The organism is Tianweitania populi, from assembly GCF_014652875.1.
In the GTDB taxonomy this organism is placed as follows: Bacteria; Pseudomonadota; Alphaproteobacteria; order Rhizobiales; family Rhizobiaceae; genus Tianweitania; species Tianweitania populi.
Window position 1 is genome coordinate 115,344 of the sequence record NZ_BMZQ01000004.1, and the last position, 100,187, is coordinate 215,530.

The 100,187-nt window shown below is 62.2% G+C and carries 94 protein-coding genes (1 of these 94 only partly in view); 52 read left to right on the forward strand and 42 right to left on the reverse strand.

The genetic code is table 11. From position 1 onward, the window contains the following. On the reverse strand, window positions 1-295 hold the beginning of the coding sequence (locus IE166_RS18020; RefSeq protein WP_189506682.1) for a TRAP transporter substrate-binding protein. 728 nt of this gene lie to the left of the window's left edge; only the first 295 of its 1,023 coding nucleotides appear in the window; it begins with the start codon at window positions 293-295; its stop codon lies off the left edge, out of view. Window positions 296-389: 94 nt separating this feature from the next. Here IE166_RS18020 and IE166_RS18025 point away from each other — a divergent pair, with 94 nt between their 5' ends. The 12 genes from IE166_RS18025 (at window position 390) to IE166_RS18080 (ending at window position 13,127) form a co-directional block, all read left to right on the forward strand. Further along, window positions 390-1,445: a LacI family DNA-binding transcriptional regulator gene (locus tag IE166_RS18025; RefSeq protein WP_189506684.1), complete on the forward strand. Its 1,056-nt coding sequence runs from the start codon at window positions 390-392 to the stop codon at window positions 1,443-1,445. Between the two features lie 51 nt (window positions 1,446-1,496). Then, entirely contained in the window at window positions 1,497-3,362 is a 1,866-nt protein-coding gene (locus tag IE166_RS18030; protein WP_189506686.1) for a TRAP transporter large permease, read from the forward strand. Between the two features lie 142 nt (window positions 3,363-3,504). After that, entirely contained in the window at window positions 3,505-4,176 is a 672-nt protein-coding gene (locus IE166_RS18035; RefSeq protein WP_189506687.1) for a GntR family transcriptional regulator, read from the forward strand. A gap of 33 nt (window positions 4,177-4,209) precedes the next feature. Beyond that, a complete protein-coding gene (locus IE166_RS18040) occupies window positions 4,210-5,121 on the forward strand; it encodes a dihydrodipicolinate synthase family protein (RefSeq protein ID WP_189506689.1) in 912 nt (303 codons plus the stop codon). Window positions 5,122-5,191: 70 nt separating this feature from the next. Then, on the forward strand, window positions 5,192-6,376 hold the full coding sequence (locus tag IE166_RS18045; protein WP_189506691.1) for an extracellular solute-binding protein: 1,185 nt from the start codon (window positions 5,192-5,194) through the stop codon (window positions 6,374-6,376). 86 nt (window positions 6,377-6,462) lie between these two features. Then, window positions 6,463-7,536: an ABC transporter ATP-binding protein gene (locus IE166_RS18050; RefSeq protein ID WP_189506693.1), complete on the forward strand. Its 1,074-nt coding sequence runs from the start codon at window positions 6,463-6,465 to the stop codon at window positions 7,534-7,536. Next, the gene (locus IE166_RS18055; protein WP_189506695.1) at window positions 7,533-8,465 is read left to right on the forward strand and encodes an ABC transporter permease; all 933 of its coding nucleotides are present in this window, start codon (window positions 7,533-7,535) and stop codon (window positions 8,463-8,465) included. Before IE166_RS18050 ends, IE166_RS18055 begins: the two co-directional genes overlap by 4 nt. Before the next feature lie 3 nt (window positions 8,466-8,468). Next, on the forward strand, window positions 8,469-9,317 hold the full coding sequence (locus tag IE166_RS18060; protein WP_189506697.1) for an ABC transporter permease: 849 nt from the start codon (window positions 8,469-8,471) through the stop codon (window positions 9,315-9,317). A 57-nt stretch (window positions 9,318-9,374) separates the two neighbouring features. After that, window positions 9,375-10,574: a mandelate racemase/muconate lactonizing enzyme family protein gene (locus IE166_RS18065; protein ID WP_189506699.1), complete on the forward strand. Its 1,200-nt coding sequence runs from the start codon at window positions 9,375-9,377 to the stop codon at window positions 10,572-10,574. Continuing rightward, entirely contained in the window at window positions 10,571-11,449 is an 879-nt protein-coding gene (locus IE166_RS18070; RefSeq protein WP_189506701.1) for an SMP-30/gluconolactonase/LRE family protein, read from the forward strand. Before IE166_RS18065 ends, IE166_RS18070 begins: the two co-directional genes overlap by 4 nt. A 2-nt stretch (window positions 11,450-11,451) precedes the next feature. Further along, window positions 11,452-12,237 carry an NAD-dependent epimerase/dehydratase family protein gene (locus IE166_RS18075; RefSeq protein WP_189506702.1) on the forward strand — a complete coding sequence of 262 codons (786 nt, stop codon included), beginning with the start codon at window positions 11,452-11,454 and terminating at the stop codon, window positions 12,235-12,237. Next, window positions 12,234-13,127, forward strand: a complete 894-nt coding sequence (locus IE166_RS18080; RefSeq protein ID WP_189506704.1) for an aldose 1-epimerase — start codon at window positions 12,234-12,236, stop codon at window positions 13,125-13,127. Before IE166_RS18075 ends, IE166_RS18080 begins: the two co-directional genes overlap by 4 nt. A 14-nt stretch (window positions 13,128-13,141) precedes the next feature. Here the strand turns inward: IE166_RS18080 and IE166_RS18085 are convergent, their stop codons facing one another. Further along, the gene (locus IE166_RS18085) at window positions 13,142-14,041 is read right to left on the reverse strand and encodes a LysR family transcriptional regulator (protein ID WP_189506706.1); all 900 of its coding nucleotides are present in this window, start codon (window positions 14,039-14,041) and stop codon (window positions 13,142-13,144) included. A 126-nt stretch (window positions 14,042-14,167) separates the two neighbouring features. Between IE166_RS18085 and IE166_RS18090 the strand changes: the two genes are divergently transcribed. The 7 genes from IE166_RS18090 to IE166_RS18120 all read left to right on the forward strand — a co-directional run bounded on the left by IE166_RS18090 (window position 14,168) and on the right by IE166_RS18120 (window position 22,402). Beyond that, complete coding sequence (locus tag IE166_RS18090) at window positions 14,168-15,721, forward strand: ABC transporter substrate-binding protein (RefSeq protein WP_189506708.1); 1,554 nt, start codon at window positions 14,168-14,170, stop codon at window positions 15,719-15,721. 23 nt (window positions 15,722-15,744) lie between these two features. Next, window positions 15,745-16,626, forward strand: a complete 882-nt coding sequence (locus IE166_RS18095; protein ID WP_189506710.1) for a dihydrodipicolinate synthase family protein — start codon at window positions 15,745-15,747, stop codon at window positions 16,624-16,626. A gap of 103 nt (window positions 16,627-16,729) precedes the next feature. Beyond that, window positions 16,730-17,689 carry a nucleoside hydrolase gene (locus IE166_RS18100; RefSeq protein ID WP_189506712.1) on the forward strand — a complete coding sequence of 320 codons (960 nt, stop codon included), beginning with the start codon at window positions 16,730-16,732 and terminating at the stop codon, window positions 17,687-17,689. Next, a complete protein-coding gene (locus IE166_RS18105) occupies window positions 17,686-18,669 on the forward strand; it encodes a nucleoside hydrolase (RefSeq protein ID WP_189506714.1) in 984 nt (327 codons plus the stop codon). Before IE166_RS18100 ends, IE166_RS18105 begins: the two co-directional genes overlap by 4 nt. After that, on the forward strand, window positions 18,666-19,643 hold the full coding sequence (locus IE166_RS18110; protein WP_189506716.1) for an ABC transporter permease: 978 nt from the start codon (window positions 18,666-18,668) through the stop codon (window positions 19,641-19,643). The genes IE166_RS18105 and IE166_RS18110 overlap by 4 nt, the downstream gene beginning before the upstream one ends. Continuing rightward, entirely contained in the window at window positions 19,640-20,578 is a 939-nt protein-coding gene (locus tag IE166_RS18115; RefSeq protein WP_189506718.1) for an ABC transporter permease, read from the forward strand. The genes IE166_RS18110 and IE166_RS18115 overlap by 4 nt, the downstream gene beginning before the upstream one ends. A gap of 3 nt (window positions 20,579-20,581) precedes the next feature. Beyond that, complete coding sequence (locus tag IE166_RS18120; RefSeq protein WP_189506720.1) at window positions 20,582-22,402, forward strand: ABC transporter ATP-binding protein; 1,821 nt, start codon at window positions 20,582-20,584, stop codon at window positions 22,400-22,402. A gap of 55 nt (window positions 22,403-22,457) precedes the next feature. On the opposite strand, the gene IE166_RS18125 is transcribed toward IE166_RS18120, so the two are convergent. Genes IE166_RS18125 through ubiT form a run of 4 tightly spaced genes read right to left on the reverse strand, consistent with a single transcriptional unit; the run spans window position 22,458 to window position 25,200 of the window. Further along, window positions 22,458-22,823: a hypothetical protein gene (locus IE166_RS18125; RefSeq protein ID WP_189506722.1), complete on the reverse strand. Its 366-nt coding sequence runs from the start codon at window positions 22,821-22,823 to the stop codon at window positions 22,458-22,460. Next, a complete protein-coding gene (ubiV, locus tag IE166_RS18130; protein WP_189506724.1) occupies window positions 22,820-23,725 on the reverse strand; it encodes a ubiquinone anaerobic biosynthesis protein UbiV in 906 nt (301 codons plus the stop codon). The genes IE166_RS18125 and ubiV overlap by 4 nt, the downstream gene beginning before the upstream one ends. A gap of 1 nt (window position 23,726) precedes the next feature. Then, on the reverse strand, window positions 23,727-24,704 hold the full coding sequence (gene ubiU, locus IE166_RS18135) for a ubiquinone anaerobic biosynthesis protein UbiU (protein ID WP_189506726.1): 978 nt from the start codon (window positions 24,702-24,704) through the stop codon (window positions 23,727-23,729). Window position 24,705: 1 nt separating this feature from the next. Next, complete coding sequence (gene ubiT / locus IE166_RS18140) at window positions 24,706-25,200, reverse strand: ubiquinone anaerobic biosynthesis accessory factor UbiT (RefSeq protein ID WP_189506729.1); 495 nt, start codon at window positions 25,198-25,200, stop codon at window positions 24,706-24,708. 109 nt (window positions 25,201-25,309) lie between these two features. Between ubiT and IE166_RS18145 the strand changes: the two genes are divergently transcribed. Beyond that, on the forward strand, window positions 25,310-26,821 hold the full coding sequence (locus IE166_RS18145) for a UbiD family decarboxylase (RefSeq protein ID WP_189506731.1): 1,512 nt from the start codon (window positions 25,310-25,312) through the stop codon (window positions 26,819-26,821). Window positions 26,822-26,825: 4 nt separating this feature from the next. Here the strand turns inward: IE166_RS18145 and IE166_RS18150 are convergent, their stop codons facing one another. The 9 genes from IE166_RS18150 to IE166_RS18190 all read right to left on the reverse strand — a co-directional run bounded on the left by IE166_RS18150 (window position 26,826) and on the right by IE166_RS18190 (window position 34,427). Next, window positions 26,826-27,986, reverse strand: a complete 1,161-nt coding sequence (locus IE166_RS18150) for a mandelate racemase/muconate lactonizing enzyme family protein (protein ID WP_189506733.1) — start codon at window positions 27,984-27,986, stop codon at window positions 26,826-26,828. A gap of 33 nt (window positions 27,987-28,019) precedes the next feature. Continuing rightward, on the reverse strand, window positions 28,020-28,364 hold the full coding sequence (locus tag IE166_RS18155) for a RidA family protein (protein WP_189506734.1): 345 nt from the start codon (window positions 28,362-28,364) through the stop codon (window positions 28,020-28,022). After that, entirely contained in the window at window positions 28,361-29,854 is a 1,494-nt protein-coding gene (locus tag IE166_RS18160; protein ID WP_244641571.1) for an FAD-dependent oxidoreductase, read from the reverse strand. Before IE166_RS18160 ends, IE166_RS18155 begins: the two co-directional genes overlap by 4 nt. Beyond that, complete coding sequence (locus tag IE166_RS18165; protein WP_189506738.1) at window positions 29,854-30,156, reverse strand: (2Fe-2S)-binding protein; 303 nt, start codon at window positions 30,154-30,156, stop codon at window positions 29,854-29,856. Before IE166_RS18165 ends, IE166_RS18160 begins: the two co-directional genes overlap by 1 nt. After that, entirely contained in the window at window positions 30,137-31,258 is a 1,122-nt protein-coding gene (locus tag IE166_RS18170; RefSeq protein ID WP_189506740.1) for an NAD(P)/FAD-dependent oxidoreductase, read from the reverse strand. The genes IE166_RS18165 and IE166_RS18170 overlap by 20 nt, the downstream gene beginning before the upstream one ends. 58 nt (window positions 31,259-31,316) lie before the next feature. Next, entirely contained in the window at window positions 31,317-32,153 is an 837-nt protein-coding gene (locus tag IE166_RS18175) for a transporter substrate-binding domain-containing protein (RefSeq protein WP_189506742.1), read from the reverse strand. Window positions 32,154-32,216: 63 nt separating this feature from the next. Beyond that, window positions 32,217-33,008, reverse strand: a complete 792-nt coding sequence (locus tag IE166_RS18180) for an ABC transporter ATP-binding protein (protein WP_244641572.1) — start codon at window positions 33,006-33,008, stop codon at window positions 32,217-32,219. Continuing rightward, window positions 33,001-33,732 (reverse strand): ABC transporter permease, encoded by a 732-nt coding sequence (locus tag IE166_RS18185; protein WP_244641573.1) that lies wholly within the window; start codon window positions 33,730-33,732, stop codon window positions 33,001-33,003. The genes IE166_RS18180 and IE166_RS18185 overlap by 8 nt, the downstream gene beginning before the upstream one ends. Then, on the reverse strand, window positions 33,732-34,427 hold the full coding sequence (locus tag IE166_RS18190; RefSeq protein ID WP_280514891.1) for an ABC transporter permease: 696 nt from the start codon (window positions 34,425-34,427) through the stop codon (window positions 33,732-33,734). The genes IE166_RS18185 and IE166_RS18190 overlap by 1 nt, the downstream gene beginning before the upstream one ends. A gap of 172 nt (window positions 34,428-34,599) precedes the next feature. Here IE166_RS18190 and IE166_RS18195 point away from each other — a divergent pair, with 172 nt between their 5' ends. After that, entirely contained in the window at window positions 34,600-35,493 is an 894-nt protein-coding gene (locus tag IE166_RS18195) for a LysR substrate-binding domain-containing protein (RefSeq protein WP_280514890.1), read from the forward strand. A gap of 29 nt (window positions 35,494-35,522) precedes the next feature. On the opposite strand, the gene IE166_RS18200 is transcribed toward IE166_RS18195, so the two are convergent. Further along, entirely contained in the window at window positions 35,523-37,520 is a 1,998-nt protein-coding gene (locus tag IE166_RS18200; RefSeq protein ID WP_189506748.1) for a putative bifunctional diguanylate cyclase/phosphodiesterase, read from the reverse strand. A 303-nt stretch (window positions 37,521-37,823) separates the two neighbouring features. On the opposite strand from IE166_RS18200, the gene IE166_RS18205 reads away from it, so the two are divergent. The 8 genes from IE166_RS18205 to IE166_RS18240 all read left to right on the forward strand — a co-directional run bounded on the left by IE166_RS18205 (window position 37,824) and on the right by IE166_RS18240 (window position 45,885). Continuing rightward, window positions 37,824-38,861, forward strand: coding sequence for a class I SAM-dependent methyltransferase (locus tag IE166_RS18205; protein WP_189506750.1), 1,038 nt, complete (start codon window positions 37,824-37,826; stop codon window positions 38,859-38,861). Window positions 38,862-39,046: 185 nt separating this feature from the next. Next, window positions 39,047-39,733, forward strand: coding sequence for a GntR family transcriptional regulator (locus IE166_RS18210; RefSeq protein ID WP_244641574.1), 687 nt, complete (start codon window positions 39,047-39,049; stop codon window positions 39,731-39,733). A 122-nt stretch (window positions 39,734-39,855) separates the two neighbouring features. Continuing rightward, complete coding sequence (locus IE166_RS18215) at window positions 39,856-40,977, forward strand: aminotransferase class V-fold PLP-dependent enzyme (RefSeq protein WP_189506754.1); 1,122 nt, start codon at window positions 39,856-39,858, stop codon at window positions 40,975-40,977. Window positions 40,978-41,059: 82 nt separating this feature from the next. Next, complete coding sequence (locus IE166_RS18220; RefSeq protein ID WP_189506756.1) at window positions 41,060-41,854, forward strand: ABC transporter substrate-binding protein; 795 nt, start codon at window positions 41,060-41,062, stop codon at window positions 41,852-41,854. Between the two features lie 69 nt (window positions 41,855-41,923). Continuing rightward, window positions 41,924-42,598, forward strand: coding sequence for an amino acid ABC transporter permease (locus tag IE166_RS18225; RefSeq protein ID WP_189506758.1), 675 nt, complete (start codon window positions 41,924-41,926; stop codon window positions 42,596-42,598). Window positions 42,599-42,706: 108 nt separating this feature from the next. Continuing rightward, window positions 42,707-43,423, forward strand: coding sequence for an amino acid ABC transporter ATP-binding protein (locus IE166_RS18230; RefSeq protein ID WP_244641575.1), 717 nt, complete (start codon window positions 42,707-42,709; stop codon window positions 43,421-43,423). Window positions 43,424-43,426: 3 nt separating this feature from the next. Then, window positions 43,427-44,674, forward strand: a complete 1,248-nt coding sequence (locus tag IE166_RS18235; protein ID WP_189506762.1) for a cysteine desulfurase-like protein — start codon at window positions 43,427-43,429, stop codon at window positions 44,672-44,674. A gap of 41 nt (window positions 44,675-44,715) precedes the next feature. Beyond that, complete coding sequence (locus IE166_RS18240) at window positions 44,716-45,885, forward strand: pyridoxal phosphate-dependent aminotransferase (protein WP_189506764.1); 1,170 nt, start codon at window positions 44,716-44,718, stop codon at window positions 45,883-45,885. 21 nt (window positions 45,886-45,906) lie between these two features. Here IE166_RS18240 and kynA read toward each other — a convergent pair whose 3' ends face one another. Genes kynA through IE166_RS18255 form a run of 3 tightly spaced genes read right to left on the reverse strand, consistent with a single transcriptional unit; the run spans window position 45,907 to window position 49,555 of the window. Beyond that, window positions 45,907-46,743 (reverse strand): tryptophan 2,3-dioxygenase, encoded by an 837-nt coding sequence (gene kynA / locus IE166_RS18245; RefSeq protein ID WP_189506766.1) that lies wholly within the window; start codon window positions 46,741-46,743, stop codon window positions 45,907-45,909. Beyond that, complete coding sequence (gene kynU / locus IE166_RS18250) at window positions 46,740-47,933, reverse strand: kynureninase (RefSeq protein ID WP_189506768.1); 1,194 nt, start codon at window positions 47,931-47,933, stop codon at window positions 46,740-46,742. The genes kynA and kynU overlap by 4 nt, the downstream gene beginning before the upstream one ends. A 2-nt stretch (window positions 47,934-47,935) precedes the next feature. Continuing rightward, window positions 47,936-49,555, reverse strand: coding sequence for a benzoate-CoA ligase family protein (locus tag IE166_RS18255; RefSeq protein WP_189506770.1), 1,620 nt, complete (start codon window positions 49,553-49,555; stop codon window positions 47,936-47,938). A 199-nt stretch (window positions 49,556-49,754) separates the two neighbouring features. Between IE166_RS18255 and IE166_RS18260 the strand changes: the two genes are divergently transcribed. Both IE166_RS18260 and IE166_RS18265 read left to right on the forward strand, forming a co-directional pair. Beyond that, window positions 49,755-50,582 (forward strand): alpha/beta hydrolase, encoded by an 828-nt coding sequence (locus IE166_RS18260; protein WP_189506772.1) that lies wholly within the window; start codon window positions 49,755-49,757, stop codon window positions 50,580-50,582. A 148-nt stretch (window positions 50,583-50,730) separates the two neighbouring features. Then, entirely contained in the window at window positions 50,731-51,324 is a 594-nt protein-coding gene (locus IE166_RS18265) for a UbiX family flavin prenyltransferase (RefSeq protein ID WP_189506774.1), read from the forward strand. Between the two features lie 5 nt (window positions 51,325-51,329). Here IE166_RS18265 and IE166_RS18270 read toward each other — a convergent pair whose 3' ends face one another. The 6 genes from IE166_RS18270 to IE166_RS18295 all read right to left on the reverse strand — a co-directional run bounded on the left by IE166_RS18270 (window position 51,330) and on the right by IE166_RS18295 (window position 57,487). Beyond that, complete coding sequence (locus IE166_RS18270) at window positions 51,330-52,634, reverse strand: branched-chain amino acid ABC transporter permease (protein ID WP_189506776.1); 1,305 nt, start codon at window positions 52,632-52,634, stop codon at window positions 51,330-51,332. 5 nt (window positions 52,635-52,639) lie between these two features. After that, complete coding sequence (locus IE166_RS18275; RefSeq protein WP_189506778.1) at window positions 52,640-53,650, reverse strand: branched-chain amino acid ABC transporter permease; 1,011 nt, start codon at window positions 53,648-53,650, stop codon at window positions 52,640-52,642. Between the two features lie 5 nt (window positions 53,651-53,655). Beyond that, on the reverse strand, window positions 53,656-54,384 hold the full coding sequence (locus IE166_RS18280; RefSeq protein ID WP_189506780.1) for an ABC transporter ATP-binding protein: 729 nt from the start codon (window positions 54,382-54,384) through the stop codon (window positions 53,656-53,658). Continuing rightward, complete coding sequence (locus IE166_RS18285) at window positions 54,381-55,184, reverse strand: ABC transporter ATP-binding protein (RefSeq protein WP_189506782.1); 804 nt, start codon at window positions 55,182-55,184, stop codon at window positions 54,381-54,383. The genes IE166_RS18280 and IE166_RS18285 overlap by 4 nt, the downstream gene beginning before the upstream one ends. Window positions 55,185-55,293: 109 nt before the next feature. Then, window positions 55,294-56,478, reverse strand: a complete 1,185-nt coding sequence (locus IE166_RS18290) for an ABC transporter substrate-binding protein (RefSeq protein ID WP_189506784.1) — start codon at window positions 56,476-56,478, stop codon at window positions 55,294-55,296. 217 nt (window positions 56,479-56,695) lie between these two features. Then, window positions 56,696-57,487 (reverse strand): cyclase family protein, encoded by a 792-nt coding sequence (locus tag IE166_RS18295; protein ID WP_189506786.1) that lies wholly within the window; start codon window positions 57,485-57,487, stop codon window positions 56,696-56,698. Between the two features lie 253 nt (window positions 57,488-57,740). Between IE166_RS18295 and IE166_RS18300 the strand changes: the two genes are divergently transcribed. The 8 genes from IE166_RS18300 (at window position 57,741) to pcaF (ending at window position 67,267) form a co-directional block, all read left to right on the forward strand. Continuing rightward, entirely contained in the window at window positions 57,741-58,259 is a 519-nt protein-coding gene (locus IE166_RS18300; RefSeq protein WP_189506788.1) for a MarR family winged helix-turn-helix transcriptional regulator, read from the forward strand. Between the two features lie 142 nt (window positions 58,260-58,401). After that, window positions 58,402-60,720 (forward strand): bifunctional salicylyl-CoA 5-hydroxylase/oxidoreductase, encoded by a 2,319-nt coding sequence (locus IE166_RS18305; RefSeq protein ID WP_189506790.1) that lies wholly within the window; start codon window positions 58,402-58,404, stop codon window positions 60,718-60,720. Beyond that, a complete protein-coding gene (locus IE166_RS18310) occupies window positions 60,717-61,490 on the forward strand; it encodes an SDR family NAD(P)-dependent oxidoreductase (RefSeq protein ID WP_244641576.1) in 774 nt (257 codons plus the stop codon). The genes IE166_RS18305 and IE166_RS18310 overlap by 4 nt, the downstream gene beginning before the upstream one ends. Window positions 61,491-61,557: 67 nt before the next feature. Beyond that, window positions 61,558-62,400, forward strand: coding sequence for an enoyl-CoA hydratase family protein (locus IE166_RS18315; protein ID WP_189506794.1), 843 nt, complete (start codon window positions 61,558-61,560; stop codon window positions 62,398-62,400). 3 nt (window positions 62,401-62,403) lie between these two features. Next, window positions 62,404-63,603, forward strand: a complete 1,200-nt coding sequence (locus tag IE166_RS18320; protein ID WP_189506796.1) for an acyl-CoA dehydrogenase family protein — start codon at window positions 62,404-62,406, stop codon at window positions 63,601-63,603. Window positions 63,604-63,676: 73 nt separating this feature from the next. Next, complete coding sequence (locus IE166_RS18325) at window positions 63,677-64,111, forward strand: RidA family protein (RefSeq protein WP_189506798.1); 435 nt, start codon at window positions 63,677-63,679, stop codon at window positions 64,109-64,111. A 4-nt stretch (window positions 64,112-64,115) separates the two neighbouring features. Further along, window positions 64,116-66,062: a 3-hydroxyacyl-CoA dehydrogenase NAD-binding domain-containing protein gene (locus IE166_RS18330; RefSeq protein WP_189506800.1), complete on the forward strand. Its 1,947-nt coding sequence runs from the start codon at window positions 64,116-64,118 to the stop codon at window positions 66,060-66,062. Then, window positions 66,062-67,267, forward strand: coding sequence for a 3-oxoadipyl-CoA thiolase (gene pcaF / locus IE166_RS18335; protein WP_189506802.1), 1,206 nt, complete (start codon window positions 66,062-66,064; stop codon window positions 67,265-67,267). Before IE166_RS18330 ends, pcaF begins: the two co-directional genes overlap by 1 nt. Before the next feature lie 41 nt (window positions 67,268-67,308). Here the strand turns inward: pcaF and IE166_RS18340 are convergent, their stop codons facing one another. The 4 genes from IE166_RS18340 to IE166_RS18355 all read right to left on the reverse strand — a co-directional run bounded on the left by IE166_RS18340 (window position 67,309) and on the right by IE166_RS18355 (window position 70,531). After that, a complete protein-coding gene (locus tag IE166_RS18340; RefSeq protein ID WP_189506804.1) occupies window positions 67,309-67,908 on the reverse strand; it encodes a DUF1989 domain-containing protein in 600 nt (199 codons plus the stop codon). Further along, window positions 67,908-68,654: a guanitoxin biosynthesis heme-dependent pre-guanitoxin N-hydroxylase GntA gene (gene gntA, locus IE166_RS18345; protein WP_244641577.1), complete on the reverse strand. Its 747-nt coding sequence runs from the start codon at window positions 68,652-68,654 to the stop codon at window positions 67,908-67,910. The genes IE166_RS18340 and gntA overlap by 1 nt, the downstream gene beginning before the upstream one ends. A gap of 104 nt (window positions 68,655-68,758) precedes the next feature. After that, entirely contained in the window at window positions 68,759-69,754 is a 996-nt protein-coding gene (locus IE166_RS18350) for an MDR family oxidoreductase (protein ID WP_189506806.1), read from the reverse strand. A gap of 33 nt (window positions 69,755-69,787) precedes the next feature. Then, the gene (locus IE166_RS18355) at window positions 69,788-70,531 is read right to left on the reverse strand and encodes a FadR/GntR family transcriptional regulator (RefSeq protein WP_189506808.1); all 744 of its coding nucleotides are present in this window, start codon (window positions 70,529-70,531) and stop codon (window positions 69,788-69,790) included. Window positions 70,532-70,721: 190 nt separating this feature from the next. Between IE166_RS18355 and IE166_RS18360 the strand changes: the two genes are divergently transcribed. Both IE166_RS18360 and IE166_RS18365 read left to right on the forward strand, forming a co-directional pair. After that, window positions 70,722-72,140: an FAD-binding oxidoreductase gene (locus tag IE166_RS18360; protein ID WP_189506809.1), complete on the forward strand. Its 1,419-nt coding sequence runs from the start codon at window positions 70,722-70,724 to the stop codon at window positions 72,138-72,140. 11 nt (window positions 72,141-72,151) lie between these two features. Beyond that, complete coding sequence (locus tag IE166_RS18365) at window positions 72,152-73,090, forward strand: nucleoside hydrolase (protein ID WP_189506811.1); 939 nt, start codon at window positions 72,152-72,154, stop codon at window positions 73,088-73,090. A gap of 12 nt (window positions 73,091-73,102) precedes the next feature. Here the strand turns inward: IE166_RS18365 and IE166_RS18370 are convergent, their stop codons facing one another. The 3 genes from IE166_RS18370 to IE166_RS18380 all read right to left on the reverse strand — a co-directional run bounded on the left by IE166_RS18370 (window position 73,103) and on the right by IE166_RS18380 (window position 77,205). Further along, window positions 73,103-75,157, reverse strand: coding sequence for an acetate--CoA ligase family protein (locus IE166_RS18370; protein WP_244641579.1), 2,055 nt, complete (start codon window positions 75,155-75,157; stop codon window positions 73,103-73,105). Between the two features lie 23 nt (window positions 75,158-75,180). After that, the gene (locus IE166_RS18375; RefSeq protein WP_189506815.1) at window positions 75,181-75,993 is read right to left on the reverse strand and encodes an enoyl-CoA hydratase/isomerase family protein; all 813 of its coding nucleotides are present in this window, start codon (window positions 75,991-75,993) and stop codon (window positions 75,181-75,183) included. Between the two features lie 78 nt (window positions 75,994-76,071). After that, window positions 76,072-77,205 carry a PfkB family carbohydrate kinase gene (locus IE166_RS18380; protein ID WP_189506817.1) on the reverse strand — a complete coding sequence of 378 codons (1,134 nt, stop codon included), beginning with the start codon at window positions 77,203-77,205 and terminating at the stop codon, window positions 76,072-76,074. A 168-nt stretch (window positions 77,206-77,373) separates the two neighbouring features. Here IE166_RS18380 and IE166_RS18385 point away from each other — a divergent pair, with 168 nt between their 5' ends. The 6 genes from IE166_RS18385 (at window position 77,374) to IE166_RS18410 (ending at window position 83,907) form a co-directional block, all read left to right on the forward strand. After that, on the forward strand, window positions 77,374-78,330 hold the full coding sequence (locus IE166_RS18385) for an isopenicillin N synthase family dioxygenase (RefSeq protein WP_189506819.1): 957 nt from the start codon (window positions 77,374-77,376) through the stop codon (window positions 78,328-78,330). Between the two features lie 78 nt (window positions 78,331-78,408). Continuing rightward, window positions 78,409-79,437: an ABC transporter substrate-binding protein gene (locus tag IE166_RS18390; RefSeq protein WP_189506821.1), complete on the forward strand. Its 1,029-nt coding sequence runs from the start codon at window positions 78,409-78,411 to the stop codon at window positions 79,435-79,437. 82 nt (window positions 79,438-79,519) lie between these two features. After that, window positions 79,520-80,578: an ABC transporter ATP-binding protein gene (locus tag IE166_RS18395; protein WP_189506823.1), complete on the forward strand. Its 1,059-nt coding sequence runs from the start codon at window positions 79,520-79,522 to the stop codon at window positions 80,576-80,578. Between the two features lie 32 nt (window positions 80,579-80,610). After that, the gene (locus IE166_RS18400) at window positions 80,611-81,435 is read left to right on the forward strand and encodes an ABC transporter permease (protein ID WP_244641580.1); all 825 of its coding nucleotides are present in this window, start codon (window positions 80,611-80,613) and stop codon (window positions 81,433-81,435) included. After that, a complete protein-coding gene (locus IE166_RS18405; protein ID WP_189506825.1) occupies window positions 81,435-82,217 on the forward strand; it encodes an ABC transporter permease in 783 nt (260 codons plus the stop codon). The genes IE166_RS18400 and IE166_RS18405 overlap by 1 nt, the downstream gene beginning before the upstream one ends. A gap of 52 nt (window positions 82,218-82,269) precedes the next feature. After that, a complete protein-coding gene (locus IE166_RS18410; RefSeq protein WP_189506826.1) occupies window positions 82,270-83,907 on the forward strand; it encodes a thiamine pyrophosphate-binding protein in 1,638 nt (545 codons plus the stop codon). A 115-nt stretch (window positions 83,908-84,022) separates the two neighbouring features. Here IE166_RS18410 and ureC read toward each other — a convergent pair whose 3' ends face one another. The 10 genes from ureC to urtA all read right to left on the reverse strand — a co-directional run bounded on the left by ureC (window position 84,023) and on the right by urtA (window position 93,633). Further along, window positions 84,023-85,735, reverse strand: coding sequence for an urease subunit alpha (gene ureC / locus IE166_RS18415; protein WP_189506828.1), 1,713 nt, complete (start codon window positions 85,733-85,735; stop codon window positions 84,023-84,025). Then, window positions 85,735-86,040, reverse strand: coding sequence for an urease subunit beta (locus IE166_RS18420; RefSeq protein ID WP_189506836.1), 306 nt, complete (start codon window positions 86,038-86,040; stop codon window positions 85,735-85,737). The genes ureC and IE166_RS18420 overlap by 1 nt, the downstream gene beginning before the upstream one ends. 4 nt (window positions 86,041-86,044) lie before the next feature. Continuing rightward, on the reverse strand, window positions 86,045-86,638 hold the full coding sequence (locus tag IE166_RS18425) for a HupE/UreJ family protein (RefSeq protein WP_189506890.1): 594 nt from the start codon (window positions 86,636-86,638) through the stop codon (window positions 86,045-86,047). Between the two features lie 30 nt (window positions 86,639-86,668). After that, window positions 86,669-86,971: an urease subunit gamma gene (locus IE166_RS18430; RefSeq protein ID WP_189506838.1), complete on the reverse strand. Its 303-nt coding sequence runs from the start codon at window positions 86,969-86,971 to the stop codon at window positions 86,669-86,671. A 13-nt stretch (window positions 86,972-86,984) separates the two neighbouring features. Next, the gene (locus IE166_RS18435) at window positions 86,985-87,779 is read right to left on the reverse strand and encodes an urease accessory protein UreD (RefSeq protein ID WP_244641581.1); all 795 of its coding nucleotides are present in this window, start codon (window positions 87,777-87,779) and stop codon (window positions 86,985-86,987) included. A gap of 43 nt (window positions 87,780-87,822) precedes the next feature. Continuing rightward, window positions 87,823-88,518 carry an urea ABC transporter ATP-binding subunit UrtE gene (gene urtE, locus IE166_RS18440; RefSeq protein WP_189506842.1) on the reverse strand — a complete coding sequence of 232 codons (696 nt, stop codon included), beginning with the start codon at window positions 88,516-88,518 and terminating at the stop codon, window positions 87,823-87,825. 8 nt (window positions 88,519-88,526) lie between these two features. After that, window positions 88,527-89,273 (reverse strand): urea ABC transporter ATP-binding protein UrtD, encoded by a 747-nt coding sequence (gene urtD, locus IE166_RS18445; RefSeq protein ID WP_189506844.1) that lies wholly within the window; start codon window positions 89,271-89,273, stop codon window positions 88,527-88,529. Between the two features lie 2 nt (window positions 89,274-89,275). After that, on the reverse strand, window positions 89,276-90,430 hold the full coding sequence (gene urtC, locus IE166_RS18450) for an urea ABC transporter permease subunit UrtC (protein WP_189506846.1): 1,155 nt from the start codon (window positions 90,428-90,430) through the stop codon (window positions 89,276-89,278). A gap of 184 nt (window positions 90,431-90,614) precedes the next feature. Next, window positions 90,615-92,261 carry an urea ABC transporter permease subunit UrtB gene (gene urtB / locus IE166_RS18455; RefSeq protein WP_189506848.1) on the reverse strand — a complete coding sequence of 549 codons (1,647 nt, stop codon included), beginning with the start codon at window positions 92,259-92,261 and terminating at the stop codon, window positions 90,615-90,617. Between the two features lie 70 nt (window positions 92,262-92,331). Continuing rightward, window positions 92,332-93,633 carry an urea ABC transporter substrate-binding protein gene (gene urtA / locus IE166_RS18460; RefSeq protein ID WP_189506850.1) on the reverse strand — a complete coding sequence of 434 codons (1,302 nt, stop codon included), beginning with the start codon at window positions 93,631-93,633 and terminating at the stop codon, window positions 92,332-92,334. Window positions 93,634-93,829: 196 nt separating this feature from the next. Here urtA and IE166_RS18465 point away from each other — a divergent pair, with 196 nt between their 5' ends. Genes IE166_RS18465 through ureG form a run of 5 tightly spaced genes read left to right on the forward strand, consistent with a single transcriptional unit; the run spans window position 93,830 to window position 99,927 of the window. After that, a complete protein-coding gene (locus tag IE166_RS18465) occupies window positions 93,830-97,228 on the forward strand; it encodes a hybrid sensor histidine kinase/response regulator (protein ID WP_453900646.1) in 3,399 nt (1,132 codons plus the stop codon). Then, window positions 97,218-98,120: a response regulator transcription factor gene (locus IE166_RS18470; protein WP_189506854.1), complete on the forward strand. Its 903-nt coding sequence runs from the start codon at window positions 97,218-97,220 to the stop codon at window positions 98,118-98,120. The genes IE166_RS18465 and IE166_RS18470 overlap by 11 nt, the downstream gene beginning before the upstream one ends. A 37-nt stretch (window positions 98,121-98,157) precedes the next feature. Continuing rightward, complete coding sequence (locus IE166_RS18475) at window positions 98,158-98,646, forward strand: urease accessory protein UreE (protein ID WP_189506856.1); 489 nt, start codon at window positions 98,158-98,160, stop codon at window positions 98,644-98,646. After that, entirely contained in the window at window positions 98,588-99,301 is a 714-nt protein-coding gene (locus IE166_RS18480; RefSeq protein ID WP_244641582.1) for an urease accessory protein UreF, read from the forward strand. Before IE166_RS18475 ends, IE166_RS18480 begins: the two co-directional genes overlap by 59 nt. Continuing rightward, the gene (gene ureG / locus IE166_RS18485) at window positions 99,298-99,927 is read left to right on the forward strand and encodes an urease accessory protein UreG (RefSeq protein ID WP_189506857.1); all 630 of its coding nucleotides are present in this window, start codon (window positions 99,298-99,300) and stop codon (window positions 99,925-99,927) included. Before IE166_RS18480 ends, ureG begins: the two co-directional genes overlap by 4 nt. The last annotated feature ends 260 nt before the right edge of the window (window positions 99,928-100,187 follow it).

Sequence of the window (100,187 nt, forward strand, 5' to 3'; positions counted from 1 at the left end):
ACGGCGTGAAGAAGGTCAGACCGCCGCTGCGCACCTGGGACAGCATGTCGGTGTCGCCGCCAAGCTGGTTGGCCGGGAAGATCAGCATCTCGGCGCGACCGTTGGTTTCCTTGGCGATGCGGTTGGCCGCTTCCTTGGCGCGGATGTTGAGCGGATGGCTGAGCGGCAGGTTGTTGCCGTAGCGCAGGCGGATTTCGGCGGCATGCGCATAACGCGGGATGCTGAACACGGCGCTAGCGGCCGGTGCGGCAGCCAAACCTTTGAGCAACGTGCGACGCGACAGTGTGGTCTTCATTTCATCCTCCCCAGAATTGTCTCTTCCCTCCGCAACAAATCCATCATACAAACCATCAAGTCAAATGCCGTTTCTGATGTAATATGATGTAATCATGTTGGATAAGCCCGCGCTTTCTCCGTTGCAGGACCGACGCTCGACCATCGTCGATGTCGCGCGTCAGGCCGGAGTCTCGACCGCGACGGTCGATCGCGTCCTGAATGGACGGCAGGGTGTGCGCGCGCCCATGATCCAGCGGGTGATGCGCGCCGCAGCCGAGCTCGGCTATGTCGAGGAAAGTTCGGCGAGCGCTGCGGGTGAGGTGCCTGCCAATATCTCGATCCTTCTGCCGTCCGGCACCAACCGCTATCTCGGTCATCTCGGGCGGTTGATCGTCGAGCAGTCCGACGCGCTTCAGGCGCAAGGCATCAAGCCAACGGTCGACTATATCAAGAGCTTCAATCCGGAAGCGCTGGCGCAGGCCCTGCAGCGCCATGGCCGCAGCGCGGACGGCATCGCCTTCATGGCGCTGGAGCATCCAGCGGTACGCGAAGCGGTCAATCGTCTAGCGGAAAAGGGCATTCCGACCGTCACGCTGATCTCGGACATCGCCAATGCGCAGCGCGCGGCCTTTCTCGGGCTGGACAATCGGTCGGCCGGCCGTCTGGCCGGTTACCTGATCGCGCGCTTCGTTGGCGAGCGGCCGGCCAAGGTCGCGATGATTGCCGGCAGTTTGAGCTATCGCGCCCATGAAGAGCGCGAAATGGGCTTCCTGCATGTGCTTAAGGAAAGCCATCCGCATATCGAAGTGGTCGGCATCCGCGAAGGTCAGGACGACGAGGCGATGAACTATCGCCAGATGCGCATGCTGCTCAGCCAGCATCCCGACCTCGCAGGCATCTACAATATCGGCGGCGGCGCCAGTGGCGTGGGCAAGGCGCTGAAGGATGCCAGGCGCGAACATACGCTGGTTTTCGTTGGCCACGGCCTGACGCCCGACACACGCTCCTTCCTGATGGACGGAACGATGGATGCCGTGATCACGCAAAACCCAAAGGAAACGATCCGCCGTCTGGCGGGCACTTTCCTCAACCTGCGGGGTGGCAAGTCGATCGCCGACGATGCCGAACCCATGCGCAGCGACGTCATCTTTCGCGAAAATCTGCCCTGACCGGGGCGACATCACGACGGCGGAAGGGGAGCGCCGTCAGGGAGGACAATCATGAGCACGAATACCGAGGTGCTGGACGACATCCAGCTTGCCGAACTGCAGCCGACTGTGACCGGCTCGCGATGGATGAGGCCAGTGGAAGCGGCGGCGGCGGCGCTGCTTCTGCTGATCATCGGCGTGTTGCTGGCGGGTGTGGCGGCACGCTACGTCTTTTCCACACCGCTGATCTGGGGCGATGAAGTCGCTTCTTTTGCCTTTCTATGGCTGGCGATGCTGGGTTCCGCTATCGCGATCGACCGCAACGAGCATCTTCGGTTAACGGTTTTCCTCCGGCGCTTAAGCGAGCCGAAGCAGGCCTTCGTCACGACGGTCGGGCTGTTGCTGACTGCGGTATTCCTCGGCAGCCTGCTTTATCCCGCCATCGATTACGCGATCGAGGAAAACTACGTGACATCCGCCGCACTCGTGCTGCCGATGAGCTACCGCGCTTCCGCCCTGCCGGTTGGCCTCGGTCTGATGCTGATCACCGTGATCATGCATGGCGTTCAGCTCGGCAATGCGCGGATGCTCCTCCTTGCCGCCGCGGTCGTGGGCGCGGTGGGCGGTGCCTTGTTTGCGCTGGAGCCGGCGCTTGTGCCGCTCGGCAACTGGAACATCGTGGTGTTCTTGGTTGTCGGCGTTGGCATCCTTCTTGTCATGGGCATCCCAATCGCCTTCTGCTTTGGCCTTGGCGCCCTGTCCTTCCTGACCTTCACCAGTTCGGTGCCGATCTTCGTGATCGTGGGCCGCATGGATGAAGGCATGTCGAGCATCATCCTTCTGTCCGTGCCGATCTTCGTTCTGCTCGGCTGCATTCTGGACGCGACGGGAATGGGCCGCGCAATCGTCAATGTGATGGCGTCGCTGCTTGGCCATGTGAAGGCCGGCATGTCCTATGTGCTGCTGGGCTCGATGTTCCTGGTGTCGGGTATTTCCGGTTCCAAGGTGTCCGACATGGCGACAGTCGCGCCGGCCCTCTTCCCCGAGATGAAGCGACGCGGCCACAAGCCGCCGGAGATGATCGCGCTTCTGGCGACGGGTGCGGCCATGGCCGAAACCGTACCGCCCTCGATCGTGCTGATCGTGCTGGGCTCCACTGCCGGCGTGTCGATCGCGGGACTGTTCACTTCCGGCTTTGCCATTGCCATGGTGCTCTTGGTGACACTGGCCATTCTGGCGCGCTGGAAGGCGCGGCATGAGTCGATGGAAGGTGTGCGGCGCGCGACGCTTCCGACAATCGGCCGCGCGCTGCTGATCGCGGCACCCGCGCTCGTTCTGCCCTTCCTGATCCGCAGCGTGGTTGGCGGTGGTGTTGCAACGGCCACGGAAGTGTCGACCATCGCCGTTCTTTATGCCCTGATTACCGGCGCGACGCTTTATGGCGGAATCTCCTTACGCAAGTTCTACGGCATGCTCGTGGAAACGGCGGCCTTGTCGGGCGCGATCCTGCTGATCCTTGGCTGCGCATCGGCCATGGCCTGGGCGCTGACACAAACAGGATTCGCCTCTCAACTCGCGCAATCGGTCACCGGTCTGCCGGGCGGATGGCTGACCTTCATGGCGGTAACGGTCGCGATCTTCGCGCTGCTTGGCTGCGTGCTCGAAGGTCTTCCCGCCCTTGTGCTGATGGCACCGATCATGTTCCCGATCGCCCGAAGCCTCGGCATCAACGACGTGCATTATTCGATGGTCGTGGTGACGGCGATGAATATCGGCTTGATCGCGCCGCCAATCGGCATCGGCTTCTATATAGCCTGCAAGATCGGCGCGGTATCGCCGGACGAAGCCATGCGCGCGATCTGGCCGTATATCGGGGCGCTGCTGATCGGCCTGCTGCTGATTGCCGTGTTCCCGGTGTTCTCGACGTTCTTCCTTTAACTTCACCGACAAGGCGCACTTGACAGACATTGTAACATCGCCTGCTAACAAGCGACCGACGCCAACTGAAATCTGATACATCACGTCTTGCATATCAGTTCGAGCCGTGGAATGGTCCTCCCAACACGGAACGGAGCGGATCATGCTGGTGGAGGAGACCGATAGCGGCTTTCGGCCTATTCGCCTTCGCAGCCTTCGCGAGCATGTTCACGAGGAACTTCGCCAAGCCATTATCTCCGGCCGGCTGAAAAGCGGTGCGCGGTTGAACGAGCGGCAGTTGGCGGCCGATCTCGGCACCAGCACCAGCCCGTTGAAGGAAGCGCTTCGGCAGCTTGAAGCGGAAGGTCTGGTGCGCACGGAACCGCGGCGCGGCAGCTTCGTGACGTTCTCGCAGCGGCAGGCGGAAGAAATGATGCTGGCTCGCGCAGCGCTCGAAAGCATCATCGCGCGCCAGGCTGCCAGGCACGGTTCGGTTGACGCGTTTGACCTCCTCCGTTCGGTCATCGGCAAGATGCTGGCGGCCGTGGAGAGCGGTGATGTCGAAGAACTGATCCGGATGAACGAGCAGTTTCATGACGCAATTCACGATGCGTCCGGCTGCGAATATCTGCGGCGGCTGCAGAACACGCAGCGCACGTACGACCACGCGGCCCGCGTGACGGTTCTGTCGCATGAAGACGTGCGGCGCACATCGTTTCTCGAGCACGAGGCCATCATGAAGGCGATCGTTACTCGCGATGAGGACGCGGCGGAGCGGTTGATGCGCCAGCACATCATGGATGCAGGGAAGACGCATATCGAACTGGTTTTCTAAGTCGGCCTTTGGGCTGGCTCCTGGGAGGGAAGCATGGAATTCGAGGATTATCGCCGCGTCCTGCAAGGGATCTCCGGCGTTCACGTCACGGCCTACGACGATCGCGGCGAGATCGAGCCGACGACAACGGGCCGGATCGTGTCGAAGATCGCGGCCGCCGGCGTGCACAACATCGTGTCGGGCGGCAATACTGGCGAGTTTTTCAGCCTCACCATGGACGAGGTAATCCGGCTTCAGGCCATCGCGATTGCGGCCAACGACGGCCGCGCCGCGCTGACCGCCGCAGCCGGCCGCTCGGTGCGCGAAGCGATCACTGTGGCGCGGGCTGCAAAGGCTGAGGGCGCGGACGGCGTGATGATCCACCATCCGCTCGACCCCTTCGCCGCACCGCATGCCCAGGTGGATTATTTCATCGCGATCGCCGAAGCCGTCGACCTGCCGCTGGTGGCCTATGTCCGCTCCGACCTGATCCCGCTCGACGAAATGGTGCGTTTGGCGACCCATCCGGCCGTTGCCGGCGTCAAATTTGCGTCGATCAACACGATGCTCTTTGCCGAATGCACCCGCGCCACCAAGGGCACGAATGCGACCTGGATCTGCGGCCTCGCCGAAAGCTGGGCCCTGCCCTTCTACGCGCTTGGCGGCAAGGGCTTCACATCCGGCCTCGTGAATGTCGCGCCGGACCTCTCGATGGCCGTCTGGCGGGCTCTGGAAGCCGGCGATTACGCCACGGCGCGCGGTTACGTCGACAGCATCGCGCCGTTCGAGGCCATGCGCACGAAGTATCGCAACGGCGCGAATGTCACCGTGGTGAAGGAAGCGCTCGGCCTGCAGGGCATGAGTGTGGGGCCAGTCCGTCTGCCCGGATTGGCGCGGTTGGAAGACACGGACCGGGCCGCGCTGAAGCGCGTGCTCGAAAGCTGGAGGGAGGCCATCGCGGCCTGAGAATGAAAAGCGCCGGTTTGCCAATGGAGGAGGCGGCCGGTGCTTCGATCGATAACAAGAGGAGGAAGTCATGACATACGGAATTTCACGCCGTCGCTTTCTGGCGGGCGCTGGTGTCGCCGCCGGCGCAGGCTTCGTTCTGCCCCAAGGCGCATTTGCACAGACCGCAAAGCTGCCCTCGTCACCGGTGGCGCTCAACGTCATCGATGCCGCCGGCAACCTGGCTTTGACGCAGCCGATCTTCGACAACTTCGCGAAGGAACACAGCGACCTCGTTTCGCGCTTTACCTTCAACAAGGCACCGTCGCCAGAACTACCCGGCAAGATCAAGGCTCAGCAGCGCGCCAACCGCATCGACATCGATCTCGTGATTATCGGCCCCGACGCGCTGTCGGCCGGTCTTGCCGATGACATCTGGACCGACATCATCGCGCTGCCCGAAAATGGTCTGCCGGATCTCCAGTCGATCTATCTCGATCCGGCTTGGCGCATGCAAGGTCTGGCCAAGGGCAAGGGCGTGGTCGTGTCTTATTATCCCTCAGGCCCGCTTATCGAATACATGCCGGAGCGCGTAAGAACGCCGCCGACCTCGGCCGAGGAACTGCTGGCCTGGGCCAAGGAGAACCCCAACAAGTTCATCTATGCGCGCCCCGCCAATTCCGGCCCCGGCCGCACCTTCCTGATGGGCCTGCCTTATCTTCTGGGCGATACCGACCCGAAAGATCCCGCCAAGGGTTGGGACAAAACCTGGGCCTATCTCAAGGAGCTGCACAAGCACATCGAATATTACCCGGCCGGCACCGGCGCCCTGATGAAGGAGTTCGGCGAAGGCACGCGCGACATGACCGTGACCACCACCGGCTGGGACATCAATCCCCGCGCGCTCGGCGTGGTGCAGAAGGAAGCGGCCGTCGGCCAGCTCAAGGGCTTCCACTGGGTCTGCGATGCCCACTACTTCTCCATTCCGAAGGGTGTTTCGGACGAGAAGGTCGCGGTGCTTATGGAGTTCATCAAGTTCGCACTCCAACCGCAGCAGCAGGCATACTCCTATGATGCCGGCTATTTCTATCCTGGTCCGGCCGTGAAGGATGTGACGCTGCAGATGGCGCCGCAGGCAAGCCAGGATACGATCGCGCAATTCGGTCGTCCTGAATACGAGGACTGGATCGCCAACAATCCGATCGAGCTGCCGCTCGAGCCGGAAGCGCTGGTCACGGCCTTCCGCCGCTGGGACGAAGAGGTGGCGGCCGGCTGACCGGCGCCAACTCGACGCATCGAAGACTGCGGATCTCGTTATCCGCAGTCCCCTTCCCCATTCATGCTCGGAATGGATCTGTCGGCATGTCGCTTGCTTCCCTGTCCTTCAACCAGTTGCGCCTTGAGCGGATGAGCCGGGCCTTCGGCACGTTCAACGCGCTGAACGAGATCGATCTGACGATCCGCAAGGGCGAGTTCGTCGCGCTGCTCGGGCCCTCCGGCTGCGGCAAGTCGACGGCCCTGAACTGCATCGCCGGCCTGCTTGGCACCACCGGCGGCGGCATCTATATCGACGACAAACGCATCGATCAGCTGAAGCCGGAAGATCGCGGCTTCGGCATGGTGTTCCAGAACTACGCGCTGTTTCCGCATATGACCGTGCTGCAGAATGTCGGCTTCGGACTGAAGATGCGCGGCCTAGCCCGTGCCGAAATCGACGAGCGCTCCCATGCAGCACTTGCTCTGGTTCGCTTGCAGGGTCAGGCTGACAAGCTGCCCGGGCAGCTCTCTGGCGGCCAGCAGCAGCGCGTGGCGATCGCCCGCGCCATCGTGATCGAGCCCCCGCTGGTTCTGATGGACGAGCCGCTATCAAACCTCGACGCCAAGCTGCGGCTCGAAATGCGCGCTGAAATTCGCCGCATTCACAACCAGCTCGGCGCCACCACGATCTACGTGACGCATGACCAGGATGAGGCGCTGTCGCTCGCCGATCGCATCGTGGTTCTGCGCGATGGTTCGATCCGGCAGGTGGGTACGCCGCGCGAGCTCTATGAAAGCCCGCTTTATCTCGACGTGGCGGAGTTCATGGGCTTCCGCAACAAGATCAGCGGCAGGGTCGTGCAGGCAGCTAACGGCGAAGCGACGATCGAGGTTGGCGGCGCGAGGCTCACCGGACGCGCGCTCGATGCGCTTGCGGTCGGGGATACAGCCATTTTGGCCGCGCGCGGCGATGACGTCATCGAGGGCGTCTCCGGCACCAATGCCATTGAGGCTGCGGTCGAGACAATCGAATATCGCGGCCGTGAGTTCGTTGGCACTGCCAACACGGACAGCGGCATGCAGCTGGTGTTTCACGGGCCGCGCAACGCCGAACTCGGCAGCCGGGTCAGGCTCGAGATCGATGCCCGCCGCGCCCTTGTTTTCGCGGCGCAGCCATGAGCACGGCAGTCGATACTTACGAACGCCCCTCGCCCGCAGCACGGGTAATAGAACGGCCGGGTCTGCGTCAGCGCCTCGCCAATCGCGGCATCGACGGCGTCACGCTGTTGATCCTGCCGGCGCTGTTGTTCGTGCTGGCGATCTTCGTTTACCCCTTCCTGTACGGGCTGGTTCTGTCGTTCCGGCCGCTAGAAGGGGAGAGCGCCTTCGCCAATTACATCAAGTTCTTTTCCGATCCCTATCTCTACAAGACCATCGGCGCGACCTTGTGGCTGGCGGTGCCGGTCACCATCGTCAGCCTGCTTCTAGCTGTTCCCATCGCAATGCGCGTGCGCCTCATGAAGAAGCAACGGCTGCTGACCACGATCCTGGTTCTGCCGGTCACGCTCGGCACGGTGCTCGTGGCGGAAGGGCTGCTGAACTATCTCGGGCCGCAAGGCTGGTTCAACCGGACCCTGCTCACGATCGGGCTGATCGATGCGCCGCTTCGCCTGGTGAACAACTATTGGGGCGTGCTGGCCTCGCTGATCATCACCGTGTTCCCCTTCACCTTCCTGCTAACGCTGTCCTATGTCACCGGCATTGATCCTGCCTTGGAACGGGCCGCCGCGACGCATGGCGCCAACAGCTGGCAGCGCTTCCGCCATGTCATGCTGCCTCTACTGGTGCCGGGTTTGGTCGTGGCCGCATGTCTGACCTTCGTGCAAGCCTTCGCAGTGTTCCCTTCGGCCGTGCTGCTCGGTGCGCCGTCCGGCCCGACGCGCGTCATTTCTATTGCCGCCGCTCAAGCTGCCTTCGAGCAGTATGACGACTCCATGGCTTCGGCGATCGCGATGATTATGGCCGCCGTGCAGTTGCTGGTGGTTGCGGCTTTGCTCGGCATCCGCTCACTGTTTTATCGCGGCTCGACCGCTGGCGGGAAAGGCTGAGCCATGATCCGCGATACATCCGTCCTGTCCCGCCTCTGGATCACCTTCGTCTGGCTGGTCACGGCCTTCTTCATCCTCAACGTGCTGGCCGTCATTGCCGCAGTGGTCGTATCGTCCTTCGGCACACGCTGGCTGGGCACCTGGATCCCCGACGCTTTCACCACGCGCTGGTATGCGGCGTCCTGGGCTGAGTTCCAGCTCGACCATGTGCTGGTCGTCACATTCCAGATCGTGTTCACCGTCGTGATCCTGTCCGGACTGCTCGGCGTAACGGCCGCCTACGCCATGGCGCGGCGGGATTTTCCGGGCAAGAAGATCGTGCTCCTGATCTTCCTTCTGCCGCTGCTCGTGCCGCCGATCACCTTCGGCATCCCGCTGGCGACCGTGCTTTATATGGCGGGCGTCGGCGGCACCTTCTGGGGCGTGGTGCTCGCCAACCTCGTGCCGACCGTGCCTTTCGTGATCCTGGTCATGATCCCTTTTATCGAGCAGATCGACCCGAAGGTGGAAGCCGCCGCACGCGTCTTCGGCGCGGGCACGTTCAAGCTGTTCCGCTATGTGCTCCTGCCCATGCTTCTGCCCGGCGTGCTTGCCGCAATGCTGCTGGTGCTGGTGCGCACGGTCGCGATGTTCGAGCTGACCTTCCTGACGGCCGGACCAACCAGCCAGACGCTCGTCGTGGCACTCTACTACTCGGTCTTTGCCGCCGGTGTCCGCTCCGTGCAGTCGATCGACGCCATGGCGGTGATCTACATGGTGACCTCGCTGATCTGGCTCTTGATCGCACTGCGCTTCGTGAACCCGACTCAGATCGTGGCGCGCGGCAAGAACGCCACTGCTGCCGCACACTGACCCATCCTCACGGGGCGGCACGCGCTGCCCCGTTTCGCTTGCCTGCCGGAAACACCCATGAAGATCGAAGCCGTCGAAACCATCCAGCTACCGCATCTCAACAACATCCTATGGGTGCGGGTTCATACGGATGAGGGCATCGTCGGGTTGGGCGAGACCTTTCGCGGTGCGAATGCCGTGGCCGCCTATATCCACAGCGATGTGGCGCCCCAGATCGTCGGCAAGGATCCGCTGGAAATCGACCGCATTTCCAGCCTCTTGCTGTCGCCCTATGTCGGCTTCCGCTCGTCGGGTGTTGAAATTCGCGCGGCATCCGCGATCGATGTCGCGCTTTGGGATATCTTCGGAAAGGCCGTGAACCAGCCTGTTCATCAGCTGCTTGGCGGGCTGTCGCGGCCGTCGATCCGCACTTACAACACCTGTGCCGGCTATACCTACAACAAGTCGGGCGCGCGCCGGTATATCGGCGATGCCGACGAGGCCAAGGAAGGCCCCTACGAGGACCAGCTCGCCTTCCACCGCGATGCCGGAGCGCTGGCCGAAAGCCTGCTTTCGGAAGGCATCACGGCAATGAAGATCTGGCCGTTCGACCCTTTCGCCGTCGCCAATGGCGGAAATTTCATCCATGCGCGTGAGCTTGACGAGGCGCTCGTTCCGTTCCGCCAGATCCGCGATGCGGTCGGCAGCAAGATGGAGGTCATGGTCGAATTGCATTCGATGTGGGACCTGACCTCCGCGCTTGCGATCGCGCGCGGCTTGCAGGAGTTCAAGCCGTTCTGGGCGGAAGATCCGATCAAGATGGTGAACCCGCAGACCCTGGCGATCTATGCGCGCCAAGCCGGCATTCCCGTTTGCGCAAGCGAGACGCTGGCGACGCGTTCGCAATTCCTGGATGTGCTCAAGGCCGACGCGACCGACTATGTCATGCTCGACGTGTCGTGGTGCGGCGGTCTTTCAGAAGCCAAGAAGATCGCGACCATGGCGGAAACCTTCCAGCGCCCAGTTGCGCCACACGACTGCACCGGACCAGTGATCTTCGCGGCTTCCATCCACCTGTCGCTGAACCTGCCGAACGCCGTTTATCAAGAGTCGGTGCGGGCTTACTACACCTCCTGGTATCGCGATCTGGTCACGGTCATGCCGCGCATCAAGAACGGACAGATCTACCCGTTCGAGGGCGCGGGACTGGGGCTTGAACTCTCCGACTTCGTGCTCGACCATCCCGACGTGATCCGCCGTACCACGAGGGCCGAATGACGCTTACCTTTCGCTGCATCGCCGATCTTCGCGCCGGTTTAACCGAAAGCCCCGTTTGGGATGACAGGCGCGGCACGCTGTTCGTGTGCGACATACCGGGCAAGGCGATCATCGAGATCGACCTTGCGGAGGGCGTGCGGCGGCAATGGTCGTTCGAGGCGGAGGTGACGGCGCTCGGGCTTTGCGACAGCGGCGCGCTGGTGGTTGCGCTCGCCCGAAAAGTGATCGTGTTCGATCCCGACACGGAAACGCGGCGCGATCTTTGGACCGGCTATGATGAACCCGAGACTTCGCGGCTGAACGACGGCAAGGTCGGGCCGGATGGCGCGTTCTGGATCGGGGCCATGGACGGACGTGCCGACCGCAAGCCGATTGCCAGGCTGTACCGCGTCGACGCGCAAGGCCAAGCGAGAGCGATGGAGGGTGGTTTCGCCGTCTCCAACGGACTTGCCTGGTCGCCGGATGGCCGCAGCCTGTACCATTCGGACTCGCGCGGTCCCTGGATCGACCGCCTCGACTTCGATCCGGCAACTGGGGAAGCCACGAACCGAAGGCGGATGGTCGATCTCGATGAGGCCACCGGGCGGCCTGATGGCGGCGCTTGCGATGCGGATGGCGATTATTGGAGCGCCGGCGTGTCGGCCAGCGTGCTCAACCGTTTCGCGCCCGACGGGACATTGCGCGCGCGCATCCCTGTACCGGTTCCCGCACCGACCATGCCCTGCTTCTGCGGCCCCGATCTCAAGCAAATTGCGATCACCAGTCACCGTCAGGTCGATGCCGCAGCGCTGGAAGACGCGCCCCAATCGGGCAGCGTGTTCCTGGCTGAGGCGCCGGTGAGCGGGACGCCGGTTGCTCGCATGAAAGGGCTTTGATCATGGCGCGGCACCTTCTCCTGACCGGCGCATCCGGCACGCTCGGCCGCATGCTCGCGCCGAGGCTGGTCAAACGCGGCTACCAAGTGCGTTTATCGGACATCAACCCATTTCCTGATCCAGTGCCTGAAGGCGCGACGTTTGTTCAGGCCGATCTGGCTGACGAAGGCGCGGTGCAGCGCCTTGTGGAAGGCACGGACGCGATCGTTCATCTCGGCGGCATCAGCGTGGAGAAGCCGTTTCGGCCGATCATCGAGGCCAATATTCTTGGCCTGACGCATGTCTTCGAAGCGGCTCGGGCGGAGAAGCAGCGGATCGTGTTCGCGAGTTCCAATCACACGATCGGCTTCTACGAGCGCGGTGAGACGCTCTCGACCAAGGATCTGGTGCAGCCGGATGGATATTACGGTTTGTCAAAGGCTTACGCGGAAATGCTCGGGCGGATGATGTTCGATAAGCACGGGCTGGAAAGCGTGCATATGCGCATCGGCTCCTGTTTGCCAAAGCCGACGGAGGCCCGCCATCTGTCGACCTGGCTGTCGCATGACGACCTCGAACGGCTGATTATTGCGGCTGTGGAAGCTGACAAAACCGGCCACGCCGTAGTCTGGGGCGTTTCGGCGAACTCGCGCTCCTGGTGGAAGGAGGATGACGCGGAACGCATTGGCTATCGGCCGCAGGACAATGCCGAGACTTTCGCGCCGTTGCCGGAAGAAGGCGATGCGATTACGCGGCGGTTTCAGGGCGGGTCGTTTACGGCGCAGGACTATACGCGCGACGATCGATGACCATTACGCTGATCGCCGGCGGTTACCGTGTCGTCGTGGATCCGGCGGGTGGCGGTGTTATTCTCTCGTTGGATTGGCAGGCAAAAACAGGTACTTGGAGCGCTTTGTTCGCCCCAGCGGATGGCAGTGTGCCGCCGTTTAAGGCGGGGTGTTTTACGATGCTGCCGTTTGCGAACCGGATCAAAAAAGGCCGGTTTGGGTTCGACGGGCGCGAGATCGTGTTATCAGTTAATCTTCCGGATGAAGGCATGGCGATCCATGGCTTTTCGCGGGAGCATCCGTGGCGGGTAGCGAGCCTGAATGATGCTAAGCTTTTTCTGGAGCAGAATTTTGCAAGTGTCGGGAATCTTTATCAATATGTGGCGCAGCAGGAGATCGGTCTGTCTGAACAAGGATTGCGGATTGGCTTGTCCATCCGCAATACGGGCGAGCACACTCTGCCCTTTGGAATGGGGTTACATCCGTGGTTCGTAAAGACGCCGCGGACGACGCTGAGCTTCGGATCTTCGGGCGCTTTCGAGCGCGATGAGGCCGGTTTGCCGCTGCCGAAGCGGGTTGAGACGCCGATTTTCCGGTCCGAAGCGCCGGAAAGTCTCGGCGAACTACCGTATTTTGACCGGTTTTTCCCGGAATGGAGCCCGTTTTTGGCCCGCATCTGCCGGCCCGAGGAAGGCTTGGCGATCACGCTCGAGGCCGACGGCGCGCTCCGGCATCTTCATGTTTTCGTGCCGGACAATCGGCCGGTGTTCTGCGCCGAACCGGTCAGCCATGCGCCAGATGTCGTGAACCGTCCTGAGTTGGGCGAATCGAACGCGATGGCCGTTCTTCAACCCGGGGATACATTGTCGGGCGCAATGACGGTGCGGGCGGAAAACTATCTACCTTCCTGATGACGAGTGGAGCGTCAGCTGGCGATCACGGTGTCCTCGTCCAAAAGCTCCTTGATGCGCTCGACGATCTGGTCGAGCACGAGGATCTGGCGCGAGCCGGCGGGGCGGGCGGCGTAGTAGGAAACGTCGATTGTCGGTAGGAAGGGCTTGGCGCAGAGTTTGACGTCGGCGGCGCGCATGGTGATGCGGTCGACGATAGCGACACCCATGCCGGCGGCGGCGAAGTGGCAGCAGTTGAGCATGGAAGTCTCGAGCGTATTCAGCGGTGCTTGCTCGGCTTGGGAAAAGGCGCGGTCGAGGCCGCGGCGCAGCGGCGAGTTGCGGCCGGCGGTAAGAACGCGGCAGTCGAGGAGGTCGGTCGGCGTGATGACGTCCTTCTCCGCCAGCGGATGATCCGGCGGCATGGCGGCGACGGCCGTTGAACTGTGCAGATGGACGGTCTGCAGATCGCCTTGGCGCGGTGGGCCGAAGACGAGGCCCAGATCGTAATGGCTCTGTTCCACCATGTCCCAGATGTGACGGCTGTTTTCCACATCGAGAACCAGCGGCAGGTCGAGACGCGGCCCGACGACCTCCATCATGGCCCGATGCAGGAAGGGCCGCACCAGCGAGGTGACGCTGGCCATGCGCAGAACGACATTCAAATGCTGGCGGATATCGTCGGCTGCACGCGCGACCTGATCGATGCCGATATAAAGCCGCTCCACCTCGGCCAGCAGCAATACTGCTTCAGGCGTCGGCAAGAGTCGTCCGCCTTGCCGGGTGAACAAGGTCATGCCGACTTCGCTTTCCAGATCGCGGATCAGGCGGCTCACGGCGGGCTGAGCGATGTTCATGGCCTCGGACGCCGCCGTGACGCCGCGCGTGAGCATAACATGGCGGAAGGCTTCCAGCTGACGCGGCTTCAGGCGCATGCGATGCCTCCATAACGTTTCGGCATGAGATCAGGCTATAATGCAATTTTCCATCATTGTGCGAAGGAAATATGCAGTTGCCCCAAATCTCCCCATCTGGGGATGAAGCTTTGGAGGAGCTTGTTCATGAAGTTTTTCGCAGCCGCCGCGCTCGCCGCATCCGTGGTTCTTTTCCCGTCGGCCGGCGCCTGGGCGCGTGACCTGACGGTTGGCCTTTCGGCGTCCACGACCTCGATGGACCCGCAGTTTTACGTCGTCGGCCCCAACAGCGCGATGGCGCGCAACATCTTCGACGGCCTCGTGAACCAGGACGCCCGCCAGCAGATCGAACCGGCGCTGGCGACAAGCTGGAACCGCGTCGACGACACGACCTGGGAATTCAAGCTGCGCCCGAACGTCAAGTTCCATGACGGCAGCGACTTCACCGCCGAGGACGTGGTCGCCAGCATCAAGCGCGTTCCGCTCGCCGCCAAGAACAGCCCGAGCGCCTTTACCCCTTACGTAAAGGCGATCGCGGATGTGCTCGCTGTCGATCCGATGACGGTGCGCATCACCACGAAGGGTCCGACCCCTCTGCTTCTGAACAATCTCAGCCGCATCGCGATCCTGCCGGCTGAATTCGGCGAAACGCCGACCGAGCAGATGAACCAGGGCAAGGGCGTGGTCGGCACCGGCCCGTTCAAGTTCGTGTCCTGGACGCCGGACTCGGTGATCACGCTCGAGCGCAACCCCGATTACTGGGGCGGCGCGACGGATTGGGACAAGGTGACGTTCCGCATCTTCAAGAACAACAGCGCCCGCGTTGCCGCAATCCTGTCGGGCGATGTCGACATGATCGAGAACATCCCGACCGCCGATACGAGCCGGCTGGAAGAATCCAACTCGGTCAAGGTCATTAAGGCCACCGGTAACCGCCTGATGTATCTTCATATGGATCAGGACCGCGAAACCTCGCCATTCGCCAAGGGCGAAGACGGCAAGAACCCGCTGCAGAAGGCGGAAGTACGCCGCGCGCTGTCCTTGTCGCTCAACAGTGACGCGATCGTCGAGCGCCTGATGGACGGCCAGGGCACGCCGACTGGCCAAGTCGTGCCGGAAGGCTATTTCGGCCATGACGAAGCGCTTGCCACCGATCCGTTCGACCCGAACAAGGCCAAGGACATGCTGGCGCAGGCTGGTTATCCCGATGGATTCGACCTGACTTTCCATGCGACCAACGATCGTTATCCCAACGATTCCAAGATCGCGCAGGCCGTTGGCCAGTTCTTCAGCCGCATTGGCGTAAAGACCAAGGTCGAGACCCTGCCGGGCAGCGTGTATTTCTCGCGCGCTTCGGCCCGCGAATTCAGCTTCATCATGGGCGGGGCCGCGGTGGAAACCGGCGAGGCATCGGGCGTGCTGGGACCGCTTCTGGAAACCTTCGGCGACAATGCCGGCCAGGGCAATCGCGGCCGTTATTCCAATGCCGAGTTTGACAAGACGTTGGAACAGGCCCGCACCACGCTGGACGACGGCGAGCGTGAGGCGCTGTTGAAGAAGGCGACCGGCATCGCGATGAGCGATCTCGGCATCATCCCGCTGTTCTTCCTGGACAACACCTGGGCCGCCAAGACCGACCTGTCCTTTGAAGGACGCTCGGACGGCTATACCCTGCCCTTCTACGTAAAGGCGGCGCAGTAAGCGGCGCGGTGAAGGACTTCGCGATGTCTTTCCACGGCGTCTTTCCGTATCTCGTTTCGCCGACGACACAAGGCGGTGACATCAACACCGCCGTTCTCGGAGACCTGGTTGAACACCTGGTCTCCCAGGGTGTGCATGGGCTGGCACCGCTCGGCAGCACCGGCGAGTTCGCCTACCTGTCGAACGCGCAGCGCATGGAAGTCGTGAAGACGACGATCGCCGCCAATCGCGGTCGCGTGCCGGTTGTGGCGGGCGTTGCGTCCACCACGATCCGGGATGCCGTGGCGCAAACCGAAGCCATGGTGGAAGCGGGTGCCGACGGCATTCTGGCGATTTTGGAAGCCTACTTCCCGGTCGGGGATGCCGGCGTGGAAGCCTATTTCAAGGCCATTGCCGGCGCGGCGCGCGGACGTCCGGTGGTGCTTTACACCAACCCGAACTTCCAACGCTCCGACCTGACGCTGCCGGTGATCGAGCGGCTCAGCCAGATCTCGAACATCAACTACATCAAGGATGCGTCCACCAATACCGGGCGGCTGCTTTCGATCATCGAGCGCACGCGCGGGCGCATGGAGGTGTTTTCGGCTTCCGCCCACATCCCCGCTTGCGTGCTGATGATCGGCGGCGTCGGCTGGATGGCGGGCCCGGCCTGCATCGTGCCGAAGCAAAGCATTGCGCTCTACGACGCAGCACAGGCCGGTGACTGGACCCGCGTGATGGAGCTGCAGCGGCCGTTGTGGCGGGTCAACGAAATCTTCGCGCGCTATTCGATCGCGGCCTGCATCAAGACCGCCTTGCAGCTGCAGGGCTTTGCCGTCGGCGATCCGATCGCGCCGCAGGTGCCGCTGGACGAAGCGGCACGCAACGAGGTCGCCGAAGTTCTGCGCTCCGTGGGTGCGCTGTAGGACCGCCCCAATACCGAAATGCCTTTGTCGACACCTGGGCGCCGCAGCTTGTGAGCGCGGCTCGAGCCCAGGGGACGACACGTTAATGCTCAGGTAAATGTTTATGACTTCCACCCAGATCATCATCGACTGCGATCCCGGCATCGACGACTCGATTGCGCTTCTGGCCGCTTTCGTGTCGCCGGAACTGGAGATCCTTGGGATCACGCCGGTATCGGGCAACCAGCCGCTTGAACGTACCGTGCGCAATGCTTTGCAGATCTGCGAGTTGGGCGGGCGAACCGACATCCCGGTTTATCCAGGCTCCCATCGCCCCCTGCTGCGCGATGTGATCCGCGGCCAGTTCCACGGCCAGTCGGGGTTGGGAAACACCAACCTGCCGGAGCCAAAAAAGCGCGCCGAGCAGAAGGGTGCGGTGGAGTTTCTGGTTGACCGGCTGGGCGAAGCCGCGCGGGCGGGCAAGCCGGTTACGCTGGGCTGCCTCGGTCCGCTGACCAACATTGCCATGGCGCTGCGGATCGATCCAAGCATCGCTGCCGGCATTGCCCGCATCGTGATGATGGGCGGCGCCTATCGCGAGCCGGGCAACCGCACCATGACCGCCGAGTTCAACATGCTGGCTGATCCGCATGCGGCGCATATCGTGTTCTCGTCCGACATTCCGATCGTGGCACTGGCGCTGGACGCCACGCATCAGGTGATCCTGACGCCGGAGCATGTCGAGCAGTTTGCCTCCGTAAGCGGTCGCATCGCCTCGACGGTTGCCGACCTGATGGCGTTCTGGGACCGCAACCAGGTTGAGCGCTATGGCTCGCGCGGCGGGCCGCTGCATGATCCGCTCGTCATCGCCTTTCTTCTTGCCCCTCACCTCTTCCAGACCAAGCGCGCCCGCGTGTTCATAGAGCAGGAAAGCGAGCTGTGCATGGGTCAGACGGTGGCCGACTGGTACAACAAGAGCGGCTTGGAGCCGAACGCGGAAATCGTTTGCCATGTAGACGCCGAGGGCGTGATCGCGCTCTTCCTCGACCTGTTTTCCCGCTACAGAAGCGAGCGCGCTGCATGAGCCGCATTTCCGTCATCATCGACACCGATCCCGGCGTGGACGATGCGGCGGCGATCATGCTTGCACTCGGATCGCCCGAGATCGACCTGCGCGGTGTGACCGTGGTGGCCGGCAATGTCGGGCTGCAAGCGAGCGTTGCCAATGCCTGCAGGATCGTGGCACTGGCCGGACGGCGTGACGTGCCCGTGCTGGTGGGTGCGGCCCTTCCTCTCGTAGGCAAGCAGGCTTTTGGCAAATATGCCCATATCGGCAACTTCCCCGACGACCTCATGCCGAACACCGATTATGAGCCGGCGACGCTTTCGGCCGTGCGCTTCATTGCCGAACAAGCACGCGCAGCCGCCGCTGACGGACGCGGCATCACGATCTGCGCCATCGGCCCGCTGACCAACATCGCGCTGGCGCTGCGGCTGCACCCGGATGTGGCCCGCGGCATCGAAAGCATCGTGATCATGGGCGGGGCGTTTACCGCGCTCGGGCACCGCACGCCGTTTGCCGAATACAACATCATGGCCGATCCGCATGCGGCCGAGATCGTGTGGGGTTCCGGCGTGCCGGTGGTTCTGTTGCCGCTGGACGTGACGCTGCAGGCGCTGTTTGTTGAACAGGATTTCGCCGCGATGGAAGCGCATGGCAGCCCCTGCGGCATAGCGCTGGCTGGCTTGCTGCGCCGGTTCGACCGCAGTGACCTCAAGCGTTACGGCCGGCCCGGCGGGCCGATCCATGATGCGATGACGGTTGCCTGGCTGTTGCAGCCCGAACTGTTTTCAGGCAGCCACTGCGCCATTGGCGTGACCCTTTATGGCCCCACCGCCGGCCAGACCTGGGCGGATCTTCACGGCAAAACCGAGCAGCGCCCCAATGCCTGCGTGATGACCCATGTCGACCAGGCCGGCTATCGCCGGCTGGTGGTGGAGCGCATCGCAAGGCTTGGTGCGACGCCGCGACCAACGACCCCGATAAGGGAGTTCCACGCATGAGCAGTTACCTCTTTAGCCGCGTCATACAGACGATCGTGACGCTGTTCGTCATGAGCCTTCTGGTGTTCGTGGGCCTCTATCTCGTTGGCAATCCCGTCGACGTGCTTCTGAGCTCATCGGCAACGCCTGCCGAGCGGCTTGAGGTTATCCAGGCCTTTGGTCTCGACCGCCCGGTGTGGGAACAGTATTTTGTGTTCCTGGGCAAGGCGCTGACCGGCGATCTCGGCAATTCCTTCGTGTTCAACCAGCCGGCGCTCGACCTGATCCTGCAACGGATGCCCGCAACGCTGGAACTCGCTTTCGTGGCGCTGGTGATGGCGCTGGTGCTGGGCATTCCGCTCGGCATCTATGCCGGTTTGAAGCCACACAGCCTCGTTTCCAAGTCGATCATGACCTTCTCGATCCTCGGCTTCAGCCTGCCGACCTTCTGGATCGGCCTGATCATGATCATGGTGTTCAGCGTACAGCTTGGCTGGTTGCCGGCTTCCGGGCGCGGACAAACGGTCGAGTTGTTGGGCGTGCCGGTGAGCTTCCTGACCTGGGACGGTTTGAGCCACCTGATCCTGCCGGCCTTCAATCTTGCGCTGTTCAAGATCTCGCTGGTGATCCGGCTCACCCGCGCCGGCGTGATGGAGGTGATGCAGCTCGACTTCGTGCGCTTTGCCCGTGCCAAGGGCATGCCGGAAAGCCGCATCCTGCGGGTGCATGTGCTGAAGAACACGCTGATTCCGCTGATCACGGTGATCGGCCTCGAACTCGGCTCGCTGATCGCCTTTGCGGTGGTGACCGAAACGATCTTCGCCTGGCCGGGCATGGGCAAACTGATCATCGATTCCATCGCCGTGCTCGATCGTCCCGTCGTGCTCGCTTACCTCATGATCACCGTCATCATGTTCAGCGTCATCAACCTCGTGGTCGACATTCTCTACTCCGTCGTCGATCCGCGCGTCCGTTTGGAAGGAGGTTCGCGATGAGCAACCCTCACGAACTCTCGACCTCGGTTCACGCTGGGACTGAAACCATCGCCGCTAAGCCCGCCATGTCGCCCTTGAAGCGCACCTTCATCGCGCTCTTGCACAATCGTCTGGCGCTGACCGGCCTGATCATCACCGGCATCCTGCTGCTGGCGGCGATCCTCGCTCCAGTGCTGGCGCCGCAGGATCCGTATGACCTGGCGCAGCTCGATATCATGGATGGACGGCTGGCGCCGGGCGGCGAAAGCATGTCCGGCCTAACCTATTGGTTGGGCACCGATACGCAGGGTCGCGATCTCGTCAGCGCGATCATGTATGGGTTGCGGACCTCGATCCTCGTTGGTCTCGTCAGCGCGGCGGTAGCGCTGGTGATCGGCACGAGCATCGGCCTGTTCAGCGCTTATGCGGGCGGGCGGACGGATGCGGTGCTGATGCGCATCGTCGATATTCAGCTGAGCTTCCCATCGATCCTGATCGCGTTGATCTTTCTGGCGATCCTCGGACAGGGCGTCGACAAGATCATCATCGCCCTGGTGGTAACGCAGTGGGCTTATTACGCCCGCACGGTGCGCGGTTCGGCGCTGGTGGAAAGCAAGCGCGCTTATATCGAAGCGGCGCGCTCGATGGCATTGCCCGACCGAAGCATCATCTTCCGCCACATGCTGCCGAACTGTTTGCCGCCGCTGATCGTGGTGGCAACCATGCGCGTCGCTTACGCGATCATGCTGGAAGCGACGCTCTCCTTCCTCGGCATTGGCTTGCCGGTGACGGAACCCTCGCTCGGTTTGCTGATCTCCAATGGCTTCGAATATATCCTGTCGGGCGATTACTGGATCAGCTTCTTTCCGGGCATCACGCTGCTTCTTCTTATCGTGGGCATCAACCTGATCGGTGATGCGCTGCGCGACATCCTCAATCCGCGCCGGGAGGGCTGACCCATGACCAGACCGATCCTTTCGATTGACGACCTCAACACCGCCTTCAAGGTGGGCGGTGAATGGCGCAACGTGATCCGCGATGTCACCTTCGACATCGCGGAGCGTGAAACGGTGGCAGTTGTCGGTGAATCCGGCTCCGGCAAGAGCGTGACCGCCATGTCGATCATGCGGCTGCTCGGGCCGAACGCGCGTTCCACAGGGCGCATCGAGTTCGAGGGCCAGGACCTGCTGTCGCTGCCGATGGACTTGATGCAGCACATTCGCGGCAACCGCATCGGCATGATATTCCAGGAGCCGATGACTTCGCTCAACCCGGTGCTGAAGATCGGCGACCAGATCACCGAAGTGCTGATGCAGCATCGCGGCATGGATCAGGGCAAGGCCCGGGCCGAAGCCGTGCGTCTGCTCGACAAGGTTCGCATTCCTTCCGCCCAGGCGCGGCTCAACGAATATCCGATGAGCTTTTCCGGTGGTATGCGGCAGCGCGTGGTGATCGCGATTGCGCTGGCCTGCGAGCCGAAGCTGCTGATCGCCGACGAGCCGACGACCGCGCTCGACGTCACCATCCAGGCGCAGATCCTGGAGCTGATCAAGACGCTGCAACAGGAAGAGGGCATGTCGGTTCTCTTCATCACCCATGACATGGGCGTGGTGGCAGAGATCTCCGACCGCACGGTGGTGATGTATCGCGGCGACATCGTGGAAGCCGACACGACTGAGCGCATCTTCCGCGACGCCGCGCATCCCTATACGCGCGCCTTGCTTTCAGCCGTGCCGCAGCTCGGCTCCATGGCCGGCGAGCCGCGCCCGCTGCGATTCCCGATCGTGGACATGCGCACCGGCGAAGCACAGCCTGTGAAGCCAACCGCCGACACAGTGCGCACCGACGAAGCACCGATCCTCAAAGTCGACCATCTCGTGACGCGCTTCCCCGTCCGCAAGGGCATTCTGCAGCGCACGGTGGGCAACATCCACGCGGTGGAAGACGTGTCCTTCGAACTGCGCAAGGGTGAAACCCTGTCGCTTGTCGGCGAATCCGGTTGCGGCAAATCGACGACGGGTCGTTCGATCATTCGTTTGACGGATCTGACCTCCGGTTCGGTGACGATCAGCGGCCGCGACGTGGCGAGTGCGTCGAAGACGGAACTGGCGAGCATCCGCCGCGATGCGCAGATGATCTTCCAGGACCCGTTCGAAAGTCTCAATCCGCGCATGCGGGTGGGCGACGCCATTGCCGAGCCGATGGTCACGCATGGGCTGGTAAACCGCGCCGATGCAAGGCAGCGTGTCGGCAAGCTGCTTGAACAGGTCGGCTTGTCGCCGGCGATGGCCGACCGTTTCCCGCACGAATTTTCCGGCGGACAGCGCCAGCGCGTGTGTATCGCGCGTGCGCTCGCGCTCGATCCGAAGCTGATCGTGGCGGACGAATCCGTGTCGGCGCTGGACGTGTCGATCAAGGCGCAGGTGATCAACCTGATGCTCGATCTGCAGGAGCAGCTTGGGCTGGGCTATCTCTTCATCAGCCATGACATGGCGGTGGTGGAGCGCATCAGCCATCGCGTGGCGGTCATGTATCTCGGCGAGATCGTCGAGATCGGTCCGCGCCAGGCGGTGTTCGAAAACCCGCAGCACCCCTACACACGCAAGCTGATGTCGGCAGTGCCGATCGCCGATCCGACGCGCCGGCGGGTGCGCAACATCTCGAATGACGAGATCCGCAGTCCCTACCATGATGCCGGCTACACCCCTGCTCCGCTCCACTATCAGGAAGTCAGCGCGGGTCACTTCGTGCAGATGCAGGCGGTCGAGAAGGCTGCTTAGGTCCAGACATACCGGAAGGTCGCGGGCGCATGACGCCCGCGGCCTCCTGACTTCCTCAGTCAGCCGGTGCTTCCGCTGCCATCATGCGCAGATCCTCGGCGCCGCGCATGGCGTGTTCGGCGATGTCGTCGAACAGATGCGCCAGTTCGGCAAAGACAGGACGATCGGAATCCTGCCAACTGATCTCTTCCAGCTCCGCCAGCAGGTCCATCAGGGCCGCAATCGCGTCGCGGTGCTGGCGTGACGACAGAAGATGCCGGCGCGTCTCACGCTGTTTTTCCATTGCTGCAAAACGGTGCAGCGCATCGTTGACGCGCTCGCGACAACCGCAATCCAGCGCCACCGTGCCGATGATCCCCTCGATGCGATGCACGAAGTCTTCGGCATTCTGGCGTGGCGTAAGCACCTGATGGAAGTTCATGCCGCCACCCAGTTCATGCCGGGCTGCCCATGGAGGAAACCGTTGGCGTAAGGCGCGGCTGAGTAAAGGTTGCGCAGCGCTGCGATCGCTTCCTGCGCGGACAGGGCGCCGTCTCGGACTTCGGCATATAGCCGTGCCACCGCAACCATGTCGCAATCCTGCGGTGAGAGGCGCAGATGCGTGACACCAAGTCTGGCGAGCCCACCTAAATCGTTGAGCAGCACTTGGCAGTGCCGCGACATGGTCTGCACGCCGTTGACGGTCAGAAAGGACTGACCATCCAGCGTGTCGACATCAAGCCCATCCGGTTCCTCACCGCAGACGAATTTGCAGTTGTCCTTCGTGTTGCCCTTAGCGCGGGCATGGGCGCATCGCGCCGATATGGCGAGCGGCAGACGGCCGAACGCGATGACCTCGAACTCGACGCCCGGCGCACCGGCTATGATCGACCCTATGGATATCGCAGACAGTTCGGGGCCGATGCAGATGCGCGTCGCACCTTTGCGTGCAAGGAGCGCGGCGGTAGCGCCATTATAGACGTTGACGAAGGGACCGATGCGGTGCGGCTTGCCAGCGAGCAGGCGAAGCGCCGAAAGATCGTTGGCTTCCACCATGGCCTGCCCTGCCGCCAGCCGGCGTGTCGCGATGGCTTCACGTTCGAGCGTGACGAGAGCCAGCGAGGCGACGGCCACATCCTTGCCGGCATCGGTCAGCCGCCTCACCACCTCATCGAGATATGGCTTGATGAAGTGGTCGCGCTTGGAGCAGACAACTTCGCCGAGCGTCACCGCATCGACATCCTCGCTGTCTGCCACCCGATAATAAAAGTCGCGCCATTTTTCCCCGGCCCAAAGGTAGGGCACCGGCCCCATGGTGATCTTGAGTGCTGCTTCATCGGTCATGTCAGCGCCACTTCTTTTCATAGGCTCCGGACGTGGTCTGCTGCCCCTCGCTAAGCTTGCGCAACTGCGCGACATGGGCTGGGCGCGCTTGCGGCGAGGCAGACAGAGCGCGGCGCAGGCTCGAGACGACTTCGGCCACATAGGCCTTGCCGCGCTGTCGACCCTCGATCTTCAGCGCCTTGACGCCAGCCGCCCGCAAGGCATCGAGGTGATCCATGACGTCCAGGCTGACCGGATCTTCGAACGCATAGGCGTCGCTGTCGGCGATGTGGAAACGCCCCTTGCAGAGCGTCGGATAGCCGGCAGGCTCGTTCTTGCCAAAGCGATTGATGGTGAAGCCGCCAAGCTCCGACACCATGTCGCCCCCATCTTCGCGGTAGCGTACATGACTGGCCGGCGAGCACACGCCCTGCATGTTGGGTGACTTGCCGGTGACATAGGACGACAGAGAGCACCGGCCTTCGGCCATGACGCAAAGGCCGCCAAAAGCGAAGACTTCGAGTTCGCAGCTGACCTTTCGTGCAAGTGCTGCGATCTCAGCCACGGTGAGCACGCGCGGCAGCACCAGCCGTTTGGCGCCGAAGCTTTCCACCAGGAAGTTGACGGCAACGGCGTTGGAAGCGGATGCCTGAACCGAAACATGCAGCCGCTGGTCGGGATGCTTGGTGGCGACGTAATCCATCAAGGCCATGTCAGCGAGGATCAGGGCAGTGGCACCGGCCGCCGCCGCATCGTCGGCCGCGCGATACCAGATGTCCTCGGCACCGGCGCGCATGAAGGTGTTGAGCGCGACATAGGTGTCGACGCCGCGCGACCGGCCAAAGGCGATCGCCGCTTTCATCTCGTCGCGCGTAAAGTTCAGGCCGGGGAAATTGCGCGCGTTGGTTTCGTCGCGAAAGCCGCAATAGATGGCGTCGGCGCCGGCTTGAACCGCCTCGCGGTAGGCCGCGGGCGTGCCGGCAGGACAGATCAGTTCCATGTCAGGCCAACCCTTCCAATGCGCGACTGCGCACGCGGTTAGCCAGTTCCTGGAACGGCACGGCAAAGGGTCCGGCCAGACCCGCGAGGTCCTTCGGCAGGTCGAAGCCGCAATCGTCCAGCGCGTTGCGCAGGGCGAGCATCGCTTCCATGTCGCCGGTTACGCTGAGGCTGCGCGAGAAGAACATGGCATCGCCGTCGATCCGGCCTTCCAGCAGGGCCAGCAGCATGACGAGCGGGCCGGTGACGGCTGCATCGGTGTCTGGCGCCTGCCGCTTTCGGTATACGGAGATCGATGGCGTTGCCGGGTGGATCTCAAAGGCAAGATCCAGACCCGTCGGGCTGAAGCCGAACCGTTTCTCCGCATAAGAACCCAGCCGGTCGAACAAATTAGGATGCTGGCGCAGGGCGCGCCGGAACACGGCGTCGACGATCTTCTGCACGATCGGCAGGGGCGTTGTGTTCACGGCGAAAACGAGAGGGCGTGGAATATCCATCGGGCGCTTCTGATTGAGTAAGTCCTCGCCTGTCCTATCGAGCTTCATTCATGCTGCCTTTGATCAAGCGCAAGGAAGAAGCCATTTCCTTGCGATAACCGTCCGCGCCATGTCATGCCCTCTCTTGCCCGTTCCTCGTCATCCGATCGCTAGGGATCTGCGCGGTTTCCTTCATATCCTGGAAGATCGCGGCCTTCTCAGGCGGATCACGGCCCCGATCAGCGTCCAGCACGAACTCACCGAAATCCATCGCCGGGTGCTGCATGCGGGCGGACCGGCGCTGCTTGTCGAAAAGCCGGTGCTGGCAGATGGCCGTGCCGCTTCGATGCCGGTGGTCGTGAACCTGTTCGGCACGGTCGAGCGCGTGGCGCTTGGAATGGGGTTGGATGAAGCCGATTTGCCGCGTCTTGGCGAAGCCATGGCCGATCTTCGCGCACCGCGCCCGCCACGAAGTCTGGCCGCAGCCTGGGCACAGCGGGATCTTCTGAAGATCGCCTTATCGATGCGCACGAGAACCGTGCGGCACCCCTCGTGCCAGGAGCAGGTTTTTACCGGCAATGCGGTGGATTTCGGATCGCTGCCGATCCAATGGTGCTGGCCGGGCGAGCCGGCGCCGCTGATCACATGGCCATTGGTGATCACCCGATCGCCGGACGATCCGCATGACATCAATGTCGGCATTTATCGGATGCAGGTGTTGAACAGGAACCAGGCGATCATGCGCTGGCTGCCGGCGCGCGGCGGTGCGCGCCATCATCGCGCCTGGCAGAAGCTTGGACGCGACATGCCGGTCGCGATCGCGATCGGTGCTGATCCGGCAACGATCCTGGCGGCCGTGATGCCGCTGCCCGAAGGCATGAGCGAGCTTTCCTTCTCCGGTGTGCTGCGGCGCAAGGCCGGGCGCATCGGGCGCGGCGTCAGCGTCGACCTGCCCGTTCCGGCCGACGCTGAGATGGTCATCGAGGGAAGCGTCTCAATCGCCGAGACCGCTCCGGAGGGTCCTTACGGCGACCATACCGGCTACTTCAATTCGGTGGAGCCGTTTCCGGTGATGACCGCCTCCGCCATCACGATGCGCCGCGATCCGCTCTACCTTTCGACCTATACGGGGCGGCCGCCGGACGAGCCCTCGCGGCTGGGCGAAGCCATGACGCCGCTGTTCGCGCCTTTGGCCAAGCGCCAGTTTCCCGAAATCACCGATCTCTGGCTGCCGCCGGAAGCCTGCTCCTATCGCGCCATGGTTGTTGCGATCGATAAGCGCTATCCCGGGCAGGCGCGGCGGGTGATGATGGGCCTGTGGTCCATGCTGCCGCAATTCAGCATGACAAAGCTGATCATCGTCGTCGATCCCGACATCAATGTGCGTAGCTGGGACGATGTGATGTGGGCACTCTCGACCCGCTTCGATGCGCCGCGCGATCTGATCGTCATCCCCGACACGCCGATCGACTATCTCGACTTCGCCTCGCCACAGCAGGGCCTCGGCGGCAAGCTCGGTCTGGATGCCACCACCAAGATTGCACCCGAAACCACCCGCGAATGGGGAACGCCGCTGTCGATGAGCGATGCGGTGATCGCGCGAGTGGACGCGCTTTGGCCGGAGCTTGGACTGACGCGGTAGACGTTCAGGCGCCGATCGTGTGGCTGAGAAAAGGCGCGATTGCCTTCTGATCTACCGCGATGCCGAGCCCCGGCATGGTGTTGACCTGCAGCGTTCCATCTCGGCCGATCGCCTGTTCCGGTGGGTTCTCAAGCACCTGCACATAGGTGTTGGCGTCGCTGAAATAGGGATAGACTTCCAGGTTCATGGCGTTGGGAATGGCGGCGCAGAGCGAGAGGGATGCGGCCGAGCAGAGTGAGCTGGCGCAGTTGTGCGGGGAAACGCGGGCATTGTAGGTTTCCGCCAAGCCGGCGATCTGGACGGCTTCGAGCATGCCGCCGCAGTTGGCGATGTCGGGCATGACGATCGACACCGCACCCGTATCGAGCACGTTGCGGAAGCCGGCGCGACCGTAAACGCGTTCGCCCACCGCAATAGGGATTGCGTGGCGGCTGGCGACCCTGGACAGGCCGGCGAGATTGAAGGGGTCGAGCGGCTCTTCGATCCAGGTGATGTCGAGGTCGCGGCAGGTATCTAGGAACCGGATGAGCTGGTCGTCGGCCACACCGCCGGACAGATCAAGCATCAGCTCGATGTCGGGGCCGACTTCCGCGCGCAGCGCCTTGACGCGATCGACCGCGCGCTTGAAGCGGCCATCATCGACGGCGCGCGCGGACACATGGCGGAAGGTGCCGTCCGGCAGTTCGTGGGCGAAGGGATAGGATTTCAGACTGCGAAAGCCGTCCGCCAGCGGGCGGGCGGCGGCTTTTGCCCAATTCACCACGTCGTCATGCTCGTGGTTCCAGCCATTGGCGTAAAGCTTGATCTGGCTGCGCATCGCACCGCCGAGCAGCTCATGCACCGGCATGTTGGCCGCCTTGCCCTTGATGTCCCAAAGCGCGAGTTCGATGGCGCTCAGCGCCGCGAAGGTGACGGCGCCGCCGCCTTTGGCCCAGAAGGATTGATCGTAAAGATCCTGCCAGATCATGCGGATTTCGGACGCGTTGCGGCCGATGATCTGAGCCGCCATGTCTTGGAGCATGCCAGCAACGGCGGGCGCGCCATAGCCATAGGCGACGCCCGCTTCCCCGAAGCCGCTGACGCCGTCATCGGTCTCGATCTCGAACAGCACCGGCCGCAAACCGCCGCCTTCGATGCGATAGATGCGGATGGTGCTGATCTTCATGGAACGGTCCTTCGGCGGTGCTGGCGCTTGGTCTTACTTGTGGGCGGTGACGACGATCTCGATCAGCGTGGTGCCGCCGAGATCGGCAACGCCGACGGTGGCGCGGGTCGGGAAGGTGTCGGGCGACAGCCATTCCTTCCAGACCTTGTCCATCTCGGGCTTCAGGTTCATGTCGGTGATGAAGATGGTGGCCGACAGGATTTTGGTTTTGTCCGATCCGGCCTGCGCAAGATAGGTGTCGAGCTTGGCCAGGATTTCCTTGGTCTGGCCGGCCATGTCGAGGCTTTCGCCATCGCAGGTCGTGCCACCGACGAAAACGAGGCCGCTATGCTCCACGACGCGGTGCATGATCGGGGTCTGGAGGTGGCGGTTGGTCATTGGTTCGGTCCTTTCGGGTTGGATACTGGTTCTGGCCGGCGGCCGGTGACGGCGAAAACGGCGTCTTCGGTTTGCGGCAGGGCTGCGAGTTCGGACAGGCGCACCGGCTTGATCGGCGCGCGCAGGCGATAGGTGCCGATTTCGGCCGGGCTGACGCCGCGGCGTTCCGCCATGATCTCGGTGACGGTGGAAGCGCAAAGGCGGCCCTGGCAGGGACCCATGCCGCAGCGGATAAAGGTTTTCAGCTGGTTCGGACCGGGAACGCCGAGGTCGATCACCTGCCGCAGCTGACCGGCTTTCACCTCTTCGCAGCGGCAGATGATCGTGGCGTCATCTGGGGGGCTGAGGAACTGCTTAGCAGGGCGATACAAGATGTCGAGGAAGGCGCGGCCGCGACGGTAACGGCGGCGCTGCTGCTTCAGCGGGGTCAGACGGGTTTCGGCTTCCGGTTGCTCTACCAGGCCAAGGTCTAGGAGAGCGCCGACTGCTGCAATGCGGCCTTCAATGGCGGCGTGGTCGGCGCCGCCGATCCCTGCGCCATCGCCGGCGGCAAACAGGCCGGGCACCGACAGGCGGCCAAGGGGGTCAGTTTCCGGCTCGAAGGCGCGCTGGTCTTCGTTCCAGCGGATCGTGCAGCCGGCGCTGCTGGCGAGGTTGATGCTGGGGATGACGCCCTGGTGCAGGAGCACGGTCTGGACGGCGAGAGTTTCGGATCCTTGGCCGGTGCGGATGGTAACGGACTGGGCGCGGGTGTCACCGTTGATGGTCAATTCAGCAATGCCGGAGACGACGCGGGTTTGACGACGTACATCAACAAGGAGGCGCAAGCCCTTGGCGAGATAGGGCGAACCGAGGAAGGCCGGCAGATGCGGTAGGGCTTTCAGGCGCTGACCGGCATCGGATGTGTCCAGCACGGCGACGATCTCAGTGCCGGCTTTGAGCAGCTGGGAAGCGAGCAGGTAAAGCAAGGGACCGCAGCCGGCGAGCACGGTCGGACCGTCGGGAACGGCGGAAATCGACTTGAGTGCGATCTGAGCCGCACCGGCCGTCATGACGCCGGGCAGCGTCCAACCGGGCACCGGCATCGGGCGTTCCATCGCGCCGGTGGCGATGATCACGATGCGGGCTTCGACGCGGCGGGCAGCACCGGCCAATGTCAGGCCGAGCGTGGCCTTGGCGGATGGTTCGGCGGCGGGGTCGAGGCTCCAGACCGTTGTGGAGCATGCGTAGTCGATCGGCGCGGCGAGAAAGGGTTCGGCGATCGTCCGGCCTTTCCAGTAATCGGCACCAAGGAAGTCGTCGTCATCAGGCGAATGGCGCGTCACGGCGCGGTAGATCTGGCCGCCCGGCGACGTGTTTTCGTCGACCAGAAGCACCGATGCGCCGGCTTGGGCGGCCTCGATGGCCGCCGACATGCCGGCCGGTCCGGCGCCGATGATGGCGATGTCGTAGGTATCCGCGAACTGCGCGGCCTCGGTGATCTTGCGCATCAGCGATTGCCTTGCAGGACCTGGCGGCCGCCGCGCTGGCTGGCGACCACCATTCCGTCGCGCACTTCCATCAGACAGCTTTGCCGGTTCTGAACGCCGTCGACGGTGACGAGGCATTCGAAGCACACGCCCATCAGGCAATAAGGCGCGCGCGGCTGGTCGCCGACCACGGAATGGCGGATGGTGTCGATGCCGCCGGCGAGCAGCGCGGCCGCAAGCGTGTCGCCGCGCTCGGCGGTGACCGGACAGCCGTCGAAGGAAAAGGTCACGGGATCCGTTACCTCACGCAGTCTGCGAAGCATGGAACCTCTGCGATCCGAAGGCTGCAAGACCGTGCGACAGGGCGCCCGCCGCGATCTGGGGCGCGACAACCAGCGCGTGATTGGCGGCGAGCGTTACGCCGGAATGGCACACGGCGATGAAGGCGCCGGGATGGGCGGCGGACTGCTCGTAGATCGGCAGGCCATCCAGCGGCTTGACGCGCTGGCCGGTCCAGCTGCGCACGATGTTGAGGTCGCCTAACACAGGGAAAGTGCGGACTGCGCGATTAGCGAGCACGGCGCTGATGTCCTGGTTGGTAGCGTGGGCTGCCGTATGCGTTTCCTCGCTATCGCCGATCATCACGCCGCCTTCGTCGGTCTGGCGCATGGTGGCGGAGGTGTAGTCGAAGAAGGGCGCGCATTTTTCGGTGACGAGGATCTGGCCCTTGCTGCGCTTCATCGGCGCATGAAGGCCGACCATTTCGGCCAGGCGGTTGTTGTCGAGGCCGGCGGCGAGAACGATCCGCTGGGCGACAAGCGTGCCTTTGGGTCCGGTCAGCCGGAAGCCGTCGCGGACTGGCTCGATGCGCTCGATCGGGTAACCGGCGCGATAATCGACGTTGCGCTTCTTCATGCCCATGTGAAGCGCGCGGAACAGGCGTAGTGCGTTTACGTGGCCATCGAGCGGCGAATAGATGGAGCCGACAACGTCGGGGCCGACAAAAGGCAGTCGGTCGCGGGTCTCGGCTCCGCTGAGCACCTCGAAAGGGGCGGCACGGCCGTTGGTCTCGCGGACGATGTCCTGCATCTCGGCTTGCCAGGTTTCAAGTTCGAGCGGGTCGAGCGCGAAGGAGAAGCCGCCGTTCTGGTTCAGGGACACGTCAATGCCCGTGTCTTCGAGGAGGGCGGCGGCGAGTTGCGGCCAGCGTTCGGCCGACGCCTTGGACCACAGCGCGTATGCCGGCTTGCCGACGCCTTTTCCCTGCACCCAGACCAGGGCGAAGTTGGCGCGGGAAGCACGGGGATCGAGATCCGCACCGTCGAGAACGGTCGTCTGCAGCCCGGCGCGCGCCAGGCCCCAGGCCAGCGTCGAGCCGACAAGGCCGCCGCCGATCACAACCATTTCGAGGGGGGATGAGGTCATTAGATTACCGGAAAGAGAAGGCGGTGCGGTCGTTGAAGACCGCACCGGAGATGCCGGATCAGCCGCGTGGGCTGACGTCGACCTTGAACCACTTCATGGAGAGTTCCTTGATCGTGCCGTCGGCGAGCGCGGCCTTGATCGCCTGGTCGAACTGCGCCTTCAACTCGGTATCGTCCTTGCGCAGGCCGACAGCAATGACGCCGAACACGCCGCCGGAGAAGATCGGGCCGGAAATCTTGGCACCCGACATTTCAGGCTTGCTGAGCGCTTCGGTGAGCACGGTAGCGTTGGCCAGAACGGCATCCACACGGCCGCTGGTCAGGTCGAGGTTATGCTCTTCCGTCGTCTTGTACTCGCGCAGGTCGACGCCGTCCTTGAAGTAGGTTTCCATGAAGGTGGACGCGGTGGTGGAGCCCTGAACGCCGACGGACTTGCCCTTGAGAAGGCCGGCGATCTTCTCGATGTCCTGCTTGGCTGCGGCTTCTTCAGTGTCGAGCGAATAGGTCTTGCCGGTGCCGGGCATGTCGGCCAGCGGACCATCGCTCGGCACGGCAAAGGCGTTGATGCCGGCAGCGTAAGGGTTGGAAAAGGCGATGACTTCCTGGCGCGCAGGGGTGACGCTCATGGCGGCCATGATCGCGTCGTACTTCTTGGCGTTGAGCGAAGGGATGATGCCGTCCCAGTTCTGGGCGACGATCTCGCACTTCACCTTCATGCGCTCGCACAGCACCTTGGCCAAGTCGATCTCGAAGCCCTGCAACTCGCCGTTCGGGCCGGAGAAGTTCCACGGCGCGTAGGCACCTTCGGACGCGATCTTGATGGTCTTTTCCTGCGCGAAAGCCTGGCTTCCTGCGGTCAGAAGGAGGGCGGCTGCGAGGATGGATCTGAGTTTCATTGGTTCACCTCTGTTGATGGTTGGCGCGAGCCGTGTTTTCCCTTGGATAACGGCATGGAGCCGTCAGCGGGCTTCTCGTTCGTCTCGCGATATGAATTGCCGAAAGCGGTCGGAACGCGGGTTCCTGAACACCAGGGATGGCGGGCCCTCTTCCTCGATCACGCCGTTGTGGAGGAAGACGGTGCGGGTGGAGACATCACGCGCAAAGCCCATCTCGTGGGTGACGATCAGCATCGTCCGGCCTTCGGCGGCGAGATCGCGCATGACCTTCAGGACTTCACCGACGAGCTCCGGATCGAGCGCGGAGGTTGGTTCGTCGAACAGCATCACGCTTGGATGCATCGCAAGTGCGCGGGCAATAGCGGCGCGCTGCTGCTGGCCACCGGAAAGGTGCGCCGGGTAGGCGTGACGCTTCTCGGCAATGCCGACGCGGGCAAGCAGGGTTTCAGCCTCGGCGATCGCGTCCTTGCGGTCGCGCTTCAGCACATGAACCGGCGCCTCAATGAGATTTTCGAGGATAGTGAGGTGAGACCACAGGTTAAAGGACTGGAACACCATGCCGGCCTTGGCGCGCAGGCGATTGACCTGGGCGTTGTCGCGGGCGCGCGGCTGCTGGCCGGGCTTCTGGTCGAGCGCGATGGTTTCGCCATGGATCGACACACTGCCGGCATTCGGCACTTCCAGCATGTTGATGCAGCGCAGCAGCGTCGACTTGCCTGAGCCCGACGAGCCGAGGATCGAAATGACATCGCCTTCATTGGCGGTCAGCGAGACGCCATGCAGCACTTCGTGCTCGCCATAGCTCTTGCGGATGCCGGAAAGAACAACAGCGGGCGTGTTGGCGAGATCAGGCACGGGCTTTCTCCGGCTTGTCGGCAGCTGACACGGGCGCAGGGCGGCGCTCCGGTGACAGCGCATATTCGAGCGCCGCAAACAGGCGGGCGACGATGAAGTTGAGAGCGAGGTAGATTGCGCCGGCGCAGATGAAGAGCTCGATCGGGCGATAACTCTGCGAGATCAGCTTGGCGGCAATTCCGGTGACTTCCATCAGCGTGACGGTGGAGGCGAGCGCGGTCGATTTTACCATCAGGATGATTTCGTTGCTGTAGCCCGGCAGCATCTGCCGCAAGGCCTGCGGGAAGATGATGCGACGCATCAGGAGGAAGCCGGACATGCCGGTTGCCCGCGCCGCCTCGATCTGACCGGCCGGCACGGACAAAAGCCCGCCGCGAATGATCTCGGCGCTATAGGCTGCCGTGTTGAGCGCCAGAGCCAAAGCCGCGCACCAATAGGCTTGGCGCAGGAACGGCCAGACCCAGCTTTGGCGCAGCTCGGGAAACTGGCTGATGCCGTAATAGATGATGTAAATCTGGACGAGCAGCGGCGTGCCGCGGAAGACGAAGACGTAGAACTGCGCCGGGAGGTCGAGCCACCATTTGTTCGACACGCGCATCAAGGCGAGCAAAACGGCCAGCACGCCGCCGGTGACGACAGACAGCGCCGTCAGCTGCAGCGTCAACGGGATGCCCTTCAAAAGGGCTGTGAAGCTTTCCCACAGAAACGGAAAATCGATCAACATCACGCAGCCCTCCGCACGCCGCGCATGGCTCGGCGCTCCGCCAACCGGAAGCCGCGGCCCGATACGAAGGTGATGAGAAGATAGAGAGCGGCAGCCGTGAGGTAGAAGCTGAAGGGCTGGCGGGTCGAGCCGGCGCCGATCTGCGACTGGCGCATGATCTCGACCAAGCCGATCACCGATATCAGCGCCGACTCCTTCAACACCAGCTGCCAGACATTGCCCATGCCGGGAATGGCGAAGCGGGCGGCTTGCGGCAGGATGATGCGGCGGAACAGGAGAAAGGACGGCATGCCATAGGCGCGCGCTGCCTCGATCTCGCCTTTGGCCAGCGCCAGCACAGCACCGCGGAACACCTGCATCTGATACGCGCCGGACACGACGCCGATCGCCATGGCGCCGGTAATGAAGGCGGGCGCGCCAACGAAGCCTTCGGCGCCAAACAGGGCTGCAACGCCGGAAATCACCGAGCTTGAGCCGAAATAAAAGAGGTAGATGACGAGAAGGTCAGGGATACCGCGCAGAACGGTCGTGTAAAAACCGGCGATGCCGCGCAAGAGCATGAAGCGCGAGAAAGCAGCCGCCGCGCCGAGCGACCCTAGAATCGAACCGATGAGGTAACCGCACAGCGCGACCGCCACCGTCATTCCGGTCGCCGCGAGCATGCCATAGCCCCACCCATTGGGCCCGAAGCCCATGAGCTGCAAGTAATCCAACCTTCAGCCTCTCGTTCCCGCGCGTGTTTGACACGCGTCGATTGATCCAGCGCTCGTTTTGCGGGCTGGCATTCTAAACAGCAAGATTGTCAACGCGCCTGCATTCCGTCAAATTCGTAATCGATGCCCAAGAATAAACGAATGTTATGCTGAGATGATGATGAACCTGAGACAGGTGGAAGCGTTCCGCGCCGTGATGCTGACGGGGCAGATGACGACAGCGGCCGAGCTGATGTCGATCACGCAGCCGGCGGTCAGCCGGCTCATCCGCGACTTCGAACATGCCACCAACCTGCGGCTGTTCGAGCGGCGCGGCAACCAGATCATTCCCACGCAGGAAGCCGTCACGCTCTGGAAGGAGGTCGATCGCGCCTTTGTCGGCATGAACCACATCGCTGTTCTCGCCAAGGAGATCGCCCGGCAGGCGGCGGGTACGCTGCGCATCGCGGCCATGCCTGCGCTGGCCAGCGGGGTACTTCCGCGCTTTCTCGCGCGCTTCCTGCGGGACAAGCCGAACCTGCAGGCATCTTTGAGCGGCTTGCCTTCATCCATGGTGATCGAAGCGGTGGCGGCCGGTCAGGCCGAGATCGGCTATGCCGACGGGCCGCTCGACCGGCCGGGCTTCATTATCGAGACGCAATCCATGGCCGCCGTCGTCGCCATGCCGGACGGGCATCCGCTTGCGGCCAAGGACGTCATCCATCCGGCCGACCTTCAGGGCCAACGGATGATCAGCCTGGAGCCGGGCACGGTCTTCGCCATGCGGGTGGAGGTGGCACTGGCCGGCGTTCAGCGCCTGTCGAATGTGGAAACCAGGCTGTCGCACACCGCCCTGTCGCTGGTGAGCGAGGGCGCGGGCATTGCGATCATCGATCCGACCTCGGCCAGCGAATTCACCGACAGAGGGGTTGCGGTGCGGCGCTTCGGGCTTTTCATCGATGCTGGCTTTCTCGCCATCCAACCGGCCAATCGCAGCCGGTCGGATATTGTCGACCGCTTCATGCGCGAGTTCATTATCTTTCACGACGCGTGGGTTAGCGGCGGTTAAGCATCCGCCCCCCCGCAACCGGTGCCGCATCAGGCCGATTTGCGATACCCGTGCAGATGCGGGTTCACGGCATAGGCGCTTTGAAACTGCTTGGCGGCGACGGGGCGCCCGACATGGAAGCCCTGGACCTTGTCGATCTCGAGTTCTCGCACGAGCGCAACATGTTCGTCCGTTTCGACACCTTCGATGAGCACTGAATGGCCGCGGTTGCGCACCAGGCCGACGATGTCGCGCAGCATCGCCTTGCCCCGCGTCGTATCGCAATCATGCAGGAAGGAGCGGTCGATCTTGACCGTGTCGAAATCGATCAGCCGCAGCCAGGACAGGCCGGCGAAACCGGTGCCGAAATCATCCAGCCAGATGCGGATGCCGAGGCGCTTAAGGTCGGCGATGCAGCGCAGCACATCCGAATGCATTTCCATGTCGAGGCCTTCAGTGATCTCGAAGGCAAGCTTGCTGCCGCTGACGCCGGTCTCAGAAAGGATCGCAGCAACGGACGCCGCGAAGCCGGGCGCCTTCAACTGGATCGGCGAAACATTGACGCTGACCAGCGACACATGCCCATCCATCAGGAGGTCCTGGCAAACCGTGCGGATCGCCCAAAGGCCGAGATCAAGAATGGCGCCGGTCCGCTCGGCAACCGGAATGAACTGGCTCGGCAGCACCAAAGTGCCATCCAGCATGCGCAAGCGCATCAGCGCTTCCACCGCTTCGGTCTCGCCGGACGCGATGTGCTGGATGGGCTGATAAACGAGCGACACCAGCTTTTCGCGCGTCGCCATCCGCAGAAGCGCAGCGACATTCTCGCTTTCATCGCTGGTGAAGGGATCGTTGGGGTCGAACACGCGCGAACAATTCCGGCCGCTGGCCTTGGCCGTATAAAGCGCGCGATCGGCTTCGTGGATGATCCGTTCCAGCTTGCCATCATTGCGCGGTCGCACTAAAGCCGCGCCGACGCTGACCGTGACGAAGGACGTGCCATCGCGGCGCTGTTCATGCGCGATGCGCAGATCTTCGACGGCAAGCCGGATGCCTTCGGCAAGCTCGGCCACTTCGTCTTCGGTGGTTATAGGAGCCAGGATGATGAATTCCTCGCCGCCGTAACGGCCGATGAAGCCATGATGCTTGTTGATGGTTTCGCTGAGCGCATCGGCCACCAGGCGCAAGCAATGATCGCCTTCCTGGTGGCCGTAGAAATCGTTGAACTTCTTGAAGAAGTCGACATCCACCAGCATCGCCGAGAAGCTCATGCCGAGCATCTGCCAATCGTCCCAGAAATCGCGCAGCTTCTCGTCCACCGCACGGCGGTTTGCGACGCCAGTGAGCGCATCCGTGCGCGACAGCTTCAACAGGGCTTCACCGCGCTGAACTGCCTCCGTTTGGCGAATGCGGGCCTTCATGGCGTTCAGGAAGACGCTGAAGCGCTCCTTGTTGAGCTTCCAATTCACGTAAGTCGTGAAAGCAAAACAGGAGAGATAGAAGGTGGCCAAAGTCAGCCGATAGGTTGCGCTGCCTGGAAAGATGTAAAGCGCCGTCAAAACGCTTGCCAGAATGGCCGTCGAGGAGATGACGGACAGCTGGAATTGGAAACTGAAGAAAAGGTTCGCGCCCATCATGAAGATGCAGCCGTAGAACATATAGTACGAGAAGTTGACGGTGTAGTCGGTTGGAAGCGAGGTGAACAACCATGCGAGATAGGCGACCACCAGGCCGACCGCGCAAGTTAGATCCAGCGCGTTCGAGCTCTGATTGCTGTGATACTGATATTCAAAGAACGGCAGGATGATCAAACCCACGAGAACGCGCGCCGTGATAGAATAGCGGGCCACATCGGGGATCAGGATAGCGTCCGTAATCGAGAATAGAAGATACATGACGAAGGAAAGCCAGATTCCTTGGCGCGCAATTCTGCGGCGCGGCTTGTCACTCTCGCTCTGATACAGACCATAAAGAGATTTTGGCAAGGTTGCGCTTGGCTTCTTCAGCAGCGCAGTCTCGACAATTGCTGACAGGCGCTGGTCATTCATGTTGCTGAACCGAACCTGTTGTTAGCGTGACAGAGCAGATCGTCATTAGGAAGGTAATCGATCCTCTGATCACTTCCCTTTCCCAAGCAAGCCGTGGCGTTCTTATAAGCTCAGGTCGTTTCCGTGCGCTTTAACGGATCCATCCAATTGTCTGGATCGACCCTGCGCCGGCTGACTTTCATTGCCAAACCGAGGCCCTTAGTCGAACGGTTTAGAACCTGCTTAATAAATTGATCTAGTAAGATCTTCCCGAGAATGTTAACTCCTCGTTATGGTTAACAATAGTTAAGCCGGGAAGCAGGAATGAGCCAGATTGTGTTTGACGGGATGAGCCTCATCACCCCGGAAGCTGTTGCCGCTGAGTTGCGGCCGCAACTAACGGTTGATGCTGCCTTCGCTCCAGAGACAGCTCGCGCGCAACTCGCCCTCGTGCTCCAGCTTGCCGAACAGCGCTTCCTTTCGGGTCAGAACCTCGAAGAGGCTACGCAGCGGATCAATGACGATTTGCACCAGATCCGCAGCCAGGTGAGCCCGCAGGTGTGGGAAAGTTTTGTGCCCGTGGTGCAGAACCATGGCGTCACCGAATTCTTGCTGCAGGATCCGTTTACGCGCTGGTCGTTCGAAAAGCCGCGCGGTTATTCGGGCGACGCGCAACTGCTCGACTTCATCTATCGCCATTCTTCGGCGCAAGACGCGATCGCCGCCGCCTCCCCGCTTGGACAAACGCTGTATGAAATCACCAGCGCTTCACAGTCCTCAGCTGCCGTGCGCGAGCGGCGCGATCTCTTGACCACCTACGTGGACGAAGTGGCGGCGACGCATGGCAAAGACGCGGAAATCCTGACGATCGCCGCCGGTCACTTGCGCGAGGCCGACCGCTCGATCGCATTGCAAAGCGGTGACCTCGCCCGCTGGGTGGCGCTCGACCAGGATCCGCTCAGCGTCGGCTCGATGGTGCGCGACTTCGCGGGAACGTCGATCACGCCGATCGATGGCTCGGTCAGCGTTCTCCTGACCGACACGTACCAGCTCGGCCAGTTCGATTTCGTGTACGCCGCCGGCCTCTACGACTATCTGCCTCGCAAGGTTGCCGTGAGGCTGACCAAGAAGTGCATGCAGATGCTAAAGCCGAAAGGCATGTTCCTGTTTGCCAACTTCGCGGCGGGCATTCCCGACGACGGCTTCATGGAGACCTTCATGAACTGGTCGCTGCTGCTGCGCACGGAAGCGGAAATGTGGGACATCGTGAATGCCAGCGTCGACCGCAACACGGTGGATGCGCAGGTGTATTACGGCGACAACCGCAACATCGTGTACGCGACGATCCGCAAGAACGGCTGAGATGAGAGCCGGCTCCGCGCGGTTGGTTCTGGGACCGCGCGGACTGCTGTTCAGGATGACCCGTTCGTTCTGGTCTTGCTCGACCTGCCACGGTAATCCTTGCGCATTGGGTGTCACAGGAGTTGGGGCGAAGAGCAACCCTGTGTACCATGCAGCTGACAGCGCAGTATCCAGGATCGTCCTTCTTGCAATCTGAACCCGGCTTCGAACAAGTTACCGCCCGTGCTACGATACAGGACTTAGTTTATCGGCAGCTTCGCAACGCGCTTATCAACGGCGACTTCGATCCAGGGCAGACCCTGACGATCTCGTCGCTGGCCGGGCAGTTCGGGACGAGCCACATGCCGGTGCGCGAGGCCTTGCGCCGGCTCGCAGCCGAAACAGCGCTCGATGTCGCACGCAACGGATCAGCGCGCGTTCCCGTCGTATCCCGCTCCCGCTTGGACGATCTTTGCCGCGCGCGCATGGCCGTGGAAGGTTTGGCGGCAGAACTTGGCGCGCGATTCATCACGGAAGAAGACCGCGCGCGCCTGGCGGCTATCGAAGGACAACATACTGCGGCGGCAAAGGCCGGCAACGTTTACCAGATGCTGCTCGCGAACCGCGACTTTCACTTTGCGATCTACCGAGCGTCAGGCTCCGATGTTCTGGTGCAGCTGATCGACACCCTGTGGCTGCGGTTCGGACCCTATATGCGGATGCTCTCCACGCATGTCCGACCTCTCGTCGAGCAGGGCCCGCACGAGCCATACATCAAGCAGCACCTTGCAATCCTTGCAGCCATCGAAGTACGCGACGAAAGCCGTACGCGGCGGGAACTGGAGCAGGATATCCAGACAACCTGGGACATGCTGAAGGACCTTTGCCACTAGCCGATAGTGCGATGGGAAGCAGCTGTGACTGCTCCGCCTCGGAAGACGTTTTGAACTTAAAGGAAGGCTCTTGACGTCCTAGCCAGCTTCATGATCATTTGATCAAATTGGCGGAGAGGTTGATGTCCGGCTACTTCCTTTATCACTCGATCGGCACTTTCCCTGACAAAGCGACTTTGATGGCGCAGGCTCTCAGCCGCTTTTCAGAAGCATGGTCGGCGGAAGATGACACGCAGTGGCCCTTTGCTTTGCAACAGCGGCAAGCGTTCATAGAAGCCTGGGAACGGCTCATCTCGGCTCCAGCTCACAGTTTGACCACCGCCGAGAATGTCACGACCGCTCTGTTCAGCCTGATCGGCGGTCTGCCTGCGGGGCGTCTCAGGAACAAGCGAGTGCTGGTAGCGGCCGATTGTTTTCCCAGCCTGCATTTTCTGCTGGCGAAGCTGCAGGACAGGTTCGGCTTCACGCTCGATACCGTGCCGATGCGGCAGGGCGAGCGGTGGGTCAACGACGACGATATTCTGGAGCGCTGGGGGCCAGATGTCGGCCTTGCGCTTCTCACGCTGGTATCCTCCACCACCTCGCACCGCTGCGATGTCGCGCGGCTTGCCGAACACGGTCGTCGCATGGGCTCGATCACCGGCGTGGATATTACGCAAGGCGTGGGCGTCGTTCCGTTTTCGGTTGCCACGCTGCCGGTAGACTTCGTTGTGTCGACCTCACTGAAGTGGCTGTGCGGTACGTCGGGTGCCGGCATTCTCTATGTTCAGCCAGACCTTATCGCTCAATGCGAGCCGGAGCTGAGAGGCTGGTTCAGCCAGGAAAACCCGTTTTCTTGGGATCTGGACAAATTCAGCTATGCCTCGGATGCGCGGCGCTTCGATCATGGCACGCCCGCAATTCTCGCCAGCGTCGCGTCTTTGCCCGGCCTTCAGTGGGTAGAAAGAACAGGCGTCAAAGCGATTGCCGCGCAGAACCGAGACTCGACGGAGCGTCTGGTAACCATCGCGCAAGAGAATGGCTGGACGCTGGCATCGCCTCAAAACCCACAAGAGCGGGGCGGAAGCGTGATGATCACTTTGCCCGATCATGCGGTGCCCAGCGAAATTATTGCGCGCTTACGCGAACGTGCGCTTTATGCTGATGCGCGCGGCACCACACTACGCCTGTCGCCGGGCATCGTGACGACGCAAAACGATGTGGAGGCTTTGGGAGAAGCGCTTCAGTCGATTTTGCGCAAGTAGACGTGACCACAAGAGTGTTGCTGCGCTTTTGACACTGCAGCGGCGAAAAAGCCAGCATGACTGGCATATAAGGGGAAAGACCATGAACAAACGCATGAGCCTTATCGCATTGGCGCTGACCGCATTCGGCGCGCTTGCCTCGCCTTCGCAAGCACAGGAAAGCGTTGTGCTTGGTGCCTATGCCGCCAATCCGCCTTGGGAGTTCAAGAACGAAGCCGGCACGTTTGAAGGCTTCGAGATCGATGTCGCGACCGAAGCTGCCAAGCGGATCGGCAAGGGTATAGAGATCCAGGAATTGGGCTTTCAGGCTTTGTTTGCTGCCACCGCTTCGGGCCGCATCGATTTTGCCGTGTCTTCGATTTCGGTCACCAACGAGCGTCTGGCCAACCAGTCGTTCACGCAGCCTTATTATGACAGCGACGGCACGATCGTGGGTCGTCAAGGAACCGAGATTGCTACGCTTGAAGATTTGAAGGGCAAGACGATCGGCGTCGTTGCCGGCACCACCGGCGACAAGTGGGCCAAGGAAAACGCCGAGAAATACGGCATCGCCGATGTCACGAGCTACAATGCCCAGCAGGACCTGCTGCTCGACGTTCAGAACGGCCGCATCGATGGCGGTGCGGGCGAGCTCGCCGGCTTCCAGTTCGCGATCAAGCAGATCCCGTCCTTGAAGGTTCTGGTGCGCATCCCGACCGGCGAGCGTTTCGCCATGATGGCGAAGAAGAACCTGCCTATCCTGCCGGAAATCAACGAAGCCATTTCCGCCATGAAGAGCGATGGCACCATGGCCAAAATCCACGAAAAGTGGTTCGGCGTGGCGCCTGAAGCTGGCACCAGCACGCTGACCGCCATGCCAGTCCCGACCGCACAGTAAGCACGCTCGGCGAGGCGTCGATCAGGCGCTTCGCCGGCCTCTTCTTCACGACCGGTGCGGGCTGCCCCCATGGAATTGATCGACACTTTCTTTAACTGGGACATCCTGCTGCGATCGTTCCCGATCCTGATGCGCGGCCTGAGCAATACGGTTGTTCTGGCGTGTTGCAGCATCGTCTTGGGGACCTTTGCCGGGCTGCTTCTATGTCTGGTCAGGCTTTATGCGCCTCGACCGGTTCAGCTGCTTGCGGTCGCCTATATCGACATGTTCCGCGCGCTGCCGATCCTGGTTCTGCTGATCCTGATTTACTATGCGCTGCCCTTCGTGGGGATCCGGTTCAGCTCCTTTGTTTCCGCTTTGCTGGCGCTTTCGATGGTGCTGGCGGCGTTCACGGCGGAAGTCTGCCGCGCGGGCATCCAGAACGTGCCCGTCGGGCAGTTTGAAGCGGCGGCGACACTGGGCATGCCGTTCTGGCTTGGCATGCGCAAGATCATCCTGCCGCAGGCAGTGAAGGTCATCATTCCCCCGCTGACCAGCAACTCCATCGCCGTCTTCAAGGACACCGCACTCGCGTCGGTTGTCGCCATGCCCGACCTCTTGAAGCAGGCGCAGGACACGCAGGCGCTGATGGCCAATCCGACACCGCTGATCGGCGCGGCCATCATCTATCTCGCGTTGCTTTGGCCTCTGGTTCGCGTCGTCGGTTATCTCGAAGCGCGCAACCAGCGTCTGCAGATGCGATGACCGTTTCGCGCCAAGCTCGTCCCACCTTTCGGCTCGCCTGACATCGAGGCCCTCATGACTGCCGCGCATCCGCATGTAATCGATCGAAACAGTCCGCCCGTCGTCAGCATGACGGGCATCAACAAGTGGTATGGAAGCTACCATGCCTTGCGCGACATCGATCTCGATGTTGCCTCGGGGGAACGCATCGTGCTGTGCGGGCCATCCGGCTCGGGCAAGTCGACGCTGATCCGCACGATCAACCAGCTGGAAACCCATGCAAGCGGAACGCTGCGAGTGAATGGTCAGGAGCTGACGCCGGGCATGAAGAAGCTGGATGTTGTGCGACAGGATGTCGGCATGGTGTTCCAGCACTTCAACCTGTTCCCGCACCTGACCATTCTCGAGAACTGCACGGTTGCGCCGATCTCGGTACGCAAGGTGCCGAAGCGCGAAGCCGAAGAGCGCGCCATGCACTACCTCGAGCGGGTCAAGATTGCCGAACAGGCCAGGAAGTATCCGTTCCAGCTTTCCGGCGGCCAGCAGCAGCGTGCGGCCATCTCGCGATCCTTGTGCATGGTGCCGAAGATCATGCTGTTCGACGAACCGACCTCGGCGCTCGACCCCGAGATGGTACGCGAAGTTCTGGAAACCATGATCGGCTTGGCCGACGAGGGCATGACCATGATGGTGGTGACCCACGAGATGGGCTTTGCCCGCGAAGTGGCCGACCGCGTGATCTTCATGGATGCCGGCGAGATCAAGGAAGTCGCTGCACCCGACGCCTTCTTCGCCAATCCGAAAGAGCCGCGCGCGCGTGCCTTCCTCAACCAGATCATGCACTGAGCGATGACCGCCACTTCTGCCCCAACCAAACCCTTTCCGGTGGATGCCGTGAGGGCGCAATTTCCCGCATTAGCGCAGGCAGGACCGTTCATCTTCTTCGACAATGCGGCGGGCGCGCAGGTTCCGCAGGGTGTGTTCGACGCCGTCAACACGCATCTGCTGCACCATAATGTTCAGCGTGGTGGGCGTTACCGGCAGAGCGTGGCGGTGGATCGCTCCATGGCGGATGCGCGCGAAACGGTCGCCCTGTTCCTGAACGCGGAGAACCCGGCCGAAGTCTCGTTCGGCATGAATGCGACCTCGTTCATTCGGCTGGTCAGCCTCGGCATCGGGCAGATGCTGGGAGAGCGCAACGAGATCGTGGTGACCGACCTCGATCATGACGCCAATATCGCGACCTGGCTGGCGCTCGAACCGCTCGGCGCCAAGTTCGCCTGGTGGCGCATGCGCGATGACGGCAAGCTCTACCTGGAAGACCTCCAGCCGCTGTTGAACGAACGCACGCGGCTGGTTGCCTTCACGGCAGCCTCCCACGCGCTGGGAACGCTTGTGGATGTTCGCTCCGTTGCGGACGCCGCGCATGGTGTAGGCGCCGACGTGTTCGTGGATTGCGTTCATTACGGTCCGCACGGGCTGATCGATGTTCAGGCCTGGGACTGCGATTATCTGGTTTGCTCGGGCTACAAGACCTTCTCGCCGCATATGGGTTTCTTATGGGGCAAGCTCGAAAAGCTGCGCGCCCTGCCGACCTTTCGCGAAGACTTCATCCCGAACGAGCCGCCCTTCAAGATCGAGGTCGGAACCTTCGTTTATGAGAATGTCGCCGGAATGGCAGCAGCCATCCACTATCTCGAAGGGCTCGGTGAGACACTTGGCGCGACGGGCTCGCGGCGCCAGGCGATTGCGACTGCGATGGCGGCGATCCAGGCTTACGAGCGCGAGCTTTCGGCACGCTGCCTCGATGTGCTCCACAGGCGCGGTGCCGTGATCTACGGTTTGGCTGATCCGGAGAGGGCCAGCGAACGCGTGCCGACGATCTGCTTCAACTTCCCGGGTCTTGCGCCGGGAACGGTCGCTCAGGCTTTGGCCGACCGCGACATCGGCATTCGCGACGGGCACATGTTCGCGCCGCGGCTGATGGCACGGCTCGGCCTTGAAATGGCGAGCGGCGCCATGCGCCTTTCGCTCGTTCATTACAATTCAGCCGCCGAAATCGAGCGCTTCGACGCGGCGCTTGGCGAGATCCTTTAGAGCGCGACAGCCGCCGCTTGCCTGATTATCCGGAGATATCCATGACCCGCTTTGCCCGACGCATCACGCAGACATCGCCGAAGAATTACGGCATGTTCGAAAAGGCGATGGCCAAGGCGGCAACCGGCGCCGACCTGATCCACCTTGAACTCGGCAAGCCGTTCCATGATACGCCCGACCACATCAAGAAGGCCGCTGCCGACGCCTTGTGGGCCGGCAAGGTTCATTACAGCGACATGCGCGGCGAACACGCCCTGCGCGCAGCCCTCAAGGACAAGCTCGCCTCCTACAACAAGCTGGACGTGTCGGCTGACGAAATCCTCGTCACCAACGGACTGACGCAAGCCTCCTATGCCGCGTTCATGGCGCTGCTCGATGATGGCGACGAATGCATTTTGCTGGAGCCGTTCTATCCGCAGCACGTCAACAAGATCGAGATGGCGGGGGCGAAGGTGGTTCTGGCGCCGCTCGATCGGGAAGCCGGCTTCCGCATCCGGCGCGATCTGATCGAAGCCAAGATCACCAAGCGGACACGCATGCTCGTGCTCGTCAATCCGGCCAATCCGACCGGCCGCGTTTATTCACGCGCGGAGTTGCAGGTCATCGCGGATCTCGCGATCGAGCATGATCTCGTGGTGGTGTCAGACGAGGTCTACGAGCAGATCCTGTTCGACGGCGTCGAACACACCTCCATCGCTTCCCTGCCGGGCATGAAGGCGCGCACCGTTTCCATGTTCGCCTTCACTAAGGCCTATGCGATGGATGGCTGGCGGCTGGGCTACCTCGTTGCCGACAAGGCGATGATGTCGGGCATCATGAAGATCACGATGAACGAAGTGACCCACGTCAACACCTTCATCCAGTATGGCGCGCTGGCAGCCGTGACCGGGCCGGCGGAGGTACTGGATGCGATGGTGGACGACGATCGCCGCAAGCGCGACCTCGTTGTGCAGCGCCTGAACCAGATGCCCGGCGTGATCTGCGCGGCACCTGAGGGCACGATCTACGCCTTTCCGGATATTTCCGGCACGGGATTGAGCGCCCAGGAAGCCGCCGACGCCATTCTCGAAAAGGCCGGCGTGGTGGTGGAAGCCGGCAGCTTCTATGGCGCGTCAGGCAACAGCCATCTGCGCGTTTGCTTCGGCTCCGAAAGCTACGAGCGGATCGAGGAAGCCATGGATCGGCTCGGGACGTTCTTCAACAATCTGTAGAAGGTGTCGCTGAGGGACGGCTTAGAGCACCGTCCTCACGTTCCAAAGCTCGGGGAACAGCACGACATCCAGCATGCGGCGGAGGTAGGAAACGCCGCCGGTGCCGCCGGTGCCGCGCTTGAGGCCGATGACGCGTTCGACCGTGGTGACATGGTTGAAGCGCCAGCGACGGAAATAGTCCTCGAAGTCGACTAGCTTTTCGGCCAGTTCGTAGAGCGTCCAGTATTTCTCCTCGTCGGCGTAGATCGCCTTCCAGGCTTCCACCACCTTCGGGTTCTCCGAGCGCGCAGTGCGCCACTCGCTGCGCTCCGCTTCCTCGCCGATGTCGAAGCCATTGCGGTGAAGCAGAAGCAGCGCTTCATCGTAGAGGCTCGGCGCCGACAGGATGTCTTCCAGGCCGGCCAGAACTTCCGGACGGTGGCTGTGCGGGTTGAGCATGGCCAGGTTGCGGTTGCCGGCTAGGAACTCGATGGCGCGATATTGATAGGACTGGAAGCCCGAGGATTGGCCGAGCGCATCGCGAAAGTGGCTGTATTCGCTGGGGGTCATAGTGCGCAGCACATCCCAGGCATTGTTGAGCTGTTCGAAAATGCGCGCGACCCGCGTCAGCATCTTGAAGGCTGGTTGCAGCTGATCCCCGCGGATCGCCGCGATAGCAGAGCGCAGCTCGTGGATGGCGAGCTTCATCCACAATTCGGATGTCTGATGCTGGATGATGAACAGCATCTCGTCATGCGCATCGGACAGCGGCGCTTGGGCGTTCAGGATGCGCTCGAGGCTGAGATAGTCGCCATAGGCCATACGATCCTTGAACGACATCTGCGCGCCCTCTTTCTGGGGATCGTAGGGCTGGCTCATGTGACGCGAGCCTTCTTGCGGTATTCCTCTTTGTCCCAAAGACGATCAGCCATGATCTCGGCAAGGATTTCTACGGCGCGAAGCACATCGTCCTGCGTGAGGTATAGCGGCGTGAAGCCGAAGCGCAGGATGTCGGGCGCGCGGAAATCGCCGATCACGCCGCGAGCAATCAGAGCCTGCATGATCGCGTAGCCTTCGGGATGGCGGAACGAGACCTGGCTGCCGCGGCGGTTCGTATCGCGCGGCGATGCGAGGATCAGATCGGGGCAGCGTGCTTCGACTTCAGTGATAAAGCACTCGGACAAGGCAATGGAGGCGGCGCGCAGATCGCCCATGTCGACGCCGTCCCAGGCATCGAGCGCCGCTTCCAGGGACGCCAGCGCGATCACCGGCGGTGTGCCCACGCGCATGCGCTCGATGCCGGTTCCGGCACGATAATCCAGATCGAAGGCAAAGGGCGCTTCATGACCCATCCAGCCCGAAAGGCTCGGGCGTGCCGTATGCGCATGGCGGGGCGCAACATAAATGAAGGCCGGTGCGCCAGGGCCGCCGTTAAGATATTTGTAGGTGCAGCCCACGGCAAAGTCCGCTTGCGCGGCGGCGAGCTCCACCGGCAAGGCGCCGGCGGAATGAGCCAGATCCCATACGGTGATGACACCTGCCGCATGAGCCTTGGCGGTCAGCGCCTTCATGTCGTGGAGCCGGCCGGTTCGGTAATCCACCTCGGTCAGCATCAGAACGGCGACGGTGTCATCGATGGCGGCTTCCACCGCTTCCGGGTCGACGACCTTCAATTCATGTCCAGCGCCGCGCGAGCGCAGCAGGCCTTGCGCGATATAAAGGTCGGACGGAAAATTGCCGTTGTCGGAAAGAACAACCTTGCGGTCCGGATTGAGGTCGAGGGCCGCTGCCAGAGCCTGATAGACCTTGATCGACAGCGTGTCGCCCATGACGACGGTGCCCGGCTCCGCGCCGATGAGGCGGCCGACGCGGTCACCGACGCGCGCCGGCTGTTCCATCCAACCGGCAGCATTCCAGCCGCGGATCAGCATTTCGCCCCACTCGGCTTCGAGTGTTTGGCTCACCCGTTTTGCGGCGGCAACTGGCAACGGCCCAAGCGAATTGCCGTCGAGGTAGATCACGCCGTCAGGAAGGTGAAACCGTTTCCGCGTGGTGGTAAAGTCGGTCATCGTCAGCCTTGTTGGCGCAACAGGAATCGCTGGATCTTGCCTGTCTGGGTTTTCGGCAGGACATCCACGAATTTCACAGAGCGCGGATATTTGTAAGGCGCAATTGTCGCCTTGACATGGTCCTGCAGCAGTTTGGCCGTCTCGTCACCCGCATCGATGCCGGAAGCGAGTACCACATAGGCTTCCACGATCTCGCCTCGGTCACGGTCTGTCGCTCCGATGACCGCACATTCCAGCACATGCTCATGCGCAAGAAGTGCTGCTTCCACCTCTGGTCCAGCAATATTGTAGCCGGCCGAGACGATCATGTCGTCGGACCGCGCCGCAAAGTGAAAGCGGCCTTCATCATCCTGGATGAAGGTGTCGCCTGTCAGGTTCCAGCCATCGCGGACATAATCGCGCTGCCGGTCGTCGGCGAGGTAGCGGCAGCCGGTCGGGCCGCGCACGGCCAGGCGCCCGATGCTGCCGCGCGGCAGTTCGTTCATCTCCTCATCGACAATGCGCGCCTCGTAGCCACTGACGGGTCGGCCAGTCGATCCGGGCGCACAATCGTCGAGACGGTTGGTGATGAAGATGTGGAGCATTTCGGTCGCGCCGATTCCATCCAGCATCGGCTTGCCCGTCTTGCGTTGCCATTCCTCGAAGATGGGCGCCGGCAGGGTTTCGCCGGCTGACACTGCGATGCGAAGCGAGGACAGATCAGCACCTTCTTCCATGCCCTTCAGCATTGCGCGATAAGCAGTTGGCGCGGTGAAGCTGATCGTCGCTTTGTATTTCTCGATGATCGCCATCATGTTGGGCGGCGTCGCGCTTTCCAGAAGGGTCGCCGCCGCGCCGAAGCGCAGCGGAAACACCGCGAGACCACCCAACCCGAAGGTGAAAGCGAGCGGCGGCGAGCCAACAAACACGTCATCCGGCGTGACGCCGAGCACTTCCCTGGCATAGCCGTCGGCGATGATCAGTATATCGCGATGGAAGTGCATGGTGGCTTTCGGCACGCCGGTGGTGCCTGAGGTGAAGCCAAGAAGCGCAACATCGTCGCTGCTGGTTTGCACGGCGTCGAAGTCGACAGGCTTGTCGAGGGCGGCGCGATCGAGCTCGGCGTCATGGTTCGCAGTGCCGTCGAAGCCGACAACGCGCTTGAGGAAGGTGCTACCAGCGGCGCAGACTTCCATGTCTTCCATCAGCCGCGTGTCGCAAAGGGCGAGCGCAATCTCCGCCTTGTCGACGATCTTGGCCAGTTCGCCGGCGCGCAGCATGGGCATCGTGTTGACGACGACGGCGCCCGCCTTGGTTGCCGCCAGCCAGCAGGCGACCATGGCCGGATTGTTGGCCGAGCGGATCAGAACACGGTTGCCGGGCTGAACGCCAAAGTCCTCGACCAGCGCATGGGCCAGCCGGTTCGTCCAGTCGGATAGCTCCTTGTAGGTGCGCCGACGTCCGTTGCCGATCAGCGCTGTGCGATTGCCAAGACCGCGTTCCACCAGACGATCTGTGAGTTCCACAGCCGCGTTCAGGCGCTCCGGATAGTTGAAGCCATCGAGCAGAAGCTGCGGCCAGTCCCCCACGGGTGGAAGATTGTCGCGCGTAAACGTGTCGGTATGAGCCGAAACTCCAAGCATCACAGCAGTCCCCGAGCTGGATTGTCCAAGCATGCCGTCAGCTTCTTGTCAGGCACGGTAGCGTGCCTGCGGCTGATCGGCGATATGGGGAGCGTGGCACGCTGTTCGAGATACTTCAAGCTTATAGTTTTTTGATTGCGGCCTGATGTCTTTTGGATAGGATCGGCTTCAACCGAGCCAGAGAACCGGAGCAACAAGCATGATCTTCCGCCATATCAGGGATTGGGACGACGCTTATGCCAACGGTCCCAACATACCCGGGGGTGACCGCTGGCCCGACGCGTGGGTCGAGCCGGCAGCGAACTTCCGGCGCAATCTGGAACAGGCGGAACGGGCTGAGATGGACGTCGCCTACGGCTCGGGCGAACGTAACCGGCTTGACCTTTTCAAGCCCGAGGGCGAGCCGGCCGGGCTCGTGGTCTTCGTGCATGGCGGCTATTGGCGGGCGCTCGACAAGAGCTTCTGGTCGCATCTGGCAGGTGGAGCATTGGCGCATGGCTATGCGGTAGCCATGCCGTCCTACACGCTTTGCCCCACAACCAGCATTGCCGGCATCACCCGCGAGATCGCGGCGGCGATCACCCACGCCGCGGGACTTGTGGACGGACCGATCCGGCTGACGGGCCATTCTGCCGGGGGTCATCTCGTGGCGCGCATGGTCAGCGCGACATCGCCCCTTTCACAAGCGCTGCAGCAGCGCATCGCGCATACCGTGCCGATTTCCGGCCTTCATGATCTCCGTCCATTGATGCGCTCGCAGATGAACGATGCGCTACGGATCGACGAAGCAGAGGCGGCCAGCGAGAGCCCTGCCCTTCTGGCTCCCATCGAGGGTGCGCGCGTGACCTGCTGGGTAGGCGGCGGCGAGCGTGCGGAGTTCCTGCGGCAATCCGAACTCCTGGCCAATATCTGGATCGGGCTTGGCGCAAGCACCGCTTGTGTCGCCGAACCGGACCGGCACCATTTCAACGTCATCGACGGCCTGGCCGATCCGGACCATCCACTCACCCAAACCCTGCTCGGCTAGGCCGGTCGCGCAATCCACCGAAGAAGCCGCATCGGCCATTTTCGACCGGGCGAGAACACGCTATGCACCCGCCTGTGATCCGCCTGGTCCAGTTCTGACTGGAGTGGCAGCGGAGGCGTGATCGTCTCTGCATCTTCAGAGGTAATGCATGACGATCGTTCCGCCCGCCGCAGCCCCACCGCAGCGGCTCATCGTCGGCATTTCCGGAGCATCCGGCATTATCTATGGTGTGCGCCTGCTCGAAGCGCTGCGGCGAGTGGGTATCGAAACGCATCTCGTGATGTCGCGATCGGCTGAAATCACGCTGGCACATGAATCCGACCTCAAGATCGCCGATGTTCGCGCTCTTGCGAGCGTGGTTCATGCGCATGCCGACATTGCGGCGTCCATTGCCAGCGGCTCGTTTCGCACCATGGGCATGATCGTCGCGCCGTGCTCGGTGCGCTCGATGTCGGAGATCGCGACTGGTGTGACCTCGAACCTGCTGACCAGAGCGGCCGATGTCGTGCTGAAGGAGCGTCGCCGGCTCGTCCTGATGGTGCGCGAAACGCCGTTCCATACCGGCCATTTGCGAACCATGGTGGCTTTATCGGAAATGGGTGCAATTATCGCGCCACCAGTGCCGGCGCTTCATCCGCGCCCGCAGACCATCGAAGCGCTGGTCGACCATACGGTCGGCCGGGTGCTCGATCTGTTTGGCATCGAGACCGATCTCGTCAAGCGCTGGAAGGAAGCGGACTGAAGCGCTTACTTGCCGGGGATCAGTCCGGCCGGGCGGAAGCGCAGCACGACGATCAGGATCACGCCCATGACCAGCAGTCGCATATGCGCGGCGCTGTCGATCAGATGCTGCTTCAAGGGTGAGCCGTCCGCCATGCCGGATGTGACCAGGCTCATCAAACTGCTGCCCCAAGGCTCGACCTGAACCCAAAGGTACCAGATCAGCATACCGCCGAGCACTGCGCCCCAATTGTTGCCGGAGCCGCCGACAACGACCATCACCCAGATCAGGAAGGTGAAGCGCAGCGGCTGGAAGGCGCCGGGCGTCAGCTGGCTTTCCATCGTGGCGAGCATCGCGCCGGCTATGCCGAGGACGGCGCAGCCCAGCACAAAGACTTGGAGATGGCGGCGCGTGACATCCTTGCCCATGGCGGATGCCGCAACTTCATTGTCGCGGATGGCGCGCATCATGCGGCCCCAGGGCGAATGGAGGGCGGCTTCAGACAGCCAGATCAAAAGGAGCAGCACGGCCAGGAAAAGCCCGGCGTAGCAGAGCTTCACGGCGACGGCTGCGGCCGAGACCGGATCGGCGCCGAACCATTGCACGACGGACAGGAAATCGGGATTGGCGCGTAGATCCACTTCGTAGGGAACGGGACGCGGAATATCGACGACGTTCTTGACTCCGCGCGCCAGCCAATCTTCATTCTTGAGAACGGCGATGACGATTTCCGCGATGCCGAGCGTAGCAATCGCCAGATAGTCCGAGCGCAGGCCGAGCGCGGTCTTGCCGATCAGCCAGCCGGCGCCAGCCGCCAAGAGAGCGCCCACGGGCCAGGATAACAGGATCGGCAGACCGAGACCGCCAAGATTGCCTTGCACGGCGGGATTAATGGCTTCGACTGCGTCGACTGCCGGATCGAGCAGGAAGCGGTAGAGGATGAAGCCGCCAGCCAGAAGAGCAGCGACGGCAAGAGCGCGGGTCTTTCCTCGGTCCATCCGGCGATAGATCAAGGCCGCAAGAGCGATCACGAGCGCACCGAATGCCAGTGCGCCGAAGATGCGCAAACCGCCGGCTTCCCAAGCACCGGGGACGGGATCGAGCCCGACCAGCACGGCCGCAAGACTGCCAAGCGCCACGAAGCCCATCGTGCCGACATTATACAGGCCGGCATAGCCCCACTGGATGTTGACGCCGAGCGCCATGACCGCGGAAATCAGGCCCATATTGATGATGGCGAGGGCCGAGTTCCAGCTCTGGGTAAAGCCGGTCAGCACGATGAGGGCTGCCATGGCGCCGAACATGAGGAGGTTGCGCTGGGTTCCCGTCATCGCACTCACGCCGCTTTGCCCTTGAACAGGCCGGACGGCTTGAACAGCAGAACCAGCACGAGAACGGAGAAGGAAACGGCGACCTTGTAGTCGGTGGTCAGAAGCTGCAGCAGCCCATCAGGCTGCCAATCATCAGGCAGGAGGTAGGTCGCCACCTTGCGGAAGCTGTAGGTGACGGCGACTTCCGAGAACGCCACCACGAAACCGCCCGCGATGGCGCCGAGCGGGTTGCCCAGGCCGCCAACCACCGCTGCCGCGAAGATCGGCAGCAGAAGCTGGAAGTATGTGAACGGGCGGAAGGACTTGTCGAGGCCGTAAAGAACGCCGGCGATCGTTGCCAGAGCGGCGGCAAGGATCCAGGTAATGGCGACGACGCGTTCGGGATTGATGCCGGACAGCAGCGCAAGGTTCTCGTTGTCGGAAAAGGCGCGCATGGACTTGCCGGTGCGCGTCTTCTCCAGAAACCAGTAGAGCCAAGCCACCACGACGACGGCGGCGATCAACGAGATCACCTGCGATACGCGCAGCGCGATCGGCTCCGCCAGACCGGTCCATGTCTTGAATTGCGCGGCGGTAAACACAAAGCGCGCGCCATCGGCAAACTGGCGATCGTCCACGCCGATGATCATGCGCACCACGCCGTTCATCACGAACATGACGCCGAGCGACACCATCACGAGGATGATCGACGGCACCTTGTTGCGGCGGTAATGGCGATAGACCAGCCGGTCGGTTGCCAGCACAAAGGTAGCAGTTGCGATTATGCCGACCGGCAGCGCGATCAGGGCTGTGGGCAGCGGGCCGAAGCTGATGCCGATAGACTGCAATAGCCAGGTCACCAGGATCGTGGCCATGGTGCCGAAAGCCATCGTGTCGCCATGCGCGAAATTGGAAAAGCGCATGATGCCGTAGATCAGCGTCGCGCCGAGCGCACCCAGCGCCAGCTGCGCACCGTAGGTTGCGCCGGGAAGAAGCACATAGTTGGTGAACGCGACCAGGGCGTTGGCGGCATCCATTTGCGTCAGCCTCCGAGGAAGGTGCGGCGCACCTCGGGATTGTCGAGGAGTTCGCGCCCCGATCCGGTGAAGCGGTTGCCGCCCTGCACCAGCACATAGCCGCGATCGGCGATCTCGAGCGCCTGGCGGGCGTTCTGCTCGACCATGAGAATGGTGATGCCGATGCGCGCCACGTCGATGATGCGGTCGAACAACTCGTCCATGACGATCGGGCTGACGCCCGCGGTCGGTTCGTCGAGCATCAGCACCTGCGGCTCGGTCATTAGCGCCCGGCCAACCGCGACTTGCTGGCGCTGACCGCCGGATAGCTCGCCCGCCGGTTGGCGACGCTTTTCGCGCAGGATGGGGAACAGGTCATAGACCTGCTCGATCGTCTTGCGGATATCATCGCGGCGCAGAAAGGCCCCCATCTCCAGGTTTTCTTCCACCGTCATGGAGGTGAAGACATTGTGGGTTTGCGGCACGAAGCCCATGCCCTTGGCGACGCGCTGCTGAGGCTGGAGCGCGGTGATATCCTCGCCGCCCAGCCGCACCGAGCCCGACCGCAGCGGCAGCATGCCGAACAGCGCTTTCATCGCCGTGGACTTGCCGGCTCCGTTCGGGCCGACGATGACCGCAATCTCGCCCTTCGCGGCGGTGATGGTGCAGGTCTTCAGGATGTCGGCGGCACCGTAGCCGCCGGTCATCGCCTCGCCGACCAGATACGGCTCGGCCTGTGTTGTGTCGGGGCTCATAGTGTCAGTGCTGCCGTTTCAGGCTGCGCAAGTGCCCGGTTCTTCAGACCCGTGCCGAGATAGGCTTCGATCACCTGCTCGTTGCGGATGATCTCGTCGGGCGCGCCCGTCGCCAGAACCTTGCCCTGCGCCATCACGATCACCGAATGGCAAAGACGGGCGATGAAGTCCATGTCGTGCTCGATCACGCAGAAAGTGTAGCCACGCTCCTTGTTCAAGCGCACGATCGCCTCGCCGATGGTCTTCAGCAGGGTGCGATTGACGCCGGCACCGACCTCATCGAGAAACACGATCTTGGCGTCGACCATCATGGTGCGGCCGAGTTCGACGAGTTTCTTCTGCCCGCCGGACAGGTTTCCGGCCTTCTCATCGCGCAGGTGAGACAAAGTGAGGAAGTCCAGCACGCCTTCCGCCTTGTCGCGCAAACGGCGCTCTTCCTGCGCGATGGCGCCGCGGCGAAACCAAGCATTCCAAAGCGTTTCGCCCTGCTGATTGCCTGGCACCATCATCAGGTTTTCGAGCACGGTCATGGAGCTGAATTCATGCGCGATCTGGAATGTGCGCAGCAGCCCCTTAGAGAAAAGCACATGCGGCGGTAGCCCGGTGATGTCTTCGCCGGCCATGGTCACCCGTCCCGACGTCGGCTGGTGCACGCCGGCAATCAGGTTGAAGAGCGTCGACTTGCCTGCCCCGTTCGGCCCGATCAAACCGGTGATCTCGCCTTGAGCGATCTCCAGTGACACACCATCGACGGCGTGGAAGCCGCCGAAGCGTTTGATCATATCCTGGACGACGATCATCCAGTCTCCCAATCCTGATAGTTCGATGCCGAAGAGCACTGCGGCACAGAGATAAAGGCGGTGCCGGACAGTCTTCAGGACCGCCCGGCATTGCGTTCTGTGTCAGATCTTAGTGGAACTTAACGGTCTTGACCGCTCCGCCTTCGATTTCCTGCTCACGGAACGCACCTGCGCTTTCGCCCGGCTCGATCAGCTCGACAGCGGATGCGCCGACATAGTCGATGTCGCCGCCATCCTTCAGGATCTGCAGCGCCTTCGCCAGTTCACCCGGGTAGATCTTCTCGCCCGGTGCATTGGCAACGTCCATGATCTTGGACTTGTAGTCGGCCGAGGCCGAAGACTTGGCAGCCTGCATGGCCAGCAGCATGAGCGCGGTGGCATCATAGGTTTCCGGAACGAAGGTCGCCGACCCGGCAATGCCTGCCTTTTCCGTCATTTCCATCAGCTTGGCCGCGCCCGGGCTGTCCGTTCCGGGCAGGTTGCCGAAGGCGCCGTCGAGTTGCGTGCCGAAACGCTTGACGAGGCTGGCACCCCACATGCCATTCGGAAACGCGAACTTGGAAAAGGCGCCCGTATCAAGAACCGTTTGCACGATGCCCGCACCGCCCTGATCCGCATAACCAGCAATAACCAGCGCGTCGCCGCCAGCCGAGGCGAGCGAGCCCACTTCTGCCGAATAATCGCCCTTGCCGTCTTCATGCGGGGCGCTCAGCGTGACCTTGCCGCCGAGCTTCTCGAAGGCGGTCTGCACGGACGAGGCAACGCCCTTGCCGTAGTCGTTGTTGGTGTAGGAAATCGCCACGCTCTTGATGCCGCGGTCCCGCATGATCTGCGCCAGCACTTCGCCTTCACGTGCATCCGACGGAGCCGTGCGGAAGAACAGTCCCTTGTCCTCCAGCGTCGAAAGCGCGGGCGAAGTGGCGGACGGCGAAATCAACACGATGCCGTTGGGCACCGCGACATTGGTGAGAACGGCAGTGGCTGCACCCGAGCAACTCGGCCCGATGATACCAGCCACCTTGTCACCCGTAATCAGCCGTTCGGCCGCCGCTGTCGCCGCACCGGCATCGATGCAGGTCTCGTCTGCGCGTACGGCCGTGACCTTGGCGCCATCAAGGAAAAGGCCGGAATCATTGACTTCCTTGATCACGAGTTCGGCCGCCTGCGCCATCGGCGGAGTCAGCGTTTCAATTGGGCCGGTGAAGCCCATTTCGATGCCGATCTTGACGTCTTCAGCCTTGGCCGCCGTCGCCAGCACCAGAAGCGATGCAGAAACGAGTAGAAACTTCTTCATACCATTCTCCCTGTCACCCGATCGTTCCCCGATGGTATTCCACCGATGCGTGCAGCCCTTGTGAGCCGACGTCGAACTTCGCGGGTTACAAGGCAGTATTCCGGCTTGTTTTTCCAGAGGCCATTGTGCCGCTTCACCGGAAACGACACAATTTTGATGGTTTAGCGCGTTGGCGAGCCGCAAGGGAGAGCCGGCACGCGTCCAGCAGGGGCGATGGCTAGACTTTCGTGACCAACGCCAATGCACGCACAGGACTGCCCGTGCCGCCAACGATCTTCAGCGGCGCCACAATGAGGATCGCGCCCTTAGGCGGGAGCTTGTCGAGGTTTACCAAGCTGGCGAGGCCGTATTTGTTGTTCTTGTGCAGCAGGTTGTGCGCCGGAAATGGCGGTTCGAAGCCGCCGGCGCCACCGGCATCCGTGCCGATGCATTGCGTGCCCCAGCCGATCGCGCCGCGTTGAAGAATATAGTCGATGCAGTCGGGCGATGGTCCGGGTGAATGGGGGCCGTTCTCGTCGGCGTTCAGGAAGCTGTCTTCGGAGCCGTTGCGCTTGTCCCAGTCGGTGCGCATTACGACCCATTCACCCGGATTGATCGCGCCATGTTCGGCTTCCCAGGCCTTCACGCCGTCGGCCGTCAGCAGGAAGTCGGGGTTCTCCGCCGTTTGCGCCGAGCAATCGATAACGTTGACGGGCGCGACGAAGTTCTTGACGGGGATCGTGTCGGTGAAGCCGTCCGAATAGTCTTTGCCGGTAATCCAGTGATGCGGCGCATCGAAATGGGTGCCGGAATGCTCGCCGACCTTCAGCCAGTTCCAGGCCCAGAATGGCCCGTCCTGATCATATTCGGAAATGCGATGGATCTCGATCTTCGGCGTGTCCTTGGCGAACTCCGGCGGCAGCTTCAACAGCGGCGTGTCAGGGCCAAGTGGGGCGGTCAGATCGACAACCTCGACCCCGCCTGTTCCCAGCAGATCCGCGAGTTGCCCCAGAGTCGTCGCAGTCGTCATCGGTCGAGCCTCCTCAATCAGGCGCAATGGCCTTTGTCCGCGACCCGCATCTCGTTGATGGAAGGGTGCCGCTTGTTCCCGGGAGAAAGTCTAGGCATAAAAATATGCGTCTGCAAACATCCTTGTTGCGGTGCCAGCATCAAAGACAAGATGTAAGCAGGTTGATCTGGCTGTGCTGAAACGGCTAAGCCGCGCTCGGGATTATGCCTCACAGGCACAAAGCACAGCGGTAGCAACAAGGGAAACAAGCAAGTTGACCGCGGATCAGACCGAGAGGGATCATTGGCTGGACGGCGAAACCAAGATCGCCGATGCGCCCGACAAGCATGGCGATGAGACGCATCTGTGGCTTCGTCTGCTCACCTGCACGACGTTGATCGAGACCGAGATTCGGCGCGGATTGCGCGAGGAGTTCGACTTCACCCTGCCGCGTTTCGATCTGCTGGCTCAGCTGGAGCGCGCCGAAAATGGCATGGTGCTCGGCGAAATATCCAAGCGGATGATGGTGTCGGCGGGCAATCTGACCGCTCTTGTAGAGCGGTTGGTGGAAAGCGGCCACATCACGCGCACGACCTCGCCTTCCGACCGTCGGGTGCAGATCGTCACGCTCACGCCCTTCGGACACAGCGCCTTTGGTGAAATGGCCGAACGCCATCGTGCCTGGTTGAACAACCTGTTCTCAGGCGTGTCGGCGGAAGAACGGGATGTGCTTCTGGCCGCGCTCGCCAAGCTCAAGATCTCCGTGCGGCAGGGCCTGGCACAAGAGCGCTGAGCGTCTGACAGCGCTGCTCGTGGCCACAGCAATAATCACCGACCGGTAAAAACTTTAAGCTTGAAACTTCTTTCGAAGAGGTCCACCCTCGCGGTGCCTTGGATGGTCCGCTCTGCGTGGATCGAAGCGAAGGAAGAAGCATATGCGGATGGTTTGCATCGGCGGGGGCGCTGCCGGCCTGTATTTTGCGCTGCTGATGAAGCGGCAGCATCCTGCGCATGAGATCACCGTGATCGAGCGCAACAAGCCGTTTGATACATTCGGCTGGGGCATTGTTTTTTCCGACGCCACCATGCAGTCCATGCGGCAATGGGACCCGCAAACGGCGCAGGTGATCGAAGACAGCTTCAACCACTGGGACGACATCGAGCTTCTGTTCAAGGGTCGGCGCATCCGCACAACCGGGCATGGCTTTGTCGGCATTGGCCGCAAGAAGATGCTGAACATCCTGCAGGATCGCTGCATCGAGCTTGGCGTAGAATTGCAGTTCGAGCGCGAAGTGGATTCCGACACCGAGTTCCCCGATGCCGATCTGATCATCGCCGCCGATGGCGTAAACTCGAAAATCCGCAGGAAGTACGAGACCGTCTTCAAGCCCGACCTCCTAGTGCGGCCGAACCGCTTCATCTGGCTCGGCACCAACAAGCGTTATGACGCCTTTACCTTCGACTTCCGCCGTACGGAGCACGGCTGGTTCCAAGCGCATATCTACCGCTTCGACGAGAATACCTCGACCTTCATCGTTGAAACGACGGAAGAGACGTTCAAGGCGCATGGCCTCGATCAGATAGATCAAGATCAGTCCATCGCGTTTTGCGAGGCCGTGTTTTCGGAAACGCTGGAAGGTCACAGCCTGCTGAGCAATGCGCGCCATCTGCGCGGTTCGGCCTGGCTTAACTTCAACCGCCTGATCTGCGACAAATGGAGCCTGCATAACGGCAGCAGCCATGTCGTCCTGATGGGCGACAGCGCGCATACAGCGCATTTCGCGATCGGCTCCGGCACCAAGCTGGCGCTTGACGACGCCATCGAGCTGACCCGCCAGTTCGACCTTGCCGGCCATGAGGCCGAGAAGATCCCGGCCGTTCTCGACGCCTATGAGGACATCAGGCGCGTGGATGTGGCGCGCATTCAGAACGCCGCACGCAATGCGATGGAATGGTTCGAAGTCGTCGGCGAACGCTATGCAGAGCATTTCGAGCCGGAACAGTTCATGTATTCCATGCTGACGCGTTCGCAGCGGATCAGCCATGAAAACCTGCGGCTGCGTGATCCGATCTGGCTGGAAGGTTACGAGCGGTGGTTTGCAGAGCGGGCCGGCGTTCAGCCGGGCGCGAACGGACAGGTGCCGCCGCCGATGTTCACGCCTTATTCCATCAAGGACCTGACGCTGCACAACCGCATCGTGATGTCGCCGATGGCCATGTATTCGGCAACCGATGGCCTCGCCAACGACTTCCACCTTGTCCATCTCGGTTCGCGCGCCATGGGTGGAGCGGCGTTGATCTTCCCTGAAATGACCTGCGTGTCGCCTGATGGGCGTATCACGCCGGGCTGCCTCGGCCTGTGGACCGACGAACAGGGTGCAGCGCTGAAGCGCCTCGTTGATTTCGTTCACACCCAGACGCCCGCCAAGATCGGCATCCAGCTCGGCCATGCCGGCCGTAAGGGTTCAACCAAGCTTGCCTGGGAAGGCATGGATCAGCCGGTGGATGAAGGCGGCTGGGACCTGATTTCCGCATCCGCCCTGCCCTACAAGCCCGCATCCCACACACCGCGCGCCATGACGCGCGAGGATATGGATCGCGTCGTCGCCGACTTCGTTTCCGCCACGAAGCGGGCCGTAGCGGCCGGGTTCGACATGCTGGAACTGCATGCCGCACATGGCTATCTCCTGTCGAGCTTCCTGTCGCCGCTGACCAACAAGCGTGAGGACGAGTATGGCGGCAGCGCCGAGAACCGTGCTCGTTTCCCGCTGGAAGTGTTCAGGGCCGTAAAGACGGCATGGCCGGAAAACAAGCCGATCTCCGTGCGCTTGTCGGCGCATGACTGGTATGAGGGCGGCAACACGCCGGAAGACGCGACGGTCTTTGCGCAGATGTTCAAGGATGCCGGCGCCGACATGATCGACTGCTCGTCGGGCCAGGTGGTGAGCGAGGAGAAGCCGGTTTATGGCCGCCTGTTCCAAACGCCGTTTTCCGACAAGATCCGCAACGAAATCGAAGTGCCGACCATTGCCGTTGGCGCGATCTCGGAGGCCGACCATGCCAACTCGATCATCGCGGCAGGGCGAGCGGATTTGTGCGCGGTAGCGCGACCACATTTGGCCGATCCCGCTTTCGTTCTGCACGAAGCGGCCAAGATCGGGTTTGAAGGCCAGCAATGGCCCAAGCAGTATCACTCCGGGCGTGCGCAGTATGTGACGAACCTGCAGCGCGCGGCAGCCGAGGCCAAGCGGTGAGCCGCCATGCTTTCGTGACCGGCGCCGGCAGCGGTATCGGCAGGGTCATTGCGCTGAAACTGGCAGAAGCGGGCTATGCGGTGACGTTGGCCGGTCGTCGGGCTGAGCCGCTGCAAGCGGCGGCAACGGAGATTGCGGCAAGCGGCGGCATGAGCTCCGTTCTCGACGGATTGGACGTCACGGACGAGGCAGTTGTGCAGGCTGGCGTTTCGCGTGCTGTGGCCGAGGCTGGGCCAATCGCCGTACTCGTGAACTGTGCCGGCGAAGCGCCATCGGCACCCTTCGAAAAGACGGGCTTGGACCTGTGGAATCGCGTGCTGGGCATCAATCTCACCGGCACCTTCCTGACCACGCAGGCCGCCCTGCCCTCGATCAAACAGGCCGGCAATGGCCGCATCGTCAACATCGCCAGCACGGCGGGCATGACCGGCTATCCCTACGTCTCTGCCTACTGCGCCTCCAAGCATGGCGTGATCGGACTGACCCGCGCCCTGGCCTTGGAACTGGCGAAAACGGATGTGACGGTGAATGCGGTCTGCCCCGGCTTCACCGACACGCCGCTGCTGGACGGGGCGATCGACGTGATTACCGGCAAAACTGGGCGGACGGCGGATGAAGCCCGCGCCAGCCTCGCGCGCAGCAACCCGCAAGGCCGATTGGTGACGCCTGAAGAGGTGGCGCATGCCGTGATATGGCTGGTGTCGCCGGCCGCAGGTTCCATCACCGGACAAGCGATTGCGGTTGCCGGCGGCGAAGTGATGGCTGGGTAGGATCAAGAACAAGGGCGCGGGACTGCATGACGGTGCGGTTGATGCAGCCTGGAACGGAGGAAAACTGATGACCAACGCGATGCAGAACAAGCAGCGTCCGTTCAAGACCCACAAGGCCAGCCACTTCCTGTTCGAAACGGACGAGGATGGTCGCGTTGCCACCATCACGCTCAACCGTCCCGAGAAGAAGAATCCGCTGACCTTCGAAAGCTACGAGGAACTCGGCGACCTGTTCCGCTCGCTGCATCGCGCCAGCGATGTGCGTGTTGTGGTTCTGCGCGGCGCTGACAACAACTTTTCCTCGGGCGGCGATGTGTTCGACATCATCGAGCCCCTGACCACGATGACAATGCCGGACCTCCTGGCTTTCACCCGCATGACCGGCGATCTCGTGCGCCAGATCCGCGCCTGCCCGCAGCCGGTGATTGCCGCAGTGGATGGGATCTGCGCCGGCGCCGGGGCGATCCTGGCAATGGCTTCGGATTACCGCTTGGCAACGCCGGAAGCGAAAACCGCTTTCCTGTTTACCCGCGTCGGTCTGGCCGGTGCGGATATGGGCGCGTGCGGCATTCTTCCGCGCATTATCGGCCAAGGGCGTGCGGCAGAACTCCTGTTTACCGGCCGCGTTCTGAGCGCTGCAGAGGGGCATGCCTGGGGCTTCTACAACGCCCTGCATGAACGCGCTGCCCTGATCGAGGAAGCTCAGCGCTTTGCGCGCACGTTGGCAGATGGGCCCTGGTTCGCGCATTCCATGACCAAGAAGATGCTCGATCAGGAATGGTCGATGGGCATTGATGAGATGCTCGAATCGGAAGCGCAGGCGCAGGCGATCTGCATGGCGACCGGTGACTTTCGCCGCGCCTTTGAGGCTTTCGCGGGAAAAACCAAGCCGGCCTTCGAGGGCAACTGAGCCATGGCGGATCATTCCCATAGCATCGCCCGCGCGCCATCACGCGATCATCTGGACTGGCCCTTCTTTGGTCCAGAACATCGCGATCTCGCCGGGCAGCTGGATGCCTTTATCGCACAGGGCGGGCTGGGTGAGATCGACCATGGCGATGCGGATAATGCCTGCAAGGCACTGGTGCGGCGGCTGGGCGACGCGGGCTTCCTGCGCCAATGCGTGCCGTCAGTCTATGGCGGGGCGTCCGAGATCATCGACAGCCGTGCCCTTTGCGTAATGCGCGAAACGCTGGCCTATGCCGACGGTCTGGCGGACTTTGCCTTCGCCATGCAGGGGCTCGGCACAGGCGCGATCAGCCTGTCAGGCTCGGACGCCATCAAGAGCGACGTGCTGCCGCGCATTGCCAAGGGCGAGTTGATCTCGGGCTTTGCTCTCACCGAGCCGGAAGCAGGGTCGGACGTCGCTGCGATGGCGACGACGGCTGACCGCGATGGCGACGACTACGTGCTGAATGGCGAGAAGATCTTCATCTCCAACGGCGGCATCGCCGATATCTACACGGTTTTTGCCCGTACCGGAGAAGCGCCGGGCACACGCGGCATCTCCGCCTTTGTCGTCTTCGCCGATGCGCCGGGCCTGGTCGTGGCTGAGCGGATCGAAACGATCGCGCCGCACCCCCTAGCCCGCATCCGCTTCGAGAACTGCCGCGTTCCCGCGGCCCAGATGCTCGGCACGCCCGGCGAAGGCTTCAAGATCGCCATGCGCACGCTCGACATCTTTCGTCCATCGGTCGCGGCCGCCGCACTTGGCTTCGCGCGTCGCGCGCTGGATGAAGCGGTCGCTCACGCCACATCGCGCAAGATGTTCGGGGCGACGCTCGGCGATCTTCCCACGGCGCAAAGTACCCTCGGCGACATGGCTACCGCCATCGATGCGGGGTCGCTTTTGACCATCCGCACAGCTTGGCGCCGCGACGTGCAGAAGCTGCCGATCACGCGCGAAGCGGCCATGGCAAAGATGACTGCCACGGAGAACGCGCAATGGGTCATCGATCAGGCGCTGCAGCTGTTTGGCGGGCGCGGTGTGCGCGTCGGCGAGATTACCGAGCGGCTTTACCGCGAGATCCGGGCCCTTCGCATCTATGAAGGGGCCACCGAGGTCCAGAAGCTGATCATCGGCCGCGAATTGATGAAGGCGGCCCGCTCATGACCTGCACCCACAAAAATCGACCGCTTGTCCGCTCCGCCGCGCAGCGACAACCAGCATCTGAATGGAGAAGGACATGAGCGTCACCGACCTGTCCGAACGGCCGAAGGCCTCGCCGAACCGCATCCTCCAGCCTGAGGGTTGGGAACGGCCGCGCGGTTATTCCAACGGCATCGAAGCACGGGGTCGCATCGTCTTCGTTGGCGGGCAGATCGGCTGGACCGGGCAGTGCAAATTCGAAGCCCATGATCTTGCCGGCCAAGTCCGGCAAACGCTGGAAAACATCGTCGCCATTCTCGGCGAAGCCGGCGCCGGCCCTGAGCACATCACGACCATGACCTGGTATGTGCTGGACCGCAAAGACTATTCCGCCTCGCTGAAGGAAATTGGCGCCGCCTACAAGGCCGTGATCGGGCGCAATTTCCCGGCGATGGCCGTGGTTCAGGTTTCCGGCCTCGTGGAAGACGAAGCGCTCGTCGAAATCCAGGCGACGGCCGTGGTTCCGGACTGACCCGATGGCTGTTTCCCTGACGCGAGACGGCGAGATCGCCCATCTCATCATCGACAATCCGCCCGTGAACGCGACATCGCACGCGGTGCGCGCTGGCTTGATGCAGGCGCTGGCGCAAGCCAATTCGGATGAGACGGTATCCGCGATCGTGCTGAGTTGCGCCGGCCGAACTTTTGTAGCCGGTGCCGACGTCAAGGAATTCGGCCAGCCACCACAGCAGCCCTTTTTGCCCGACGTGGTCAGTGCCATCGAAGCTTCGTCCAAGCCGATCGTCGCCGCAATCCATGGCACCGCTTTGGGCGGGGGGCTGGAACTGGCGCTCGCTTGTCACGGCCGGGTGGCGAGCGCGGACGCCGAACTCGGTCTGCCGGAAGTAAAGCTCGGCATCGTTCCAGGTGCCGGCGGCACGCAGCGGCTGCCACGCTTGATCGGCGTTCCACTGGCGATGGATCTGGTTTCCAGCGGCCGCCGCATGGACACGGCCGAAGCTGAAGCCTGCGGCCTCATCGACGTGGTCGCGGAGGGCGATCTTATTAGCGCCGCCATGGCCCTCGCCAGCAGTCTCGTGGGCTGCGAACCGCGCCAAACCAGTTCGCTCGCCATGCCGGCTTTCGATGAAGGTGAAGCGCAAAAGCAGTTTGCTGCTGTGGAGAAGAAAGCGCGCGGACAGCAATCGCCGGCTGCTGCCGCACGCCTTGTTCTCCAGGCCGCACAGTTGTCCTTCGCTGAGGGTCTGGCCGCTGAGCGCGTATGCTTCCTCGAGCTGGTTCAGTCCGATCAGTCCAAGGCGCTGCGGCATGTCTTCGCCGCCGAGCGTGTTGCTGCAAAGGTGCCGGGCCTGGAAGAGGTCAAGCCGCGGGCCGTTCAAACCGTCGGCGTTGTTGGCGCCGGTCTGATGGGCGCTGGCATTGCCGTCGCCTTTCTTCACGCCGGCTACACGGTGCGCGTCGTTGAGCGCGACGAGACATCGATGAAAGCCGGCCGTGTTCGCATCGAAGGACTGTTTACGCGGCTCGTAAAATCCGGCCGCATCAGCGAGGTCGATCGCGCCGAGCAGCTGGGTCGCCTCAGCACCTTCGCCGACCGGAGCGCGCTTGCTCCCTGCGATCTGGTGATCGAAGCCGTGTTCGACGATCTTGCGGTGAAGACGGAGCTTTTCGCCGAACTCTCCACCATCGTTCGCCCGGACGCCATTCTCGCGACCAACACCAGCTATCTCGACCCGGACGAAATCGCAGCCGTCGTGACAAACCCTGAGCGGTTCCTTGGCCTGCACTTCTTCTCGCCGGCCAATATCATGCGGCTGGTGGAGGTGGTTCGCACGGCACAGGTCGCGCCGGTCGTGCTTGCAACCGGCCTCGCCGTCGTCAAGCGGCTCGGCAAGCTAGGCGTGATCAGCGGCGTGTGCGAAGGCTTCATCGGCAATCGCCTGTTCACAGCCTATCGCCGTGAATGCGACTTCATGCTGGAAGACGGCGTGCTGCCGCACGAAATCGATGCGGCGCTTGAAAACTATGGCTTTGCCATGGGTCCGTATGCCGTCAACGATATGGCCGGCCTGGATATTTCCTGGGCCCGCCGCAAGCGCAACGCAGCAACGCGTGATCCGAGCAAGCGATACGTGACCATCGCAGATCGCTTGTGTGAAGCCGGGCGCTTCGGTCAGAAAAGCGGCAAAGGCTACTACGCCTACCCGGACGGCCGCCGCATGGTCGATCCCGAAGTGACCGCTATCATCGAACAATCGTCGCGGGACGCCGGTATCGACCGCCGTCCCTTCGAAGCCGCCGACATCGTTTCGCGCGTGCTGGATGGGATCGTTTCCGAAGGACGCAAGATCCTCGACGAGGGCATCGCTCTGCGCGCGTCCGACATCGATCTCGTTCTGATCAATGGCTACGGCTACCCCGCTTGGCGCGGTGGGCCGATGGTTCAGGCAGGAATTCAGTGATGGTTGGTAACGCTTACATCGTCGACGGCCTGCGTACGCCCATCGGACGCTATGGCGGCAGTCTTTCATCGGTGCGGACCGACGATCTTGCCGCCCACCCCATCCGCGCCTTGATGCAGCGCTTCCCGCAGATACCGGCCGAAGCGATCGAGGAGGTCGTCCTCGGCTGTGCCAACCAGGCCGGCGAAGACAATCGCAATGTCGCGCGCATGGCGGTGCTGCTTTCGGGTCTTACGGCGACAACCGCAGGCACGACCATCAACCGCCTGTGCGGCTCGGGGCTGGACGCGGTCGGCTATGCCGCGCGCGCAGTCCGCCTTGGCGAAGCCGATCTGGTGATCGCAGGCGGCGTGGAATCCATGTCGCGCGCGCCCTTCGTCATGCCGAAGGCAACAACGCCGTTTGCCCGTCAAAACGAGATCCATGACACAACGATCGGCTGGCGTTTCGTCAACAAGCTGATCGAAAAGCAATATGGCATCGACTCCATGCCAGAAACGGCGGAGAACGTCGCTGCGCAATACGGCATCTCCCGCGCTGACCAGGATGCCTTCGCGCTGCGCAGCCAGGAACGCGCGCTTGCGGCTCAAGCCAATGGCCGCTTTGTTCGCGAGATCGCACCAATAGACGTTCCAGCTAGTAAGGGCACGACGGCCACGGTCGATCAAGACGAGCATCCGCGTCAAACCACGCTGGAAAAGCTTGCCGCTCTGGGAACCCCGTTCCGACAGGGCGGAACCGTCACGGCGGGCAATGCTTCCGGAGTCAATGATGGTGCGGCCGCGCTGTTGCTCGCGTCGGAACAGGCCGTTGCAAAATACGGCTTGAGCCCGTTGGCCCGGATCACGGGCATGGCGACCGTTGGGGTTGCGCCCTCGATCATGGGCATCGGCCCCGTGCCTGCCACGCAGAAGCTTCTCGCGACCAAAGGGCTTGGCATCGGCGACATCGATGTCATAGAGCTCAACGAAGCCTTCGCGGCGCAGTCCCTTGCCTGCCTGCGCCAACTCGGCCTTCCCGACGATGGCGACTTCATCAATCCGAATGGCGGCGCGATTGCGCTCGGCCATCCTCTCGGCATGTCCGGTGCGCGCTTGGCGCTGACGACGGCGATCGATCTGGCAGACAGAAAAGCGCAACGCGCTGTGGCGACCCTTTGCATCGGTGTCGGCCAGGGCATCGCAATGTTGCTGGAACAACCCTGACACGCTGCGTGCGCCTTGCGTGGCGCACGCAAACTAAAGGTTCAACGCACTTCGTAATGGATCGGCTTGAAGCTGCCACCGTTGCTGGCAGGTGCGGAGCATGCCGTCAGCCCGATGATCAAATCCATTCTGGCGACGAAAACGATGCGATCACCGGCCTTGCTCAGCGGCGGCAGGACCTTCAGCTTGCCGGTTTCGCCATCCACTGGCACGTTCATGAAGCAGTTGAAGGCAATCGGGATGGCGTCTTCCTCAATACCATACGGCTGCAACGCTGCAGCCAAATTGCCGAGGCAGCCGCGATGCGGCGGCTCGTTGTCATAGCACATGCGGAAGGTCGCTTCGGAACACGGCGTCAGCAGGAAGTCGTGCCTGCCGACATCGTCCTCAACGATCTCCAGCATCACGTTGGAGCGGTTGGAATAGAGCTTGTCGCCAGTTGTGAGATAGATGCGCTCAGCATAATCGAGCGTGCGCCCGGATGAGAGCATCTCGCGTTTGTCGGCGGCATTGATCGCGAGGAGATCGGCGACCTGCGCTCCAAGCGCGTCGATCACCGTCAGCGTCTGTCCGGCCTTCATCTCAAAGGCGTCGCCACTGCGCGGCGGGATGACGTGATGATGGTGGTGTGCGTGATCCATCACGAACGCTCCTCGCTCGCCGCACTGGTGCTTTGGGGCTCAAGCACCACTTCCGCCTCCGCCTTTCGGCCGAACGGACAACGCCAGTCATCGTTGACGGCGCGTCCGCTATATTGCCGCGCTTCAGAGATTGAGCCATGCCGCGCGAGCATCGGGTTGATATCGCCGGCGAGCTTTACGTCGCGATCAAGGATCGCCTTGCGCAGTTTCTCATAGCGGTTCTGCTGCCGCAGCATTTCGAACTGATCGTGCAGGTTGAACACCATCGTCGGCCGGTCAAAGCGCCGCGCCGGGCGGCTGGCATTGGGGTGCAGACCGACAACAAAGAAAGCTTCACCGCCAAAGCTTAGAGAGAAATGCGGGTCGTCGGGATCTGAGCTGACGCGCGGATCATGCTTCTGGCCACGCCAGGCATCCTTGTCGGCCAAGGATTGAACGCGCTCCCACAACGCCGTTTCGAACTCGGACTCGCTGAGATCGTCAGGCCCCTCGAACACAACGGCAAAACTTGTGAACAGCGTCGGGTCTTCCGAATAAGCCCAGGCAAAATGCATCAAGGCATCCTGGATCTCGACATCGTTCCAGGCACTGCGAATATCGCGAGCCGAATAAACGGTCATACGCCCCTTCTGCACCGCAGACTTTGCGCCGACACAGGGAAACTCGGGATCAAGAATGAAGTCACGCAAGTGCTCTTCAGCGCTCGGCAACATCGGCTGCTCGAGCACAGCATGATTGGTACGCATACAAATTCCTATTGTGGAGTCCCTGAACCGATGGAGGTTGGGATGGTTCCGACCGGTCAAAGGGCTCCTGACAGGAGTGGCGGCGCCTGCGCGAAAGCCGGGAACTAAGCCGTGACGTCTATGACAACCCTGCCTCGCACGTTGCCCGCAAGTATCTCGTCGCCAAGGGCCTGGATCTTCGACAAAGGTTCTACCCTCGTCAGGGTATCAAGCTTGCCAGGGTCCAGGTCCCGGGCAAGACGCTGCCAAGCCCGATCACGTTGGCTCGCCGATGCCATGACGGAGTCGACGCCGATCAAAGCAACGCTGCGAAGGATATGCGGCAAAACGGTTGCGGGAAGATCAGCACCCCCAGCTAGACCGCAGCAGGCGATCGCCCCGCCCCGAACTGTCTGAGCCAGCGCATTGGCAAGGATCGTCGAGCCGACGGCATCCACACCGCCGGTCCAGCGCTCTTTCTGCAACGGACCACCCTTGGCTAAAAGATCTTCACGGCTGATGAAGTTGGTAGCTCCAAGACCGCGCAGGAAGTCGTGTGTTTCGGGCCGACCGGTCGCGGCCGTGACATTGTAGCCGCGCGCCGCCAGGAGGCTGATCGCAACCGATCCCACGCCGCCGGCAGCACCCGTCACCAGCACCTCTCCTACGCCTGGCTGAATGCGACCCCAGTCTTCGAGCGCATCGACGCACAGCGATGCGGTATAGCCGGCTGTCCCGATCGCCATGGCTTGCAAAGGCGTGAAGGCATCCGGCAGGCGCGTCAGCCATTCCGGCTTGAGGCGCTGGAACCGGCTGTAGCCACCCCATTCGGTTTCCGACAGACCCCAGCCGTTGACGACGACCTGATCGCCCACCTTCCAGTCGGCTGAGCGGCTTTCCACCACCGTGCCGGCCAGATCGATGCCAGCGACCATTGGAAGCCGCCGCGCGATGCGCCCCTTTCCACTGACCGCGAGACCGTCCTTATAGTTAAGGGTAGAATAGGCGATTTCGACGAGAACATCGTGGTCCGGCAGATCCGACCTGGATAGATCGCGAAACGCGACAGTCTGGTTGCCTTCAACATTATCGATAACCAAAGCACGGAACGTGTCGGACATGGCATCTTCTCCCATACGGTGTGGTTCGGGTGATCAGCTGGCGCTGCGTGCCGCGCGAGCGGTCAGCGTGGCGTTGTACATCGCGCGCAAATAATCGAGCAGCCGCTCCAAAGCGGTGATGGCAGCCGGGGCATCGCTGCGGCGCACGGCGTCCAGCATGTCGCGGTGCAGCGACACAATTTGCTGGCGCTCACGCATGCGCACCACGATCATGTTGGTAATCGGGATGAAGGCCTCGATCACCGTATACATCATGAGTTCCAGCGGCCCGTTGCGGCTGGCGCGCACGAGAGCGCGGTGAAAGCGAACGTCGGAAGCGCAGAACTCTTCGTCGCTCGTCGCGCTGTCGCTTTGAAGGGTGATCTCGGCTTCCATAGCAGCAAGCTCTTCCTCCTTGCGGTTGGCAGCGGCCAAGCGGCAGCAGATTGCTTCTGTTTCCCGACGCGCTGTGATGATCTCATCGATATCAAAGGCGCCGACGCCGACCAGCAGCGTCGCGGCGGCCGTGATGGTTCCCGACAGGCCCGCAGGATCGGGACGCATGACGAAGGTGCCACCGGACGGACCGCGCTTCGACTGAATGAGGTTCTGCGCCGCCAGCCGCTTCAGTGCTTCCCGCACCGTCGGCCGCGAAATGCCAAATCGGCGCGCCAACTCTTCTTCCGTCGGCAAACGCTCATCCATCTTGAGACGGCCGTCCATAATGGCTTCGCGAATGCTGTCGGCCACCTGCTTGGCAACGCTGCCGCGCACCACGCCATCATAGTTCAGGACCATCTTCGCTCCTCTTTGCGGCCCAACATGGCAGGGTCGAGCTGCCAAATCCAGTTTAAATATAGGTTTGACAAATATGGTTGTTTGTCTCACCGTTCATTTGAACTTGGCCGCTTGTGAGTTGCCCGCGTGAATGGCTTCACCTTCCTCTTCACCTGCATGAGTGTCCGTGCGATCCACCGCGGCGTGATCCATGACGCCTGAAAAGTCATCGGATTTCGTAGCGTATCTTCGTGCGCACCTCGATGCGAATGCGTTTGTCGAGGGCGCAAACGTCAATCCCGCGAGCGTCAGCGATGGGACGCGCGTTTCGGGCTTTTTACCCTCCCTCCTGCTGCGCCCGAGGAATGCAGCGGACTTGTCGTTGATCCTCCAAACGGCAACAAAGCTGCGCCAGTCGGTGGTTATTCAAGGCGGCCTGACCGGTCTCGCCGGCGGAGCAAGGCCGCGCCACGGTGAAGTGGCGGTTTCGCTGGAGCGGATGCGCGGCATGTCTGCGGTGAATGTTGCCGAAGGTACGATCGAGGTGGAAGCGGGTGTTCCTCTGCAGGCGGTGCAAGAGGCCGCGCAGGCAGCTGGATTCATGTTCGGCGTGGATCTCGGCGCGCGTGGAAGCGCCTCCATCGGCGGCATGATTGCCACCAATGCCGGCGGTATCCGCGTCTTGCGATACGGCATGATGCGCGATCAGGTCGCCGGACTGGAAGGCGTGCTGGCCGACGGCACGGTCATTGACTCCATGCTCGGCCTTCCTAAGGACAATGCGGGCTATGACCTGCGGCAGTTGCTTGTCGGGTCGGAAGGCACGCTTGGCGTTGTAACGCGCGCAAAGCTGCGGCTACGCCCTGCTCCAAAAAGCGAACGTGCGGCGCTGCTGTCGCTCGGGTCTGTCGATGATGCCATCAAGCTGCTGGTGTTTCTTCGAGAGCGGATCGGCGACCTGCTGGCGGCCTTCGAGATCATCTTTCCAGATGTTTACGCTGGCACCATCGCGCATATGGGCATCGTTCCGCCGCTGCCTCCGGGCGCCGGCCTCTATGTGCTGACGGATATCCAGGGACAGACGCCCGATGCCGATCTTGAGCGCTTCCAAGCCGCGCTCGGCGACGCCGTTGAGATCGGATTGTGCAGTGACGCCATACTGTCCTCGTCGGGACGCGAGTTCGAGACGCTGTGGGCAATTCGGGACGGCGTCAGTGACTGTGTTTATGCGCAAGGCCAGTCTTACGGTTTCGACATCGGTGTCCCGTTAAACGCAATCAACCGCTTTCTTAAGCTGGCCGCCGATCGTGTTTCCGCCATCGATCCTACGGCCCGCGCCTTCATCTTCGGCCATCTCGGGGACGGCAACCTGCACTACATCGTGGAAACCGAGGAAGGCGCTGATATCGCAAAGGCCGTGCTGACTGCGGTCGCCGAGGCCGGCGGCACGATCACTGCCGAACACGGGATCGGCACCGACAAGCGGGATTGGCTGCATCTGTGCCGAAGCGAGGCGGAACTTGCCGTAATGGGCCGCCTGAAACGCGCCCTTGATCCCGCCGGCATTCTCAATCCCGAGCGCGTCATCTCCACCTCCGCAGCGTACGGCAACAAAACGCTTCTACCCTGAAAGGCATGGCCATGGCCGACAAGATTATCATCGACACCGATCCCGGGCAGGATGATGCCTTCGCCATCCTGCTTGCTCTGGCCAGTCCGGAACTCGACGTGCTGGGCATTACGGCGGTTGCGGGCAACGTGCCTTTGTCCTTAACCGAAGTGAACATCCGCAAGATCTGCGACCTGGCGAAGCGCACGGATATCCCGGTCTTTGCCGGCTGCGACCGGCCGATGCAGAGGGCGCTGCACACCGCCGAGCATGTGCATGGCGCAACCGGCCTCGATGGTGCAGAGTTGCCAGACCCGACCATGCCCCTGCAGAACCAGCACGGCGTCGACTTCATCATCGAGACGCTACGCCGCGAAGCGCCGGGCACGGTGACACTGTGTCCGCTCGGGCCGCTCACGAATATCGCGACCGCGCTGACCCGCGCTCCGGATATCGCTTCGCGCATCCGCCGGATTGTCGCCATGGGAGGCGGCCTGTTCGAAGGTGGCAACATAACCCCGGCGGCCGAATTTAACATCTGGGTCGATCCGGAAGCGGCGACGATCGTGCTGGGCTCCGGCGTTCCGTTGACCATCGTCCCGCTTGACGTCACGCATAAGGTTCTCACCACGCGCGACAGGATCGCCGCCATCCGCGCAATCGGCACGCCGCTGGCGGAGGCTGCTGCCGGCTGGCTGGAGTTTTTCGAGCGGTTCGACGAGGCAAAGTACGGCACCGATGGCGGCCCGTTGCATGACCCCAACGTCATCGCCTGGCTGCTGCGGCCCGACCTCTACCAGGGCCGGCTCTGCAATGTGGAAATCGAAACGGAATCTGAGCTATGCGTCGGTATGACGGTGGTGGACTGGTGGGGCGTCACCTCGCGCGAAAAGAACGCGACCTGGATCCGCGATGTCGATGCGGACGGCTTCTTCGCCCTCCTCACCGAACGCCTGGCGAGTTTTCGCTAAAACTGCGGGCGCTCATGCCCGCAGAATGAGAGAATCCAACAGACGGATACCCTTGCCTTCCGGCAGAACCGCGACGGGATTGAGGTCGACCGCCTCGATGGCCGCCGCATGCCGCTCGCCGAACTCTGACAGCGCGACCATGGCATCGACAAGCGCTCTGCGATCGGCAGCCGGCGCGCCCCGCATACCAGCCAGCAGCTTGGCGAGGCGCGTACGCGCGATCATGGCCTCGGCACGCTCGGCATCGATCGGAAGAAGATCAAAGGCAGCGTCCTGCATCAGTTCGGTCAGCGTGCCACCGGCGCCCACAACCAGCCCGGGACCAAAGGGCGGATGCTGAACGAGGCCGAGCAGAACCTCAACGCCGCCGGTGACCATTTCCTGCACCAGCGCGCCGTCCAAACGCGCATCCGGCGCGTAAGCCCTGGCCGATGCCATGATGCGCTCGAAGATCACGCCGGCTGCTTCACCACCCTCTACACCGAGCACGACGCCGCCAGCTTCAGTCTTGTGCGCGATGTCGGGTGACGCGATCTTCATCGCGACCTTGCTCCCGATGCGCTCGGCAATCGCTACAGCTTCATCGGCGGTTGCCGCAACTTCGCCGGTCGGTCCATTCAGGCCGATCTCAGCGAAGATGGCGCGAGCTACGGCTTCGTTGATCGGGCCTGGTTCAGCATCGAGCGGTGCATCGCCCGCGCTGGCCCCATGCCATGTCACGGTTCGGCTTGCCGCCTGGCAGCGCGCGATGGCCGTCAGCGTGGCACGGGTGCCATGAAGCCGCACCGCATCGCCATAAGCTGCGGCGACGTCAGGATGCACGCCGGCAGAAAGGTTCGACATCGCGATGACAGGCGTGTTGCCTGCATAGGTAGCGACCGCGCCTGCAATGCCAGAATATTCCGCTGCAATAGCAGGAGATAGACCGGGCGGGGCATCTTGCGCGGCGATCGTGACGGCCACCTTTGGATCAGCATCCAAAGCGTCCAGCGCCCCACGATAAACATTCGGGTCGCCGAAGGCGGCACCGGTCACATCCAGCGGGTTTTGCGGCGTGGCGAAATCCGGCAGCAACACGCGCAGGCGTTCCACAGTTTCCGGCGCAAGGGTTGCTAGGTGCAGCCCGACTTCGCTGGCGATATCAGTGACATGCGCAACGCCGCCGCCGCTGACACCGACCACCGCGACCGCTCCAGCTTTGGGGCGCTTACCGCCGGAGCACAACACACCAGCTTCGATGAAGCTGTCCATATCAGGCAAATCGACGATGCCCACGCGCGCGAGGAAGGCGGCCTGCGCTTCGGCAGCACCGGCGAGCGCGCCTGTATGCGCTGCCGTCGCGCGCTGACCTTCAGCGGATCGGCCCACTCGAAGCGCGATCGCGGTCTTGCCGGCGGCATGCACCGCTTCCATGGCCGACGCGATCGAAGCTGGATCGCGGATACCTTCGATGACCAGGCCGATCACGTCCGTTTCCGGATCCTGCGCGAACCAGCGAAGATAATCGCCGAGGCTGGTCACCGGCGCATTGCCCATCGAAACGAGTGCCGAAACGCCGACGCGGCCGGAATTGCCGAGCGCAATGGCGCTGGCGCCGGATGCCGATATCAGCGCCATGCGGCCGCGTTTCATGGCCGGATCGAGCGTGGAGGAGTAAAGTGCAGCGCCGTTTGCGAGGGAAACGAGGCCGAGGCAGTTGGGTCCGCACAGCACCATGCCGTGACGGCGAGCAACCTCGGTTAGTTCGGCTTCAAGAGCAGCACCCGTCTCGCCGACCTCACCGAAGCCGGACGCGAGCACGACCGCCGCGCGCGTTCCCCGCTGGCCGGCCTCTTGCAGCACCCCGGCAACATGCGCCGCGCCGATGCCGATCACCACGCAATCCGGCGCCTCGTCGAGCGCCGAGATCGAAGGCGCCGCCTTGTATCCGAAGACCGAACTTTCACGCGGATGCACAGGCAGAATTCGACCGGCATAGTTCATGCCGATCAGGTTGCGCATCACGTAACCGGCGGAGGCGCCCGCGCGCTCCGTGGCACCCACAACGGCGACGGAGCGCGGCGCCATCAGAGGGCGCAGGTCCTGGATCATCAGACGTCGAGCCCGCGGAAGGGGCCGTCCCGGTACTCAAGATACTCCTTGAGCGTCATATGGCCGAGTTTCTTCATCCACTCATTGCCCGCCTTGGTGACATGCAGGCCGGCAATCGCCGTGACGTTGTAGTTGAAGCTCTCCCGGATGCCGGCGATCATCTGCTGATTGTTGATCGACATCTTGGTGTATTTCAGCGCCGGCGTGGGAACGCGGGCCAGCTTGCGCGCCAGATTCTCCGACTTCTGCTTCAGCTCGGCGGCCGGCACGATCTTGTTGATGAGATGCATGCGCAACGCTTCCTCGGCATCAATCGTGTCCCCGGTATACATCAGCCAACGCACGTCGCGCGTGGCGAGCAGCCAGGGCATCATCAGCGCCGGCGGACCGGAATTGTGCCGCACTTCCGGCTCGCCGAACTTGGCGTTGTCGGCCGCGATCGCGAGATCACAGCTCATGACAAGTTCAAGCGCGCCGGCCAGTGCATAACCGTTAACGGCGGCGATAACCGGGATCGGCGCTTTCCAGATGTTCAGGAGCGCTTCGGCGTTTTCCGTCATGTCCTCGACCCAGAAGTCGAAATCCACGTCGAAGTCGCCACCCTGCAGATCGTAACCCGACGAGAAGGCGCGGCCTGCACCGGTGATAATCAGGGCGTTGACGTCCGGATCGGCGACGGAAGCCGCAACGGCCGCATCGATCTCGCGCACCACCGTCTTGTTCATCGCGTTCAGCTTGTCGGGCCGATTGATCGTGATGGTGGCGAATTTATCGGTCGCGTCCTTTTCGTACAGGATCGTCTCGTAGGTCATGTCTTCTCCTCATTCTGGCAGCCGGTTTACCCTTTGTGCCGCCGTAACCCTCTCGCCGCATGGACGGCTGTTTATCGTCTAAGCGGGCTGCCCCGCGCTTGGCGCAGGCATGCGCATCCGGGCGTGACTTTCCAGCGTTGCGAGGCTGAGATCGGCCCGGACTGTTCCCGTCGTCTCGATGGTCAAGGCGCTCATCAGGTTGCCGAGCGCCGTGGCTGCTGCAAGTTCCTTCCCGCTCAACAAGCCATGCAAGGTTCCGGCGACCATTGCATCGCCGGCACCAGTTAGATCGATCACCGTGGCCGGTATGGAGGGAAGCGTTGTCTGCGTCCCCTCGCCCGCAATGACGACGCCCTTTGATCCCAACGAAAGTTGCACCATGCCGGCGCCTTGGCTTTGCAGGGCTTGTGCGGCGTCCAGCGCCTCGTCGAGCGTTGTGGCACGGGCACCAGACAGGAGGATGGCTGCCTCATCCGCGTTCAGAAGCAGAAGATCGATGCCGGTCAGATCCTTCGGCAATTTGCGGACCTTGCCGATGGAAACTGCGTCGATTGCCAGCTTGTAGCGTCCTCCGCCCTGACGCCGGATCAAGGCTTCCAGTGTTTCGGCCGGCAAATTGGTTTCCGCGAACACCCATGATGCGGCTGCAAGGTGAGACCAGATCCGCGCCAGCGCACCGGGGGTCAACAGGTCGAACAAACGCATATTGTCCATGCCGAAGACGAGCTGTCCGTCCGGACTTAGCACCGCGCTGTATTCGGCAGTGATCTGGCCGGGCACCATGATGACGCCGCTGACATCCACGCCGCGTCCACGTAGATGGTTCAGCAGGTGCTGGCCGGTCTGATCGTCGCCCACGGCCGAAATGAACAGTGGCCGTTCGCCGAGAAGCGCCAGGCTTTCCGCCACGTTGCGCGCCACCCCTCCGAAGCTGTGGACGCTGTCGACGGGGTTCGAGGTTTCCATCGCGAGCGGCGATAGCAAGCGGTGCTTACGGTCGAAAACGGCGCCACCGATACAGACGATGTGTCCGGGCTCGGGCAGGACATAGCCGCGGCCAAGAATGTGCCCCTGTTTGATGAGCTGAACGATGTGGGCCGCGACGGTCGATCGAGCAATGCCAAGCGCATCTGCAATTTCCTGCTGACCCGCAAAAGGGTTGCGCGAGATCTGCTCAAGAACCGCCGCTTCCTGGGTGGTTAGGTCCGCCATCACTCGCCTGCTGCTGCTCGTGCTTTTTTGTGTAGACAACAACAGTTTTTGTTGTCAACAATAGTTTTCAGCGAAACAAGTGAGCGAGACCGGCTTCAAGGCAGGTGTTCCAAGCCTCCTTCTTCAGCCGATTTGCAGGTCTCGTTCTCGCGACTGGAGGATGTGAGAATGAGTTCAACCGCCGACACGCTGACCATCGACATTCCGGTCATCGACATTGCTCCCTTCATCGCCAATGAAGCCGGCTCTGCCGATGTGGTTCGCGCGGTTGAAGCGGCCTGCCGCAATCTCGGCTTCCTTCTGGTGACAGGTCATGGCGTGCCGAAGGACGTGACCGCCAGGCTCTACGACACGGCGCGTGCTTTCTTCGATGAGCCGCAGGAGTGGAAGGTCGGGCAAGGACGCGGCACGAGCGAGATCGGCGGCGTCGCCTTTTCCCCAATTGCCGACGAAGCCTTGGCGGCCACGATGGGATTGAAGACACCCGGCGACTTCAAGGAAAGCTTGAATTACGGTCCTCGCCTGCCGGGTGACGCTTGGCCTTCCAAGCCGTCCGGCTTGGAGTCTGCCTTCGAGGATTATTTCAGCGAAATGGAAATTCTGGCCGGCCATCTGCGCCGGATCTTCTGCAGCGCGATCGGCCTTGCGCCCGATCATTTCGAGAAGGAGTTTGTCGATCACCTATCGGCCCTGCGCGTGATCAACTATCCCGAGCAGCATGTTGAGCCAGAGCCCGGCCAGCTTCGCGCCGGCGTCCACACCGATTATGGCTTCATGACCATCCTGCGCTCCGAAGCGTCACAAGGCGGTCTCCAGGTGCGCAACCGCGATGGCGAATGGCTGGACGCACCGTCGATCGAGGGCGCCTATGTCATCAATATCGGCGACGCCTTCATGCGCTGGACAAATGATGAATGGGTCTCGACGCCGCATCGGGTGGCTAATCCGCCTTCCGGCTATGGCGGCACCGCGCGGCGCCAATCGATCCCATTCTTCCTCAATCCATCCAAGGACACGGTGATCGAATGCCTTCCAGCTTTTGCTGGACAAGGCGCCAAGTATGAGCCGATCACGTATGGTGAATATATCAAGGTGAAGACCGGCCAAGCCTTCAGCAAAGGCTAATCGGTCGATCAAAGCAGAACCTGGCGCAAGATCAGGTCTGCAGAGGGTGCAACACACGGGTCACAATGGAGGACCAAGATGGAACTCAATCGACGGCAAGCGCTTGGCGCTTTGGCTGCGGCAGCTCTGTTGCCGACACGCGCAGCCTTCGCACAGCAACGGACCCTCATCGTTCCGACGCTGGGCGGTGTCTGGGAACAGTTCTGGCGCGACAAGATCGCGCCGGAGTTCACGAAGCTCAGCGGTGCAAACGTCACCCTGGATGTGGGTAACGGACGCGTCTTCGGAGCAAATCTGCGCGCGGCCGGACCGCAGAAGCCGCCTTATTCCATCGTCATGACAAACGAAGTTTTCTCGGAAGGCTTGCGCAAGGAAGGCTTCTTCGAGCAGCTCGATCTTTCAAAGCTGCCGAACTATAATTCTACCTACCAGGTGGCCCGCAACACCGGCGGCTATGGTGTCGTCGTCTGTTACTCGCCGGTCGGCATCGGTTATCGGACCGACATGGTCCAGACCCCGCCTAAGAGATGGCACGACCTCTGGGAAAACCCGGAATTCCGCAATCGCATCGGCCTCTACAACTTTGCCAATTCCGCCGGCAAGATGGAATTGCTGCTGGCTTCCCGCCTGTTCGGCAAGGATCAGTATGATGTCGATGCCGGCTTCAAGGCGCTCGCGGATCTCGGCCAAGTCATTCAGGTCGACTTCAATCTTTCGACGGCTCTGGCCTCCGGCGAGATCGTCGTCGCCCCGTTCGATTTCGCGGAAATCGCGCGGCTGAAGAAGCAGGGTCTGCCTGTCGACTATGTCGTTCCGGAAGAAGGTGTCATGGCGTTCGACCAGACGCTGAACATCCTCGCTAACGGTCCTGAAAAGGAGTTGTCATATCAATACGCCAACTTCCTCCTTTCGCCGGAAGCGCAGGAACTACTCATGCGCGGCTTCTACGTGTCTCCCACCAACACCGCTGTGAAGGCACCGAATGAACTGGCGTACGAGGTACCGATTTCGGGCGATCGGATGAGCGAAATCCTGCAGTGGGACTGGGCCTTCGTGAATGAGCACCAGAACGAACTGTCTGAGCGCTGGGCCTCGACCGTCGGCTGATCGCGCGGCCAAGCGGCGTGCCATCCGACCGCGGGTCATTTCCTCGCGGTCTGCCTTTCTCACCGGAATGCCTGAGTAGCCGATGACCAAAGTCACCATCCGCAATCTGACGAAGATCTATGGTCAGGCCATCAAGGCCGTGGATTCGATCTCGCTGGAAATCCCGTCCGGCGAGTTCGTGTCGCTGCTCGGCCCATCGGGCTGCGGAAAGACAACCACGCTCAAGATGCTGGCGGGCTTCGAAAGCGTGACGTCCGGGAGCATCGCCTTCGATGGCGACGATGTCGTTGCGGTGCCGCCCGAAGGGCGCGACATCGGCATGGTGTTCCAGAACTATGCGTTGTTCCCGCATATGACCGTGCGCGGCAACCTCGCCTTCGGGCTGGAAATGCGCAAGGTGCCGAAGGCGGAGATGCAACGGCGCATTGATGCCACGCTGGACCTCGTTCAACTTGGACCCTACGCGGACCGGTATCCGCGCCAGCTGTCCGGCGGGCAGCAGCAGCGTGTTGCGATCGGCCGTGCGCTGGTGATCGAGCCGCGCATCCTCCTGCTCGACGAGCCGCTGGCTAACCTCGACGCCAAGCTGCGCGAGGAGATGCGCGTTTTCATCCGCGACCTGCAGCGGCGCGTCGGCATCACCACAGTCTACGTCACGCATGACCAGGCAGAGGCGATGACGATGTCGGATCGCGTCGTTGTCATGTTCGGGGGCAAGATCGCGCAACAAGCGCCGCCCAGCGACATCTACGACTATCCGGTCAGCCGTGAGGTCGCCGGCTTTGTGGGACAGGTCAACTTCATCGACGGTTTCGTGGCCTCTGTTGATGGCGATCTGGCGTGCATCGAAACGCCATTCGGACCCGCGGAAGTGCCGGCAAAAACGCGCGGCCGGGGTTCTGCCGTAACTCTGGCGCTGCGCCCGGAAGCCATTGACATCGTTCCCGATACAGCCGGGCATGGCATTCCGGCAACCGTGGTCAGCTCCTACTTTTCCGGCGCGATCCTCGATTACACGCTGGCCATGGCGGACGGCACGAAAGTCGACGTCAAGACGATTGCCCGTACGCGCTTCGAGCCGGGCGCACAAGTGCGTCTATCCGTCGACGCGCATCGCTTCTGGCCGATCGAGGCAGCATGATGCAGACGGCATCGCCCGGGAATCGACCCTATTTGCTGCTACTCCCTGCCGCGATCCTGTTGATCGTGTTCATGGCCATTCCTTACCTGAACATCCTCGTCACCAGCTTCCGCAATCCCGGCCAGGGAACGCCCTATGCGGACGGCTATACGCTGATGAACTATGCGCGCATCTTCAGCTCGCCGCTTTATCAAGGCCAGCTGTTCAACACGCTGTGGATCGGCATCGTCACGACCTTCGCAACCCTTGTGATCGGCCTGCCGGTCGCTTTTCAGCTTGGACGCGCCGATCTGCGCTGGCGTGGCCTCGCTTATGGTATCGTGCTGTCGCCATTGCTGGTCGGCATCGTCATCCGCAGCTATGGCTGGACGATCCTGCTCGGCAACAATGGCGTCATCAACCGCACGCTGATCAATCTCGGGCTGACCGAGTATCCTTTGCCGCTGATGTACAATTCCCTCGGCATCATCATCGCGCTCGTCCATGTCTTCCTGCCGTTCATGATCCTGCCAATCATGTCGGCCGTGCAGTCCATCGATCCGGCGGTTGTTTCTGCCGCACGATCACTTGGCGCGGGCCGCGCGACGGTGATCCGCCGCATCCTCCTGCCGCTGGCGATGCCCGGCATCCAGGCCGGCTGCATCCTCGTTTTCGTGCTGTCGCTGTCGGCCTATGTCACGCCGGCCATGATCGGCGGGTTGAGGGTCAAGACCATGGCGGTGACGGTGGTCGACGCTTTGCTCGACACGTTCCAGTGGCCCCTTGGTGCGGCGCTCGCGCTCATGCTGTCGGCGATCGGTGCGGTAATCGTGATGATTTTCGCCCGTGCCACGCGGATGAAGTGGAAGGTCGGCTGATGGCGCGTCAGGCACTCAACATCTATTCGGTCATCATCTACATTTTCCTGCTTCTGCCGATCGCCGTCGTGGTCGGCGCATCTTTCAACTCAGGCGAGTTCCTGACCTTCCCGCCGCAGGGGTTCTCGCTGCGTTGGTACGTGGCCTTCCTCAACAATGAAGTCTTCATGCGCGCGATCCGCACGTCGCTCTGGATCGCGGCAGTCGCCATGGTGGTGTCGGGTATCATAGGTACGATGGCCGCCGTGTATTACGTGAACTATGCGGCCCGCTCGAAGGAAACCATCCGGATCGCCATGCTGTCGCCGCTGCTTCTGCCGGAAGTGCTGACGGCGATCTCGCTGCTCTTCTTCGTGTATGCGGTCGGCATCGGCACCACCACGATGTTCGGTCTTCTGGTCGGCCATGTGCTGATCACGCTGCCCTTCGTGTTCATGAACGTGACCTCCAGCCTCGAGGGCTACGATCCTGACTGGTCGATGGCGGCGCAGTCGCTGGGTGCAAGCCGCTGGACCCGCTTCCGCCGCATCACCTTGCCGCTGATCAAGCCCGGCGTCTTCAGCGGATGCTTGTTTGCGTTCGTGATCTCCTTCGACGTCTTCACCATCAGCTTCATGCTGAAGAGCATCGGCAGTTCCACGCTGCCAATCCAGCTGTTCGATTACCTGAAGACGAACTACACGCCGGAAGCGGCCGCCGTTTCGACCGTCTCGATCGTCGTCACCATCCTGGTTGTCATCATATCGGAAAAGGTCTTGGGCCTGCGCGTGCATCGTTTCTGACGGGCGTTCCCCGGCTTCGTCACACGCGATGGACTACCAAGGCTTTCACAGGATGCACGCTATAAAACCGGTTTTCGAGCTTCTGGCCCAATCCCTCCACGCTCACGGCGTGACGGAGCTTTTCGGCCTGATTGGTGATGCTAACCTCTACATGGTCGATGCCTGGGTGCGCGCAGACTGGGGCCGCTATACGGCGTGTGCGCACGAAGCAACGGCGGTCCTTGCGGCACTCGGCTATGCTCAGGTATCCGGGCTGACTGGCGTGGCGACAATCACCCATGGGCCGGCTCTTACCAATGCCATGACTGCCTTGGCCGAAGGAGCCAAGGGCGGCATCCCGGTGGTCTTGCTCTGCGGCGACACGGCGCCGCATGATCGCGAACATCTGCAAAAGATCGACCAGCGCGAGTTGGTCAAGGCAACGGGTGCCGGCTTCGTGGACATGCGAACGCCGGATACTGCCTCGAGCGATCTGGCGCGTGCCTTTCGGCAAGCTTCCCTCGAGCGGCGACCAGTTGTGTTCAACATGCGCGCAGATCTGCAATGGGAGAAGACGGCTGCAAGTCCGGTGAAGCTGCCTATTCCTGTTGTTCGGACTGTCATCGTTGAAGGTGACGCGTTCGACGAGGCCCTTGGTGCGATTGCCTCCGCCAAGCGGCCTCTCATCCTTGCCGGCCGAGGCGCCATAGCGCCGGATGTAAAGGCTGCGCTCCTCCGCCTCGCCGCCCGCCTCGAAGCGCCCGTCGCAACGACACTGAAAGCATCCGGCCTCTTTCACGGCGCACCCTTCGACCTCGGCGTTCTCGGTACGCTTGCCCGCCCTGTCGCCCTCGAAACACTGCTGAAGTCCGACTGCGTCATCGCCTTTGGCGCAAGCCTCAGCCGGTTGACGACCGATAACGGCAAGCTGCTCGACGGCAAGCGCGTGATCCAGATCCTAGGCGATCCACTGGATAACGACCGGCGCACCGATCCGGGCATGCTGTTGATTGCCGACCCCGCTTCGATGGCCGACAAGATTGTTGAAATGCTTGATCTGGCCGAGATTGCACCATCGGGCGCAACCGATGCTGATCTCGCCGAAGCCTTGTCGCGAGAGGCAGAGGCACAAGCACAACTGCCGCCAACGCGCGAGACTTCGGACGGCACCATCGACTATGAGCCCGCCTTGCGACGGATCCATCAAGCCTTGCCATGCGACCGGGTGCTCGTGACGGATCTTGGCCGCTTCGTGGTTTCCGCCTGGCGAAACCTTCCCGTGAGCGACCCGCGCCATCTCGTTTATACTGCCAATTTCGCCTCAATCGGCTGCGGCCTCGGAGAAGCGATCGGGGCAGCAAGAGCGGCGCCTGACAAACTGACCGTTCTAGTTGCCGGCGACGGCGGCTTCACCATGGGCGGCTTGACCGAGCTCTCGACCGTGGTGCGCGAGAAGCTCAACCTTGCCATCATCCTCTGCAACGATGGCAGCTACGGAGCTGAACACATCCAGTTCACGAACAAGGGCATGTCGCCCGCTCTGTCCATGACAAGCCCGCCTGATTTTACCGGCATAGCGCGGGCCATGGGTATGACCGCTTGTAAGGTCCCAAATCCAGCGGAGCTAGAGGTAGCGCTGAAAACGCTGACCAGCCGGAACGGACCAAGCTTGATCGAGCTTAGCTTGGATCCCGAAAAGGTATTTATGTGACGACCCGCGGGCTATCCGACGCTGTTTCACCTTGAGCGAATGACGCTCGAAGCGACTGCAACTGCAAAGAAGGCGCTGCATCTCAGCTAAGCCTTCTCTGCAGTTGAAGCAGCAGCTAGAACAAGAAGTATCGCTGCGCCATCGGGAGCACGTCCGCCGGTTCGCAGGTCAGCAGCATGCCATCGGCGCGAACCTCATAGGTCTCCGGATCGACCTCCAGATACGGCGTGGCATCGTTGAGTTTCATCGCGGCCTTGCCGATCCCGCCGCGCGTATTCTCAACCGCGATCATGGCCTTATCGACGCCAAGCCGCTCGCGCAAACCGCTGTCGAGTGCCGCGCGGGACGTGAAGGTTACGGAGGACGCCGACACCGCCTTGCCATAGGCGCCAAACATTGGACGGTAATGCATCGGCTGCGGTGTTGGAATGGATGCGTTCGGATCGCCCATCGGCGCGGCGACGATGGTGCCGCCGAGCAGAACCAGTTCCGGTTTTACGCCGAAGAAGGCCGGCTTCCACAAAACGAGGTCGGCGCGCTTGCCGACCTCGATGGAGCCGATGTGGCGCGACACGCCATGGGCGATTGCCGGGTTGATCGTGTATTTGGCGATGTAGCGGCGGACGCGGAAATTGTCGTTGTTTCCGGTTTCTTCCGGCAGGGCCCCGCGCTGGCGCTTCATCTTGTCGGCGGTCTGCCAAGTGCGGATGATAACCTCGCCGACCCGCCCCATCGCCTGGCTGTCCGACGAAATGATCGAAAACGCGCCAAGGTCGTGCAGAATATCTTCCGCGGCAATCGTTTCCTTGCGGATGCGGCTTTCGGCGAAGGCAACGTCTTCGGGGATGGAAGCATCGAGATGATGGCACACCATCAGCATGTCGAGGTGTTCGGCCACCGTGTTGCGCGTATAAGGGCGGGTCGGGTTGGTCGAGGACGGAATGACGTTGGCGAAACCCGCCACCTTGATGATATCAGGCGCATGGCCGCCGCCCGCACCCTCCGTATGATAGGAATGGATGGTGCGGCCCTTGAAGGCCGCCAGCGTGTCTTCCACGAAGCCGCTTTCATTCAGCGTGTCGGTGTGGATCATCACCTGCACGTCGAAATCGTCGGCGACGTTCAGGCAGTTGTCGATCGCGGCCGGCGTCGTGCCCCAGTCTTCATGCAGCTTGAGCGCGCAGGCTCCACCTTCCACCATCTCGATCAGCGCGCCGGGCAGCGAGGCGTTGCCCTTACCCGCAAGGCCGATGTTCATGGGAAAGGCGTCGAAGGACTGGATCATCCGACCGAGATGCCACGGACCGGGCGTGCAGGTCGTAGCAAGCGTGCCATGCGCTGGTCCGGTGCCACCACCGAGCATCGAGGTGAGGCCGGACATCAGCGCTTCTTCGATCTGCTGCGGGCAGATGAAATGGATATGCGTGTCGAAACCGCCGGCCGTGAGGATTTTGCCTTCGCCTGCGATTACCTCCGTGCCGGGCCCGACGATGATCGTCACGCCGGCTTGCGTATCGGGATTGCCGGCCTTGCCGATGCTTGCGATTAAGCCATCGCGCAGACCGACATCGGCCTTGTAGATACCGGTGTGATCGACGATCAGCGCATTGGTGATGACTGTGTCGACGGCCCCTTGCGCGCGAGTCGCCTGGCTCTGGCCCATCCCGTCGCGGATCACCTTGCCGCCGCCGAACTTCACCTCCTCGCCATAGATGGTGAAATCCTTCTCGACCTCGATGAAGAGTTCCGTGTCGGCCAGCCGGACCTTGTCGCCGACGGTCGGGCCGTACATGTCGGCATAGGCCGCGCGGGAGATCTTTGCCGGCATCAGAGTTCTCCCATGATCTTCTGCTGGAAGCCGTAAACCTGACGCGAGCCGCCAAGTGGCACCAGCCGCACTTCGCGGGTTTGTCCCGGTTCGAACCGCACCGCCGTTCCCGCCGCGATATCGAGGCGCATGCCACGCGCCTTGTCGCGCTCAAAGCGCAGACCTTCGTTGACCTCGAAGAAGTGGTAGTGCGAGCCGACCTGAACCGGCCGATCGCCCGTATTGGCGACTTCCAGCACAAGCTGCGGCGCGCCGGCGTTCAGCTCGATCTCGCCGCTTTGTGTTATCACTTCTCCGGGGATCATGGCGTCAGGCTCCAAGCGCCAGCCAAAGACCGGCCAGTGCCGTCAGACCACCGGCGCCACGCGTCACCATCTGGCCAAGTTGCCCGCCAAACACCCGACCCAGTCCAAGGCCGATCACCACGCCCGCCAGGTGCAGAAAAGCGGTGGCCAGCGCAAAGCCGATCATGAAGGACGCAGCCCCTGCCTCGCCGAGTTCCCCGCCATGCGCATGGCCATGGAAGAAGGCGAAGAAGCCGACCATCGCCATGGCCGCCGGCGTGGGAACCTTGAGCGCTGCCGCCGCTGCCAACCCGATGACGACGACGGAAGCGAGGATCACAGGTTCCACAAAGGGCAGCGGTGCGCCGAAAAGGGCTGCGGCAAAGCCGAGCATCATCGTTCCGACGAAGGCCACTGGCACCTGCCACAGCGCACGACCGCCGAGCAAAGCCGCCCACAGCCCGACCGCGACCATGGCAAGGATATGATCGGCGCCAAACAGCGGATGCGAGAAGCCTGCTGCAAACGAGCCGTGCTCGCCCGGATCGAGATGCGCGAAAGCGGGCGCGGTTGCAGCGAGAAAAACGAAAGCGCTGATTGCCAGGCGGTTGCGGATCATCATGGGTGTTCCCTCGGATATTGCTGGTAATCAGCGGATGGGCTCGTGAACGGTCACCAGCTTGGTGCCGTCCGGGAATGTTGCCTCCACTTGAATGTCGTGGATCATTTCAGGCACGCCTTCCATGACCTGTTCGCGCGTAATCACATGCGCGCCGGCTTCCATCAGATCGGCAACCGCCCGCCCATCGCGCGCGCCTTCGACCACGAAATCACTGATCAGAGCGATAGCCTCGGGATGGTTGAGCTTCACGCCGCGCTCAAGTCTGCGTCGCGCGACTATCGCCGCCATGGAAATCAGCAGCTTGTCTTTTTCGCGCGGAGTGAGGTTCATTGTCCGGTCCTTCTCAGATGGTCCACAAGCGCGGCAGCGTACCGGCGCCTGAAAGCAGCGCGATGGCTGGAGCCAGAACGCGTCGCAACGCCAGGCCGGATGGCGCGAGCGCGCGCAGAACCAGCCGATCTTCGATGACGCTTGCGCCGGCTGCAACATGCGCCGGAAGCAAGGAGCGCAGCGCTTCAAGCTTGTTCGCGGCATCGGGCGTTATCGCCAGCACGGTGGCAAAGGCATTGTTGCCGGCGAGAAGCGAGAGGGCGCCGCGTTCGATGTCGGTTCCGTCCAGACGTGTCGCTTCCGCATGGATCAGCCGCCCGTTGCGACGAATGCGCCAGTTGTCGCTGAGGCAGGCACGGCGCGCCGTCTCCCCCATAGCCTCTCGGCCAAGAAGAACCGCTTCCACTGCCGTAAAGGTCGCGCCCTCCTCCAGATCGACCTCAAGCCTGCGCTCGAGGCGGCTCCTTTCGAACAGGATCGTTTCCTGCGGCAGCCAGTCGAGATGGGCATCGCGCCCAACCTGAAGCTTCACCAAAATCTCGGCAGCATCCCCGGTCGACCGGTAAGCGCGTTCGCAGGCTTGCGTCGTCAGCACCACCTTACAGCCGGCGGAAGCCTCGGCTTCCCAGCCAATCGCATCGCCGCCGGTAAGCCCCCCGGACGTGTTGATGAGCACCGCCTCCAGCGCCGATCCGTGCGCCCGCGGCAATCGAAGCTTGCAGCAGCCTTCCTGGTAGAGCGTCGCCAACCGCGTCCGGCCATCACGCAACTGCGTACCCAGCCGACCCGTGCCGGAGGAGCGTTGCATGGTGATAGGAGGCGCTGCGTTCGTGAGCTGAGATTGCATGATATCAGACGGTGAGATGCCGCTTTACCTCAGGCATGTCGAGATCGCTGGCTGGCCCCGAATGCAGTATCTCACCGCGATCCATGATGTAGATGGCGTCGGCGAGCTGCCGGCAGAAGTCGAGATATTGTTCGACCAGCAGGATCGTCATGCCCATCTGGTCGCGAAGGAATTGCAGAGCGCGGCCGATGTCCTTGATGATGGAGGGCTGAATGCCTTCGGTCGGCTCGTCGAGGATCAGCAGTTTCGGCCGCATGACCAATGCCCGGCCGATCGCGAGTTGCTGTTGCTGGCCACCGGAAAGATCGCCGCCTCGACGTGCCAGCATCGCGTTCAGCACGGGAAAAAGCTGGAAAACATCGGAAGGAATGCTCCTGTTTTTCCGGTTTAGCGGCGCAAAACCGGTGAAAAGGTTCTCCTTGACGGTCAAAAGCGGGAAGATTTCCCGCCCTTGCGGCACAAATCCGATGCCAGAACGGGCTCGATCATATGCGGCCGTAGAGCCGATCGACCTGCCCTCGAACTGCACGCTGCCCGATGTCAGCCGATGATGACCGACGATCGCGCGCATCAGACTGGTCTTGCCGACGCCGTTGCGGCCAAGCACGCAGGTGATCTTGCCCGGCTCGGCTTGAAGCGAGACGCCGCGCAGAGCTTGCGCCGCGCCATAATGCAGAACCGCGTTTTTGACTTCGAGCATGCTGATACTCACCGTCCGAGATAGACTTCGACCACGCGCGGGTCGGCGGAAACATGGTCGAGCGATCCTTCAGACAGCACCGAGCCTTCATGCAGGCAGGTGACCTTGACGCCGAGTTCCCTAACGAAATGCATGTCGTGTTCGACCACGATCACGGAATGATCGCGTGCTATGTCCTTGAGGAGCCTTGCAGTTTCTTCCGTTTCCGCGTCGGTCATGCCGGCCACAGGTTCGTCGACCAGAAGCAGTTTCGGGTCCTGGGCGAGCAGCATGCCGATTTCCAGCCACTGCTTTTGGCCGTGACTAAGATCGGCGGCAAGATCGTCGCGGCGGTGGGTAAGACGGACCGTTTGGAGGATCTCGTCGATCCGCACGCTTTCCCCTGACGATCGGCGCGCGAACAGGGCCGACAGGATCGAGCGCTCGCCGGCAAGTGCCAGAACCAGATTGTCCTCAACCGTATGGCTTTCGAACACCGTCGGCTTCTGGAACTTGCGGCCGATGCCCATCGTGGCGATGTCGGCTTCGTCATGCTTGGTGAGATCGACGTCCCCGTTAAAGAAGACCTGTCCAGAATTTGGCCGGGTCTTGCCGGTAATGATGTCCATCATGGTGGTCTTGCCAGCGCCGTTGGGGCCGATGATCGCGCGCATCTCGCCCTGGTCGAGAACCAGCGACAGATTGTTGATCGCCTTGAAGCCGTCAAAGGCAACCGATACGCCGTCGAGGTAGAGGATGGTTCCGCTTTTGCTCATGCTCATTCCGCCGGCTGGACTTCGGCGCCGGGCAAGGGCGCGGGCTCTTGTTTGCGTATGCGACGGCGGTGGCCCGTCCACTGGTCGTAAAGACCGAGGATGCCCTTGGGCAGGAACAGCGTGACGAAGATGAACAGCCCTCCAAGCGCAAACAGCCAGAGTTCCGGCAGCGCGCCGGTGAACCAGCTTTTTGCGCCATTCACCAGCAACGCGCCGATAATGGGTCCGATGATCGTGCCGCGCCCGCCCACTGCCGTCCACACTACGACTTCGATGGAGTTGGCCGGTGCAAATTCGCCGGGATTGATGATGCCGACCTGCGGCACGTAAAGCGCGCCCGCAATGCCGGCCATGACAGCCGAGACGGTGAAGGCGAAAAGCTTGACGTTTTCCGGCCGCCAGCCAAGGAAGCGCGTGCGGGGCTCGGCGTCACGCACCGCAATCATCAGCTTTCCATACTTGGAGCCGACGATGGCCGCAGTGACCACGACGCCCAGTGCCAGCGCCAAAGCGCTCAGGGCAAACAGGGTTGCGCGCGTCGTTTGCGCCTGGACGGGGAAACCCACGATGTCTTTGAAGTCGGTCAGTCCATTATTGCCGCCAAAGCCCATGTCATTGCGGAAAAAGGCGAGCAGCAGCGCGTAGGTCATCGCCTGGGTGATGATGGAGAGGTAAACGCCGGTCACCCGCGAGCGGAATGCGAACCAGCCGAACACGAAGGCGAGCAGACCGGGCACGGCCATCACCATCAAGGCCGCGAACCAGAAATGGTCGAAGCCGAGCCAGAACCACGGCAGTTCCCGATAGTTCAGGAAGACCATGAAATCGGGCAGGATCGGGTTGGCGTAGACACCGCGCGAGCCGATCTGGCGCATAAGATACATGCCCATTGCATAGCCGCCGAGCGAGAAAAAGGCGCCGTGGCCGAGCGAGAGAATGCCGCAATAGCCCCAAACCAAATCGAGCGCGAGGGCCAGCAGGGCATAACAGAGATACTTGCCGAACAGCGCAACGAGGTAGGTCGGCACATGGAAGGGATTGTCTGCCGGCAGGGCCAGGTTCAGCACCGGCACGAGGATGGCTACCGCCACGAGAAGCAGCAGCGTGAGCTGGATGCGGGGGCTGAAACCGTTGCTCAGGAAGCGTTGTGTGATCATCCGGTTATGCTCCCTGACGCACCGACGCCAAGCCGAACTTCGGACAAGGCCCCATCCCTCCAGCCGTCATCCTCGGGCTCGTCCCGAGGATCTACCCACGCTTCTAAGTTCCCCCTGCTATGGGTGCAGATCCTCGGTACAAGCCCGAGGATGACGGGCGTAGTTGGTACGCTGAAAACCGCGATCATGCTTCCACCGCCCTGCCCTTGAGCGCAAACAGACCGCGCGGTCGTTTCTGGATGAACAGGATGATCAGCACGAGCACGAGGATCTTGCCGAGCACGGCGCCCGCATAGGGTTCGAGGAACTTGTTGAGGACGCCGAGGCTCATGGCGCCGACCAGCGTGCCCCAGAGATTACCGACGCCGCCGAATACGACAACCATGAAGCTGTCGATGATGTAGCTTTGGCCGAGATTGGGCGAGACGTTGCCGATCTGGCTGAGCGCCACGCCCGCAATACCGGCGATGCCCGAACCCAGGGCAAAGGTGAAGGCATCCACCCAAGGCGTGCGGATGCCCATGGATGCGGCCATCCGCCGGTTCTGGGTGACCGCGCGCATATGCAGGCCCCAGCTCGTGCGGTTGAAGACGAACAACAGCACGGCGAAGACGGCCAGTGCGAAAACGACGATCCAGAGCCGGTTCCAGGTGATCGCCAATTGTCCGAGCTCGAAGGAGCCCGACATCCATGAGGGATTGCCAACCTCGCGATTGTTCGGGCCGAAGATGGTGCGCACCGCCTGTTGCAGGATCAGCGACACACCCCATGTGGCGAGCAGCGTTTCCAGCGGACGGCCGTAAAGAAAGCGGATGATGCCGCGTTCCATCGCCAAACCGACCGCCCCGGCAACGAGAAAGGCGGTGGGCGCGGCGATGAGGAGCGACCAGTCGAACAGGCCGGGCGCACCGGCGCGGATCGCTTCCTGCACGGCGAAGGTCGTGTAGGCACCGAGCATCACCATTTCGCCATGCGCCATGTTGATGACGCCCATGACGCCGAAGGTGATGGCAAGGCCGATGGCGGCCAGCAGGAGAACCGATCCGAGCGACAGGCCGAACCAGACATTCTGAGCCATGTCCCAGGCGGCCAGCGTCGTGTTGATACGGTCCGCCGCGCCTTCGGCGGCGGATTTGAGATCGCCCTGCGCGTTGGCCGCGAACCCGTTGAGCAGCGAGAGCGCCGCGCGGTCGCCCATGCCACCGAGAAGGGCGATGGCCTCTTCCTTCTGGGCATCAGGCAAGTCGGACTGCAAGACAGCAGCGGCTCGGGCTTGTTGGAGGCGCATCTTCACCGCCGGCACGCTTTCCCCGGCGATTGCGCCATCGAGCGTTTCGATCGCGTCAGGATCCGGCGTCTGGAACAGCGTATCGGCAGCGCGCATCCGCGCATTGGGATCCGAGGCGCTGAGCGTCAGTGAGCCCAGCACACCGCGGATCGTGCGGCGCAGCCCATTATTGACGCGGATCTTGGTGTAATCGCGTGCGACGCCGGCATCCGCCACGGCTTCCCCGGACAGCGGATCAAGCACACGAAGTCCGCCGCGCTCTTCAAGAATGAAAATCTGCTTGTCGGCTTTACGGACATGGAGGACGCCGTCCGACAGGGCGTTGAGCGAACGCGCCACCACCGGATCGCCGGTGGCGCCGAGTTCCTGCACGACTGCCTCGATTTGCGGGAAGCCCTTTGCGTCGCCAAATTTCGTAATGATTGAACGGACTTGCGCTTCGTCGGCATGGGCCGGAGCGAGGAAGGCAATGACGAAAGCCAGAAGCAGCGGGAGAACTGCGAGACTGCGGCTTTGTCGGCAATGTTGGACACGTCTTTGCAAGGTCAGCTTCCAGGTCCTGGCGGCAGTCAGTCCGGACGGCAGAAACCGCCGTCCGGGTCGTCAGCTTGCTTTAGTTGGTGGCCTTGCCGCCGCACTTGCCGGAAGCGGTGTTGAAGTTGCCGCAGTTCATTGGGGCGCGCCAATCCGCGATCAGGTCCTTGGAGTCGGCCAGGTAATCCGACCACTCGTCACCCACCACGACGCCCGGCGTTTCCCAAACCGTTTCCATCTGGCCATCGGCCTGGATTTCGCCGATCAGCACCGGCTTGGTGATGTGGTGGTTCGGCATCATGGTGGAATAACCGCCCGACAGGTTCGGCACGGATACGCCGACCAATGCGTCGATCACCGCGTCCGGATCGGTGGTGCCGGCCTTTTCGACAGCCTTCACCCACATGTTGAAGCCGATGTAGTGGGCTTCCATCGGGTCGTTGGTGACGCGCTTGTCGTTCTTGATATAGGCCTTCCACTTGGCGATGAAGTCGGCATTCTCAGGCGTATCGACCGACTGGAAGTAGTTCCAGGCCGTCAGGTGACCGACCAATGGTGCGGTGTCGAGACCGGCGAGTTCTTCTTCGCCCACCGAGAAGGCAACGACCGGGATGTCCTCGGCCTTGATGCCCTGGTTGGCGAGTTCCTTGTAGAAGGGCACGTTGGCGTCGCCGTTGATGGTCGAAACCACGGCGGTCTTCTTGCCGGTCGAGCCAAAGTTCTTGATGTCGGTCACGATCGTCTGCCAGTCGGAATGACCGAACGGCGTGTAGTTGACCATGATGTCTTCCTTGGCCACGCCTTTGGCTTCGAGATAGGCGGCCAGGATCTTGTTCGTGGTCTGCGGATAAACATAGTCCGTGCCGGCCAGAACCCAGCGCTCGACGCCTTCCTCGTTCATCAGGTAGTCGACAGCCGGGATTGCCTGCTGGTTCGGTGCAGCACCGGTGTAAAACACGTTGCGCTGCGATTCCTCACCCTCATACTGCACGGGGTAGAACAGGATGTTGTTCAACTCCTCGAACACCGGCAGCACGGACTTGCGCGACACCGAGGTCCAGCAGCCGAACACGGCCGCGACCTTGTTGGCCGAGATCAGCTCGCGGGCCTTTTCAGCGAAAAGCGGCCAATCGGACGCCGGATCGACCACCACGGCTTCGAGCTTCTTGCCGAGCACGCCGCCCTTCTTGTTCTGCTCGTCGATCAGAAACAGCATCGTGTCCTTGAGCGTGGTTTCCGAAATCGCCATCGTGCCCGACAGCGAATGAAGGACGCCGACCTTGATGGTTTCTTCCTGCGCAAAGGCAGCGCCGGCAGTGAAGCTGATCGAGCCAGCCAGCGCGGCGGCAAGCACGCCGCGACGCGTAAGTTTCAGGTTCATTTTTATGTTCCCCTTCGAAAGATGCGGCCGCATCCGTGGCCCCACCAGCAGACTGCCCGCATCTTTTCGCAGTGCACATACGTCGATTGACGTAGTGGCTTCGGGGACGTAGCAAGCTACCAACAGCCTAAACTTTTGGCATATTGCAGAAATGGCTTGATTGTAGTCATCTGCGCGCGAAGCGCTTCACGCGCGGATGACTGGGATATCGATGGCGCGGCAGCGGATCTTGCCAGTTCGGCGCGAGTACAATCGCTGGGTGGCCGACGAAACACTGGAGGATTACGCGCTTCGCTTTACCGCCAAGAGCGCGCGGCGCTTTTCAAGCCGTCGCATTTCGCAAACGGCGATCGGCGCGATCTCCTTTTTGGCGCTGGAAGCGATCGGCGGGGCGATCACGCTGTCCTACGGCTCGGTCAACGCGGTTGCGGCCATTCTCATCGCCAGCCTCTGCATCATGGCCGTAGGCATTCCGATCGCGCGTTATGCGATGCGTCACGGGCTCGACATCGACCTGCTGACGCGCGGCGCGGGCTTTGGCTATGTCGGCTCGACGGTGACGTCGCTGATCTATGCCAGCTTCACCTTTATCCTTTTCGCGATCGAAGCCTCGATCATGTCGAGCGCGCTGGAACTGGCGCTCGGCGTGCCACTGTGGCTGGGCTATATCGTCAGCGCGGTCGCGGTGATCCCGCTGGTGACGCATGGTGTGCGGTTGATCAGTCGGTTTCAGATCCTGACGCAGCCGGTCTGGATCGTGCTGAACATCCTGCCCTTTCTGTTCATCTTCCTGCTGGATTGGGACAAGCTGGCGCTATGGTGGCGCTTTCCCGGCGCGCATGAGCCAGTAAACAGCGTTGCATTTCTCGATGTCGCCAAGTTCGGCGCGGCGTCCGCCGTTATTCTCGCCCTCATGACCCAGATCGGCGAGCAGGTCGATTTCCTGCGCTTCGTGCCTGCGCATGACACGACGAGCCGCCGCTACCGATTGAGCGTCTTTTTGGCGGGACCGGGATGGGTCGTGCTCGGCGCGCCAAAGCTGATTGCGGGCTCGTTTCTGGCGGTGCTGGCGCTGTCGAACGGCGTGCCGCCCGAGCACGCCGGCGAACCCGCGCAGATGTATGCGGCGGCCTTTGGCTACATGATGCCGAACGAGACAGCGGCACTCATGCTGATGGTGGCGTTCGTCGTCGTTTCCCAGCTCAAGATCAATGTCATGAACGCTTATGCGGGGTCGCTGGCGTGGTCGAACTTCTTTGCTCGCCTGACGCATAGCCATCCCGGCCGCGTGGTCTGGCTGGTGTTCAACGTCGCGATCGCACTGCTTTTGATGGAACTCGGCATCTATCGTCTGCTGGAACAAACGCTGACGGTGTTCTCCATCGTGGCGATGGCCTGGCTCAGCACGGTCTCAGCCGATCTGTTCGTCAACAAGCCGCTCGGCCTTGCGCCTGATGGCATCGAGTTCAAGCGCGCGCATCTCTACGACGTCAATCCGGTTGGCGTCGGGGCCATGATCCTGTCGGGCGGCACAGCGCTAGCGGCGCATTTTGGTGCGTTCGGCGTCATGGCGGCAGCGCTGGCGCCTTACATCGCGCTGGTCGTGGCCTTTGTGGCCGCACCGGCCATCGCCTGGGGCACGGGCGGGCGCTATTATCTCGCGCGGCGGTCGCGCCGCAGCTGGGCGAGCCGCAGCGAAATCACCTGCTCGATCTGCGAGCATCCGTTCGAGCCCGAGGACATGGCATGGTGTCCGGCCTATGCCGCGCCGATCTGTTCGCTTTGCTGCTCGTTGGATGCGCGCTGCCACGATCTGTGCAAGCCGAAGGCGCATTTGCGCGCGCAGGCACAGGTGGTGGCGGATGCAACGCTCCCTTCCTGGGCGGTGGAAAGCCTGCAAACCCGGCTCGGGCGCTTCGGCATCGCCATGGCTTTGTCGCTCGGGATGCTCGCTGCGATCCTCGGCATGGTCTACGCCTTCGCCACCCGCGCGGCACCGGACACGGCGGAGGTGGTGGGCGCAACCATCGTCGTCGTGTTCTTCATCCTGGCGGTGGTGGCCGGCGTCGTGTCCTGGTTCCTCGTGCTCGCCCATGACACGCGCAAGGTCGCGGAAGAGGAAAGCGCGCGCCAGAACACTCTGTTCCTGCGCGAGATCGCTGCGCATCGAAAAACTGACGCCGCCCTTCAGGACGCCAAGGAAAAGGCCGAAGCCGCCAATCGCGCGAAGAGCCGCTATGTCGTGGGGCTTAGCCATGAGCTGCGCACACCGCTCAACGCCGTGATGGGCTATGCGCAGATCTTAGAACGCGAAAGCGAAGCGCCGCCCACCTGGCAGTCAGGCGTCAAGGTGATCCGCCGCTCGGCCGAGCATCTGTCCGGCCTCATCGACGGTCTGTTGGACATCTCCAAGATTGAGGCGGGTCGGCTGCAGGTCTATTCCAACGAGATCAACCTGTCCGAATTTCTCGACCAGATCGTCGGCATGTTCCGCATGCAGGCGGAAGCGAAAGGCTTGGTTTTCCGCGAAAAGCGCGACCCGACGCTGCCGCTTTACGTGCGCACCGACGAAAAGCGGCTGCGGCAGATCCTGGTCAATCTTCTGTCCAATGCCATCAAGTTCACGCGCAGTGGGCATGTGGAGCTTGCGATCGCCTACCGTTCGGAGGTTGCGAGCTTTCAGGTCAGCGACAGCGGGCCGGGGATCGATCCCGACGATCTCCAGCGCATCTTCGAGCCGTTCACGCGCGGGCGTGCCGAACGCGACCGGCTTTCGCCAGGTCTGGGGCTCGGTTTGACGATCACCAAGCTCCTCACAGAGACGCTGGGCGGCGAGATCACGGTCAGAAGCGCGCTCGGCGAAGGCTCGACCTTTCAGGCGCGGTTGATGCTAGCGCGGGTCAACCGGCCTGCCAGCCTTGCCGTGCAGGATGCGATGATCACCGGCTATGCAGGCGCCCGCCGCACCATCATGGTCGTCGATGACAATGCCGATCATCGCGATATGGTCCGGCAGATGCTGGCGCCGCTCGGCTTCACGGTTCTGACCGCAACCGATGGTCCGGATTGTTTGACGCTGCTTGAGGGCTTGGAGCCCGACCTCTTCCTTGTCGACATCCTGATGCCGGACATGACCGGCTGGGAGCTGGTGGAGCGGCTCCGTAGCCGAGGCATCAGCGCGCCCGTGATCATGCTCTCGGCGAATATTGGCGATGGCGTTGCGCGCAGCGGTGAGCATTCCGGCCATGACGATGCGCTCGCCAAGCCGTTCAACCTCACCCAGTTGCTCGACAGGATCGGTCTCCAGCTTGGCCTCGACTGGATCAAGAAGGCCGCTGAAGGCGCGAAACCTCAGCCTTCCCCGGACCTCGGCGCCCAGTTGGCGGTACCCAATACCCACGAGATCGAGGAACTGCTGCGGCTGGGGCGGATCGGCTTCGTGCGCGGCATCGATCGCAAACTTGCTGATCTGAGTGTCACACCGGGCTATCGACCTCTTGTCGAGAAGCTGCGGGCGCATGTCGAAGTCTATGACTTTGCAGGTTATTCAAAGCTGCTCGAGAGCGTGAAGGAAGAGGTCGGCGTTGCAACCTGAAGGCGACATCGTTCTGGTTGTCGACGATTCCCCCGATGCGCTCGGCTTCATCACCCATGCGCTGGAAGAGGCCGGGATTGACGTCCTTGTGGCCACCAGCGGCGAGGCAGCGCTTCAGATCGCGGTGGAAATCGTTCCTGATGTGATCCTGATGGATGCGGTCATGCCCGGCCTGGACGGGTTCGAGACCTGTCGGAGACTGAAGGCGCTGCCCGGCCTCGGCCATGCTCCAGTGATCTTCATGACCGCGCTGACCGACACCGAGCACGTCGTGCATGCGCTGGAGTCCGGCGGCGTCGATTACCTCACAAAGCCCATCAACCTCGAGGAATTACGGGCGCGCATGCGCGTGCATCTGGCACTTGCGCGACAAACCCGCAGCGCACGCGTGGCCCTTGATGCAGCGGGCCGGCATTTGATGGCCTTTGCCGCATCCGGCACCTGCCACTGGGCGACACCGCAGGCGTCCCGCTTGATCGAACAACCGGGAATGCCAGGTGATGCGCAGGCCCTGATCAGCCAGCGGATACGCAATTGGCTTGGTGCGCGCACGGTTGCCACCGGCGAAACGTCGAGCCTGCTCCTTAGTCCCGGATTGACGATCCACCTTACCTATCTTGGCTTGATCGGCACGGACGAACACCTGTTCCGGTTGATTACCGAAGGAGAGGCCAATCAGGAAGAAGCGCTGCGCCAGCATTTCCGCCTCACCGCGCGCGAAAGCGAGGTGCTGCTATGGATTGCGCGCGGCAAGTCGAACCGCGACATTGCTGCCGTGCTGAGCCTCAGCCCGCGAACGGTCAACAAGCATCTGGAACAGATCTACACCAAGCTCGGCGTTGAAAACCGCGCTACCGCCGCCGTGAAGGCGATGCAGGTTCTGAACCCCTAGTCTCCCTTCGCTTTGCCAATACCCGAGGAACAGCTTTATGAAACGCGCCGTCAGTCATACCCATGGCCTCACGTCTTCGCAGGAGATTGCCGGACGCGTCGTGCTCGCTCATGATGAGCGGCATCTCCGGCGTAAGCGGCTGTCGCTTCAGGGCGGTGGCGACGTGCTGGTCGATTTTCCAAGCGCGATCGTTCTCGCCGATGGCGACGCGCTGGTTCTTGAAGACGGCACATTGATTGCCGTCTCCGCCGCACAGGAACCCCTCTACGAGATCACGGCGCGCGATCCCAACCATCTTGCCAAGCTCTGCTGGCATCTCGGCAACCGCCATCTGCCCGCGCAGATCGAGGAACACCGCATCCTGATCGGCCGCGATCACGTCATCCGCGACATGCTGATCGGCCTCGGCGCCCGCGTAAGCGATGTGGAAGCGCCCTTCTCACCGGAACGCGGCGCATATCATGGGCATGGGGATGATCACGGCCACGATCATGCCCATTCCAAGCACCATCACCACCATGACTGACGGCCTTGCGCTGCAACGGCTTCTGATCTGGGCCTCACCGGCCTTTCCGGTGGGAACGTTCGCTTATTCCGGCGGGCTGGAAACGGCGATCGCGGAAGGAGCGGTCCGCGACGCCGAGGCTATGCGCGATTGGCTTGAAGGCAATCTGCAAAGTGGCGCCGGGCGCAACGATGCCATCCTTGCGGCGCTTGCCTGTCGGGCGCACGACGATGCCGCGCGACTGTCCGACCTCGCCGATCTCTGCCTTGCTTTAACGCCCGCGCGGCAGCGTCATGAGGAACTGCTGGTGACCGGCCACGCCTTCATTCAGGCCGCCAAGGCATGGTCCGATCCGGTCCATGAACGCCTTCCCGCCGCGTGTCCTTACCCAATCGCTTTCGGTGCAATCGCCGGCGCGGCCTCGATCAATGCGGTCAACGCCGCGCTCGCCTTTCTCACCGCCTATGCTCAGGCGCAGGTCTCCGTTGCGGTCAGGCTCATACCGATCGGACAAACCAGCGGTCTCGCTATCCTGGCTGCGCTCGAGCCCTTGATCGCAGACCTCGCAAAGACGCTTGCCGACGCCGACGAAAACGACCTCGGCGCCATCGCCTATGCAACCGACATCGCCGCGATGAACCACGAAACGCTCACTACAAGGATCTTCCGCTCATGACCTCTCCCAACGGACCACTGCGGATCGGCATCGGCGGCCCTGTCGGCTCCGGTAAGACGACGCTTTGCGAGAAGCTGCTGAAGGCGATGCGCGATGGCTATTCGATGGCTGTCGTGACCAACGACATCTACACCAAGGAAGACGCGTTGATCCTGGCGCGGCTGCAAGCGATTTCCGAAGACCGGATCGTTGGTGTCGAAACCGGCGGCTGTCCTCATACCGCCATCCGCGAAGACGCCTCGCTCAACCTTGCGGCTATCGCCGACCTGAACAAGCGCTTTCCCGATCTTGACGTGATCCTGATCGAAAGCGGTGGCGACAATCTTGCGGCCACCTTCTCACCCGACCTCGCCGACCTGACGATCTACGTCATCTCGGTCTCGCAAGGCGAGAAAATCCCGCGCAAGGGCGGCCCTGCCATCACGCGCTCCGACCTGCTGGTGATCAACAAAACCGACCTCGCACCTTATGTCGGCGCCGACCTCGACATCATGCGCTCGGACACCGAAAAGGTGCGGCAAGGACGCCCTTACATCATGAGCGACCTGTCGCGGAAGGCAGGGCTCGAAGCCATCGTCGCGTTTATCGAGCATGAGGCAGGCCTGCAGATGACAGTATCGTCGTGACGGCATCATGAGGTCCATACGTCAACGAAGCACATGAAGTGAGATTGACCCTAGAGTCGCAAAAGTCTATGCTGATGCATACGCTTTGGGAGGAGCTGTGTCATGGCCGAGCGCTCATTCGCACGCGAAGTGGAGGATCTCCGGCTGGGCGACGGCGAGGAGTTCCGGGGGGAAGGCATTCTCGCCATTACGAAGGCTCTGCTGCAATCCGGCGTGTCTTATGTCGGCGGGTATCAAGGTTCGCCGATCTCCCACCTGAT

Bases quoted from the DNA above. Each gene is read 5' to 3' on its own strand.
- urtE (WP_189506842.1), bottom strand. From the start codon at position 88,518: ATGCTCGAAGTCAAAAACGCGGTTCTGCATTATGGCGCGGCGCAAGCT.
- IE166_RS18475 (WP_189506856.1), top strand. From the start codon at position 98,158: ATGAAACGCGCCGTCAGTCATACCCATGGCCTCACGTCTTCGCAGGAG.
- IE166_RS18065 (WP_189506699.1), top strand. From the start codon at position 9,375: ATGAAGATCGAAGCCGTCGAAACCATCCAGCTACCGCATCTCAACAAC.
- IE166_RS18185 (WP_244641573.1), bottom strand. From the start codon at position 33,732: ATGTTGATCGATTTTCCGTTTCTGTGGGAAAGCTTCACAGCCCTTTTG.
- kynA (WP_189506766.1), bottom strand. From the start codon at position 46,743: ATGAGCCAGCCCTACGATCCCCAGAAAGAGGGCGCGCAGATGTCGTTC.
- IE166_RS18305 (WP_189506790.1), top strand. From the start codon at position 58,402: ATGCGGATGGTTTGCATCGGCGGGGGCGCTGCCGGCCTGTATTTTGCG.
- IE166_RS18285 (WP_189506782.1), bottom strand. From the start codon at position 55,184: ATGATCGTCGTCCAGGATATGATCAAACGCTTCGGCGGCTTCCACGCC.
- IE166_RS18225 (WP_189506758.1), top strand. From the start codon at position 41,924: ATGGAATTGATCGACACTTTCTTTAACTGGGACATCCTGCTGCGATCG.
- IE166_RS18270 (WP_189506776.1), bottom strand. From the start codon at position 52,634: ATGACGGGAACCCAGCGCAACCTCCTCATGTTCGGCGCCATGGCAGCC.
- IE166_RS18030 (WP_189506686.1), top strand. From the start codon at position 1,497: ATGAGCACGAATACCGAGGTGCTGGACGACATCCAGCTTGCCGAACTG.
- IE166_RS18240 (WP_189506764.1), top strand. From the start codon at position 44,716: ATGACCCGCTTTGCCCGACGCATCACGCAGACATCGCCGAAGAATTAC.
- IE166_RS18280 (WP_189506780.1), bottom strand. From the start codon at position 54,384: ATGAGCCCCGACACAACACAGGCCGAGCCGTATCTGGTCGGCGAGGCG.
- gntA (WP_244641577.1), bottom strand. From the start codon at position 68,654: ATGCGTACCAATCATGCTGTGCTCGAGCAGCCGATGTTGCCGAGCGCT.
- IE166_RS18070 (WP_189506701.1), top strand. From the start codon at position 10,571: ATGACGCTTACCTTTCGCTGCATCGCCGATCTTCGCGCCGGTTTAACC.
- IE166_RS18265 (WP_189506774.1), top strand. From the start codon at position 50,731: ATGACGATCGTTCCGCCCGCCGCAGCCCCACCGCAGCGGCTCATCGTC.
- IE166_RS18060 (WP_189506697.1), top strand. From the start codon at position 8,469: ATGATCCGCGATACATCCGTCCTGTCCCGCCTCTGGATCACCTTCGTC.
- IE166_RS18290 (WP_189506784.1), bottom strand. From the start codon at position 56,478: ATGAAGAAGTTTCTACTCGTTTCTGCATCGCTTCTGGTGCTGGCGACG.
- IE166_RS18200 (WP_189506748.1), bottom strand. From the start codon at position 37,520: ATGAATGACCAGCGCCTGTCAGCAATTGTCGAGACTGCGCTGCTGAAG.
- IE166_RS18425 (WP_189506890.1), bottom strand. From the start codon at position 86,638: ATGATCCGCAACCGCCTGGCAATCAGCGCTTTCGTTTTTCTCGCTGCA.
- IE166_RS18160 (WP_244641571.1), bottom strand. From the start codon at position 29,854: ATGCGCAAGATCACCGAGGCCGCGCAGTTCGCGGATACCTACGACATC.
- kynU (WP_189506768.1), bottom strand. From the start codon at position 47,933: ATGACCGACTTTACCACCACGCGGAAACGGTTTCACCTTCCTGACGGC.
- IE166_RS18255 (WP_189506770.1), bottom strand. From the start codon at position 49,555: ATGCTTGGAGTTTCGGCTCATACCGACACGTTTACGCGCGACAATCTT.
- IE166_RS18390 (WP_189506821.1), top strand. From the start codon at position 78,409: ATGGAACTCAATCGACGGCAAGCGCTTGGCGCTTTGGCTGCGGCAGCT.
- urtD (WP_189506844.1), bottom strand. From the start codon at position 89,273: ATGAGCAAAAGCGGAACCATCCTCTACCTCGACGGCGTATCGGTTGCC.
- IE166_RS18120 (WP_189506720.1), top strand. From the start codon at position 20,582: ATGACCAGACCGATCCTTTCGATTGACGACCTCAACACCGCCTTCAAG.
- IE166_RS18325 (WP_189506798.1), top strand. From the start codon at position 63,677: ATGAGCGTCACCGACCTGTCCGAACGGCCGAAGGCCTCGCCGAACCGC.
- urtC (WP_189506846.1), bottom strand. From the start codon at position 90,430: ATGATCACACAACGCTTCCTGAGCAACGGTTTCAGCCCCCGCATCCAG.
- IE166_RS18040 (WP_189506689.1), top strand. From the start codon at position 4,210: ATGGAATTCGAGGATTATCGCCGCGTCCTGCAAGGGATCTCCGGCGTT.
- IE166_RS18090 (WP_189506708.1), top strand. From the start codon at position 14,168: ATGAAGTTTTTCGCAGCCGCCGCGCTCGCCGCATCCGTGGTTCTTTTC.
- IE166_RS18075 (WP_189506702.1), top strand. From the start codon at position 11,452: ATGGCGCGGCACCTTCTCCTGACCGGCGCATCCGGCACGCTCGGCCGC.
- IE166_RS18360 (WP_189506809.1), top strand. From the start codon at position 70,722: ATGACGCCTGAAAAGTCATCGGATTTCGTAGCGTATCTTCGTGCGCAC.
- IE166_RS18175 (WP_189506742.1), bottom strand. From the start codon at position 32,153: ATGAAACTCAGATCCATCCTCGCAGCCGCCCTCCTTCTGACCGCAGGA.
- IE166_RS18275 (WP_189506778.1), bottom strand. From the start codon at position 53,650: ATGGATGCCGCCAACGCCCTGGTCGCGTTCACCAACTATGTGCTTCTT.
- ubiT (WP_189506729.1), bottom strand. From the start codon at position 25,200: ATGGATATTCCACGCCCTCTCGTTTTCGCCGTGAACACAACGCCCCTG.
- IE166_RS18465 (WP_453900646.1), top strand. From the start codon at position 93,830: ATGACTGGGATATCGATGGCGCGGCAGCGGATCTTGCCAGTTCGGCGC.
- pcaF (WP_189506802.1), top strand. From the start codon at position 66,062: ATGGTTGGTAACGCTTACATCGTCGACGGCCTGCGTACGCCCATCGGA.
- IE166_RS18375 (WP_189506815.1), bottom strand. From the start codon at position 75,993: ATGACCTACGAGACGATCCTGTACGAAAAGGACGCGACCGATAAATTC.
- IE166_RS18155 (WP_189506734.1), bottom strand. From the start codon at position 28,364: ATGACCAACCGCCACCTCCAGACCCCGATCATGCACCGCGTCGTGGAG.
- IE166_RS18100 (WP_189506712.1), top strand. From the start codon at position 16,730: ATGACTTCCACCCAGATCATCATCGACTGCGATCCCGGCATCGACGAC.
- IE166_RS18355 (WP_189506808.1), bottom strand. From the start codon at position 70,531: ATGGTCCTGAACTATGATGGCGTGGTGCGCGGCAGCGTTGCCAAGCAG.
- IE166_RS18260 (WP_189506772.1), top strand. From the start codon at position 49,755: ATGATCTTCCGCCATATCAGGGATTGGGACGACGCTTATGCCAACGGT.
- IE166_RS18235 (WP_189506762.1), top strand. From the start codon at position 43,427: ATGACCGCCACTTCTGCCCCAACCAAACCCTTTCCGGTGGATGCCGTG.
- IE166_RS18145 (WP_189506731.1), top strand. From the start codon at position 25,310: ATGTCATGCCCTCTCTTGCCCGTTCCTCGTCATCCGATCGCTAGGGAT.
- IE166_RS18115 (WP_189506718.1), top strand. From the start codon at position 19,640: ATGAGCAACCCTCACGAACTCTCGACCTCGGTTCACGCTGGGACTGAA.
- ureG (WP_189506857.1), top strand. From the start codon at position 99,298: ATGACCTCTCCCAACGGACCACTGCGGATCGGCATCGGCGGCCCTGTC.
- IE166_RS18330 (WP_189506800.1), top strand. From the start codon at position 64,116: ATGGCTGTTTCCCTGACGCGAGACGGCGAGATCGCCCATCTCATCATC.
- IE166_RS18055 (WP_189506695.1), top strand. From the start codon at position 7,533: ATGAGCACGGCAGTCGATACTTACGAACGCCCCTCGCCCGCAGCACGG.
- IE166_RS18125 (WP_189506722.1), bottom strand. From the start codon at position 22,823: ATGAACTTCCATCAGGTGCTTACGCCACGCCAGAATGCCGAAGACTTC.
- IE166_RS18230 (WP_244641575.1), top strand. From the start codon at position 42,707: ATGACGGGCATCAACAAGTGGTATGGAAGCTACCATGCCTTGCGCGAC.
- IE166_RS18215 (WP_189506754.1), top strand. From the start codon at position 39,856: ATGTCCGGCTACTTCCTTTATCACTCGATCGGCACTTTCCCTGACAAA.
- IE166_RS18480 (WP_244641582.1), top strand. From the start codon at position 98,588: ATGGGGATGATCACGGCCACGATCATGCCCATTCCAAGCACCATCACC.
- IE166_RS18025 (WP_189506684.1), top strand. From the start codon at position 390: ATGTTGGATAAGCCCGCGCTTTCTCCGTTGCAGGACCGACGCTCGACC.
- IE166_RS18365 (WP_189506811.1), top strand. From the start codon at position 72,152: ATGGCCGACAAGATTATCATCGACACCGATCCCGGGCAGGATGATGCC.
- IE166_RS18410 (WP_189506826.1), top strand. From the start codon at position 82,270: ATGCACGCTATAAAACCGGTTTTCGAGCTTCTGGCCCAATCCCTCCAC.
- IE166_RS18105 (WP_189506714.1), top strand. From the start codon at position 17,686: ATGAGCCGCATTTCCGTCATCATCGACACCGATCCCGGCGTGGACGAT.
- urtA (WP_189506850.1), bottom strand. From the start codon at position 93,633: ATGAACCTGAAACTTACGCGTCGCGGCGTGCTTGCCGCCGCGCTGGCT.
- ubiU (WP_189506726.1), bottom strand. From the start codon at position 24,704: ATGGAACTGATCTGTCCTGCCGGCACGCCCGCGGCCTACCGCGAGGCG.
- IE166_RS18435 (WP_244641581.1), bottom strand. From the start codon at position 87,779: ATGCAACGCTCCTCCGGCACGGGTCGGCTGGGTACGCAGTTGCGTGAT.
- IE166_RS18340 (WP_189506804.1), bottom strand. From the start codon at position 67,908: ATGGATCACGCACACCACCATCATCACGTCATCCCGCCGCGCAGTGGC.
- IE166_RS18320 (WP_189506796.1), top strand. From the start codon at position 62,404: ATGGCGGATCATTCCCATAGCATCGCCCGCGCGCCATCACGCGATCAT.
- IE166_RS18190 (WP_280514891.1), bottom strand. From the start codon at position 34,427: ATGGGCTTCGGGCCCAATGGGTGGGGCTATGGCATGCTCGCGGCGACC.
- IE166_RS18420 (WP_189506836.1), bottom strand. From the start codon at position 86,040: ATGATCCCCGGAGAAGTGATAACACAAAGCGGCGAGATCGAGCTGAAC.
- IE166_RS18315 (WP_189506794.1), top strand. From the start codon at position 61,558: ATGACCAACGCGATGCAGAACAAGCAGCGTCCGTTCAAGACCCACAAG.
- IE166_RS18350 (WP_189506806.1), bottom strand. From the start codon at position 69,754: ATGTCCGACACGTTCCGTGCTTTGGTTATCGATAATGTTGAAGGCAAC.
- IE166_RS18050 (WP_189506693.1), top strand. From the start codon at position 6,463: ATGTCGCTTGCTTCCCTGTCCTTCAACCAGTTGCGCCTTGAGCGGATG.
- IE166_RS18405 (WP_189506825.1), top strand. From the start codon at position 81,435: ATGGCGCGTCAGGCACTCAACATCTATTCGGTCATCATCTACATTTTC.
- IE166_RS18205 (WP_189506750.1), top strand. From the start codon at position 37,824: ATGAGCCAGATTGTGTTTGACGGGATGAGCCTCATCACCCCGGAAGCT.
- IE166_RS18035 (WP_189506687.1), top strand. From the start codon at position 3,505: ATGCTGGTGGAGGAGACCGATAGCGGCTTTCGGCCTATTCGCCTTCGC.
- ureC (WP_189506828.1), bottom strand. From the start codon at position 85,735: ATGCCGGCAAAGATCTCCCGCGCGGCCTATGCCGACATGTACGGCCCG.
- IE166_RS18385 (WP_189506819.1), top strand. From the start codon at position 77,374: ATGAGTTCAACCGCCGACACGCTGACCATCGACATTCCGGTCATCGAC.
- IE166_RS18110 (WP_189506716.1), top strand. From the start codon at position 18,666: ATGAGCAGTTACCTCTTTAGCCGCGTCATACAGACGATCGTGACGCTG.
- IE166_RS18195 (WP_280514890.1), top strand. From the start codon at position 34,600: ATGATGATGAACCTGAGACAGGTGGAAGCGTTCCGCGCCGTGATGCTG.
- IE166_RS18085 (WP_189506706.1), bottom strand. From the start codon at position 14,041: ATGCGCCTGAAGCCGCGTCAGCTGGAAGCCTTCCGCCATGTTATGCTC.
- IE166_RS18170 (WP_189506740.1), bottom strand. From the start codon at position 31,258: ATGACCTCATCCCCCCTCGAAATGGTTGTGATCGGCGGCGGCCTTGTC.
- IE166_RS18220 (WP_189506756.1), top strand. From the start codon at position 41,060: ATGAACAAACGCATGAGCCTTATCGCATTGGCGCTGACCGCATTCGGC.
- IE166_RS18395 (WP_189506823.1), top strand. From the start codon at position 79,520: ATGACCAAAGTCACCATCCGCAATCTGACGAAGATCTATGGTCAGGCC.
- IE166_RS18370 (WP_244641579.1), bottom strand. From the start codon at position 75,157: ATGGCGCCGCGCTCCGTCGCCGTTGTGGGTGCCACGGAGCGCGCGGGC.
- ubiV (WP_189506724.1), bottom strand. From the start codon at position 23,725: ATGACCGATGAAGCAGCACTCAAGATCACCATGGGGCCGGTGCCCTAC.
- IE166_RS18045 (WP_189506691.1), top strand. From the start codon at position 5,192: ATGACATACGGAATTTCACGCCGTCGCTTTCTGGCGGGCGCTGGTGTC.
- IE166_RS18430 (WP_189506838.1), bottom strand. From the start codon at position 86,971: ATGAACCTCACTCCGCGCGAAAAAGACAAGCTGCTGATTTCCATGGCG.
- IE166_RS18095 (WP_189506710.1), top strand. From the start codon at position 15,745: ATGTCTTTCCACGGCGTCTTTCCGTATCTCGTTTCGCCGACGACACAA.
- IE166_RS18295 (WP_189506786.1), bottom strand. From the start codon at position 57,487: ATGACGACTGCGACGACTCTGGGGCAACTCGCGGATCTGCTGGGAACA.
- IE166_RS18150 (WP_189506733.1), bottom strand. From the start codon at position 27,986: ATGAAGATCAGCACCATCCGCATCTATCGCATCGAAGGCGGCGGTTTG.
- IE166_RS18080 (WP_189506704.1), top strand. From the start codon at position 12,234: ATGACCATTACGCTGATCGCCGGCGGTTACCGTGTCGTCGTGGATCCG.
- IE166_RS18380 (WP_189506817.1), bottom strand. From the start codon at position 77,205: ATGGCGGACCTAACCACCCAGGAAGCGGCGGTTCTTGAGCAGATCTCG.
- IE166_RS18165 (WP_189506738.1), bottom strand. From the start codon at position 30,156: ATGCTTCGCAGACTGCGTGAGGTAACGGATCCCGTGACCTTTTCCTTC.